The following is a 114,263-nucleotide window of genomic DNA, read 5'->3' as shown; positions in this document are numbered from 1 at the left end:
AAACAATTTGCAAATTATTTTTAACCCGATGATGAATTTCTTGCAGCAACACCATTTTTTCTTGTAACGATGCTTGCAATTGTTCACGCTGCAAATAAAGCTCGGTTACATCTTGCAAAGCAGATAAAACTGAAGTTGCATAGCCAGTTTCATCACTTTCGAAGACCGTATCATAGCTCACAATCCAATGCCATTGACCATCACGATGTTTAAACCGAAAGCGATTTTGAATAATCGTTCCTGGTTTTGAGTTATAGAGACTTGGCAGATAGGCATCAATTTCAAGTAAATCATCAGGATGAATTAAACTGCGTAAATCCATTTCTTCCATGCCAACCATTTCGTCTACTGCATAACCAAGCATTGATTTCAATGAACGATTGATATAAGTAACTTGATTAATTCGCACATCATACATATACACAATACATGGAATTGAATTATTAATTTGCTCAACTAAACGCTTACTTTCCTCCAACGATTGTTGCAGCTTACGACTTTCGGTAATATCTTCCAACACAAAACAAAACCGCTGATCAATTGGTGAGCTTGTAACAACTGGACTTAACGTTGCTTTATACATAATCGTTTGGTCAAACGGATCAATATAATCAAAATGTTCTGGTTGGCCTTTGGTGCGGCTGCGCTGAAAAAATTGAATCCAGCGATCAATATCAATGCGTGGAATTCCTAGCTCGCTCATCGTCATTTCGCAATAATCAGCTGCTAAGTGCCATTGTTTAATCGTCATGGTATTGGCAGCTAGCAAAACTAAATCGGCCTCGGGCGTAATTTCGACCACACCCATCATAACTGGCGTGCTTTCGTAAAAACTGCGTAATAGCGCTTGGCTTTCGACTAAGGCTTTTTCGGTAGCGCGCCGACGATCTAATTCACGATTCAGTTGTACGTTGGTTGTAGATAAGGCATTGGTGCGTTCTTCAACCTGTTCTTCTAAACGGCGCACCATTAACATTAATGCTTGCTCTTGTTCATGTAATTCAGTATATAAACGGGTTTGCTCAAGCGCTTCCACAAAACGAGTGCCAATATCACGCGCAATATCAAGATCTTCTTGCATAAATGGTAAATTGATGTGAGTACGCAATAAAGTCAATATACCAACTGGATGATCATTCCAGTATAAGCCTACAATCAAAACACTGTTGAGTTGATAGGCACCAAGCAGCGGCTGAAATTCACTGGTTTCTAAAATCGCTTGATGTTCGTAAATATTTAATGCGAGAGCTTGATTCGTCGTTAATACCTGATTACGTAATGAATCAGTAGCTACTTGATCGGCCCACTCTGCTGACATTCGATAAAGCTGCGTTCGATACTCCGCTTGTTGATGATAAAACATTTCTTGCTGAATATGGCTTGTTTCACCCATACTCAAAATTTGCAGCATACAACCATCGCTAAAATGCTCGCATAAATGCTTGCTTATCGCCAAAAGCATGCGATCCAAATTCAAGCCAGTATGCGCCAAAATATGCGACGATTCGCTCATCATATGCATACGTTGGTAGGCTTGCACCTCGTATTCGCGGGCATAACGCGCATCAAGGTGTAAACTGAGGTTGGCAAGCGCTTGAGCCAGCATGGTGTAAAGCGGATGCTGGCTCGGTGGGCTAGCCTCAACGACTTCTAGCAGCACAATGCCCCATAAACGACCATAGGCTTGGAGTGGAATCAGCCAAATCGGCGCAGCGCTCGGCGGTAAAAGCAAGCCAAATTCAGCAGGATTTGCCAAGCGTTGCGGCGTTTGTAAGGATTGGGCTACATTGAAATAATGGGTTTCGAGCCAAGCCAAACGAATTGATTGCGGTACTACTTGGTATAGTTCGTGCTGGCCAATTACGAAGCTCTGGAGTAAGGTTTTGGGATCGGTCGGCAGGAACAAGAGCCATGAGGTGAGGTTGCTCAACCACGGTTTGAAATAGGGCACAAGACTTTCGCATGCGAGGCTTTCATTGGCAATCCAGCTCACAAACTGGGTTAATGCGCTATTCCAAGCCGTCGCTTGCTGTTCAACGGGCAGCGTTGGTGATGGATCAGGATCAGATTGTTGTAGAAAACCCATACCAGCACCGCCTTTCATGATCAGCCAATTGGGCAAGGCAGATCATAACAAGGCTTCACAGGTTCGTCAGGATGACTAGTGTCTTATTTGCGGGGTAGACATCTGGTCTAGCGAAATCCACCATGGCCTACCCCTCGCCCCGTACAAATGGGATCAAGACGGCATTGACTTCGTTAGGAGCTTCTTGCTGCACCCAATGGCTAACATCAGTTAAATAGCGAATCCGCAGGTCGGTAGCATAGCGCTCAGTGCCATAGGTTAATTCTTGGCCCAGCGCCCCATCGGCAGTACCCCAAATCATTAAGGTTGGTGCATGCACCGAATGAGTGCTTAATTGATTTAAATGCTTCATTCCCTGCCGCACATACGCCCGATACCAATTGATCATCGCGGTTAATGCCCCAGGTTGGCTCCAAGCTTCGTGATAGGCTTGAATATCCTCGGCGCTAAATACGCCAGGCCGTTGCACAGCACCAGTCAAGGCTTTGGTCAACATCTCAAAATTATTGCGTTTGGCCAGCCATTCTGGAAACTTAGGCAGTTGAAACATAAAGATATACCACGAACGAAGCAGCTGACGCGGATTCGTCCAAAGATTTTTGATCATCAGCTTAGGATGCGGCAGATTCATCACTACCAAGCGCTCAACATAGCCGTGATAGCGCATGGCAAACGTCCACGCCACCGCCCCGCCCCAATCGTGGCCAACAATTGTCGCTCGTTCAAACCCCAAATGCTCGATTAATCCGCGCACATCATCAACTAAAAGATCGATTGTGTAGTGCTGCCATAACGCTGGTTTATCTGAAAGGTTGTAGCCCCGTTGATCGAGCGCAACCACGGTATGGGTTTCGGCCAAGGCTGGAATTTGATGCCGCCACGAATACCAAAACTCAGGAAAACCGTGTAAGAGCACGACCAATGGCCCGCTGCCGGCCCGCACATAATGCAAATTGAGGCCATTAATCAGGGCTGTTGCATGTTCAATCTGCATGCTTAATCCTCTTTTTGCAGCAATGCTTCACGGGCGTTCGCCGCTTTGGCGGCCAGCACCCGAAAAGCATATTCGGTTTCTTGATCGTTATGGAGATGGGCAGGTTTCATCAACAGGCCAGCCATCTGTTGCAAATGGGCCAATTCGGCAGGGTTTTTGGCTTCAATCGCTTGGGCAATAGCATCACGGACATGCTGTTGAATCAATTCAATTGTTAACATTTTTATGCTCCTTAGGCTTGAGTGGATTGAGCTAAGTGCGTAAAGCGTTGGGCATTGGCCGAATCGCCAGCTTGTTGAGCCAGCTCAGCCAAAAATTCGCACAAACGCTGCGTCTGCCGCAACTCAATTTGGCCGCCATCAAGCGTTTTGCGGGCAATCAGGGCTTCTGCATAATCGTAAATTTGATCAATTGATAGAGCCATTATCAACCTCCATAACCAATCAACTGTTAATCGGGCAACGCTGCCATCGTTGGAACTTCTGTGTTAGACTTGCAACAGTTGCCCACAGCATAGCGTAGCATACAACAGGGAAGGGTGCTGAGCCTAAGGAACCATCGATATGAGTATAGAAAACGAGCGAACGTTGTGTCCAATCTGTGGCACCGATAATCGCAATGATGCCAAATTCTGCCAACAATGTGGCAATAATATAGTTCTCAACAATCGCTACCGCATCACCCGTGCCATCAAAGAAGGCGGGATGGGAGCGGTTTATGCAGCAACCGATCAGAGCGGCAAACGCTATGCGCTCAAATCGTTGATCGATCGTTTCAACGATAAAGCCGAACGCGATGAGGCGATTGAACGCTTTAAAGAAGAAGCCTCGATTCTGCGCGAATTAAAGCACCCCCAAATTCCCCATGTCTATGGCGATTTTTTGCATGGCGGGCGCTATTACCTCGCGATGGATTTTGTCGAAGGCGACGATTTAGAAGATTTGCAGCGCCAACAACCCAACGAGCAATTTGATGAGCCAACTGTTTTGCGCTGGGCCGAGCAAATTGCCAATGTACTCGATTATTTGCACGAACGACGCTTGATTTACCGCGATGTTAAGCCCTCGAATATTATGATCGAGCGCAAAACTGGCAATGTAAAAGTTGTCGATTTTGGCATCGCCAAATTGTTTCAGCCCAACGAACGTGGCACGCTGATTGGCACACCTGGCTATTCGCCACCTGAGCAATATCAAGGCCAAGCCACGCCCCAATCGGATATTTACGCCTTGGGCGCAACCTTACATCATCTTTTAACTGGCCGCGACCCGCGTGATGAAGCGCCATTTTCCTTTCCATCAGTGCGCGACTTAGCACCCAAAGTTTCGGTCGCCACTGCCCAAGCGATCAGCGTAGCCTTGGAGATGGAAATTAGCAAGCGTTGGAAGAGCGCGGCGGCCTTTCGCGCAGCCTTGCCCTTGGAATCGTTGCATAAGCCCAAGCCCAAGCCCAAACCACAGCCAACCGTCATTCTGGAGCAAAAACCACAAAAACCAGCCATGGCCGCCAGCGTTGGCGCAATTCCGCAACCGCAAAAAGCTGCCCCAACCAGCAGCACCAAGCCCAAACCAAAGGCCAAAAGCCAACCCTTGCCCACTAAGCCAAATACCAAACCAAATGCCAAACCCCAAAAGCGCTTCCGCCCATGGATTCCGCTGTTGACCTTGCTGGTTGTGGGAGCGTTGTTGGCGCTCGGCATCCCTGGAATGGATCAAAAGATCCTCAATTTGTTCAATTCAAGCCCAACCGCCAGCGTCACGCCAATTCCACAAGCAGCTAGCAATCGCTGGATTGAGAAAAATATTGTAGTGAGTGTTGCCGAAGGCACACCCGATACAGAGATTGCCAACCAACTCAAGCAGCAATATCGCCAAGCAATAGTTGCCGAATTTAGCAATGCTGCTAAAATCAACGAGGCATCGTTGACCTTTGTGGGCGGAAATCCACGCAATATTGGCACCGATGCTAGTGGCATCCGCTATGAAGTGACGATTCGAGCCTCGGTTGCCATTCCTAGGCCCTAAGCCGCAATAGGAATTAGAGACATTATGTTAAAGCCACTGTACATCTCGCCGCTCGGCAAGGGCGGCGTTGATATTGGCATTCAAAATATCACCCGTGCCATGCAACGGGCTGGCCATCAGCCAAGCTTACGCCGTTTATCGCACCTGTTTAATTTCGCTCCCATGGCTGCAAAATTAGCCTTAGGCCGCAATTGGTGGCAAGGCCATGATTTGGTTCAAGGGCGTTCGCGTTGCGCTTGGGCCTTGCGCGCACCAGGTTTGCCGCTCGTGACTACTATGCATCACATTGTGACTGACCCTTTGCTGCAACCCTACAGCTCGCCGCAACAACGCTTGTTCTATCGCTTGGTCGAAAAAACTTACGATGGCTTGTCGGTGCGTTTGGCCGATGAGGTAATCTGCGTCAGCCGCTACACGCAGGAGCAAACCCGCCGCACCTACGGCGACCGCCCAACAACCGTGATTTACGATGGAATTGACACCGAAGCCTTTACCCCAGCACCCGATTTTGAGCGCACCAATGATCTGCCTGAGCATCCAGCGCCAATTCGTTTGCTGTTTGTAGGCAATCGCACGCGGCGCAAAGGCTTTGATCTGTTGCCAAAAATTATGGACCAACTTGGGCCGCAGTATGTGTTGTATTACACCGAATCATTTCAAGGCGTGCAAGCAGCGCCGCCACATCCGCAAATGGTGCGCATCGGCACGCCCGACCGCGATGGCTTAATCGCTGCCTATCGTTCGTGCGATATGCTGCTCTTTCCAGCGCGGGTTGAAGGCTTTGGCATCGTCGCAGCAGAGGCAGGAGCTTGCGGCAGACCTGTCGTCACCACCAACGCCTCGGCCTTGCCCGAAGTCGTCAACCATGGCGAAACTGGCTTACTCTGCGAATTGGATAACGTCCAAGCGTTTGTTCAAGCAATTCAGGAGCTGGGCGAAGACCCAACCCGCCGCTTACAGATGGGCCAAGCAGCACGCGAACGTGTAGTCAGCAATTTTGGCTATGCTGTGCTAGCCCGTGAGCTAGAGGCCGTCTATCGCCGCGCCTTATTTGGCGCAAATTAACTACTTGATCAGCAATAAACTAATAGTGGGCAACAAAAAAGCAGTAGTTTTGCGCTACTGCTTTCAATTTAATCTTGCGCAGCTTATTTGTTTGGCGCAAACCATGCCCGCGTTTTATCACGCGATAAATACCACATAATTAACATTGTCAGCAAAGCAGCAATAATCGTCCATAGGGTTATTTGCTCGGCAAAAAACCGCATATAGATGCCATAGCAAACCAAAATAATAGCTTCAACAATGACTGCCCACTTGCGTGCTTTCTCGCGCAAATTAAACAAACCTTGTGCAATTTTGAAATGGAAAACCGTAGCAACCCCAAAAAACGGCAGCATAACCACTATTGGGCCTAAATATTGATACTCCATATCTAAAAGTCGCAACCCATAAATAAACATCATCATTCCTGCCAAAGCCCCGCGAGCCGCAAACATAAAACCAATTAATACTAATCCCAGCGGCTTCTTACCATAGCGTATTTGTTGAATCTGTTGCATAACTACCATTCCTTAGTGAGGTAACGTTTTAATCTCAGTGCGATAAATATGATTAGGCTTCGTAGAAATAATCTAAGGTTTCGGTACGACGTAAATACCAAATAACCGCAACGCAGCAATGCCGGCACACGCCAACAATAACAGCAATGGAATAAAGAAGGTATCACTGCGCCAAGACTGTAGCTCCAAGCCCATGATCACCGTGACTGCTGCCATCATTAGCATTCCTAAACCGTAGCGAATACCAACTATTTTCAGGCCAAGTGGGGCGGACAATTTGGTTTGCGGGAACCTTATACATACTCTCTCCTGTCGGTAAAAATATTCGTCGATAGATACGTGGAAGCTGGTTAATGGTTGCACAAATCTATAATCTCATTGCGGGTCAGATACCAAAGGCTGATAATCGCCAACCCAAAATCCACGAGGCCTAAAAGTGTCCAGCCTACGAAAAAGCTCAGCCCATAGGCAACAATCCGCAACGATTCAAACAACACTGCCGTGCGCCGTGCTTCGGCTTTTTGCAGGATTAAGTGCTTGCCAACCCACCCAAAGAGCCATGCTATCGCCCCAAACACCAGCCAAATAAATAATTGGGTGCCGAAATCAGCACTGGAAAACTCAGTAATGGTTTTATAAACAATCATCGCAGCAGTCAGATAATAGCGCCAGCCAATTAATTTAAGCCCCAAAGGCACTGCATTTGAGGTTAAATGGTCGAGTTGCATCATAATCCTCACACTCTTTTACTACCAGACTATACGCCGCCCATGAGTTTTAGTTACTCAAGAGTTGTTCAGTAGATCGTTGCTGCATACTTTGGGCCTTACCATTAAACGAGGTATGCGCAATAATAAGTTGGACTATCAGTGCCGGATTAAGAGCTAATCAGCTATTTGGGAAATTTGTTTACTGATGATCGAAGGAGCTATTCAATGCACTATGAAATTGTCGTTCGGGCCGAAGCTGGCCAATTTCGCGCAATCTGTCCGCAAATTGCGGGAGTTGTTGGCTATGGGGTAAGTGCAGGCGCGGCGCTTGATGCAGCACTGGCAGCATTACAAAGCTATTGCCTGCAACACAATTTGCCCACGCCACAGCTTGAGGTGACGCGGGCAAATCTCAAAACATTGGTTGGGCGAGCGTAGCAGCTAGCATAAATTGGCAAGCAACGGCATGCCCTCACCCCCAGCCCCTCTCCCACTGAAACGCGGGAGAGGGGAGCCGAACGTTTCTTCATCCATCGCACCAGAACTACGATCTAAGTCCTTCACCCGAGCCACGGCTGAGGAGCTTAGATCGTGGTTAACGTGATATAACATTACAACTCGCCCCTAGCCCCTAACAACTGCTCCCTTTCCGTAGGCTTAGCCAAGAGTTGTAATTGCAGGCACGCGATTGAACATCCAAAAGGCAATTGGCAGGCCCAAGCCAAACGTAAAGCCAGCAATCGCCCATGCAGTGCCCAACCAAAGGCCGCTCAGCCACCAACCAACCAGCACAAAGTAAATGGCGCGCACAATAAACGCTTGTTGTGGGCGACCATTCGCAATCACAACCTGACCATTTGCAACCACAATCAGCGGCATATTAGCAGGGTTTGGGCGCAAGGTCATCATTTGGGGCAGCCGATTGAGCAACATCAAACCCAACGGCAAGCCAATCACGCTAACGATCAGAAACCAAGCCAGCCCTGTCACCAATGCACCCAACCACAAACCCACACAAATAAACCAGATGCCGCGAATCAGACAGCCCGGCCCAGTATTACCATTGTGGATAATTACGGTTGGTGGTTGATAGTTCATTGCGATTCCCTTTCTAACTCAAAATGCTTGGACGTAGCATAGCGCATAGATAGCTGCACAAATGTGGATGATCGAAGTTTAATTCAAGCAATTTTTGCCAATTTTGCAAAATTGCTCAAATTTTGACATCTTCGATACATCCATTCAAAACCAGGTCGCGTAGAACAAGACAATAGCGCTATAACGAGTTGAGATGGGCCAAGGTAAAAACAGTTTCCTTGAAGATTGTTGTTTTTGGAGGATTCTCGAATGTTACGACGATGTATGGTTATCGCGTTGGCACTGTTGGCAATTCTTGGCGTAAGCACCCCACAAGCAACCAAAGCTGCGACGATGAACTATGTTCGGGTTATGCACGCCTCACCGGATGCACCAGCGGTCGATATTTTTGTCGATGGCAAAGCGGTGTTAACCAGCGTACCATTCTTTGCACTCAGCGGCCAATTGGCGTTACCAGATGGAACCTATACAATTGATATTGCTCCAGCTGGCGCAGGTGTTGCAGCTTCAGTATTTGAAACCAAATTAACAGTTGAAGGTGGCTATACTGGTACGGTTGCAGCAGTTGGTAGCTTGGGTTTGGGCAATTTTGATGTCAACGTGTATGATGATGATTTCTCGATGACAAAACCAGGCATGAGCCGCGTGCGGGTTATTCACGGCTCACCAGATGCACCAGCCGTCGATATTAAAATTGCAGGCACGCAAAATATCGTTGTCAAAGGCGCTAAATTCGGCGATGCAGCTACCTTAGAAGTGCCAGCTGGCAGCTATAGCTTTGATATTAGCCCAGCAGGCAGTTCAACTGTCTTGCTTACCACGCCAGCCTTGCGCTTTGAATCAGGTTGGGGCTATAGCTTGGTCGCAAGCGGCTTTGCTAGCAAAAACTTCTGGGTTCAATCACGCGTCGATATGGTGAAATAAGCCTTCAGCGGGGTTCCTACCAACACACACATAAGCCAGCCCGTGATCAGCTTGATCACGGGCTGGCTTATTTTTTATTGTTCGAGGGTGCTTAAATCGCCTTCGGGCAGGCCCAAGGCACGGGCTTTGAGCACGCGGCGCATAATCTTGCCTGAGCGGGTTTTGGGCAAGCTGGCCACGAATTGCACATTTTCGGGCCGCGCAATTGGCCCCATCATCTTGCCAACGTGGGCAATCAAGGTATCTTCGAGATCTTGGTTGGCTTCATAGCCATTTTTGAGAATCACATAGGTGTGGATGGCGTTGCCCTTAACTTCGTGTGGCAGGCCAATCGCAGCAGCTTCGACCACTGCTGGATGCGAAACTAAGGCCGATTCGACTTCAGCAGTGCCCAGCCGATAGCCTGAAACCTTGATCACATCGTCGATCCGACCAATGACCCAGAAATAGCCATCTTCATCTTTGCGCGCAGAATCGCCAGCAGTGTATACGCCTGGAATGCGGCTCCAATATTGTTCGATATAGCGATCAGGATTGTTGTAGATGGTGCGCAACATCGAAGGCCATGGATTGCGAATAATCAACAAGCCATCTTCATCATCGCTGGCATGCTCGCCTTGTTCGTTGACCACATCAGCATCGATGCCAAACGATGAACGGGTGCCCGAGCCTGGCTTGAGTGGCGTGGTTGGATTGGGCGTAATCATCATACTGCCGGTTTCAGTTTGCCACCAAGTATCCATAATTGGGCAATTGTTGCGGCCAATTACCCGATGATACCAGCGCCATGCTTCGGGATTAATCGGCTCGCCAACCGAACCAAGCAAACGCAACGAACTCAGATCATGACGATTCGGCCAAGCCTCGCCGAAGCGCATCAAGCCGCGAATCGCAGTTGGCGCGGTGTAGAGTACGGTCACGCCATAGCGCTCAACGATATTCCACCAGCGATTGGGGAAGGGAAAGGTTGGCGCGCCTTCATACATCACTTGGGTTGCCCCAAGCATCAGCGGGCCATAAACAATGTAGGAGTGGCCAGTCACCCAACCAGGATCAGCGGCACACCAATAGACATCATCTTCTTTTATGTCAAGATTAAAGTGGAGCGTCGTTGCAACCCCAACTTGATAGCCACCATGGGTATGCACCAAGCCTTTAGGTGTGCCGGTCGTACCTGAGGTATAGAGCATATACAAGGGATGTTCTGCATCAAGTTGCTCGGTTTCGCATTTGGGCGAGGCGATTGGCAGCGCCATCAATTCCTCGTACCACAAATCGCGGCCTTGCTGCATTTCGACCTCGTGGCCAGTGCGTTTGACCACAATCACAATTTCGACAACTGGCGAGTGCTTAATCGCATCGTCGGTTATCTTCTTCAGCTCAATAACTTTGCCGTTCATATAGCCGCCGTCGGCAGTAATCACCACCCGCGATTGAGCATCTTGGATGCGGGTTTGCAGCGCTTCGACGCTAAAACCACCATAGACGACACTATGCATTGCACCAATTTTGGCACATGCCAGCATTGCAATCACAATTTCGGGAATCCGTGGCAGATAAATTGTGACGGTATCGCCTTTTTTAACGCCCATTGATTTGAGCACATTGGCAAATTTGTTAACGCGCTTGAACAATTGCCAATAGCTATAGGTTTTATTGTCACCCTTTTCGCTTTCCCAAATCAAGGCCAACTTGTTTTTGCGCCAAGTTTTAACGTGGCGATCAAGCGCATTGTGCACGATGTTGATTTTGCCATCGTTGAACCATTGATAGAAGGGCGCTTTGCTATCGTCGAGCACCTTGCTAAACGGCACATACCAATCGACAAGGCGAGTTGCCATGTCGGCCCAGAATTCCTGATAGTTATCAATCGACCATTGACGCATAGCTTCGGCATCGGCGAAGCCCTTTTCGCGGGCATAGGCCATCACGTTCGAGTTTTCAACTAAGGCAGCAGGTGGGTAGTAGAGTGCTGATTCAGCGGCGTTGCTTGCCGAAAATTGCCCAACAGTGGTTGGTGCAGCATTCTCAGTCATTGAGATGCCTCCTAATTATTACTCACAAGCGGCGGGACAAGTGCGAGGTCTGGCTCAATTGTAGCCTTGATGATCGGTTCGTGTCAAAACGGACGAGGGTTCAGGGCTATTGGCTTTGGGCTATTGGCTATTGGTACATGCGGTTAACCACCGCCTGATGCCCTCACCCCCTAGCCCCCTCTCCCGCCAGCGAGGCGAGGGGGAACCGCTGAATCAGGGCTCCCCTCGCCCGCGTTCAGTGGGCGAGGGGCTGGGGGTGAGGGCATGTCCTTAGTTGCCAATCCAATGTACCATTACAGCTATGTTCTATGTTCTTCTGCCTTTTGCCTTTTGAATTTTGACTTCTGACTTCTGCCTTTAATCTAGCTTTTCTTGGAAAGCCATGTTTAATCGGTTATACTTTGGTTGGTCTTTTGCTAAGCATTTCTTTGATCGAGTGAATTGTTATGTTTCGTCATCTTTTTCGTGGGGCAGTGGCAATCGGGATTTTGGTTTGGATCGTCTTTCTCTGGCAGTTTATTGATTTACGAATCAAACATAACCGCGCCGCCGATGCCGCCGCCCAAGCCCTGCTACCCCGCCCAACATCAACCGCCCTGCCGATGCCGACCTTCGTTGCGCCAACCTTGCAGCCGTTGCCAAACACGGTTGCCGATGGCCAAGGTGGCTCTGAGCTGCCTGCGAGCGCCAACGATGTACGCGGCGTGCACCCCAAAACTGGCCGCTATGTCGCTGCTTGGCTGCCAACCTCGTTTGATGCAGAAGCAGCCCGCGCTACCTTCGAGGCCAATAAAGATATTCTCGATGAGGTCAGCCCGTTTTGGTATGGCGTGCGACCTGATGGCACGCTGATCGCCGATGTTGGCTCGCGCGATGCAGAATTGGTGCAAATTGCCAAAGAAAATAATGTGCTGATCATTCCAACCATTCATAATATTGAAGATTTGGAAGCTGCATCGGTGGCCTTGGCTACGCCAGAAAGTCGCACCAACCACATCAAAATTATTATGGAAGAAGTGCGGACCTATGGCTACGATGGCATCGACATTGATTATGAATCGCTTTCGCTTGATTATGAAGATGAATTTACTGCCTTTATGACTGAATTGGGCGCAGCGCTGCATGCAGAAAATAAATTGCTGACCGTGGCTGTGCATGCCCACACAGGCCGCCCCGATTACCAAAATTATGCTGATTTGGGCAAAGTGGTCGATCGCTTGCGGATTATGACCTACGATTATAGCTGGCGTGGCTCAGAACCAGGCCCAATTGCGCCGATGTTCTGGGTCAAAGCAGTCGCCGAATATGCCAAAACCCAAGTCGACCCCAGCAAGATTCAAATTGGCATTTCGTTTTATGCCTACGATTGGCCAAATAATGGCGGCTTTGGCATTGCGCGCACCTATACCGAGGTCGAAGAAATTAAGGCAGCCTACCAGCCCCAAATTCGCTTGGTCGAAGAAGATGGCGGCCAGCAAGTGCAAGAATCAACATTTAGCTACGCTGGACGAACGGTCTGGTTTTCGAATTATCGTTCGCTGACCGCCAAAATGGAAATGATTCGCGAAAACGATTTAGCTGGGATTGCAATTTGGCGCTTGGGCAGCGAAGATCCCCAAAACTGGACTTACATTCGCGAATCGTTAAAGCAAGATCCGTTGATCGTGCAACGCTCAATCAATCGCTATATTCCAGGCCATTAAGCAAAGGATGAAGGATGAGCTATGAAGGATGAAACATTCGGTTAAGCTTATTACTTCTGCATCATTTCTCAATCTATTAATCTTGAAGGATAAAGTTCATCCCTCATACTTCATCCTTCATCCCTACAGAGGATTATGGAACAAGGCATTACAACCTACAGTGTTGAGGCGCAGCGCTTGTATGAGCGTGGTTTGGCGGCGGCGCGCGGCGGTCAACGCCGGATTGCTGCTGGTTTGTTGACCAAGGCAGTTCAGCTTGACCCACGTCATGAGCAGGCATGGCTTTGGCTGAGCGGGGTGCTCGACGAGCAGCGTGATGTAGAATTTTGTTTGCAATCGGCGCTCAAAATCAACCCCGACAATCAACAAGCCCGCAAAGGCTTAGCCTGGATTCAGCAACAACAGCAAACCAAAGCTGCCAGCATTACCACACCCAAGCCACCAAGCGCCTTGCAGCAAATTAGCATTCCCACCGTCGAGGAGCGAGCGGCAGAAGCGGCTCCGGCGGTTGAAAAAGCTTGGTGGCAAGAATGGCGCGATTCTGAACGCAGCGGCAAAGTCGTCCGGGTAGCGTCCTTGGTTGCCTTAATTTTGGCAATTAGCTTTACTGGGGTGATGCTGGCAATGGCTAAAGCTCAGCCCTTGCCAGAAGTTACGCCAATTCTCGCACTAGCCAACCCCAATCAGCCTGATGCACAGGCGGTGGTTGCGGCCTCGGAAATTAATCAAGCAGAGCTGTTGCGTTATTTGAGCCAAGTTGGCGAAATTCGCCAGCACCTCGATCAAGCAGCGACCAGCTATCGCGAAACCAGCGATCGATCGACTGTGGCAACCGAGCAAATTGAGGCCGCCAAACGCTATCGCGATGTTGTGCGCCAAGCCTACACCGATTTGGAGCGCATCAAAGCGCCCGCTATTTTGGCCGAAATTCACGACGAATACAAACAAGGCCTGCAATTAGAACAAGCTGCGTTTGATGATATTTTGGAATACTATACCAACTATAACGTGGCAATTGCTAACCGCGCTGCCTTGCGCTTGCAAGAGGCCGATGGCCATTTGCAACGGGCGATTGGTGGGCTTGATGCCTACAACCAAGAGCTGAGCAACCCGCAGCGCGGCGATAGTTTTGGAGAACGCTAATGAGTTTACTCGCGGTTGATTTAGGCATTCGCACCGGATTTGCATGCTACAACCGCGAAGGCAAACTGGTGTGGTATCGTTCGCATAACTATGGTTCGTTGGCACGTTTGCGCAAAGGCAGCAGTGGCCAATTGGCCGAAATTAGCGATTTAAGCGTGTTGGTGCTTGAAGGCGGCGGCCAAATTGCTGATGTTTGGGAGCGCGAAGCTACCCGCCGTGACCTAGAGTTGATCCGTACAAGTGCTGAGGTCTGGCGCGCCACCTTGTTATATGCTCGTGAGCAACGCACTGGAGAGCAAGCCAAAGCCGTTGCCGATGAACTAGCCCGCCGCGTTATCGAATGGTCGGATGCACCACGCCCCACCTCATTGCGCCACGATGCAGCCGAAGCTATTCTGTTAGGTTTATGGGCAGTAGTTCAGCTTGGTTGGCTTGCGGCAATTCCGCCCGAAGTGCGCCGACGCTAATTTTTTGCGAAGGAGTCGCCAACCTTGAGCGAACCAATCGAGCCAGAAGCATTTGATTTGGAAGCGAACGAAGAACCATCCCCACGCAAACTTAACGCCGTCGAAGCCGAAGCCTTCGATTATTCTGTCAGCAAAGCGGGCAAAGTTTTTATTAGCTGGTATGGCAAACAAGTGATGATTTTGAGCGGACCCAAAGCCCAGCGTTTTCTCGCCAACATCGCCAACCTTGAAGGCGAGGCCGCCCAGCTGGTGATGGCCAAAATTACTGGCAACTTCAAACGTGGCAACGAACGCCTCGCCAAAGAAAAATCACGCTAAGTTTGTTAGTCAATTGCAATCATCCCTGCTTGGAAAAATCAGCCCAAGCAGGGATACTTGAATCAATCAAATCGTTCCCCAAAGATGTTGTGATGAGGTGAATTATGCTACTTGGAACAATTGCTGATTATCTGGTGGCGTTGGGCATGCCCAGCTCGGCCCGCACCTATTTGATCATCACAACAATCTTAGTCCTTAGTTTAATTTGGATCGAAACCTCGCACTGGGCCCATCGCAGAATTATGATGATGGAGTTTGCTGGAGCGGCGTTGTTGCTGATTAAAGTCTTTGCAGTCAGCACAACAATGCTCACCTTGGCCTTGCTGCCCTTTCCGCAACTACGAACGGTTATTGCTAGCTCCTTGGCAATTATGGGCTTGCTGACGCTCTACCGCGAGCTACGTCGCCGCTTGCGGGCTGGCGATCGCTCACCATCAAGCTACATCGGCGGGGTCTTGCTGGTGGTGCAATTTTTATGTATGGTGCTGCTTACAGTCAGCGGCATTGCGATTATTTTAGAGCTGTTGTTGGTGCCAGCCCGCATCTTGGATAGCGAAACGCGCTTTATCGACGCGATTAAAAATTGGGTTGAATTGCTGGCAACCTTGTCTGTTTTGCTAACAATTTATTATTTGGGCTTCTATGTGGTGCGGCGGTTGCTCAAAAGTGGCAGCTTCTCGTGGATTGACCCACCCAACTGGCGCACCTTGTTGCCGCATTTGAAATATACGTTAATGCCGCGTTGGGGCGTGCCACCATGGGCCGAAAGCGATTTGGCTGATACCGTGCGCATGGCCTATATCGAGCATATTGTGGGCAGCAAAGCAGCGCGTGATGTGGCCAAAGCTGCACGAATCAAGCCTGTGCAAAACCCGCAACGTGGCTTTACCTTCGCCGTGATTGGCGACCCGGGCGAGGGCGACGAATCGCAGATTGCCCCACCAATTGTCAGCGAAGATAGCCGCCTCGCCCAACAAGGCCCAGCCAATCCTGCCTACCCAACCTTTACAATTCTCAGCTCGGATATTGTGTACCCAGCGGGCGAGTTGATGGATTATGAGCGCACGCTCTATCGGCCTTATGCCAGCCAAAGCGAAACGCCACCCTTAATCTACGGCTTGGCGGGGAATCACGATTGGTACAACGATTTAAAAGGCTTGATGCTGAATTTTGGTTATGCTGCCGCCCACGTCGATAGCCGCGACCCGCAGCTGCAACAATGGGCCAAAGCGCTCAAAACTGGGCCTTGGGCGCGCTATGGCTATCCGTGGGGCCAATTGCGCTGGAACGAAGTGCGAAGTTTGCGCGAGCGCTACGGGCTAACTAGGCTTGGTGGCGACCTTAACGAACCCCAAACCCAGCAACGCTTGCCATTTTTTGAATTAAGCTTCGATCCCGTGCCATTTGTGTTGTTGGCGGTCGATACAGGCTGCATTGGCAATGTCGATGAGATTCAATTGGAATGGTTAGAAAGTTGCTTGCTGGCAGCCTTCAACCAGCAAAAAATTATCGCGGTTGTGCTCAGCGAGCCATTGTATGTCAATGGAGCCTTTGCCGATCACCCTGGCATGCGGCAGTTGTATGAGTTGTTGCGGCGCTATGAAACCCACGTGGTTATTGGCGGCGATACCCACGCCTACCAACATTATGAATCGCGCTATATCACCTTGCGCGGAACCCAACATATTGCCCACCACTTTGTTAATGGCGGTGGTGGCGCGTACCTCAGCAAGCCAGTCGATTTACATTGGCACACGCCCAGCGGCATGACACCCTTGGAATCGCGCTTTGTCTATCGCGACGATGATCAAGAAATTGTGGATCAAGTGATGTTGCGCGAAGTTTTTCCCACCGCCCAACAATTGCGGGCCAAATTCAACGGCAAAATCGAGGTCGAAAATCAAGTTTGGGGCTTGCGGCGCTGGTTAGTTGGCCAAGAGCCAAACATCCTCAATCTTGGCTACACCAATGCGCTGAACCACGATCGCGCGCCACTTTTGCAAAGCTTGCTAACCTTTAATGTTGATGAAACCCTGAATGGCTGGCGCTTGCGGATCACGCCGTGGTTTACGACTGGGCCTGAAAATAAGCTCGAACCGCAAGAACCGATCGATATTTTAGCCCCCGACCGCGCTAACGAGCGGGTAGTTAGCCGCGATCTCGTGCCTAGCCCAGCCAGCATCTTAGCAATTTAGCTTGGGAAAAACTTGGGAAAAAGCACAACCAAATTCAACCAAATTTGAGTAAACTAGGGTTGAGCAAAGTGCTGAGGAGCTAGTCGAGGAGTGAATGGTGTTGAAGTTTGATCCTGAGGCTAAGCGGCTTTTTTGGCCCATAATCATCATTGGCTTAGGTTGCGGGCTAGGGCTATTTAGCTGTTTGGTGCTGCAATTAATGATCGAACGTTGGTAAGCCAATGCTGAGTCATCAATGGCCAATTCATGCGGTGGTTGCGCTATTAACTGCGTGGATCTTGATATATAATCTTCGTCCACAAGGCTTGCTCAAGCTGCTCGTATTTGGGCTGATTGGGCTATTAATCGTAGGTTGTATTGATTTTTTGCATAGCATTGTGGCTTATTTGCTGCCATTTGAGCCAGGAGCATTAATCATAAGCAGCTTGCTCAATAGCTTTATGCTGTTTTGCTGTTTTGGTTGGCTGTTTGATTACGATTATCATGCAATGGTAAGCTTGCTTAAATCGCGAATTGGTTATGATTCAGCCAAGCCTTGACGAGCCACAGATTCAGCAGCACTATCAGCAATTGCTTGCGCATCATAAGCGGCGGCTAATAGTGCTCATCACGCTGCTGGCGTGTGGGCTTGCGTTGCCATTTACCCTTGTGCTTGGCTTGGCTGTAATCAATCAGCAGCAATCAATGGCGGTTTTTGGCTTACACCTCGCTCGCAGTCTGCTCAATCCGGTGCTGGTTTGGTGGTTGCTACAGCGTAAACAGATTAATTGGGCGTGGCATGCAAGCATGCTGATTGCAATTATCCATAATGCAAGTTTAGCGTATGCTATGCGGTCGCCGAATGTGCTGATTTTTGAATTATTTGCAGTCTGTGGTTTTGCAGTAGTCATGCCATTTTGGCAGGTTTTGGGCTATAGCAGTGGCTTGATCGGCCTGAATTATCTGGCAGCAGGCCACTTAATTATCTTCAACGAATGGGTATTGGTGATAATTGTGGTGCTGAGCATTATGTTGATGTGCAGCGCAATTGGTCTTGTTTCGCGCCAAACCTTGCGCTATGCCAGCCAGCAACATTTCCAAACGACTCAGTTGGTAGAACAACGAACCAGCATGCAGCAACAACTTCACGATTTGCAGCAGCATGTGCAACAGCTTAGTTTGCTCAAACACGATTTGCGCCAGCCCCTCAAAAGCGTCCAAGGCTTGCTCCACCATTTGGCCTTTGAGCAACCAACCACCAGCCCAACAATCCAGCCAGCCTTGGCTGCAACCCAACGGGTCGAGCGCCAACTTAACAATTTGCTTGATCAAGCACGCCAACAATTGGCAACCCAACGCGCCAACCTTACAAGGATCGACCTTCAGCAATGTTTGAATCAACTCCAACCAGCAATCAACGGTTTGGCAGCCTACTACACCGAACCTATCGCCAATGTAAGCATTGAAATCGCCGCTGGCAGCCAGATTGTGGCCGATGGTGAGCAATTTGAGCGGGCGTTGTTTAATTTGCTTGATAATAGTTTGAGCCGTTGCCAACAGCAGGTCGTTATTCGCAGTTTTCAGCACAACGACCATTTGGTGATCGAAATCAGCGATGATGGCGCGGGAATGCATCCAGATTTACGCACAGCGCTTAATCGTGGCGATTTCAGCCCAATCAGCCAAGGCTTGGGCTTGAAGCAAGTGCAGCAAATGCTCACGCAAGCAGCAGCAACCTTACATGTGCTCGATTCAGCAATCGGCTGCACGCTGCATATGCGTTTTCCACAGGATATTGAATGAGCAAGTATTGCATTATTGTTGATGATTTAGCGGTCGATCGCCAGCTGGCGGCGCGCTATTTACAAGCAGCTGGCTATCAAACCAGCATGGCGCGTTCGAGCAAACAAGCGACCGAGCAATTACAGCACGTCTTGACCATCTATCAGCCAAGCCAAATTCTGTTGCTGCTCGACCTGAATTTACCCAATGATCCAGCGCTTCAGCAGGTGGTTGCATCGTCGTTGGCGGGGGCAAATTTAGCCTTGCAATTGCAAATTCAGATCGCCAATGGCAGTTTGCCGCAACTAGCAATTGTGGCCTTGACTGCGTTGAGTGCTAGTGAAGTTCATCAAACGGCAATTGCCTTTGGCTGTGATGCAGTGCTTGAAAAGCCAGCCACGCCAGATTTAGCGCAACGAATCGAGCAAGCGCTGGCAGCAAGCAGCCAACAAGCGCCAATTGGCAGCCAAGCCTTGCTGAATATTTTGCGGCTGCGGCTGCTTGCACCAACTCCAAGCCCAGCCTTGAACGAAGAAGATCTGACCAAGGCGCTGCTGCAACTGCATCGGCAAGGGTTGGTCGGGCTTGGAGCAAGCCATTTGGCCAACTATTTGTTTCCGCATATCGCTAGTGATTATCAACGCGGGCTGCAAACCCAAGCCAAAATTGCCAGCGTTATTCGCGAGGCGATGCAATTGAATGTGCTGGAAACCTTGACGATTTTAGAGGGCGAATTTGTGCATTTACAGGCTCCGCAAGCCCAAGCAGAGCACCTACACCTCTCGAAAAGCGAATATTATCGCCGCCGCAAAGAAGCGATTAGCCAGCTCTACCGTATTTTGGCTGAAGCAAGAGCATAGAACATAGAGCATAGTAAGTTTGGAAACCGCGAAGAGCACGAGGCACGTTTTTTTGCCACAGATTACACAGATTATTGTGATTATGTTCCAATAGCCCAAAGCCCAAAGCCTCATACCCCATAGCCATACATGCTCTGCGCCTCTGCATTAAAAATGAGCCGCTTTTTCGCCACAAATTGCCCGATAGCCCATAACTATACTGGTTCATTAGGTTGGCAACGAGATTCATGCCCTCACCCCCAGCCCCTCTCCCACTGAACGCGGGCGAGGGGGAGCACTGTTTTCGTGGTTCCCCTCGCCCGCGTTCGGAAGAGGGGGCTAGGAGGTGAGGGGGCAAACCGTCGTTAACGCAATAAACCATTACACATAGCCTCCAGCCAGTAGCCCTATTCTCTTTTTGCCTTCTGACTTTTGCCTTTTGACTTTTGTGATATGATAGGAACACGACGTTTGGAAACGCTTCACCTCTGGTTTTGGAACATCCCCCACCCATGTTGGCCCAAGCTTGAAACATGCTATTGGAGGACACTGTGGTCTACACCAATCCCAATCAGCCGGGCAGTAAGGTCAGTTTTAAGTCGCGTTATGGCAACTACATCAATGGCGAGTTTGTCGAACCAGTCAAGGGCATGTATTTCGAAAACATCACCCCAGTCAATGGCAAGCCGTTCTGTGAAGTTCCACGTTCTACCGCCGAAGACATCGAAAAAGCGCTCGATGCGGCTCACGCTGCCAAAGCTGCTTGGGGTAAAACCTCACCAGCAGAACGAGCCAACATTCTGAATAAGATTGCCGACCGCATGGAAGCCAATCTTGAGCTGTTGGCAGTCGCTGAAACATGGGAAAATGGCAAGCCAGTGCGCGAAACGCTCGCCGCCGACATGCCACTGGCGATTGATCACTTCCGCTACTTCGCTGGGGCAATTCGAGCCCAAGAAGGCACCGCTGCCACCGTCGATGAAAATACGATTGCCTACCATTTTTACGAGCCATTGGGCGTGGTTGGCCAAATTATCCCTTGGAATTTCCCAATTTTGATGGCAACTTGGAAATTGGCCCCAGCGCTGGCTGCTGGCAATTGTGTTGTGATCAAACCAGCAGAGCAAACGCCCACGACAATTCTCGTATTAATGGAATTGATCGGCGATTTGCTGCCACCAGGCGTGGTAAACGTAGTCAATGGCTTTGGCATCGAAGCTGGCAAGCCCTTGGCAAGCAGCAATCGAATTGCCAAAATTGCTTTTACCGGCGAAACCACCACAGGCCGCTTGATTATGCAATATGCCTCAGAAAATATTATTCCTGTAACCCTTGAGCTTGGCGGCAAATCGCCCAACATCTTCTTCGAGGATGTCTTGAGCAAACAAGATGCCTTTGTTGATAAAGCACTCGAAGGCTTTACGATGTTTGCGCTCAATCAAGGCGAAGTTTGTACCTGTCCATCACGGGCATTAATTCAAAAATCAATTTATGGTGAGTTTTTAGAACGAGCCGTTGAGCGCACCAAACGCTGCGTTCAGGGCAACCCGCTTGATCCAGCTACAATGGTTGGCGCACAAGCCTCAAACGATCAATACGAAAAAATCTTATCCTACTTGGCGATTGGCCGCGACGAAGGGGCTAAGGCCTTGGTTGGCGGAGCCAAAGCTGAAATGAGCGGCGATCTTGCCGAAGGCTATTACATTCAGCCAACGATTTTTGCTGGCAACAACCGCATGCGCATCTTCCAAGAAGAAATTTTCGGGCCTGTGGTTTCAGTAACATCGTTCGATGATTTTGACGATGCGCTGAGCATTGCCAACGATACGTTGTATGGCTTGGGCGCTGGTTTGTGGACACGCGATATGAACACCGCCTACCGCATGGGTAGAGCGATTCAAGCTGGCCGCGTCTGGACTAACTGCTACCACTTGTACCCTGCCCATGCTGCATTTGGTGGTTACAAACAATCGGGGATTGGCCGCGAAAATCATAAGATGATGCTCAATCACTATCAACAAGTCAAAAACTTGTTGGTCAGCTACGATCCGAATCCAATGGGCTTCTTCTAAATCCCAAACGGCGCACTACCGCAAGCCCAAAACCTGCGGTAGTGCTGCCAACGCAACAAGGAGCTAGATCATGTCAGTTGAACGAGTGCTTGCTACCGAACAAACTACAGCGTTAATTGACAAACTCAGCCAATTGCATGGGCCACTCATGTTTCATCAATCTGGTGGTTGTTGCGATGGCAGTGCGCCAATGTGTTATCCGCGCAAAGAATTTCGGGTTGGTCAGCACGATGTGTATCTTGGCGAGATTGCTGGCTGCCCGTTTTATATCAGCGGGCCGCAATTTGAATACTGGCAGCACACCCAATTAACAATCGATGTGGTTAAGGGTCGCGGCAGTGGCTTTTCGGTCGAAGCTCCCGAAGGCGTGCGCTTTTTAACTCGTTCACGGGTGTTTAGCGATGCAGAACATGCGGAATTGCAAGCGGCAGGCCCACCCCTACGCGGCCCACAGCACGAGTAAAGAGCAAAGAACATAGAGCATAGAACATAGAACATAGGATTTTGAGCCACGAAGGGTCAGAAACCGCGAAGATCGCGAAGGTTAATTTTTTGATCCACGAAGGACACAAAGAACACGAAGATGAGGTTATGGGCTATGTGCTTTTGACATTACCAACAAATGCCCGATAGCCTATAGCCTATAGCCCATAGCCATTCTATCCTCTGCGCCGCTGCGTTAAATGCCGATCCCTGACCCCCGATCCCTGACCCCTTGTTCTTTTTGACTTCTGACTTTTGCCTTTTATTTCATCCCTCATCCTTCATCCTTCATCCTTCTTACTACGTTGCATCGTTGCGCAGGACGAATGGTTCTGGCATAGCTCTTGCACACCATGATAGGATACAAACTACAACGGCATTCTTCAATTCATATCTACATATTCAAATAACCAAGGAGTTCTTGAGATGAACGTGAAGCGTGAAATCTTGATGCAAGGCGTAGAACTTGCACCAATCGTCGAGCGACTTAAAGAGGAAGGCTCCAAACGTGGCTTGAGCCAATCGGCCAACAACGAATATGGCCCAGTCTATATCAACCAGCATTACGATTTGCGCATCGAGCGCGATCCCGGCGATTGGGGCCAATATCGGCTGATGCTAATGCACAAGCTCCAACCAAAAAGCAGCTTTTTCGGCATGTTCCGCCGTTAAATGCCAACCCGGCTGAAGTAGATTCAGCCGGGTTGTTGTTTAATTGCCTAAACTTAGCGTTCGTTACGCCCAAATAAGGCCCATGCCCCAGGCAAAACCAAGGCTGCAACCACAATCTTCAGCGCATCGCCCAACAAGAAGGGATAAACCCCTGCCCACATAACGCTGATTTGGCCAAAGGTATCTTTATAAATATGCAGCCACGATGCCCCAATTGCATAAATAATTAGGTTGCCAAACCCAAACATGGCCAAGGCCGTTGGAACCCGGCGATCCCAGCCGCGTTGGGCCAGCCAACCAACCAAGGTAGCAGCAAATGGCAAGGCCATCAGATAGCCGCCAGTTGGGCCAAGCAATCGAGCCAAACCACTGTTCATCCCAGCAAATACTGGCATACCCGCCAAGCCTTCGACCAGATAGAGTAAAATTGCCAAAGCGCCACGCCGTGGCCCCAAAATCGCTCCCGTCAACAGCACACCCAAGGTTTGGCCCGTAATTGGCACGGGGGTCCAAGGCAACGGAATAGCAATTTGAGCGGTGAGGGCAACAAACAAACTGAACCCGACAATCAGCGCAAGATCACGTCCAAGTGATTTGCTTCGCCCAAGATCGGCCAAGGTTTGTCGTTCCGCTACCGATTCCACACGATACATGTGCAGCTTCCTCCTAGATAGATTGTCTACGATCCTCGTTGCTCTTCTAGCGTTACTTTATTGTAGGCAAGCGCAAAGCCGGCTCGCGTTACAATCCGTTGCGAATCGCTGCCGCTGATGGTCAGCACCGTTGCCCAACGACAGCCCTGGGCCTTGGCATAGGCCAAACGCGCGGCAATCAGGCTGGTTTGGGCACCACGTCGCCGCCAAGCTGGGCTAACAAAGGTTGAAAACAGCGTCGCAACCTCGCCATTGATGCTCAGCGCACCACAGCCAATCAGCTCATCATCAAGCCACGCCCCAAAAAGCTGGCTATCGCTGCGCGCGGCTGCTGCATTGGCCATCGTAATGCCCATCGGGCTACTCTGACCACGCTCAGTCATTGCCTCAACCCACAGGTGGCGTTGTTCAGCTGCGATTATGCGCGATTGTACACTACTTGGGCTAAAAGGGGTATAACGCAGCATGTCAAAAGTCAGCACACTCCACCAACGACTAATCCGATAATTGCCCAAAGCCAAAAGAGCTTGCAGGCTAGGGTCGCAAAATGGGGTTAATTCTAGGCTTACTGGTAGCTGGCGTTGATGATAAAACGCTGCTAATTCGCCAAAAAGCTCAGCATCCCATTGCTGTTGGCTGCCAGCCCCAACCGCCCGATTAATCGGCAAGTCGGGGCCAGTGTAGCAAGCTGTAGCATCGCCAATCAAGGCTGAGCTTGCATTACTCGCTGGCACAATTTGGCCAACTGCGGTTGTGTAGTGGCGCAAGTTATGCGCATCGGCAGCCTCAAGCTGAGCCGCCAATTGACGATCAAGCAGCATTATTGACCTCGAATTGTCATTGGCAACCAAACCCGCCATTGACTGACCACTGGGGTGTTGGTAATCGTTGGCGTGTTACTTGGAGTTGGCGTATTGGTAATGGTCGGTGTATTGGTTGGCGTACTGGTATTGGTTGGCGTTAATGTATTCGTCGGGGTGTTGGTTGGAATATTCGTTACCATCACGCTGGCGGTAATACTCGCAACATTGCCTTGCGCATTGGAAACCCGCACCCAAACTTGGCGATTGCTTTGGACATTGGTTAAGGTCAGAATTGGCGAAGTCGCGCCAGCAATTGGGTTGCTGGTATCGCCAGTTGCGCCAAGATACCATTGATAGCTCAGGTTGGCAGCTCCAGTTGCGGTCACGTTCAGGCTGGCATTTTGGCCAAACGAAACGGTCGTATCAACTGGTTCGCGCACAATTCGCGGAGCCAAATGGCCATAAACCACCAATTTATCGGTGTTGGTAATGCTATCAACCGAGAAGGTGCCAACAATAACTTTGCCATCAGCAACCAACGGCGTGTTGAATTTGGCCAAATTGCCCATCGCATCGCGGCTCGCAATTTGGTTGCTATTCCAAGTTTCTTGCAAGGTCAAGGCGTTGTAGGCGCGCAGCACACCAGGCTGGGTGGTCGTATTGGCGCTGCCGCCAGTCGAGTGAGTGGCCCAAACAATGCCCGTATTGGCATTCGTGCCATTCCACGACAACGACATCACCCCACCAGGCATCGAGACGGTTTGTAGGGTGCTGGTTGCCACAGGCGTGGTAATAAAGCTTGGGGTCAAGGGTTGAGTGGTGCTGAATTGAAAGGCTTTCAATGGCGCATTGACTGGCCACACAAACATGCGCGTGCCTGTCGAGCCACCAGCAGCCCAAACCACTGGCGAGCCAAAAATCCCACGAAAGCCAGAGCCACCATGCGGCTTGAAGCTCTGATAAAACTTACCTGCCACTGGTTTATCAAAGCCAGTTGTGCCTTGTTGAACCCCTAAACCACCCATATCATTGCGATTGAAGACATAGATTTTGCCGCCCTTGCTGCCTGCAATCATCACATTCGTATTCGGAATGAGGATTGCGCCAGTTGTACCAAGGTCGGTATCGTTGGTGTTGAGCGTTTTGTAATCATACGGCGTAAACCAAGTTTGGACAGTTGGCGTGAGCGGATTGCTAATGTTCAATTTGCTGACCGACGAGCCATAATCGCGGCCATTCGGCAAATTGGCGTTCCAGCTGCCATTGCCAATCGAAAGATACAAGTTGCCTTGACCATCGCTGGTTAAGCCTTGGCCGCTCATCCAAATGCCGCCTTCGCCATCGTTGGCAGCGTTTGGCTGCGAAGTAACTTCTTTTTGCGGGGTTGTGTTATAGATCAACTCGCGTTGGAGCGTGGTTTTGTTGTAGCCAAAAACCCAGCCATGGTAGGGATCGGTATCTGCATAGCCAGCAAACGCCACATACACCCGATTGCCATCAAGCAATAACGACGATCGTTGCAAATGCTGGCGGCTATCGAATACCACCAAACCATCGTTGGGGTTTGCATCATTACCATCGCCTGGCACTGAGCCTTGAATATTCGTCGATTGAATAATTGCGCCAGTTAAAATATTGATCGCAACCATGCGATGCTGATATTGATAAGCTCCCAAACGAATAAATGGCACAACATAGAGGGTATTCGTCGCAGGGTCAATTACTGGCGAGCCAGTAATCCCAACATACGGTTTAATATCTTGATACACACCACCATTGTAGCGCGTGCCAAATTCGCGCAGGCTGCTGGTGGCAAATTGGCCCAAGTTGAGCGACCACAACGGCTGGCTCATGGCCGGATCATCAGCATCAAACGCATAAACATTGTTCTTCTGAGTTGCCACCAACACTACGTTGCGAACCCCAACCCCAGGCATCGCGAGATCAGGCACATACAAGGGTTGGGCATAAATCTGGCCATCAACTGTGCGGCTAAACAATTTACCAAACGTATTTGAGACAACATTGGTTGGCGCAAGCAATTGCTCGGCAGCGGTCGTTCCAGTGCGGGCATTATCAAAACTACGGGTCGTCACCGCAACTCTGGCTGGTGGCGGCTGAAGCTGGCTGGTTGCGCTTGGCACAGCATGAACAACTGGCCGACGCAGCCCTAATCCGCCACTTAAACCGACTATCAGCCCAACAAGCAATAGAATGCGTAATTGAACATTTCGCATCGTTGCGCTCCTTCTGCAAAAAGAACGGGGAATCGCTGCAACTATACTTGATTCAGGCCTTGGCTGCAATCGTTACCGGAACCGTATCCAGAAGGCTCAAAAATTTTTTGCTGGCTCGCAAAGCCAACAACATTGGTAGCTATCAAGCACGATTTCTGCGCTTTGGACATCAATATTTAATCGTGCTGGCTCCAACAGATTGTGCAAGTTACCAACCAAGCCGGCCTCGTGAATAACGCTTAACGCCACCCGTTGCGGCTCAGCGGAAAGGTTTCCAAGAATTAAAATTCGCCCCAACGGGTGAACCCGAATCACCCCTAAAACATGGCGTTGTTGGGTCCAAATCGGGATGGTTTGGCCAGCGCTATGCAAGGCAGGCGTTTGTTGGCGAATGGTAATTAAGTTGCGGATTAAATGCCATAAACGCCCAGCAAGCGTGGTTGGGTCATGGCGTTGGGCTGCTAAGGCCCAATTCATGGCCGGACGATGCAACCAGCGGTTATCGTTGGCTTTGCAGGGGTCATTCAAATAGCTGTGATCATTGCGCATGCCCAGCTCATCGCCCATATAGATTAATGGAATGCCGCCAAAGCCAAAAATCACTGCATACAACAACCCGATTCGCCTAATTGCCAACTCAATCGCCGTCGGATCAGCGTTTGCTAAGGCTTGTTCTAGCCCAGCCAACGAAGCAGTCATGCCGCTAATCCGCCGATCATTGGTAATCGGGTTGTATTGAAAAACCTCACCGCGCGCGAAACTGCCAGCAAACTCGCCACTATACCAAGCGCTCAAAAATTGGCGATGCAACGGCCCATCTTCGCCAACCAAGGCCGCGTTTTGGTCAGTAATCGCCCAACCAATATCATCGTGACAGCGCACATAGGTAATCCAGGTGGCGTTGCCAGCAGTCGCAGGCATATTCAGCAACGATTGAGTCAGCAGATCGGCACGCTGCGAGGCTAAGCCACTCCACAACAGCACCATCAATGAATTATGGTAAGCAATTTCGCAAAGTTTGCCCGTGCGTTGGCCCAAGCCCAAATATTGCACCAAATCATCAGGCGCAACAATTGCCTCGGCCTTAAAAATCGTCGCCGGACAGACGATCCGCATGGCTGCGCGCCACGACTGCAACAAATCAAGCACTTCTGGCTGATTTTGGCAATTCGTACCCAGCCGTTTCCACATAAATGGCACAGCATCCAAGCGCAACACATCAACGCCCAAATTCGCCAAATGCAACAAAATATCGAGCATTTCTAGCCAAACCATGGGATTAGCATAGTTCAAATCCCATTGAAATTCGTTGAAAGTCGTCCAAACCCAACGGCCATGCTCGCCAAGCTCTGGATACCAAGTGAAATTGCCAGGCGCGAAATCGGGAAATACTTCGGGCAAATGTTGCTCATAGGCATCAGGCAAGCTGCGATCAGCAAAGCTCAGGTAATAATCCAAATAGGTCGGATCGCCAGCCCGCGCTTTGAGCGCCCATTCATGTTCTTTGGCGGTGTGATTGACAACCACATCGATGCAGACGCTCATACCATTGGCTCGCAGCAAATCGCTTAATTCGATAAAATCGGCAATTGAGCCAAGCTCACGATTAATCGCCCGATAATCCTGCACTGCATAGCCGCCATCGTTGGGGCCACAACGCGGCTGCAACAGTGGCATCAGATGCACATAGGTCAAGCCCAAATCTTGCAAATAATCGATCTGCTCAATCACGCCGCGCAACGTGCCAGCCAAGCGATCGACGTAGTAGATGCCGCCAACCATGCGGGCTTGAGCAAACCAATCAGGCTCGATTTCACGGGCTAAATCGTGAATTTTCAGCACATCGCGGCGTTGGGCATAGGCTGCGACCAAACGCTCAGCCAGTTGTTCAAGCAGCGCGGGCCAAGCAGGATGCTGGGCATACAAGGCATCTAAACCTGCAAAACAATCGTTAAAATGGCGTTGCACGCGCACGCGAAAAATATCGCGATCGCGGGGATTGGCAATCTGTTGAGCCAACAAGGCATCGAACAGCCCAGCAATGCTGGTAGTTTGGCTTGGTTGAACAGTAGCTTTTTGCATAACAAAGCTCCTCCTGCGCGTTATGCCGATTAACCCTTGACCCCTGATGAAGCCACCGACTGCACAAACCATTTTTGAAAGAGCAGAAAAATAATCAGCACTGGGAGCGTTACCATCGTGGCAAACGCCATAATATCGCCCCATTGGCGCGGCATTTGGCCGAAAAATGCTTGCATGCCAACGGTCAACGGGCGCACCGCTGGATTGCGCACGACCATCAATGGCCAGAGAAAATCGCCCCAGTGCGTCAGAAATTGCAGAATTGCGACGGTAGCAAACACAGGTCGGGAAAGTGGCACAATAATTTGGGCATACATACGGAAACGACTAGCTCCATCGACCAGCGCCGCTTCCTCAATATCCTTGGGAATATTCAAGAAAAACTGATAGAACAGGAAAATCGAAAAAGCATCGGCAATAAATGGAATAATTTGGACGTGATAGCTATCGAGCCATGTCATCCGACCATCAAACCACGGCAATTGGTTGACGATCAACAATAATGGCACGGCTACGGCCTGAAATGGAATGATAATCAGGGCTATGATGATTGCCAATAGCAATTTTTGACCCCGAAATTGCATTCGCGCCAATGCATAGGCAATTAAGCTATTAACCACTAGGCCAAAGAGCACAATTGTGAAAGCTATCAAAACTGAATTGATCAAATATTGCGCAAATGGCACACGGGCAAACACATCGCGAAAATTTTGCAATGAAAGCTCACCAGTTGGCAAAAATGCTGCAAATGTGCTCATTTCACGCAAAATTTGGCCTTCATCGGCTTTAAGCGCTGTAACCAACATAAATACAATTGGAAATAGGCTAAACAGCGCAATGATCGTCATTAAAAGATAGTTTCCAAGGCGACGTGGGCTTTTTTGCCAGCGTTTGGTTGGTTCAATTGCAGGACGTTGCATCAACAAGCTACCTTTCTGACCGATTAACCATGCGTTGGCCAAGCGAAATCAGCAACACAATTACAAAAAACACCACCGAAAGTGCCGAAGCATAGCCAACTCTTTGGCTGCGAAAGCCACTATTCACAATATGCAGCATTGCAGTGACCGTCGCATCGTTGGGGCCGCCTTTGGTCATAATCTCAACTTGATCAAACAATTTGAAGGCCATAATCGTGGTCGAAATTACCACAAATACTGAGGTGTTGCGCAATTGGGGCAGGGTTACAAAGCGAAACTGTTGCCATGCATTTGCGCCATCCAATTGGGCTGCTTCATACAATTCGCCAGGAATCTCCTGCAAGCCAGCCAGATAAATTACCATCTGAAAGCCTACACCCTGCCAAATTGACATCAGCATAATCGCGGGAAAAGCCAATTTTGGGTCTTCGAGCCAGCGATATGGGCCAAGTTGACCAAAGCTGATAGTTTGAATAAAACTATTGATGATGCCCTGATCGGGATTGTAGAGAAACGTCCAAACCACCGCCACAATTGCCATCATCGTAACAACCGGAATAAAATAGATGGTGCGAAAGAAGTTGATCGCTTTGATTTTCTGGTTGACCAAAATTGCCAAAAACAGGGCAAAACTGGTTTGGACTGGAACCACAATCAATACAAACAAGAAATTATTCAGCAACGCACGCACAAACGTCGCGTCTTGCCACATTGCCAAATAATGTTTGAAGCCAACAAAGCGAGTTGGGATATTGAGGTTTGGTACCAAGCGTTGGTCGGTCAGCGAGAGATAGAACGCCAAGCCAAACGGCGCAATCAAAAAGATGCTGAGCAACAGCAGTGCTGGAGAAACAAACGCCCAAGCCACCCGTTGTTCGCGCCGTTTCCAGCTTAGCATTGGAGCACTCGGCCTAGCTTTTGGCTGGCTGGGCGGCGATTTTGCAATCGTCATAAGCAAGACTCCTTGAGAAGAACCAAGCCGCTGCAAGCAACGGCTTAATGATTAACGCTGCTACTTCACCGGATAGCCTTGATTATCTTCAATATCGGCATCAATTTTTTGGGCCGCTTTATCCAATTCGGCTTGCACATCGGCTCCAGCCACAATATTATCGACCGCTTCAGCAAACGCGCTGGTAATCACTGGATAAGCAGGCGTAATAGGGCGTGGCACAGCAATGCCGTTGGTCAATTGCTGCACATAGATATTCAGCGGAGCACCATCACCAAATAATTTGGATTTGGCAATTGCCGAGCTGCGTGCTGGCACAGCGCCATTGGCATCGCTCATGCGCAATACTTCTTCTGGCGAAACAATGAACGAAAGCACTTCAGCAGCGGCAGCAGGATTAGCACACTTGCTGGTAATCCCCCAATTCCACGAACCCATGCCCGTTTTTGGGCCTTTGCCCAAATCGGCAGCAGGCAAAACCAATACATCAGCGCCCAGCGCCTTGGCATAATCGGGGTATGCCCAGTGGCCAACCCAGCTCAACGCAGCCTTGCCCTCAGCAAAATCGGTATCGCCAGCAGGCTTGGGGTTAACATAGCCATTAGTAAACAAGCTTTGGAACCATTGCATTGCTTCGACCGAAGCTGCGCCATTCAACGTGCCAGTTGCTTTTTGATAATTCGATCGATCGATCAAATCGCCACCGAACGATTGCAAGAAGGGTGAAAAACCATAGCTAAACCATTCGCCACGGCCATAATTCATTTTCAATTCAAGTGGATACTGCAAGCCATTGGCTTTGAGTTTGCTCAAGGCCGCATCAAGCTCGGCCCGCGTCCATGGCTGCGCAAGCGTTGGAATTCGCACACCAGCTTTTTCCAACAACGCTTTATTGGCATAGAAGCCCAAGCCCGAATCGAACTGACCAAGGCTATACAATTTGCCGTTGTAGGTTCCTTGTTGAATAATCGAGGGCAAGAAATCGGCTTTAACCTCGGCAGCAATCAACGAATCCAAGGGCTGCAAATAGCCAGACCAAGCATAGTTATAGACAAATGGCCCATCAAAATCGAGCAAACATGGCATTTCTCCAGCCAAGGCAGCAGCATTGACCTGATCGTTATATGCGCCTTCGGGCAATTCGATTGCTTCAATTTTGATCGCTGAATTTTTGGCGGCGAAGGCTTGGAGGGTTGCATTCAAGGCATCGCGTTCAGCGCCTTGGCCTGAGTGAAACCACAGCGTGACCGTGCCGCTTGCAGCACCAGAGTTGGCATCGACTGTTGAAGTAGTAGGAGGAGTGGTTGGCGTAGCAGCTTCGCCACATCCAGCCAAGATCAAGCCGACAAGCAAACTAAACGAGCGAATCCATAGTCGTTTCATGGTTGGGTATCCTCATTGATGAAACCAAACGTCAGGCTCCTGCGGAATTGATTGGCGTAGATTGGCAATTAATGCTCAGCAGACTCCTTTATGATACGCGCATTTTTTATGAAAACGTTTCCATCATTTGAATAAAAAATTCTCGTTTTAGGCAGCATGATACACCAATTAAAAACGAGCTCGCAAAGAATTACTTGCAGAAAAGGGCTTTTTCAGTTGATTTTTGGCTGTTCGGATCAGTGGAAGCGTTTCCATTACAATATAGTAAAGTTAAAAGCTTGTCAAGAGTGAATTTTGGCAAGCCGTACAGCTAGAAAGAGCCAACGAGGCATGCAAATTTACGCCATTAAGCCCCTCGCCCGTACCACTGGCGAGGGGTTGGGGTGAGGGAATATCAAATCTATTCATTGGAGAAAGATCGATGGACGAACGAAGTTTTGCTCTAAAAATACCAAACGAGCACGATTTTGAGCTTTTTCAAAACCATGCTCGTTTGTTTGACTGACAAACATTGTTTATACGCCAAAAAAGCGATACTGTAGCACAGGCTCACGCTACAAACGGCGGCTTATTCGGCTTGCATGCCTGGCACGTAGTATTGGGCTACGTAATCTTTGAGCATGCGACGGAAGCTAAATTCTGGCGCAACCGTGCGAATCGATTCCTTCATGGTTGCAATCCACTTGTGGGGCAAGCCATTGGCATCGCGCTCGTAGAAGGCTGGCACAACTTCGTTTTCCAACAAGCTATACAACGATTCAGCATCGTCAATATCTTGTTGTTCGAGATCGTCATACCCAGCTTCGCGGCCAATTGCCCAGCCGTTCTTGCCGTTGTAGGCTTCGCGCCACCAACCATCAAGCACGCTCAGGTTTGGAACCCCGTTCATACCAGCTTTTTCGCCGCTCGTGCCCGATGCTTCCAACGGTCGGCGTGGGTTGTTCAACCATACGTCAACGCTTTGCACCAAATGGCGGCCAACGTTAATATCGTATTCTTCAATAAAGAAGATCTTGCCGCGCAGCTCTGGGTCGCGAGCCATATTGTAGACGGCGCGAATAAAGCTCTTGCCTGGCTCATCTGCTGGGTGCGATTTACCAGCAAAAATAATTTGCACTGGGCGCTCTGGATTGTTCAGAATCCGCTTGATCCGATCCAAATCGCGGAAAATCAAGGTAGCCCGTTTATAGGTGGCAAACCGACGGGCAAAACCAATCAACAAGGCATTGGGATTAACATCGCCGCTAATTGCATCGTCGCGATGATAGCCAAGTCGGCGTTGGCGCTGCCAAGCTCGTTCACGAATAAAGCGCGCTAAATCGTGCTTCAAGCCAGAGTGCACGCCCCAAAGCACTTCGTCGGGCATGTTGGTGATGCGATCCCAAGTTGTAGGCTCGTCCATCACTTCGCGCCAACCAGCGCCAAGCACCGAATCGTACATATTGGCCATGGCTGGAGCCAGCCAAGTATCCGAGTGCACACCGTTGGTCACATGGCCAATTGGCACCTCATCAACCGATTTGCCTGGATACAAGAACTGCCACATTTGGCGGGCAACTGCGCCGTGCAATTCGCTCACACCGTTATGATATTCCGATAAGCGCAAGGCCAGCACGGTCATGCTGAAGGTTGGCCCCCAGCTTTGTTGCTGCAAAGCAATATTCATAAAGGTATCGCGATCGATGCCCAGTTGCGGCCAATAGTTGTGGAAGAATTGATCGATCAAATCGAGTGGAAAGGCATCGTTGCCAGCTGGCACTGGGGTGTGGGTCGTAAAGACTGAACGCTTGCGCACTTCGGTAATAGCATGCTCAAGGTTTTCGCCGCGCTGCACTCGTTCGCGCAACAATTCTAAGCCCAAAAATGCTGAGTGGCCTTCGTTCATGTGCCAAACAGTCGGGTTGATGTTGAGGGCGCGTAAAACCCGCACGCCTGCAATGCCCAAGATAATTTCTTGCGCCACCCGCAGCCATTGATCGCCGCCATACAAACGGGCCGACAATTCGCGATCTTCAGGCCGATTTTCGTCAACATCGGTATCCATCAGCAGCAAGGTAATGCGGCCAACTTGGAAGCGCCACACTTTAACAAACACCGTGCGGCCAGGCAGATCGACGCTTACGCGCAGTTCGCTGCCATCGCTATTGCGCACCACTAAGGCTGGCAACTCGGCAAAATTCAAGCGTTCGTAAAGGGCTTCTTGGGTGCCTTCGCTATTGATAAATTGGCGAAAATAGCCTTGGGGATATAAAAAGCCAACCCCAACAAACGGCAAACCAATATCGCTAGCTTCTTTACAATGGTCGCCCGACAAAATGCCCAAGCCCCCAGAATAAATTGGCAACGATTCGTGAATGCCAAACTCAGCCGAAAAATAGGCAATCGTGTGATCTTTATGCTCAGGATGGGTGCGGGCAAACCAAGTGCGATCATCACGCATATAATGATCAAATTTGATCGTTACCCGATCATACTGGGCCAAATAATTGCTATCAAGGGCTTTTTGTTCGAGGCTAGCCAAGCTAACTTCACGCAAAAATTTCACCGGATTATGGCCCGTGCGCTCCCATAACGTTGCATCAATCGTTTGGTACAGTGCTTGGGCTTCTGGTTGCCAGCTCCACCAAAGGTTATAAGCCAACTCATAGAGTCGGTTAATCCGTTGGGGCAACGGGGCAAACTGCGGTGGTAATTCAGCAACGTTCATTGCAACTCCTTGTACTACGATTAATTAAAAAACGATGCCGCTAGCCAGAAAGAGCCTGCCGCAACATCGCGTTGTTTGTTTTGAGCCTGAACGTTAGTGCCTATTATGGCTTAAAAGCGAGGGAGTTGCAACCATTTCACTTCAAATCAAAAGGCAAAAGGCAGAAGGCAAAAAAGAACAGAGAGCATAGAGCATAGAACATAATCGCACACATCTGTGTCAATCTATGGCTAAAAATGGTCTTCGCGATCTTCGCGTTCTTCGCGGTTGCAATCCTTCATGCATTTTAGAGATTAACGCAGAGGCGCAGAGCAATGATGGCTGTAGGCTATCGGAATATTTTTCGTGGAATTCGTGCAATTCATGGCCAAAAAAATCAGCCTTTGTGATCTTCGCGTGCTTCGTGGTTTCTATGCTTCGCGATCTTCGTGGCCTTCATAGATCGAAACTATGCGCGGCGCGCCCGTGCCCGATACAGCACCGTCAAATAGAGCATCAAGCCAAAACTCAGAAAATTTGCGCCCCGTGGATTGATTGCGCTCCAAAACCAATTACCAGTTTGTTCGCGCAAATCATCAAAAAGCTTGCCAACCTTGGGAATCAACAAAAGATCATAGCCCAACACCAAACATGCAGCAATCAACGGGGCAATAATTCGCCGCGAGCCAGCCAAAACCACAATAATTAACGCAATTGCTGAAACCCGAAATTCGGCTAAACCAGGCGAAATATAGCTAAAACTTGCAGCAAATAAGCCGCCAGCCAAGGCCGCTACGCCGCCGCCCCAGGTATAGGCCAAACGCCTGATTGCGATCGGCTCAACCCCAACGCTTGCCGCCGCCAATTCATCGCTGGCCAAGGCCGCCAACGCCCGCCCATAGCGCGAACGTAACAGGTTATAGCCAAGCATACCAACCCCAACGACAATCGCCAAAATTGCATAATAGCTTGCGCTTGGCGCAGCTAAATCGAGGCCAAATAGCTGAAGCGGCGGCACGCCTGCAATTCCACTTGCACCGTTGGTTACGCTGCGCCAGTTTTGGGCAATGCGATGGGCAATTACGCCAAGCGCAAATGTGACGATTGCCAACAATTCATTATCCAAGCGTGCTGCCAAAACGCCAATCAGCCAGCCAAACAAGCCACCACATAAACAGCAAATCACGATAATTCCCGCCAACTCGCCCGATGCAAGCCAGGTTTGCCAACCGCCATGCAAGCCAGTGCTCAGCAAAGCAACCAAATAAGCGCCAAGCACAAAGGGCGCAGCATAGCCAAGATCAAGCATGCCACCCCAACCAACAATCACGTTTAAGCCCAAGGCCAGCAAGCCATAAATCAAAATTTGAATTGCCGCAACTTGAATGCCCAATTCAAGCCAATTATTAAGCAATGGCACGCAGGCCAGCAAGCCAGGAATTACCAACCAACGCCAGCTTTGTTTTACAGACTGAACTGTGCTAACAATCGCTGCATTAATCGGGCTATCGTTGCTTGGCTGCTGGCGCAGCACAACAATTAACACCAATAAGCCAAGCGTGAGCGCCGGAGTCCATTGGGCCGCAATAAAATAATCGCTGAAGGCGGCCAACAAACCCAACGCCAAGCCACTCAGCAAGGCTCCCAACGGGCGGCCAATCCCGCCAAGCAAGGCAGCAGTAAAGGCAATTAAGCCACTTTGTGCGCCATAATTGGTATAGGGCGCGGTGTAATACAAGGCAAATAGCAAAGCCGCCAAGCCTGCCAAAGCCCCGCCAAGCGCAAAAGTTTGGCGCAAGGTCGCGCTATAGTTGATGCCGCAAAGTTGGGCCATGGTTGGGTCGGCAGCACTGGCCTGCAATTTCCAGCCAAAACGGGTGCGCTTGAGCAACCAATGCACACCGAACGCTACCAGCAGCGCCAGCCCCACGACAATCAAATCTTTGCCCTGCAACACCAGCGCCGTTTCACCAAACAAATTGCCGTGTGGCAACAGATCGGGTACGTTAATCCGTGCTACTTCAGGTATGCCAGGCACGCTACGATGTTCGCCTGGAATCACTGCGTTGGTAAAGGTACGCACAAACAAAGCTGCTTGGTAGAGCATAAACGAAATGCCGAGAGTTGCCATCAATGGTGCAAGCCGTGAAGCGCCACGAAAAGGCCGAAAGCCAATCTGCTCGATAATCACGCCTGTGCCAGCTCCAACCAAGCCACATATTAATAAAACTGCCAGCAAGCCAAAGCCAAGCCACCACCAAGCCTGACCAACCTGCAAGCCCAAAATTGCAATCGATTCGGCAGCCAACACCGTGAGCAACGAAAATAAATCGCCATGAGCAAAATTGAGCATGCGCACAACGCTATACACCAACGTAACGCTAATTGCATTCAAGCCAATAATCGCCCCATTGGCCAAGCCAAAAATAACCAATTGCAGCAAAAGCTGGCTACACGAAAACTGGGCACCACCACAAGCAGTCATTGTGATTTCCCCCAAGCATAGTGAGAATATGGATGTATGGAGAGGTTAAAGCAAAGAGCGAACTCGTCTGAGTTCGCTCTTATGGTAGCTTAAGCGGTGTGGCGACGCAAAAAAGAGAGCTGGCTATCGAATGGCTCTTCGCCAGCAGGTGGCAGCGCACAGCCATACAAACCATTAGGCAGCAACACGCGCGCTTTGGCAGTGTCGCGCCATGCCACGCCCAAAATCTCTTCACGAACGTAGTTCAACAAACTCGGATCTTCGATGGGAAACAAAACCTCAACCCGCCGATCTAAGTTGCGCTCCATCAAATCGGCGCTGCCAACATACAATTGCTCATCGCCGCCATTACGTGCATAATACAGCCGACTATGCTCCAAAAAGCGCCCAACAATGCTGCGTACCTGAATATGTTCGCTCAAGCCTTCAACGCCAGGCCGCAACGAACACATGCCCCGCACCAAGAGCTGAATTTCAACCCCAGCTTGCGAAGCGCGATAGAGCAACTGAATAATTGTGGGATCAACCAGCGAATTCATTTTGAAAAAGAGTTTGCCGCCGCGCCCAGCTTGCTGATGCTGAATCTCGCGCTCAATCATTTGGGTCAAGCGCCGGCGTAGGTTAATTGGCGCAATCCACAATTTGCGAAAGTGGTTTTGGCGCGAATAGCCAGTCAAATAATTAAACAAATCCGAGGCATCAGCCCCAAATTCCTGATTGCAGGTCAACAAGCCAAGATCCGTGTAAATATTGGCGGTCACTGCATTGTAATTGCCAGTGCCAAGGTGCAAATAGCGCGACAAGCCATCACGTTCTTTGCGCACGACCAAGGCCACTTTGCAGTGCGTTTTCAAGCCCATCAAGCCATACACCACATGCACGCCTTCGCGTTCAAGCGCCTTGGCCCATTCAATATTATTTTCTTCATCAAAACGCGCCTTCAGCTCCACCAACACCGCAACTTGCTTATCGTTCTCACGGGCTTTGAGCAAGGCCTTAACGATGGGCGAGTTCGAGCCAACCCGATACAGAGTTTGCTTAATTGCCAACACATTGGGATCACGCGCTGCTGCCTGCAAAAAATCAACGACTGGCGTGAAGGAATCAAAAGGATGGTGCAACAGCACATCGCGGCGTTGCACTACATTAAATAAATCTTCGCCAGTTGAAAGCACCGCTGGCACGCTTGGCTTGAATGGTGGCAACTTCAACTGCCAACGATCCAAACGCACAACGCTCATGAGGCTGCTCAAATCAAGCGCACCATTTAATTGATACACATCGTCGCGCTCAACTTCGAGATTCTCAATCAGCAATTCAACAATCCGCGGTGGCATACTCGAATGCACTGAAAGCTTGGTTACCGAGCCAAAACGGCGTTGGCGCACGCCAGCCTGAATCGTTTCCAGCAAGTCAGCGGCTTCATCTTCTTCAATTTCCACATCGGCGTTGCGAATCACCCGAAAGGTATAGGCCTCGGAAACCTGCATGCCAGGAAACAGCGTGCTAATATTTTCGGCAATAATTTGTTCGAGCCAGGTAAAACAGACAGTATTTGGCTGCTCGCTCGGCACTGCTACCAAGCGCGGCAACGAAGCAGGCACTTTAATCCGCGCAAAATGCTCATCATTATCAGGGTCTTGAATCACAACTGCCAAATTCAAGCTCAAATTGGAAATATGCGGAAACGGGTGGCCTGGATCAAAGGCCAAGGGAGTTAATACGGGAAAAATCTCATTATCAAAATAATTTTTCAACCAAGCCTGTTGATGAATCGAAAGCTGGCCATATTCGTGAATAAACACGCCTTCGGCAGCAAGCTTTGGTTGCAAATCTTGGGCAAAACATGAGCGTTGCAATTCCATCAATGGCGCAACCGCAGCGCGAATTGCCCGCAACTGCTCAAGCGGCGTTTTGCCATCAGCAGAGCGCTCAAACACCCGTGCTGCAACTTGCTGGCGAATGCCCGAAACCCGAATCATAAAAAACTCATCGAGATTGGTGCTGAAGATCGCCAAAAATTTTACGCGCTCCAACAAGGGCAACGAAGGATCGAGCGCTTCTTCTAAAACGCGGCGATGAAAAGCCAGCGCACTCAATTCACGATTCAGAAAATTTTTCGGGTCAGCCAGATTCAGTGGTTCAGCAACTGTGTCGTAGGTTAGCAACTCAGCCATGGGACGCTTCTTTCCACATTCATACATAATCAAACGGCTTGACTATTGTAGGGCAAAAACGATGCCAAGCAAGCCCAAAACCGCCCATTTTGCTAAAATTTAACCAAGCTTTAAAGATAGAACTGATCGCGATTTTCATCCTCGTGAACAGCCCCAGTAATTGCCAGAATGCCAATCCAGAAGCCGCGCGAAACCCGATAGCAAAAGAGTTGAAAAATACTAAGCACACTAATTAAACCAGCAGTACCAAGAATTAAATGGGCGGGCCATTGCCAAACCAAAATTAATGCGCCAGCAAAGCCAAGCGCAACCGTAATCGTTAATGAAATGCCCATTGCGCCCGTGCTTTGATCGCCAGTGCCTTCATAGCGCAGGCCGCAGGCAGCACAGCCCTCATTCAGGCCAAAAAATGTTTTGAACATGCGCCCATAGCCGCATGTAGGGCAACGCCCAGCTAAACCACGCCAGAGCATCAAAAGTGCGTTAAACATCGGCATTCCTTGCGCCAAAACAGCCCGTGCATAATCCATAAGTCCTGTTATAGCCTAGGCCAGGCCTAAAAAGCTGTGCAACAAGACGATTTATGCGGTATGATAGCGAAAATTACTCCGGAGTGAGCAGCAAACTCACGCTTGCCGAGTAGCAATATCATACCGTATAATACGCATAGACTCCATTCGCAAGCTTTTGTTGTGGCTCATCTTCGCGTTCGACTTCAGGGAGGCCGCTTGGACATCGTTAATATTCCAATTCTTAAGATCGAGAACTTTTTAATTGCTTCAGTTCAGGTTGCCCTGTATGACATGCAAGCAATTCAGTTCAAAGACGCGGTTCTCCAGAAGATCTATGAGACCAAAGCAAAAGGGGTCATCATCGATCTAACGGCGATGGATGTACTAGACAGCTTCGTAGGCCGCTTAATTAGTGATATTGCGGCGATGGCACGCCTGATGGGGACAACCGTTGTTATTACAGGGTTGCAACCTGCCGTCGCAATTACGTTGGTAGAGCTGGGGCTTGAGTTGCCTGGTGTCACAACGGCGCTGAATTTGGAAAAAGGCATCGCTAAGTTGCGGCTGATTACGGAGAACAATGCGGATGGCAATGCCTAATAAAGTCATCACAATTCAGAGCGACCTCGACATTGTGGCGGCACGGATGGCAGCCCGCGATATGGCTAAGTCAATGGGCTTTGGCGCTATCGACCAAGCACGGATTGCTACCGCGATCTCCGAACTGGCACGGAATATTTATCTCTACGCCGGTGAAGGTACTGTCACAGTGAGCGAAATACAACAGGGGCTCCGCAAAGGGCTTCAGGTCGTCTGCGAAGACCAAGGGCCAGGTATCGAGGATATTAGCCTCGTAATGCAGGATGGCTATACCACCTCCAAGGGGATGGGGATGGGTATGCCAGGTGCAAAACGGCTCATGGACGAGTTCGAAATTGAATCGATTGTCGGCGAAGGTACCAAAATTACCTGCCGTAAATGGAAACGCCCCTAAACAACAGATTTGTGTAATAGCACGTCCAAGAGCAGCACCTGCTGCTCTTTTATTATTTAACGAGAATACGGACGCTACCAAGGACAAAAAGATGGACAAGCCTGCGGACAACACGATCGTATTATCGCGATACAATCAGTGTGTGATCATCAATAACTCATTGTTGGAGGAAGTTCGTCTATGGCAGACACACTCAAGATTGTTGGAATTTCGGGCAGCTTGCGCAAGGATTCGTTTAACACAGCCCTGCTGCACGCCGCCGCCGAATTAATGCCTGCTGAGGTGGAGTTTAGCATCGTCACCTTGCACGAAATCGAGTTATTCAACGAGGATGTCGAACGCGAGGGCTTTCCCGCCGCTGTCGTTGCCTTGCGCGAGGCCATTAGCAGTGCCGATGCCTTATTGATCGCCACGCCAGAATATAACTACTCGATTCCTGGGGTGTTGAAAAATGCACTCGACTGGGCTTCGCGGCCCGGCAGCAATGGCGAAATGCCACTCAGCGGCAAGCCCTTGGGCATTATCGGCGCAAGCGTTGGAGCTTATGGCACAGCACGCGGCCAACATCACTTACGTCAAGTAACGGTGAATACCAACATGCATCCCTTAAATAAACCTGAGGTGATGATTACCTTCGCAGATAAAAAGTTTAGCGCTGGTCAACTACACGATGAACCAACCCGCAAGGTTGTGCGTACCCATTTAGAAGCGCTTGTGGCTTGGACGAAACGGTTAAGTCAATAAATCTTTAATTAAGGCAACCGGGTCGTCGCATGTTCACACAAAGGAGTGTTGATTATGTCGATTTTGGGCTTACATCATATTACAATTGTTAGTGCAGATGCGCAGCGGACTGTCGATTTTTACACTGGAGTATTGGGTCTGCGCTTAGTCAAGCAAACCGTGAATTTCGACGATCCGGGCTCCTATCATCTTTATTTTGGTGATGCGCATGGCTCTGCTGGGACGATCATCACCTTTTTTGAATGGCCGCGCGCGCCGCGTGGCGCAACTGGCCTTGGTGGCACCCATCACCTTGCGCTGAGCGTCACCAACGAGCAAGCCTTGCTTAAATGGAAACGGCGTTTGCTCGATGCTAAAGTGCGAGTCAACGGGCCATATGATCGCAACTATTTCAAATCGCTGTACTTCCGCGATCCTGATGGCACGATTTTGGAAATTGCCACCAAAGGCCCAGGTTGGACGGTCGATGAACCATTGGAAAGCCTTGGCCAAAAAGCCATAGTGCCGCCGATGGAATTGATGAGCATCAATCGCAATGAATGTGATATTGCGACCATCAATTGGCCTGAGCCAGTACCAGAAATTACTGCCGATATGTCGTTGCACGAAGGTTTGCACCATATTTCAGCCATCGGCGCAAGCGTCGAGCGCTCGCACGAGTTTTATGCTGAGGTGTTGGGCTTGCAACGGGTCAAAATGATCTACAACTTCGACGATCCAACGGCGGCACATTGGTATTGGGGGGCTGATAATGGCCGACCTGGCACGCTGATGACCTATTTTGAGCGTGATCCAGCCCATACTCGCCCAGTGCGTATGGGAGCTGGCCAAACCCATCATATTGCCTTTGCGGTTGCCAACGACGACGAGCAATTGGCTTGGCGCGAACGCTTGCTGAGCTTTGGCAAACGGGTTTCGCCAGTCCAAGATCGAACGTATTTCAAAAGCATTTACACCAACGATCCCGATGGTCATATTATCGAACTCGCAACCGTTGGCCCAGGCTTTGCCGTCGATGAGCCAGTTGAGCAGTTGGGCAAAACGCTCAAATTGCCACTATGGCTCGAACAACAACGCAGCTTGATCGAAGAACATCTTACGCCATTGGTTATTCCCTGTAGCACATTGGCAGTTGTGGAGCAAACTCATGCATTCTAATCCGATTCTTCAAACTGGCAGCAGCCTCGAACAAGCCACAGGAGCCATGATTATGGTTCATGGGCGGGGCGCTGATGCTGAAAGCATTTTGAGTTTGAGCCAGGCCTTTGAGCGGCCAGATTGGGCTTATCTTGCGCCCCAAGCAGATAATCACACCTGGTATCCGCAACGTTTTATCGAGCCAGTTGCGCGCAATCAACCAGCGCTGGATTTTGCACTAGCAGCAGTTGGCCAAGCCATCGCCCACGCTGAAGCTCACAATATTCCACGTAGTAAAATCGTGGTGCTGGGCTTCTCGCAAGGGGCATGTTTGGCCTTGGAATGGGTAGCACGCAATGGGCAGGGCATCGCTGGCGTGGTGGCCTTGAGCGGCGGCCTGATTGGTGAAGGAACCCATTTGCCAAGCTATAGCACCGATTTAACCGGCACAACTGCATTTCTTGGCTGTAGCGACCGCGATTTCCATATTGCTGCCGAGCGGGTGCGTGAAAGCGCTAGTGTTTTCGAGCAAACTGGCGCAACTGTCGATATGCGGCTTTACCCAAATATGGGCCACACGGTCAACGACGATGAAATTGGCGCAATTCAGGCCTTGTTGAAAAAGCTGAACTAGATTGATTCCCTCACCCCAACCCCTCTCCCGTGGCGCGGGCGAGGGGCTTCTTCATTAAGTGGTTTTGATATGAATTGTGATGAAAATACGGTCTTTTTTTGCTCGGTTTCGTGTAATTTGACAAACAAACTATTCTCCGCTATAATGCTCCGCGCAACGATAAAAAAAAGCAACGGGGTGTAGCGCAGTTGGTAGCGCGCGACGTTTGGGACGTTGAGGTCGTAGGTTCGAATCCTATCACCCCGACCACTACAACGAGGGCAATTTGCTCTCGTTGTTTTTTTGTTGTTTTGCTGCAAGGAGCGACCATGCAGATTCGCGATGCCATTATTACAGTTACCAATCGGGCGGATTTAAGCCAAGACGATGCGGCGGCGGTGATGGAGCAGATGATGAATGGCGAGGCCACGCCAGCCCAAATCGCGGCCTTGCTGACAGCGTTACACTTCAAAGGCGAAACAGACGCAGAAATTGCTGGCATGGCCCAAGTGATGCGCGCCAAATCGCTGGCCGTGCCCCACGATGGCGGCGTGGTCGATACCTGTGGCACTGGTGGCGATCATTCGAATACCTTCAATATTTCAACCACAGCGGCGTTTGTGGCTGCTGGCGCTGGCGCAACCGTGGCCAAACACGGCAATCGTGCTATGTCATCGAAATGTGGCTCGGCAGATGTGCTCGAAGGTTTAGGCGTGAATATCGAGCTTGATGCAGAAGGTGTGGCGCGCTGTTTGCGCCAAGCTGGCATTGGCTTTATGTTTGCGCCCAAGTTTCACCCTGCAATGCGCTACGCTGGCCCAGTGCGGCGCGAAATTGGCATTCGTACAATCTTTAATGTGTTGGGGCCGCTCACCAACCCAGCGCGGGCAGAATACCAGGTGATTGGGGTTGCAAACGCCGAGCTAGCCGAAAAATTGGCCAATGCGCTGAGCAAAATGGGCATTCGGCGCGCGCTCGTGGTGCATGGCAGCGATGGGCTTGATGAAATTTCGATCAGCGCCCCAACCTTGGTGTTTGATGTGCGAGCTGGCACAACCCCGCAAGCATCAACAATTAGTCCCAGCGATTTTGGCTTGAACATTGCCCCACGTGAAGCAATTGCTGGTGGATCGGTCGCCAAAAACGTCGCCATGACCAAGGCAATTCTTGATGGCAGCGATACTGGCCCGCGCCGCGATATTGTGCTGCTGAATGCTGCTGCGGCGCTGATTGCCTGCGAACGCGCCGCATCGTTTGGCGAGGCAATGAGTCAAGCCCAACAAGCAATCACAACTGGCGCTGCCAACCAACGTATGCAACGCATGATCGAGGCGAGCCATGCCTAGCGCTGTTTGATCAGGCGGGCCAAGGCTTGGTTCTCACGCCAAATAGCGAGCGGCGAGCGGGCTGGTTGAATCCAGCGATCAAGTTCATCGCTTGTCGCAGTGCGACGAGCTTGAATCGCTTGGCGCTGCTGACGCAATTGAGGCAATTGGCGGAAAGCATGCAAACGGCCACTGATTGTCGTCCAGCGGCGGCGCACCAGCGCTTGAGCACAAGCTAAACCATCGTAGGCCAGCATCAACGGCAGATCACGGGCCAACAGCGGCGTTGGCCAGCAACGCAGAATCGCCCGCCAACGATTGCGGGCAATTAGCCAATCCTTGAACGGCGAACCTTCGCCACCAGTTGCCGAGTAGATATGGCGCGCGACGGCTTGCGGCGCAAGTACGGTCTGCCATTCGCGCAACTGCAAACGCCACGCCAAATCAACATCTTCCAAATAGGCAAAATAGCCTTCATCAAAGATGCCAACATCGGCTAAAGCGGCGCGCCGATAGGCCACCGCACCACCACTGCCACCCCAAATTGGATAGGGCTGCTGCGCCAATTGATCAAGCGGATACAACAAGCCTGCATCAGTAGCAACTCCATCACGATAGAGCTGAATCCCAGCAGAGGCGATGATTGTGGGCTGATGGGCAAAGGTCAGCACGCCAGCGCTAGTAGCGAGGGTTGGTTGCTGTTCAAACGGCGCTAAAATAGCTGCAATAAAATTTGGCTCAACGATTGCATCATTATTCAACAACAGCAGCACATCGCCACGCGCCACGTGCAAACCAACATTGACCCCGCCGCTAAACCCACGATTCTTGGGTAGCACCAGCAAGCGCACGTGCGGATAGTGTTGATACAGCCAGGCTGCTGAGCCATCGTGCGAGCCATTATCCACCACCAGCACTTCAATTGAAGCATCGCACTGCGGCAATAAGGCATTCAGGCAATCGGCCAGCAGCGCACGACCATTCCAATTTAAAATAATGACAGAACACTTCATATAAAAAAAGCGATTGGTTACCCAATCGCTCAATCCTTAGTATGTTTACGAATCAAAGAGCACGGCCAACCACCGCCGCCAATTGGGCGTTGGATCAGCTGGCGGCAGCACAACTGGCTCAGCTGCTGGCGATTCCAAGGCTAGGCTTGGCGAAATTGCCAGGGTTGGCGTAACCACGCTAACATGCAACACAACATCGCCAGGCTTGACCATATCGAGCATATCGCGGGCAGCCAGTTCAATTGCTGCATCGGAGCGCACATAGGCGGCGCGATCGCGCAAGCTTTGGCTTTCGGTGGTTAAGCGCGCGTTTTCGGCCTCCAAAGCTTGGGCTTGCTGCTCCATGGTATAGCCTTGAACGACCAAGCTGCCAAACAGCACCATGAGATACAGCGCAAACGCAGCTAAGCCCCACGTTACCACGAGCGTTGCGCCGCTACGCAATTGGGTTGGTTGCGGAATTTGGGGTTTACGCCACTGTGGCCAGCGCCAACGAGCCATAACACCCTCCTCAATCGATAAAGAGCAGCATTAGCCTAGCACAATGATTTGGCAAAATTAGCCACCCATGATGACAAATTGCTAACAACGCTGCTTGAGGAATTAAACTCCGCTTGGTTCTTCGTTTAAGCGTGAGCGTGGTGCATCGAGCAACAATGGCTCATCGATATTGGATGTCATGCTGCTTTGGCCACGGAACAAACCACCTGGCTCGATGTGCAACGAAGCGGCGGTAATATCGCCCCAAACCTTGCCTGAAGGCGAGATTTCGAGTTGCTCGGTTGCCACAACTTGGCCTTTAACAGCGCCTGAAACGTGGATATTTTGGGCCTTGAGCGTCGCAATCACCCGTCCGGTCGAGCCAACGATCAAATTGCCAAGCACCTCGATTTCGCCCTCAACAGAGCCATCAACCCGCACGTTGCCGTCGGATTTGAGGGTTCCAACAAAGGTGGTATTGGCTCCAATCACGGTTTCTGGCTTGCCGGTTGGTGATTGAGCGATTGGTTGTACCACTTTTTTGTTGCCGAATAAGCTCATGAATTGCCTCCTGTTGTAGCGGGTAGAGCTGCTGATTCCGGTGCATCGAATTGCCCAAGCGCTTGCGCGATTGAAGCAACTTCTTCTTCGGAAAGCGTATGGGTCGATTGGCCGCGTTGCACGGCTTTGGCGTAGGTGCGCACGCCTGAGCGACTATAGATACTGCTCAGGACAACCCCGGTTTGTTCGCCATCAAGCAGTGCCAACGCATAGCTTTGATCGCCACCAACGTCGCCAAATGGATTAAAACGCACCAGCCCAACATGATGCAGGCTGCTGCGGCCCAAACGCCGAACTTCACGTTCGAGGGTGGTTATTTGATCATCGTGATGCGCAACTTGCAGCGAGCGTTGCAGCCAAATATCTTCGAGATGTTCAGCATCAACGCCTTTGGTGAGGGCAGTATACCGTTGATCGGTGGCACGCAGACGTTTGCTTAAACGCCCAATCCAGACCAGCAAGCCAAGTATTAGTAGGCTACTGCCGATCCAGAGATAGAAGCCATAGGTTGTCCAAAAAGCTATCAAGGATATGCCTCGTCTTCAAAACTGCCTTCCATTATAAACGAGGCTATCACCCTCACGCAAACGACCACTAAGAACATAGGGCAAAGAGCATAGAACATAGATAAGGATGAAGTAAGAAGTATGAGGGATGAAAGTAAAATCAGAAGGCAGAAGGCAAAAATCAGAAGTTAGAAAAGAAAGGTAAGAGGGAATAGGAGCGAATCAAATCAATCTGTGCAATCTGTGGCGAAGATGAAGGATGAAGGATGAGGGATGAAGAGGCTAGAGATCAGGGCTGAGGGGTCAGGGGTCAGGCTATTGGCTATGGGATCGTGGGAATTCAATCTGAGCAATCTGTGCCAATCTGTGGCAAAAAAATACTCATTCGTGTAATTCGTGTAATTCGTGGCTAAAAAAGCCTTCGCGCTCTTCGTGGTTTCTATGCTTCGTGCTCTTCGTGCTCTTCGTGGATCAACATTTACATGCGCTTATTTTGCATAACTCAACGAAATCGGCTAGCATAGAGTGCTGAATTATGCTAGGAGTTTGGGTATGTTGCCACCAACCTTGCGGGTCGCCTTAGAACGAGCATTAACTGGCACTGATCAAAAGCGGTTGGCTGCGGCGGCTAGCGGGCTTTCCGAGCGTTATCGCGAAGGCCATAGCCGCACAACCGCGCCATTTGTGCAAAATGCCGCCGATGTGTTGGCCTACGCCGCCACGCGCATGCCCGCAACCCTTGGTGCGCTCAAGGCTGCTTGTAGCGAAATTGCCCAACGCCAACCAAATTTCAAACCGCAAACCCAACTTGATCTTGGGGCCGGAACTGGCGCAGCAACCTGGGCTGCCAGCCTCGTGTGGCCAACGCTTCAGCAGCATCATTTACTCGAACGCGAAAGCACAATGCTCCAATTAGGCCAACGCTTGATGCAAGCAGGCCCAACAAGCCTCCAACAGGCCCATTGGCAACAAGCCAATTTGCCCAATTCGAGCAACCTAGGCAGCTATGATTTGGTTACGATTGGCTATGTGTTGGGTGAATTAAACGCAACTCAACGCCAGCAATTATTTGCTCAAGCCTGGCAAGCCACCAGCGGCAACTTATTAATCGTAGAGCCAGGAACGCCGCGCGGCTTTGAATTGATTTTGGCAGCACGTGAGTTTTTGCTTGGCCAGCAAGCCCATTTAATTGCGCCCTGCCCACATCAAGCAACCTGCCCAATGCAAGCCAATGATTGGTGCCATTTTGCCACGCGGATCGAGCGCACCCGCTTTCATCGCAGCCTCAAAGGCGCAGAGCTTGGCTACGAAGATGAAAAATGGAGCTATATCGCGGTTAGTCGTCAGCCAACTCAGCCAGCACCAGCGCGAATCATTCGCCATCCTTTTCAGCAACCACAGCGCATTCAATTGCAACTGTGCACCCCCCAAGGCTTGATCAACACAACGATTAATAAACGTGATGCCCAATGGAAGGCAGCGCGCAAAACAGCATGGGGCGATACCTTCGAGCCACATCTAGCACAAGATTAACATTAATTGATTGAAAAACTAGCGAACGCAGCCCTGTAGAGCGTGCTATACTATTGAGGGTATCAGCACATTGCACAGCTTCATTAACCCTGCTGAATTCCAGCACAAGCTCACGCCCATTGGTGGCCGAATCGGCCCTTGGCGCATGTGCTTTTTACCCTTGAAACAAGCCAAGCCTTGCTTGCGTTTCAAGCTTTTTTCAAGTATGCTACAGGGAAGCAAATGCCATTTGAAGGCATGTTGTCAACCTGATTTTCCGGTACAGGAGGCTCTCAAATGAGCGATGTAGCAGTAAAACCAATGACTGCAATTGAAATCGATCCAGCATTGGTCACGGTGACGGCATCAGCAGCAAATCGGTTGTTGTCGATCAAGCAAGAAAAAGAATTGTCCGATGACTATGCGCTACGGGTTTTTGTGGCTGGTGGCGGCTGTTCAGGCTTGCAATATGGTATGAGCTTCGATGATCAAACCAACGAAGGCGATACCGAATTCTATGCGAGTGGCTTGCGCGTCTTGGTCGACCCAATGAGCGCTCAATACATTGGTGGCGCATCAATCGACTACATCGATAGCTTGATGGGTGGTGGTTTCAAAATTGATAACCCCAACGCAACCTCAAGCTGTGGCTGTGGTAGCTCGTTCAAACCTAAAGATGGCGAAGCTGCTGCCAGTGGTGGTGGCTGTGGCAGCGGGGCTGGCGGCGGCTGCGGCTGTCACTAAGCCTGCGCCCAAAGCTTAAGCTGTTCTACGATACAGTGAGCGGGGACGAGTCTCTCGTCCCCGTTTGTTATGTTTCATGAAACGATCAACCTTCTATTTATGGCTTGGCAGCCTGTATACATTGGCTGTATTTGGCCTAGCATGGCATAATTGGAGTGGTGGAAATAGCCAGCCAATTATTCAGTGGCAGGTCGGGGCAACGATTAGCGCCGCCATCCAGCAAGGCGGGCGGGTTGCCTTGATTAATGTGGTCGGCAATCTAGCGGCGTTTGCTCCCACGGCGTGGCTTCTAGCCTATTGGCGACCAGCACTCCGGCTCTGGCAACTGTGCTTAATTGGGCTTGGGTTAAGTTGCATGGTGGAGCTTGGCCAATATTGGCTCGGCTATCGCGTTGTCGATATTGACGATGTTGTGTTGAATAGCTTGGGGTTTGGCGGCGCTGGTTGGTTGGCGAAGCTTAGCCAACGCCTAATGCTTCATTATATGAGGGAAGTCGATCGTGCTTAATCCAGCCTATGGCGAGCATTGGCTCACTGCTTATTGTTTCCAAAGCACAAATCAGCAAATTGTTGCCGCCGCAGTGCGCATGATCACCCAATGTCAGGATCAAGCTCCGCTGCCCGTTACATGGCAACCAACTCAAGCCTTTGGCGAGCACAACGACCAAGGCATGCCAACCTCGTATCACATTGCGCCAGCCCAAGGCGATTGGGTGATCGTTTACCCAAATCGCTATGCCAATTTAGCCTTTGCCTCATCACTCTCACGTCAATCGCGCAAATTAACCGTGGCCTACTTTCCGCAACGCCGCGAGGCTTGGGAGCGCGGTCACCCCGCCGAACTGCCAACAATGCCCGAATTAGCGCTAGTGGATTGTCGCTATTTTAGCCAATTGATTCAACCACCAGTCGCCGATTGGTCGGCTTGGATTCACCTGTGGCATCCGCGGTGGAATGCCCCTAGCCAAGGAGCTTAAGATGTACAACAACCAAAGTGCCGAAGAGATTGCAGCCCGCATTGAAGCTGGCGAAGATTTGTATCTGCTTGACGTGCGCGAACCAAACGAATGGGAGATTGCCAGCATCGCCAAAAGCGAACGCAAAGCCATGAGCCAAATTAATGAGTGGGTTGGCGAATTGCCCCAAGATCGCGAAATTGTGGTGTTTTGCCATCACGGCGGACGCTCGGCCCAAGTGTGTCATGCCTTGGCAACCCAAGCTGGCTTTACGCAACTAACGAATATGACTGGCGGGATTGATCGCTGGTCGCTGCAGGTTGATCCTAGCGTCAAGCGCTACTAAAATTGCCGTCGTATGCAAGTGCCTGTGCAACAAACGAGCGAGTTTATCCAAGGCTACGAGCTGTTTAACGCTGGCCACTATTGGCATGCCCACGAAGCGTGGGAAGTGCAATGGTTGCAACGCAGCGGCGCTGAACGCAGCTTACTGCAAGGCCTCATCCAAACAGCTGCCGCGCTGGTGCATTGGTCGCGGGGCAATCCCAAAGGGCTGGGATTGAATTGGCAGAAAGCCGCGCCTAAGCTGCAAGCCAGCCTTGCTTGGGTCGATTTTTTAGATCTTCAGCATGTAATCGTGACGATGCAGGCACTTGTTGCCGATCAGCAGAACCAACCGCCGCAATTGCGTTTCGTTTCAGCTTCCGATCCACTTTGCAATCAACCTTGAGGGTATCAACATGTCGGAGATCATTTTAGTTGTTGATGATGAAGCTCGTAGTATTGATACCTTGCGACGGGTGCTTGAACGTGAACGCTACACCGTGCGCGTCGCCCGCAATGGGGTTGAAGCCCTCGACGATATTCAAATTTGTATGCCAGATTTGGTGTTGCTCGATGTGACCATGCCCGTGATGAATGGCTTTGAGGTTTGCCGCCGTTTGCGCGACCGCGAAGAAACGCAATTGCTGCCAGTTGCCATGCTCACTGGCCTCAATGATGATGAATCGCGAATTTTGGGCTTGGAGATGGGCGCTGACGATTTTATCAACAAGCCCTTTGAGCGCACAGTCTTGTTGGCGCGAATTCGTTCGCTGTTGCGGGTGCGCCGTCTAACTGAAGAACTCGAAAGCACCGAGCGCGTGATTTTCACCTTGGCGACCACCGTTGAATCGCGCGACCCCTACACCGAAGGCCACTTGCGGCGTTTGGCATCGTATAGCCATGCCTTGGCAACCGCCTATGGCTGCGATGCCAAAGAAGCGCGCTTGATTCGCTATGGCGGCTTGTTGCACGATATTGGCAAAATTATCATCCGCGAAACCGTATTGCAAAAAGAGGGCAAGCTCACCGACGAAGAATATGAAGAGATGAAGAAACATCCGCAAATTGGGGCCAATATTGTTGCTCCAATGCGCTTTTCGGTTTCGGTCGGGCCAATGGTGCTCCACCACCACGAACGCTGGGATGGCAAAGGCTACCCTCACGGAATCGCTGGTGATACAATTCCCCTAGGCGCGCGGATTATCGCCGTGGTGGATAGCTTCGATGCCATGACCACCGACCGCCCCTATCGCAAAGGCATGAGCCGCAGCGAAGCTGTCCAAGTCTTACGCTCAGGCCGCAACACCCAATGGCAGGCCGAATTGGTCGATCTCTTTGTCCAATTGATCGAACATGGCCATGTTGCTTCGGATGATCTCAGTTGGGTGCTGCACAACGACTAAGCTCAATCCGCCGCAGGTTGGCGTTTTAGGTGAGGTAGGTATGCATCCAGATTTACTGCCATGGCTGCGCTGTCCAGTTTCGCAAACCAGCCTCAGCTTGCACGATGCCCGCTGGCGCGATGGCATGGTTTGGTCGGGAACCTTGGTGAGCGCCGTTGGTCAACAATGGCCAATTCGCGATGGGATCGTTGATCTATTGCCACGCTCTGCTGCTTGGAATGGCGCGCAAGTGGTTAATCGCTTGCCGCTGGCTGCCTGGGGCTACGAACGGCTTTGGCGCTGGCAAGCCTTGAGCAAACTCAGCGGGCGCAGTTTCCCCTTGGATGAAGAAGTAGCCTTATTAATCGCCCAGCTAGCACCCCAACGCGGCGGCATCTATCTCGATATAGCATGCTCGAATGGCCTCTATGCGCGCGCGATTGCCGCCAACCTCCCTGCTGATAGCCATTGCGTGGCGCTTGATCATTCGCTGCCAATGTTGCGCGAAGCCCAACGCCGTAGCCGCGCCAAACGCCTCAAAATTAGCTATATTCGTGGTTTAGCCGAAGATCTGCCCTTTGGCGACCAATGTTTGGCTGGCGTTGCTTGCGGTGGCTCACTCAACGAGTTTGTGCGCCCAGATCGCGCAATTTCCGAAGTGCGGCGCTGTTTGCTCGCCGCTGGCCGCAGCTTTTGGATGCAAGCGCAACAGGCAGCGTCGCGCTCTGGCCGTTTATTCCAAACCTTCTTGCTCAGTGGCGGGATTCAATTTTTGGCTGGCGATCAATTTGTTGCCAGTTTACGCGCCGCTGGTTTACACGTTTCGTTTGAGCAACGCGATGGTGCGGTGCAAATTGTCGCGACCCGTGGCCGTATTATTGCTTAATTACGACGGCTTTTGCCCATAATTCTCTAGCGCAGGATCGAACTGATGGCACAAGCACAATTACTCTATATTGGCACCGATCATGGCGTGGTTTTACTCAGCAATCCAGGCCGAATTGATCGCTGGATTTCGGTAGGCATTGAATTGACAGATCAAGCAATTCGGGCAGTTGTTTGCCAAGCGGATGCACCAATGCAAGCCACAGTTTGGAGCAGCGAGCAGGCCTGGCAAACCAACGACGGCGGCCAAGCGTGGCACGTGCTTGAGCCAACACCTGAGCCAATTCCACCAAACCAACAGCTTGAATTAGCGGGCCAACCACCAGCAAGCATTCGCATCGCCAGCGATTCCAAGCAGTTAGAGCGCAACGATGGCACTGCTTGGCAAAGCTTACAGCTTAGTCAAGTTGGCCAATGGAGTTGTTTGCTGCAAGTGGCCTATCAAATCGATAGCCTGTATGCAGCCACCAATGCTGGCGAAGTGTGGGTTTCGAGCGATCGGGGCCGAACGTGGACGGTTCTGAAACAACAACTTGCCTCAATCAACGCGTTGGCAATTGGTCGGGTTATATCGTAAAGACGTTGGTGGAGTTTAATGAGCAAAATAAGCAACCGTTTTAGCCAATTTAGCCAAGAGCCGCTGTATAACACCAAAGCTGTGGTGCAACGCACTGGCGTTGCCGCCGATACGCTGCGCGCGTGGGAACGACGTTATGGCATGCCATTTCCTGAGCGTACCGAAGGCCGCCAACGAGCCTATTCCGAACGCGATATAGCGATGATCGATTGGCTACGCCAACAAACAGAATCGGGCTTGACCATCAGCCAAGCAGTGGCCTTGCTGCAAACAGGCAGCGCAATCGAGCAGCCAATAACCAATGATGCAGCAGGCTTGCAAGACCTTAGCAACAAATGTGTCCAAGCCTTGCTCAGCTTCGATGTGCTAAAAGCCGATGCGCTTTTAAACCAAGCATTCAGCCTATATCCAGTTGAAACTGTGTGTATCGAGGTGATTGAACGAGTCATGGTGGCAATTGGCGATGGTTGGCATGCAGGCACAATTTCAATCTCACAGGAACATGCAGCCACAGCGTTTATGTCGTTGAAATTAAGTAACCTAATTCATCAGGCCCGCACCCGCTCCAATCGAGGCTTGATTATCGTGGCAACCGTGCCTGGCGAGCAGCATGAGCTTGGCGTGATGATGGTGGCGCTGTTTTTGATGCGCCGTGGCTGGCGCGTGATTTATCTTGGTAGCAACCTACCAACCTCTGAATTGCTGCATACCGTGCAGCTTTTAAAACCAAAATTAGTTGCCTTGAGCGCAACCACCAGAGAAAATTATAGCCAAGCAGCGTATCTTTTGCAGGAGCTGAATAAGCTGACGAAGCCGCTGATTATTGGCTATGGCGGGGCTGCGCTGAGCGGCAAAGAACAGCAAAAAATCTTGCCTGGCAGCTTTTTGGGTTACAACGCCGACCAAGCATGCGATACCATCGAAGAATTATTGGCCTAATTCTTGCGCCGACTCATCCAAAGCCGATATGTTTGCGTAGCACCTAACAGCAAACCATGGTGAGTCTGTAGCAGGAAGGATGTGCTATGTCTTGGCCTTCGCTCGATCCTCAGATGTGCGCTGGATTGACCTTACCAGCCCAATTTATTCCAACGGTTGCCGAGAGCGTTTCACATCAGCTCAGCAACCAATGGCTCAATAATGCCTATGCCCATTGTACCGAGCTAACCAATGTGCATTCAAAAAGTTTTTATTTTAGTACCCAATTGTTGCCAGTCCGTAAGCGTGATGCAATTCGGGTTTTATATGCTTTTTGTCGAACGAGCGACGACTTGGTGGACATGCACCCAGAATCTGCCCCAGAGCGCTTGCAACACTGGCTCAATACCTTGCGTTCCACGCCCCGTCACGATGACCCTGTACCCTTGGCCTGGCACAATGTGCGCAACGAGTTCAGAATTTCCAGTAAACTTGAAGCCGAATTATTGGCTGGTGTCGAGATGGACTTGTCGATTAATCGCTATGCTACGTTTAGCGATTTATGGCTCTATTGCTATCGGGTGGCTTCGGTGGTCGGCTTGCTGAGCATGCAAGTTATTGGTTATGCCGCAGGAGCCGTGCCCTATGCCATCAAATTGGGCGTAGCCTTGCAATTGACCAATATTTTGCGCGATATTGGCGAGGATGCCCGCCGCAACCGCATTTATTTGCCTCAAGAAGATTTAGAACGCTTTGGCGTGCGCGAAGCTGATATTTTGAATGGTGTGCGCAGCCCACAAATGCAGCAATTATTGCAATTTGAAATGCAGCGCGCCCATCAACTTTACGAAGAAAGTTGGCAAGGCATTGGCCTGCTGCACCCTGATTCGCGTTTTGCAGTGGCCACAGCAGCAACCGTCTACCGCGGAATTCTTGATCAGATTGTGCGCAATGATTATGATGTGTTTAATCGGCGGGCAAGCCTTTCGTTTGGGGCAAAATTAGCCTATTTACCCAAAATTCTCTGGCGCTTGCGCAAGCTCAACCGCGAGTTTCCGCTTGATCAATGGGGGCATGTATGATTTTAGTAACTGGTGGCACTGGCTACGTTGGCTCACGCTTGATTGAAAAATTACGCCAGCGCCCTGAACCGGTGCGGGTGTTGGTTCGCACTCCGGAAAAAGCCCAAAAGTTGGTTGCTGGTAATATTTCAATCGTCAAAGGCGATGTGACCGATCCTGAATCGTTGTTGGCAGCGATGAAAGGAGTCAGCACGGTTATTCATTTGGTGGCAATTATTCGCGAACGCTCTGGTGGCATTACCTTCGAGCGCATGAATTATCAAGCAACGGTCAATGTCGTCGATGCAGCCAAAGCAGCGGGAGTCAAGCGCTTTTTGCATATGAGTGCGCTTGGCGTGGTCAACGATCCCAATTTGCCCTATATGGATACCAAATTTCGCGCCCAAAAATATGTTGAGGCCAGCGGCTTAGAGTGGACGGTGTTTCAGCCGTCGGTGATTTTTGGCGAGGGCGATGAATTTATCAATACCTTGGCCGATTTGGTGCGTCGCCCGTTGATGATTGCCCCAGCGCCGTTTGTGCCAGTGGTCGGCGATGGCAAAACCAAATTCCAACCAGTCTGGCGAGATGATGTGATCGATGCCTTCATCAAAGCCTTGGATGATCGCAGCACAATTGGCCAAATTTATCAGTTGGGCGGGCCAGATGCCCTGACCTACGAGCAAATGCTGGATCTGATTATGCAAAAATTGGGCAAAAAACGCAGCAAAATCTATGTGCCAGTGCCATTGATGAAGCCAGCAGTGTTTATGATGGATAAAATCTTGCCCAAACCGCCAGTTACGCCAGCGCAATTAACGATGTTGAGCCTCGACAATAGTGCGCCGCAATCGGCAACCGAGCAATTAATTGGCCATCCGCCGCTAGCGTTGCGCGATGGGATTGACTACATCAAAAAGCGTAATAGCGCCCGCCATCATTAAAAAACAACCCGCCTGTTGAGCTACAACAGGCGGGTTTTGGTTTAGCCGACGAAGAAGAAGCCAATGCCGACAATGATATACACCGCCAGCAGCATCGCGCCTTCAAGCCAATTGCTCTCGCCATCCATCGAAACGAAGGTGGCGATAATCACGCTTAGGCCAAGCACCATCACTTCAAACAAGCTGAAAAACAGCGTCATCTGTTGATCAAACAGCATACTAATAAAGACCAACAGCGGCGCAACAAAGAGCGCAATCTGGGTGCTTGATCCCAATGAGATTGTCATTGAAAGATCCATTTTATTTTTGAGCGCTGCTTGCACGCCGACCAAGTGCTCGGCCACGTTGCCCACAATTGGAATAAAAATAATCCCCAAGAACAACTCGCGCACGCCCAACGAACGGGCGACTGGCTCGACCACACCAACCAAGGCTTCGCTCATAAAAACGATTGCCAAGGTACAGACCACCAAAATGCCAATCGCGGTTTTGACGCTCATGGTTGCTTGGTGGCTTTCGATTTCGTCGGTTTCTTCAAAGCCAGTATGCGAAACCGCGCCCGAATCGCCATCGCGCAGAATGTAAATCATGCTCAAAATGTAGACGATGATCAATACAGCTGCCACGCCAATCGAAATTGCCCGCAACTGCGGATCATCAACTTGGGTTTTGAACACATCAAGCGCCAAGTTGGGGTCGGCAATTTCTTTGAGCAATTCAAACAGGGTTGGAATAATCAGGCCAATCACCGCCAGCGTCATCAACGAGGCCGACATGCCTGTTAGGCCGCGATCAAACTTCTGCTTGCCGTTTTTCAAGCCACCAAGCAAAAAACTAAACCCGATAATCAGCAGCAAATTACCAATAATCGAGCCAGTCAGCGAAGCCTTGACCAATTCAATTTTACCTGCTTTCAAAGCCACGATCGTGATGATTAATTCGGCGGCATTACCCAGCGTTGCATTGAGCAAGCCACCAATTTTTGGCCCAGTGTGAATCGACAATTCTTCAGTTGCTTCGCCCAAAAATCCCGCCAGCGGCACAAGCGCCAAGGCCGAAAAGATAAAGGTTAGCATATCGTTGTGCAGCAAGAATTCTGCGACCACTGCTAACGGCACGAACAGCAACATGTAATGAATCCAACGCAGTTTCATGGTGGATCACCTCATACTACTCAAGGGCGATTGCAAACGAGCGCTTAACGCCAACAGCGTATCGACATGTGCCAATACGCTGTTGTTGAATAAACTTTTTAAGGTTGGGTTATTTGGTGCTTTCTTCGACTGCTTCTTGCAAATACGAAGGTTGGCGCAATTCGACTGGTTTTTGGGTAACTTTCTTGACCCGCAAGTTAAGCATTTCAACCAAAACCGAGAAGCCCATGGCGAAGTAGATATAGCCTTTTGGAATGTGTTGATCAAAGCCTTCGGCCACCAACGACATCCCGATCAGGAGCAAGAAGCTGAGTGCCAACATTTTGACGGTTGGGTGGTTGTTGACGAAATCGCTAATTTTACCTGCTGAGAGCAACATCACGCCAACGGCGATAATCACCGCAGCAATCATAATCTGAATATGATCAACCATCCCGACGGCGGTAATCACCGAGTCGAGCGAGAAGACAATATCCAAAACCAAGATTTGAGCAATCACTGAGTTGAACGATTTGGCCTTGACGTTTTGCTCGTGATGCTCAGTGCCTTCCAAACGCTCGTGAATTTCAAAGGTTGCTTTACCGAGCAGGAACAAACCCCCAGAGATAAGAATTAAGTCGCGGCCAGAGATGGCTTGGCCAAACACGGTAAAGAGCGTGTTGGTCAGACCCATCACCCACGAAAGCGAGAACAGCAGCCCAATCCGGGTAAATAAGGCCAACGCCAAACCAACTTGGCGGGCTTTGGCTTGTTGTTCTTTTGGCAATTTGCCCGATAAGATCGAAATAAAGACAATGTTGTCGATCCCTAAGACGATTTCAAGCAGAGTCAAGGTTAAAAGCGAAACCCAAGTCTGCGGGTCAGATAACCATTCCATACAGGTGCGCTCCTTCAATTAGCGAAAACGGATTCTTCCAAATTGTATGCAATCATGCTGCAATGTAAAGGGTATAATTTCTTTATGACACGAACACATGCTTCAATCGATTGGCTTGCCAGCCTTCCCACCAGCGAACGCCATGTATTGGCGCATTTGTGGCAGGTTGCCGATGCCGCTGAGCTTGGTCAACCAACGGCAATTCAGGCTTTGGTTGGGCGGTTATCTAGCACTGAACGTTCGGCGTTGGATCGAGTGATCGCTGCTGGTGGTAAGCTCGCGGCCAAAACGCTTGAACGCGAGTATGGCAAAATTCGCTCACATCGTGATATTGTCACTCCCCGGGCCTATCTCTTGGCCCTCCATGGTCAAGCTTCAGTGCTTGAGCACTTGTATGTTTTGGGCTTAATTCAGCCACTCAAAGCTGTAGACGGCGAGTATTACGTGATTTTTAGCGATTGGTTGCAAGCTTTACCAGCAGTTTCGGCCCCAAATTTGCCAATATGGCACGAATATGCCAGCCCAAGCACGTGGGTTGAGGCTGATCTTGGCCAAACTGAAAGTTTGCTGACCACTGTTTTGGCCGTCTGCTATCAGCAAGCACTGAAACTGACGCGCCAATTACAGCTTGAACGGGAAGGCTTACGGGCAATCTGTCAACGCATAGCAGTTTCTACGCCAACAAGTGAGCGTCAATTTGGCCAATTGGTTTGGCTACGCAGCTGTGCGCTTGAAGCTGGCTTGTTGCAAATCAATAATCAACAATTGCAACTGGCGGGAAATCCATTGCATTGGCTTGAAGCCAGCCCCAAACAACGGCTTGAGCAGCTATTCAATGGCTGGCTTGGCAGCGATTTTGATGAATTTAGCCTCAGCGAGTTGCACCTTCAAGCCCAATTCGATCTGCAAAACGCTCGCCAACAGCTTTGGCAATGCTTACAAACTGCGCCAAGCGATCAATGGTTAGGCTTTGATGATTTGCTGGCACAGATGCAGGCAAGCTATCCAGAACTTTTGCGCAGCGATTTTGAGCAACCGAACATTGAAAATCAGCATGGCGAGCCACTAAACGGTTGGCAACATTGGCACGAAGTCGAAGGCGCATGGATTAAAGCCGCATGCCAAGGGCCCTTGTTCTGGTTGGGCTTGCTTGACCTCGATCAAATAAAGCATCCGCAGGCCTTGCGGCTGACTCAATGGGCAAGTCATTTGCTGCATGCTGGGCATGAGCCAAGCCAATTTGCTGGCCAACTTCAGCTTGCCAGCGATGGCTTAATTCGGGTTCCGCCAACGGTCGAGCCATTGCCACGCTTTCAAATTCAACGGATTACCGAGTGGCAATCGACTGATACTCATGGCACAATGGTTGTTCGATTAACCGCCCATTCGTATAGCCAAGCCTTGCAACGTGGCATTCAGGCCAGCCAAATGCAGGCATTTTTGCAGCGCTGGTGCGATCGGCATGTGCCGCACGATTTGCAAACGCTGTTTGAGCAATGGCAAAGCGACCGCAGCCAATTATTAGCCCGCCCAGCCTTGTTACTTGAGGCCAGCGAACCAAGTTTGCTCAGCGAAATTGCCAAGCTGCCACATTTGCCGCCCTATGCTGAACTTAATGAGCAACTCTGGGAGTTTGAATTAGCCGATGCGGCGGCGATGACGCATCGGTTGCACGAGGCTGGCTATGCACTCAATCAAGTCAGCGAGCTTGATCAACGGATTAGTGACCACGATCTTAAACAGCTGCTCACGGCAATGATGACGGTGCAGCGCTTGGCCCCAAGTTTGGTCAGCGAAGCCTTGATTGAGCGCGTGCTCCACGCATTGCCCAACAGCGAACGCCAACAACTAAAAACCAACGTTAAACAATGGCTACAGATCATTAACCGAAGCTAGAAGGAGCCAGCATGCGCGACCGCTTATATACCACCGAGGCGTTGATTATTCGCCGCTCCGATGTTGGCGAGGCCGATCGGATTTTGACGATCTACACGCCGCAATATGGCAAGCTCAGCGTCACCGCGCGCGGCGTGCGCAAAATGACCAGCAAGCTGGCTGGCCATTTGGAGCTATTTATTCATACCCGCTTGCAATTAGCCAAGGGCCGCTCGTTCGATGTTGTGACCGAAAGTCGGGTTGTGCAGCCGTTTCGCAGCCTGCGCGAAGACCTTTCGCGCATCAGCCAAGGCTATTATGTGGCCGAATTGCTTGACCAAATGACCGCCGACGAGAGCGATAATCCGGCGCTGTTTCGACTCACATGCGAAACCTTGGCAGCCCTCGATGTGTTGGATGAAGTTGTGCGCCGCGATGTCATTTTGCGGTATTATGAATTACACACACTGATTCTTTCGGGCTACCGCCCACACCTATTTCACTGTGCCAACTGTGAGCGCGAGCTTAGCCCAGAGGCCGATCGCTATAGCCCAATCACTGGGGGTGTTTTATGTCAACAATGTTCCAGCAGCGAGCCACGAACATTGCCGATCAATCTCAATACCTTCAAATTCTTACGCTACTTGGCGCGCATGCCTTTAGAGACCGTCGCCAGCCTTGCGCCAGCACCAGCAACCGTGCATGAAGCGCGGGCGGTATTAAAAGCCTCATTGAGCCAAGTTTTAGAGCGTGAGCTAAAATCGACCCAATTTCTCAATTTAGTGCGTGGTTGACAAGCCTATAGCTTACCACTACACTAGCCGCGATTCCCCCTAAAGGAGCACAACCAATGAGCTATGTTGAGCAACTCTTAGCTGAAAACGAAGATATTAAATATGAAGCCCATCAACATCCGTTCGTTTTCTTGGGACGCATTGGCTTTGAAGTCGTTGTGATGGCAATTATGGTTGCCGCGATTTTTTTTATTACTAGGCTTGAGAGCGACAAATGGCAAGCGATTCAACCATATGTGCAAGTGATTTTAATTGCAATTATTTTGCTCATTTTGGCGAGTGCTGTCATTGATTTCCTGCGTTGGCGCAATGAGAAGTTTTTATTAACCGATCGGCGGGTGATTCATCTCCGAGGCATTATTAATAAAGCGAGCCTCGACTCATCGCTCGATAAAATTAACGACGTTCAAATGCGCCAAACATTTATGGGTCGGATGTTTAATTATGGTGATCTCGAAGTTCAAACGGCCAATGAAAACAGCGATAACTTCTTTGCGTTTATTCGTGCGCCACTTGAATTTAAACGCGCCATGTTGAATGCAAAAGAAGAACACGACCGCGAACCAGCAATGTATATGCAATCGGTCAATGCCTATAAAAATTTTGTGCCACCCTATCAACGCCCGAACGATAATGATGTTGAAGAATTGTTGCTACGCTTAAACGATCTGCGGCAGAAAAATTTAATTACTGATGCAGATTTTGAAGCCAAAAAACGCGAAATTCTCAGTCGGATATAATGCCTGCGGCCATAGCAATGTGGCTATTGTTGCAAAGGATTTCAATTCATGACCACCAATCGCACCCAAGCAATCCATGGCGCGGTCGCCGCCATTCGTCGTTATACTGATCGTGTGCCCCAAGTGGGAATTATCCTTGGCTCTGGCTTGAGCCAATTGGTTGACCATATTCAAAACCCCGTTGTCGTCTCCTACAGCAATATTCCAGGCTTTGCGCCTTCGGCAGTGCCCGGACATCGCGGCGAACTGGTGTTGGGCGAGCTTGGCGGGGTTTCAGTGCTGGCCATGCGCGGGCGCTTTCACTTCTATGAAGGCTATGGCATGGATGAAGTGACCTTGCCAGTGCATGTGATGCGCGCCTTGGGAGCAGATACGCTGATTGTGACCAACGCTGCTGGTGGCTTGAATGCCAATTGGCAGGTTGGCGATTTAATGCGGATTGCCGATCATATCTTTTTGCCAGGCATGGCAGGCTTTCACCCCTTGCGCGGCCACAACGACGATACGCTTGGCCCACGCTTCCCAGCAATGCTCAATGCCTATGATGCAGAATTAGGCACGATGGCCAAAGCTGCCGCCGAACGCGCTGGGGCAACTTTGCGCGAAGGCGTATATGCCATGTTGGCAGGGCCTTCGTTTGAAACTGGCGCTGAAATGAACTATCTGCGCGGAATTGGCGTTGATGCAGTTGGGATGTCGACCGCGCCGGAAGCAATTGTGGCCCGCTATCGTGGCATGCGCGTTTTGGGCATTTCGCTAATCACCAACATTGCTCACCCCGACGCGCCACCAGCCAACCACGAGGAAGTGCTGGAAGCAGGCGAAACCGCCAAGCCCATGTTTAGCGCATTAATTAGCGATGTGCTGAGCCAAATTGCGGCCTATGGCAAATAGTCTACGTGGCCTTGGCTTAGTGCTGTTTGGCCTCGTGCTGGGCGTGATCATTGGGGTGTGGTGGGTTGCACCACGCCTCAATGGAACGGTGATTCGCTTTGAGAGCGCTACCAACCCAACTGCCAGCCCGAGTGAGCTACCAACTCTCGCCAGCATTACACCCGCTTCAACCGCAACCGCAACCAGCTCAGAAACCACAACCCCAAGCGTCGCAGCCAGTGCCACCAGCCAAGCCAGCCCAACTACCTCGCCCACCATCCAAGTGACCGCTAGCCTGACCAGCTCTGGTGATCTCAAACTCGATGTCTTGCTGGCAGTTAATCGCGAACGCCAAAAAACCGATTGTGTGGCCTTGGTGTTTGAGCCACGCTTGCAAAGCATCGCCCAAGCCCATGCCGACGACATGGCCCAGCATCAAAAGATCGATCACGTCAGCAGCGATGGCCGCACCTACAGCGAGCGGCTTGAGCAAGCAGGCTATCAATTTATTCGGCGCGGCGAAAATATTTCTGCTTGGTTTGCAACGCCAGCAGAAGTAGTAGCCCAATGGATGGATGAGCCAGTTGATGGCCCGCATCGCGCTAATATTACCAATTGTGCCTATCGCCATGTTGGTATTGGCCTTGCCTACGCCGAAGATCGCCCGTATTGGGTGCTTGACATGGCCGAACCAAAACCGTAAGCTATTTTTATGTTAAGTGTATTTGAGCATATTATTCAGCCAATGCTCTGGGGCGTTGGCAGCTATGCAGCGTTGCGGCTGTTAATTCGGCTTGGGCGGCGGGTTGGGCTGATCAGCGGCTTGAATATGCTTGGTCAATTTTTGGCGCTTAGTGCTGCTGGCCTCGTTGGTTTATGGTCGGATCAACAGCTCGAACACTGGCCACTGCTCACCAAAATTCTGCAAACAGTCGTTACTGTTTCAATTATTGCTGTAATTTTGCATATAGGCGACCAACTGCTGGTGCGGCGTTTGGCTGCCAATGGTCGGCCCAATGCTATTCCGCGCTTGATGCGCGACATTGCGCGGGGCTTTGTGCTGCTCATGACCCTGCTGATTTGTATTGGTCACTTCTTCCAAGTGCAAATTGGCACCGTGCTACTCAGCTCAACCGTTTTTACTGCCGTGGTTGGGCTGGCGCTGCAAGATTTGCTCAAAAATGTAATTGCGGGCATCGCACTGCAAATGGAACGGCCTTTTATGCCTGGCGATTGGATTTTTATCGATGCCCAAACTGGCTATGGCCGCGTTTTGGAAATGAGCTGGCGGGCGATTCGGGTCAAGCCGCGTGATGGTCAAGTGGTCGTCATCCCCAACACAATTATTGCCCAACAACAAATTATCAATATGAGCGCAACTGGTTTGCCAGTAGCTATGCGGGTTGCGGTTACCGTCGATTGTATGCACCCGCCGATGATGGTGCGCGAACTGTTGAAAGAAGCAGTGCTTTCGAGCCGTGGGGTTGTTGCCCAACCAGAGCCGTTTGTATTTGTGCGCAACTACACCGCCTTTTCGACGACCTACGAAGTCAAATGTTGGATCAGCAACTACGACGATTTTCCCCAGTTGCAAGGCGATGCGTTAAGCAGAATTTGGTATGTTTTTCAGCGCCAAGGCATTCACTTTGCCTCGAATGAGATGGTGCTGACCCGCCCAGAACAGGCCAGTCGCCAACGGCGGCTTGATTACACGCCTGAACAAATTTTCGAGCGCCTGCGCCGCATCAAGCTGCTCGATGGCATGCACGAACAAGAATTACGCTTTTTAGCCGAGCATGTGGAAATTCGCTTATTTGAGCGAGGCGAAATTTTGGCCCATCAAGGTCGCCATGAACATATTTTGTATGCGATTACGCGCGGCAAAGTGCGCGTCGAGGTTGCCCATGATGATCAGCCGCCACTTGTCGTTTCGCATTTAGGGGCTGGTGATGTGTTTGGCGAACGTGGCATGTTAATGGATGAGCCACGTTCGGCCAGCGTAATTGCTGAAGAAGATACGCGCACGATTGTGATTGAACGCCACGATTTAGCGCCGTTGTATGCCAAAAATCCATCGTTGGCCGAACGTTTGGGCGTGATGGTTGCAGAGCGCCAACAAGCGACCCACAATTATCTTGAGCAACAGCGCTCGGTTAACCAAAGCGCTACCCCCTCGCCTGCCGCCCGCTCAATCACCGAACGCATTCGCGATGTCCTGATCGATTTGAGCAAATAGTCAAGTAGGCAGAATCCCCCTATTCAATCAATGGTGATAGTACTTTTATGTGATTCAAAAGCTAAATATCCCCCCATCTTTACTCATTATCACCCTACGAAAAATCCCAACAATTACTTATACTCATTTATAACACATAGATAGTCCTAAAATCATATTTTGATTCCTATCGATCGCTGGAGGATTTAATGCAAAAGCATTGGATTATGCCATGGCTTCTAGTATTTATCGTGATCATCAGCATGACAAGCCCTAATGCGAAGGCCCAAATTACCTCAACCGGAGAAAGCCAATTAACGCTTGATTTAAGCCAAGTACCAACAGCATATCATGCAGCATTTTGGAAAATGCTGCATTGGTTTGAGCAGCAGCCTCGGCAAAATTCCAAGCAAATAGCCTATGGAATTAGTTCATTTGAAGAGCATGGAGATTGGGCATTTGCTTCATTCGCTGCATTTGACCAAGAGGCAAAATATTATCGCGGAGAAAGCTATAGTGTTATTCTGAAATATGATGGTTCTTGGCTAGCAGTTATGAATTTGATGCCAGAATTCGCCGAAATAGTCCATGCATTACCTGCAAATTTGATTAGTGATCAATCTCGTCAGATTTTATTACATCTTAATAAATCAATCCCGAATGCCCCACAAGCTACATTAAAATTTCCTTGGAATAATGGCCAAAATTGGATGCTAACCCAAGGTTGGCATTACGAAGTAATGTATCTATCCCAAGCTGTCGATTTTGCACCCGCTACCAACTCAGCCGATAAGCAAATTTTAAGCGCTCACGCAGGGACAGTTACACAGATCTGCAATGGACCATTATCGCATGGTGTTAGGCTCCAGGCTTCTGATGGAACCCAAACAGGCTACATTCACATTCAAGCTGGAACACTTAATGTCCAACTCAATCAATCAATTCCACAAGGTTATCTGCTTGGATCAACGGTAGAAGGGAATGGTAGCGATAACTGTGGGACTTGGTATGGAGCGCATATTCATCTTGAGCTGCAAAGTCAATCGGTAACGCTTGATGGTTGGACAGCAAATAGTAGTAATATATGGACATCGGGAAGCGGTGCTATCAAAGGTATTAATGACTGGTTTGGTTCAACCAACCAACAAGGTGTTATCCGTGGTTATATTGATGAGCCAGCTCCAAATAGTAGTGTAAAAGATACGATTCAAGTGCGAGGCTGGGCCAAAATTGATAGTGCAAGTATTCGTGAAATTCAAATTTATGCGCGATTAAATACTGCGAATCATACATTTGAGCACATTGCCAACGCAACCTATGGCGATTATCGCAGCGATCCTGGGATTGAAGGCCCATATGGTTGGCACTGGAATTGGGATACCCGCAAGTATGGCAATGGTGCTAGCGAGATTCGAGTAAAAGCGATTACGAATAGCGGCCAAGAGCAATGGCTACCATCATCGGCAAACCAAAATTCCACCACAACGATTAATCTAACGCTTCAAAATCCAGTGCATCCTTGTTTTAAACCCTTATATCGCTACTTTCATCCCGCCAGTTTACGCCATACCTATACCAGCAATTGGGCTGAATTGGGGTTTGGTGATGTGCATTGGAATTACGAGCACATTGAGGGCTATATCACCCAAACAGCTGGATGTCATATGCCAAATGCCTCAGCCCTTTATCGCGTAGCCCATACCAGTATTATTCCCAAACATTTGCTCGTTGATACTTATGAACGAAATGTATTAATTGCCAGTGGCAATTATCACGATGAAGGAATTCTTGGCTATTTTGCCCAACAAAGTCAAAGCCAATATGCAACGCGCCAACTGTATCGGCTCTATCATTCAGGTCGTAATGATCATTTTTATACGACCAGCGGAACTGAAGTTAATGCTGCGATTGCATCTGGTTATCAACAAGAAACATTTCATGGCTACCTTTTTGATTTAGTTAATACTGCGCCTAATAAACCAACGACGAGTAGCCCAGGCCAAAATACCGTCGTGCATAATCCAAGCGTTCAGTTAACCTGGAATGACCCTGGCGATCCGGATAATTATCCAGCCAACTATCGTGATTATCAGGTTGAAATTAAGGCTGCTGTGGGCGGGTGGGTCCAAACTCGGCCTTGGAATCATGATGCCACATGGACACTCACACTACCACAATCAGGAGTTTATTATTGGAAAGTTATGGCTGGCGATGGAATGACAGGCAGCATTTGGTCTGATTTTATGACCTTTACCTTAAATCAATTACCAAATTCGCCAACCCTTATTTCACCTGTCAATAATAGCCAACAGGCAAGCACGACCCTCAACTTGCGCTGGCAAGACACCGGTGATCCTGATAACTATCCACGAGCTACTAGAAATTATTGGCCAGCACTTTGGAAAAGCGACCAAAGTTGGAGTCTTTATCCAGGTTGGCAAGATGCTGCTAGTTGGAGTGTGACGGTACCAGAACCAGGCCAATACTGTTGGAGAATGTATTCAGGCGATGGATTAACCCCTAGTCTTCCATCTGAAACCCGCTGTATTTTAGTTAATAATGGTCAGTTTAAGCTTTTTGTCCCATTAGCACGCCGCTAAATCCATAACAATGCTTAATGTTGGCAAAATCAGGAAGCTAACGCAAACGTGCCTGCCAAATCTTCAATAATTGAGAACTTGGCAGGCACATTACTATTGAAAATGGCCAACTAAGGCGGCGTAGGTATCATCCATGGCTTCGGGAATCAGCTTCACGCCACCGATTAATGGCATAAAGTTGGTATCGCCATTCCAGCGTGGCACAATATGCATATGCAAATGTTCGTCGATGCCTGCGCCTGCTGGTCGGCCCAAATTCATGCCCAAATTGTAGCCATGCGGATTCATCACTGTGCTCAAAATTGTGGCTGAGCGCTGCGTCAAATGCATAATTTCGGCAGCAGTTGCCGCTGGCAGGTTGGCAAAATCATTGGTATGGGCGTAGGGCACAATCATCAAATGGCCTGGATTATAGGGATATAAATTCATCAGCACATAGCTAAATTGGCCCCGATAGAGCACATGATTTGCAGGATCGTTTGATTCTTCGTGCTTGACGCACAAAACACAGCCTGAATCCTTGGGCGTTTCGCCTTTGACAAACTGCCCGCGCCATGGTGTCCATTTGATCTCCATTGCAACCTCCAAAAGCAAAGAACTGCTGCCATTGTAGCCGAGAATTGCTGCTTAAACACCAACCGATCGTCGTTATGACGATCGGTTGGCTATGCTTGAATCAACGAGCTATTGGGTTTTGACCATCGGGATAAAGGCTTTATGGTCGAGAACCAGCACTCGTACCGTGATTGGATTACGGGCTTGAGCACTGCCCCAATACCAGCCAACGCCAGGAACGAAGACTTCGCCTGTCGCGCCAGCATTAATTTCGATTGTGCCAGGCGCAACGGCGCGTAAGCCAATCTTGTAACACTGGGTTGGATGTTGATTGTATTTACACGGCATCGTCAACGGCGGGTCGAATTGTACAGTTCCGGTTGGGCTAAGCGTGATGCCAGTATAGGGCGCGCCAATATTGACATACTGAATCGTCAGACTGAAGGCATCGCCAACATTAACCAAGTTGGGTGCACTCAGAATTAATTCTGAAACAATCGGCGTAACCGTCGGGCTGCCACTCACTGGTGTGTTCGTTGGCGTACCAATACATGGACTAGCATTAAGTGCCAAATTGGTTGGACATGGTGTCGCTTCTAGATCTGGCGTGCCGGTTGGCGTTCCAGTTGGCGTAGGCGTACACGGCGCTTGCGTCACTTGGGGTGCTTGTTGCATTGGCAACGTTGTTGGCGTATAGCACGGATACGATGGAAACGTTGGCGTTGCCGTGCGTGTGCTAGTTGGCGTTGGGGTTGGCGTACATGGCGCTTGCGTCACTTGGGGTGCTTGTTGCATTGGCAACGTTGTTGGCGTATAGCACGGATAACTTGGAAACGTTGGTGTTGCCGTGCGTGTTCCGGTTGGCGTTGGCGTGCTGGTTGGTGTAACGCATGGATTGCTTGGCGTTTGGGTCAATTGCGGCGCTTGGCGTTGCCCAAGATTTGGTGTTGGTGTGCTGGTTGGCGTAATACATGGATTACTTGGCGTAAAGGTTGGCGTTGCGTTCGGATCGCTAATTGTGACCACGAGCGGCGCGCGAGCCGAACCCCAGCCCCAATACCAGCCATGATTATACGATTCGCCGGTTGCTGTCGCATTGATGATTAACGTTCCAACATTCGTAGCGCGAATGGTAATGCTGCTACAGCCAGTTGGATGCTCGTTATACTTACAGGGCATTGTCAAGGCTGGATCAAACTGAGCCAACGAGGAATTGTTGAATCCAATGCTGGCGTAGGGCATGCCAAGATTGATATACTGGATTGATAGTGTAAAGACTTGGCCAACCACCACTTGGCTTGGACCACTCAAAATCAGTTCAGGTTGCACAAAACAGGGATCTGCGGTTGCAGTGATCGTTGGCGTGCCACTTGGTGGCAGTGTCGGGGTCAAATTGGGAACCCGCGCTTGGCTATTCTCACCCCGTGGAAAACAGCTAGGAGTAGCTGTCGCCGTAGGAGTAACCGTCATTGACGGTACTATAGTACTACCTGATGGGGTTTGAGTTAATAAGACCTTGGCGCTTGTTAATGCAGGTTGTTTGGCTACAGCAAAGCCAAATAATATTGCACACAAACTCATTAACAGGGCCAGCCGCCTGTTGTTCATAGGGGTCCTCCTCTATTCGGATAGTAGGTCTAGGCTTTTAGTATTGCCGATGAGAACTACACCCGCTATAGGACAAATGGCCCAAAAATCAAGCTATCTAGCAATATAGATATTAAAAACGTATTAAAAACACCCGAAATGTGTCTTGTTAAATGCCAATCGATCGCCATAACGACGATCGATTGGCCATGCGTGAATCAACGAACTATTGGGTTTTGACCATCGGAACAAAGAGTTTATGGTCGAGAACCAGCACTCGTACTGTGATCGGATTGCGGGCGTGAGCGCTGCCCCATGCCCAGCCACCGCCAGCAACGGGTACTTCACCTGTCGCCCCAGCATCAATCTCGATTGTGCCTGGTGCAACGGCGCGTAAACCAATCGTGCGGCAGTGGGTTGGATGCTGATTGTATTTACACGGCATGATCATTGGTGGGTCAAATTGCACGGTTCCGGTTGGGCTAAGTGTGATGCCGGTATAGGGCACGCCAATATTGACATACTGGATCGTTAGGCTGAAGGCATCGCCAACATTAACCAAGTCGGGAGCACTCAGAATCAGTTCTTTAACAATCGGCGTAACGGTGGGACTAGCACTCACTGGCGTTGGCACAGGCGTACATGGTGGTTGAGTTATTTGGGGTACGCGGCCTTGTTGATTATAGCCTGGAGTGCTATCGCAAACACGGCCATCTACCGTTGGGGTTGGCGTGAACGTCGGCGTTGGCGTAAAGGTTGGCGTTGCAACACATGGCGTTGGGGTTTGGGTCAACTGTGGGGCTTGGCGGCCAGCAGGTGTTGGTGTTGCAGTATAGACTGTTGGTACTGCCGTAGTTACGACACACGTTGCGGTTGGTATTGGCGTAGCATTTGGATCGACAATATTAATTGTCAAGGGAGTTTTGGCACTTGCCCCACTCCAAAACCAACCATTATTAAACGATTCGCCTCTTGCTTGCGCCTCGATTACCAAAACACCAGCACTGGTAGCACGCAGGGTAATGCTCTGACAGCGGGTTGGATGCTGATCGTATTTACATGGCATGGCTAATGGTGGATCAAAGCGCGCTAAATAATCATCGTTTAACCGAATCGTTGTATGTTGCATGCCAATATTTTCATAGGCAATCGATAAGGTAAACAATTCCCCAACTTGAACTTGGCTAGGCCCACTCAGAACCAGAGCCGGATGCACATAACAAGGATGGTAATTTGGGGTTGGGACGGTTGTTCTGGTTGGACTTACGTTCGGCGCAGCATCCTCAGTTTCACGATTAAGCGGATAGTAGGTTGGGCATGGTGTAGCCGTCAAACTGGGAGTAGCCGTTTCAGATGGTACTATAGTACTACCTGCTGGAGTTTGAGTTAATAGGACTTTAGCGCTTGTTAATACAGGTTGTTTGGCCACAGCAAAGCCAAATAATACTGCACACAAACTCATTAACAGGGCCAGCCGCCTGTTGTTCATAGGGGTCCTCCTCAATTGGCTAGTAGGTCTAGATTTGTAGTATTGCAGACAAGAACTAGACCTGCTATAGGACAAATGGCCCATAAATTGATCTATCTAACCAGCTATATATCAAAATTCCCTTAAAGAACCCAACCTGAAATCCTAAGCTGGAGAGCATCAAAGCGCCAATTGGCTATGATACAATAGACTCTGTGATGAATCGAACAGATGCGGCGCTACAACTGAGCTGGCAAGCCCTTGCCAAAACCTACAGCACCCGCCCGGTCTACGACCAGTTGGCGGGCGAATTGCATCGGGGCGAAATTTTGGCGGTGCGTGGCCCAAATGGCGCTGGCAAATCGACCTTTTTGCGCTTGTTATGTGGCCTCGAACGCCCAACTGCTGGCACAATTGCCTATCAATGGCAAGGCCAAACCTACAGCCCAAACACAATGCGGCCATGGATTGGCTTTGTTGGGCCGGATGTGGCCTTGTATCGCGAATTAAGTGCGCTTGAACATTTGCAATTTCTCGCTAAAGCCCGTGGTTTAGCCGCCGAGCAAGCCTATTGGCATGAGCTATTGGCCCAAGTTGGTTTGGCTGGGCGCGAGCATGAGCGGGTAGCGCATTTTTCATCGGGCATGGCGCTACGCTTGAAATATGCAATTGCCCTGTTAGCCAAACCACCAGTGTTGCTGCTCGATGAGCCAACTGCCATGTTCGATGAGCATGGTCGCCAATTTGTGGCCCAACTGGTCGAACAACAGCGCCAGCATGGCCTAACCATTTTGGCAACCAACGATGAGCGCGATGCAACTTGGGCCGATCTTGTTTTGACTGTAGGAGCCGCTGCCCGTGGCTAAACCAGCATTTTGGCAGGCTGCATGGGCCGTTGCCTATAAAGATTTACAAATCGAGCTACGCACTCGTTATGCCTTGAATGCAATGGCATTATTTGCAGTCACAACGGCGGTGATGGTCAGCTTTCGCTTAGGGCCGTTGGGCCTAAGTCGCGACCCGCGCTCGGCAGCAACTTTGGCAGTGCTCTTATGGATTGCGATCTTTTTTGCGGCGATGAATGGCTTATCACGGACGTTTGTACGTGAAGAAGAAGCTCACACGGCAACTTTATTGCGCTTGAATGTGCCAGCATTGGCAGTCTATTTGGGCAAATTAGTGGTCAATTTATTGATTTTGGCCTTGCTCGAAACGCTGGTCACGTTGCTCTTTATTGGCTTATTGAATGTCACGATTGCCAAAGTTGGCTTGTTTCTAGCCACACTCAGTTTGGGCGGCTTGGCCCTCGCTGGGGCAACGACGATTTTGGCAACCTTGGTAGCCAAAGCTGATGGCAAAGGATCATTGTTTACGATTCTGGCCTTTCCGTTGGTGCTGCCATTATTGATTATTGCGGTTGAAACAACCGAATTAGCGCTCAGTGGTGGCACATGGGCCTCTGCTGGTAGCGGCTTACAATTGCTTGCGGCCTATACCATTGCTGAACATGTGGCCGCACTTTGGCTTTTTGAACGAGTTTGGGAAGCATAAACGCTCTCATGGTGGGAACAATTAAGCATGCTTGCGACAACCTTTAAGTGGTTTACTGGAATTTGGCTGGGACTGGTCGCCGTGGCCATGTTTTTGTGGGTGCCGGCTCACGAGGGCTTGGGCAACGTTGGACGAATTGTGATTATGCACGTGCCAACGGGCTGGCTGACCAGCGTCGCCTTTTTGTTTTCGGCAATTTATAGCTGGCGCTACTTACGCCATGGCCGCGCCCGTGACGATGCCTTGGCCTTAGCTGCGGCAGAATTGGGCTTGATTTTCAGCGTTTTAGCAACCGTTACTGGGGCGATTTTTGCCAAAGTTGTGTGGGGAACCTACTGGAATTGGGACCCACGCGAAACCGCAATTGCCGCATTAATGCTGATTTACGCTGCCTATTTTGCCTTGCGAACCTCGATTGAAGATCGCCAACGCCAACGCTACCTTGGTTCGATCTATGCCCTGCTGGCTTTTGTAGCCGTTCCATTTTTGATCTTTGTGATTCCACGGGTCACTGATGATACCTTGCACCCGAATTGTGCGATTTTGAATACGCCCAACTGCCAAGGCATTGAATTGACCGAAAATGGGCGGATTATCGGCACGGTTGAGGATTTCAAAGTTGAATTGTTGGGCATCGAGCAACAAGCCGATCTGACGGTTGCCACGGTCAGCATTTTATCGAATGGCACAAATTACACCTTAAAACCGTCTTTTAATCGGGCCAGCAACAAGCCCGAAACGATTGAGCGCTTGCCAGAAACCTTGCGCGACGTGCAAATCAAGCGCTTAATGGGCGAGCCAGGCAATCAAACGGTCGAAATTGCAATCGCCAACACTGGCAATATTGGCCTGTTGACTGAGCAACGCACGTTGTTAACCTTCTTTGCCAGCCTCTTTGGCTTTACGCTGCTGTTTTTCTGGCTCTGGTGGTTGCGTGCTGATGTGCTCGACATCAATGAACAATTAGTACAACAAGGAATTACGATATGAACGGATTAGCCGACCCAGGCATGGCCATGTATGTGGCGGCGGCGGTAACTTTAGTGGTTTGGCTAGGCATTTTTGCCTATTTGCTGAAAATTGACCGCCAAGCCAAAGCCCTGCGCCAAGCCTTGCAAGAACGCCAAGCCAACCCAAGCACCGAAGCAACCAACGCGCCAATTCGGCCAGAACGGGTCAACCCCGAACGAAAGGAAACCAGCAATGTCTGAAGTAACAACTCCCCGTTTTCGGCTTAAACCGTTGCATATGGTCGGAATCGCGCTCTTGGTCTTGGCTGGCTGGTTGGGCTTTACCTCAATGGGCGATTCGCTTACGCCCTATGTCAACGTGAGCGAAGCCAAAGCCAGCGGACGCAACGTCCAAGTGATGGGCTACCCGCAAAACCAAGGCACAGTTGAAGCTGGCGCATTCCGCTTTACCATGCGTGATGAAATGGGCCAACCGATTGAAGTGCTCTATCGCCAGCCCAAGCCAGGCAACTTTGATCAAGCGATTAGTGTGGTGGCGATTGGCGCATTCGATGAGAGCCAAGGCATTTTTGTGGCCGACGATTTGTTGGTCAAATGCCCATCGAAATATCAAGAAGATACCCAAGCAGCCAAGTAGGTCGGATGGCTTGCGCCTATTTGGTTCAAGCCAGCAAACCAAACCCTGAGGATTGTCGATGAATTTGTTTATGTTTGGCACATTGTTGCTGGTTGTGGCCTTAGTTGCCACCTTTACCGCAACAACATCCTATATTTTGCTGATTGCAGGCCAGCGCACCGCCTTGAGGTGGGGGCGTTGGGGCGTACGCATCGCCGCCGTTGCGATCGTTGTGGCAGCGCTGTTGCTTTTGGCCTTGTTCTATTTTGGGCGCTATGAGTTTGATTATGTCTACAACTACTCATCGAACGATTTAGAACTGCGCTACAAACTTTCGGCGCTGTGGGCTGGGCAACAAGGCTCATTTATGATTTGGGCCTTGGTTGGCTTATTGGCAGCGCCCTTGCTGCTGCGGCGTTCGCGCGAGTTTGAGCCGTTTGTGCTGATGCCCTTGATGGCGGTGCAGGTGGCAATTATCAGCTTTATGCTGATCAACAATCCATTTGCCTTGCGCTTCGATGTTGCCAAACAAATCATCTATGCAGAAGATGGGCGCGGCTTGAATGAGCTGCTGCATAACCCATGGATGGTCATTCACCCGCCAATTTTGTTCTTGGGCTATGGCTTGTTGGCAATTCCCTTTGCCTATGCCATCGCTGGGCTGTGGCGGCGCGATTACGATGCCTGGGTCAAAGCTGCCTTGCCATGGACAATCACAGCTTGGGTTGTACTGACCACGGCATTAACCCTTGGCGGCTATTGGGCCTACGAAACCCTTGGTTGGGGTGGTTATTGGGCTTGGGACCCAGTAGAAAACTCATCGCTCTTGCCATGGCTGACCGTAACGGCCTTGCTACACGGCATGCTGGTGCAACGCGCCCATGGTGGCTTGCGCCGCGCCAACATCAGCCTTGCAATTGCCACCTATGGCTTGGTGATGTATGCCTCGTTCCTGACCCGTTCGGGGATTTTGGGCGATTTCTCAGTCCACTCATTTACCGAGGATGGCCTTGGCACGACCATGGCGGTGGTGTTGATTCTTGGCTTAGTAGCTTCGCTCGCCATTTTCATCAAGCGCTGGCGCGACATTCCAATCAACAAGCTTTCAGAAAATCTCTTTTCGCGTGATAGTTTCTTTGTGCTTGGCATGTTTTGTTTGGTGATTGTCACGCTGATTGTGGGCATTGGCACCTCGATGCCGCTGTTTTCACAAACGCCTGTTTTGCGCGATGGCCTACGCACGACCTTTGCCAAAGCCTTCGATATTGCCGCTAGCCAAGATGGCCGCTTTAGCCTACAACCAAGCTTCTTCCGCACCGTCACGCCGCCGTTTGGCTTGGTCGTGATTGGCTTGATGACCTTAGCTCCGTTGCTCGGCTGGCGCGGTGGCAACACGCGCAAGTTTATCTATGCCCTGCGGATGCCAGCAATTCTGGCTGTGGTTGCGACGGTGGTTGGTTTGCTGCTCGGCGTGCGCAAACCGCTTTCGCTGGCCTATCTTGGGTTTGGCAGTTTAGGCTTGGGTGTCAATCTGTTGATGATCGTGCGCACGGTGCGTGGCGGCTGGATGCGCATCGGCGGCTATGCGGCGCATATTGGCGCAGCGCTGTTGGTGATTGGCTTTGTCGGCTCGTCGGCTTACAGCTCGCCCGACATCAACATGACCATTCCCTTGAACACCACCCAAACCGCCTTTGGCCACAAAATTACTTTCGAAGGCTATGCCACCCGCACCAACAACCAAGGAGCCGAAAAAGGCGTAATCGATTTGGCGGTGCAACGCGAGAATGGCACAGTCCAAGATGCAGCGCCACAACTATATCTCAACCCGCGCGATGGCCAATGGATCAGCAATCCGGCGATTATTCGCGAATGGTGGGGCGATTTGTATATCTCGCCAGGGAAATATTTGGCCGAGAGCAACCCCAATTTGCTAACCTTGGCCCAAGGCCAAAAAGGCAGTGTTGGCCCCTATAGCTTTGTGTTTCAAAACTTCGATTATAGCCTGCCCGAAGGCCATACTGGGGCTGAAACTAGCACCGATGAGATTACGATCAAAGCGCGTTTGACCTTCTACGACGAAGCTGGCAACGCCACGACAATCGAGCCAGGCTTACGGGCAATTGCCGAGGTTGGCAACCAACCAGAGCCATATACCTTGGCCGATGGCAATCAAGTGTTGATTTCAGCGCTGAGCTTGGAAAATCGCCAAGTACAATTGCAAATTGTTGGCCTCGATTTGCCAATCTTGCCAGAACGGGCTGATATTTTTGTTAGCACCAAACCGGCGGTTGGCTTGGTGTGGGTTGGCACAGTCGTGATGACGCTTGGTGGCTCGTTGGCTGCTACGCGCCGCTTTATCGAACACGCCACCAAAAAGCGCGCCCAAGCCAGCGTGCCTGAGGCCGCAACCCAAACCGCTTAATTGTAGTAAACGCTGCGGATGTAGGCGCTGCTTGCATCCGCAGCGAGTGAGTTTAAGAGCATGTCGGAACAACCCGATGAATTAGATTATCGTCCGCTGCCACCGCGGCGCGGCAATGCACCGATTAAACCAATTGATGTTGAGCGCGCTGTGCGCTGGCGCTGGCTGAATGGCTGGCTGGTCTTGGTTGTCACAACCGCGCTGGTGCTTGCCGGAACTGGCGGCCTGATTTGGATTAATACCCGCCCGCCAGCAGAGAGAACCCCGCAAGAAATGCCGCTGTTTGCCTCGGCAATTCTGAGCGAAATTAGCGATCCTAATGTGCGCGACCAACTCTTGGCGCTTGATGCTAGCACATCGCAGGCCCAAAGCGTGATCAACCAAAACCCGCGTGATCCGAATGGCTGGATTATGCTTGGCCATGCCCATTATGATTTTATTCAGATGATTTATGAGCATGCGCCCAACGGCCAAGCCTACGTGCAAAACCTCAGCCGTTGGATTCAAGCCAGCGATGCCTATTCACAAGCCTTGGCCTTGGATAACTTCCAGCCCTTGATTCGTTCGGATCGGGCGGTGGCGTTGGCGCGCTATGGCATTGGCTTTGGCAATCCATTTTATAGCGAACAAGCGCTTGCTGAGGCTGAAACTGCGTTGGCCCAAGATGATCAGACCTTGCTGGTGTTGCTGAATGTCGGGCGCGTGTATGCCCTGCTGCCAGAGCCACGCATGGACGATGCCAAGCGTTTATGGCGCAAAGTGATTGAACTTAGCCCCAATAGCATCCAGGCCCAACTAGCCCAGAGCCTGCTTGATGGAGCCAAGCCTTAGGAGCAAACATTATGACCAGCGAACCAGAAACAACCGTCAAGCAAGGCCTTTCGCGCAAAGAATGGCTTTGGCTTGGCGCAGGAATTGTTGTCGCAATTATCGTTATTGCGACGGTGGCAATCTTAACGAGTGGCAATAGTAATAAACCGCAAACCGTGGTTGGGATTGACCGCCCAGTGCCCGCTATGGTGCTCAAAACGGTTGATGGCGGCAGCTTTAACCCGACCGAATACCGTGGCAAGCCCTTAATTATTAATTTCTGGGCCTCGTGGTGCGAGCCATGCAAGGAAGAAATGCCAGCCTTAGTGCGCACAGCCGAGCGCTATGGTGATAAAATCGCCGTCGTGGGCATCAACCTGACCGACCAAGATAAGGATCAGGAAATTCGGCGCTTTATTCAGCGCTACGCCGTAACCTACCCGATTGCGCTCGATAATGAGCGCGTTGCCCAACAAGCATTTGGAATTTTTAATATTCCAGTGACTTTTTTTATTGATTCTGAAGGGATTATTCGGTATACTCGGATTAATGCGATTACCGAGACTGAGATGGATCATGTATTATCAGAATTATTGCCCTAAAAAATCGGGTTAGTGTTTTTTTGGAGAGGATCTCTCACGTATGGAACAACCATTAATTTTAGTTGTAGATGATGAACCCGATGTAGCCCAGTTGCTGTCGTTGCAACTCACCATGGAAAAATATCGGGTTCAAATTGCCTACGACGGGCCAACTGCCATCGAGTATGTCCGCTCGCTCACACCCGATTTAATCATTTTGGATGTGATGTTACCAGCCATGGACGGCTATGAAACCTGTCGGCGGATTCGTGAGTTCAGCAATGTGCCAATTCTGATGCTTACTGCCAACATTCAAGACCAACAAATCGTTTCGGGCTTGGATAGCGGTGCCGATGATTATATGACTAAGCCGTATAGCCCAAGCCAATTGCTGGCCCGCGTGCGTGCCTTGTTGCGGCGGATTCCACCGCAACGGCCAATTATCACCGCTGGCGAAGGCTTGATGGTGCTCGATCGCCAACGCCGCGAGTTGAAAGTCAAAGATAAAGTGATTGATCTCACGCCAACCGAATATCAGTTGTTGATTTTGCTGGCTGATAGCGTTGGTCAAGTTGTGCCCCACGAAAAATTGCTTGGCTCGATTTGGGGCAGTGGCAAAGAATCAGATCACGATTCGCTGAAAGTGTATATCTGGCATTTACGGCGCAAATTAGAAGACAACCCTCGTCAGCCGAAAATTCTGCTGACCGAATGGGGTGTTGGCTACCGCCTCGCCGAATAAACCAGGTTTGCTTGTAGCTTGAGGAATAAGCGGCACGATCAATGTCGATCGCGCCGCTTTGACATTTTAGCGGCTTCTGCTCAACCGAACGCAGCAAGCAGGCGTGCGCCTCAAGACTGATAGCCAAAACTTAAAGCAATGGTATGATGAATAAAACCTTGAGGAGCATCCGCTAATGTCTGTCTTAATTGCAAATGATCTCGGCAAATGGTTTGGAGCCGATCAAATATTTGAAGCTATTTCGTTCCAAGTGGCCCGTGGCGATAAAATTGCCTTAGTTGGGGTTAACGGAGCTGGTAAATCGACGTTGATGAAAATTATTGCTGGCATCGATAGCGCCAGCGAAGGTGCGCTACATCGCTCACGCGGCTTGCGCGTTACCTATCAAGCCCAAGAAGCAACCTTTGCCCCCGATTCGACCTTGGAGCGCGAAGCGCATGCCGCTTTTGCCGCGCTCAGCGCCATCGAAGATGAAATGCGCCAACTCGAAGTGACCATCGCCAATCCCGATGATCCGCAGTGGGAGCAGGCAATGGAGCGCTATGGCGAGTTGCAACATCGCTATGAGCACGCTGGCGGCTACGAAAAAGAACATCGCATTACCCGTACTATTCAAGGGCTTGGCTTTACTGATGCCCAGTGGACGCAGCCAATCGCGCAGTTTAGCGGTGGTCAACGCACCCGCGCTGCACTCGCCGTGGCGCTGCTCGGCGATCCCGATATTCTCTTGCTTGACGAACCAACCAACCACCTTGATATGGCGGCCTTGGAATGGCTCGAAGGCTTTTTGCGCGAATGGGATGGCACATTAATCGTTATTTCCCACGACCGCTACTTCCTCGACCGCGTTTCAAACCGCACATGGGAAATGGAATGGGGCCGCTTGCAAGATTACGCAGCCTCATATTCAAAATATCAAACAATTAAAGCTGAACGCATGGAACGTTTAGCCAAAGAATTTGAAGCCCAGCAGCAGATGATCGCCAAAACCGAAGAGTTTATTCGGCGCTTCAAGGCTGGCGTGCGCGCTCGCGAAGCCAAAGGCCGCGAACGCCGCCTCAACCGCTTCAAAGAAGGCTGGAATAGCATTCACGGCCATGTGAAGGCAATTGAAGGCCCGCAACGGCGCAAAGAACTGAAATTTGCTTTGCAGACCAATCTTCGTTCTGGCGATGTGGTGCTGGCGTTAGAGCAACTTGGGGTTGGCTACACTGAAAATGGCCAAAACACGACCTTGCTGCAATTTGATGAATTGTATGTGATGCGTGGCGAACGGGTGGCCTTGCTTGGGCCAAATGGTAGCGGCAAATCGACCTTGCTCAAAACCGTGGTTGATCAACTTAAGCCGCTCGCTGGCAGCTTTGAAGTTGGGGCCAATGTGCAGCTTGGCTACTATGCCCAAGGCCACGAAGGACTTGATTTCAATAATACGATTTTAGATGAAGTGTTGCGCCATAACCCGCAAATGGGCGAAACTCGCGCCCGCACAATGCTCGGCAACTTTTTGTTTACCAGCGACGATGTGTTTAAGCAAATTCGCGATCTTTCTGGGGGCGAGCGTTCGCGCGTCGCGTTATCGCAGTTGATGCTCAACGGCGGCAACTTTTTGATGCTCGACGAACCAACCAACCACTTGGATATTCAGGCCCGCGAAGCACTTGAGGGTGTACTTAATGATTTTAATGGTACATTACTCTTTGTCTCACACGACCGCTATTTTATTGATGCGGTGGCGGATACCTTGTGGCTGGTTAATGATGATGGCAGTATTACCCGCTTCCCGGGCAATTATTCGGCCTTAGCCGCGCAACGTGAAAACGAACGCCGTGCCGCTGAAGCAGCCGCCATCGAAGCCAAACGTGCCGCCGAGCGCCAAACCAAGGCCAACAAAGCCAATCCCACGCCAGTGCCAGCCAGCGCCAAACGCCAACTCCAAAACCTTGAGCGCGAAATTGCCACGTTGGAGCAACGCAAAGCTGCGCTTGATGCAGAAATTATGCAGGCCTCAACCAAGCAAGATACACGCAAAATTGGCGAACTTGGCAGCCAATACGCTGCGCTCGAAAACCAACTCAGCGATTTTTATGCCCGCTGGGAGCAATTGGCCGAAGAAGTCGGAGCGTAACGAAATTATGAATTATGAATTATGAGGGATGAACGTAACCGCTAAGAGCGCGAAGGACGCTAAAAAGTTCAGATTTTGGCATTCAACATTGTTAATAGCAGTCTTAGTGCTCTTCGTGTCCTTCGTGGTTAAAAACTTCATCCTTCATAATTCATAATTCATCCTTGTATAAGGGCTTGTATGTATCGAATTGGCTTAACTGGCAATATTGCATGTGGCAAAAGCACGGTTGTGGCGATGCTGCAAGAATTCGGCGCAGCGGTTTGTGATGCTGATGCGGTGGTGCATCAGGTGCAAGCGCCTGACGGCAGCGCCTATCTGCCAATCGTTGAAGCCTTTGGCCTAGCGATTGTGCAAAACCAAACGTTGGGCCAGCCAATTAATCGCCAAGCCCTTGGCCAAATCGTTTTTGCCGATCAAGCCCAATTGCGGCGTTTGGAAGCCTTGGTGCATCCAGCAGTGCGCCAATATATTCTGGCTTGGCTGGAAACCCAACAACAATTGCAAACCAAGGTCGTCGTGATCGATGCAATTAAATTGATCGAAAGTGGCTATCCGGCCATGTGTGATGCAGTTTGGGTGGTGAGCGCCGACCCAGCCAGCCAACTGGCTCGTTTGATCGAACACCGTGGAATGAGTGAAGCCGAAGCCTTGCTCCGGATTAATGCTCAAAATAGTCAGGCCGATAAAATCGCCCATGCTGATGTTGTAATTGATAATAGCGGTTCGCTCGCGGATACCCGCCGCCAAGTTGAACAAGCATTTTTGGCGATTCAACGCCATGATTAACCATAGTAAGGAGCCAGTTATGCGTGTTCTTGATGCACCAACCAATCAAGCACGACCAACCCCACAACCCCGATTAACCCCAGCCATGAGCTTTGGCTTGGCAACGCTTGGCGTATTTATTGGGGTTGGCTGGCTCTGGATTGCTCCACACTGGCTGGCATTATTGATTACGCTTGGTTCATTGGGCCTGTTGCTGGGCCAAGCGTGGACGAGCATTCAACGCACCGAACGCGAACGCACGGTGCTGGCTCAAGCGCATAGCGCCCTCGATAGCGAATATAACAGCATCCAAACTGATTATGCCACGCTCGAACGGGCCTACGAAGATTTGCAACAATCGCATCAACGCTTACAACGCCGCATCGACGAACGTACAGCTGAGCGCGATCAATCGACCAATCAATTGCAAACCTTGCTCGATGATACTCGTTCGTATGTGGCCCAACTAACGGCCTTGAACGAAGTTTCAGTTGCCTTGAACGCCACGCTTGATCGCGATGAAGTGCTGGCTTGTATTCTGCGCCAACTTGAACGGGTGGTTACCTTTGATAGCGCTTCGGTACAACAACTTGAAGATGATGAGTTGCAAGTGATTGCCGCCCGTGGCATGAACAATGAAGTCTATGATTTGCGGATTTCAGTGCCCGAAAATGAACTAGCGCGGCGGGTGGTTGGCTCGCCTGGGCCAGTGGTGTTGGGCGATGTGCGCAAAGATCCATCGTTTGTGATGCAGCCCGGGCCAATTCGTTCATGGATTGGGGTTGCGTTGCGCGTTGGCGAACGCACGGTTGGAATCTTGACGATCGATAGCCATCGCGAAAACGCCTACACCGCCGATGATGGCCACTTAGTTGCCAATTTTGCCAATCAAGCAGCCTTGGCCTTGCATAATTCGCATTTATTTGCGGCAGCAGAACGACGGGCCACCGAAATGGCTTTGCTTTTGGAAATGACGCGCACGGTTGGCTCGACCTTGCACTTGCCCGAAGTGTTGCTACGCGCCGCCGCCGCGATTGGCGAAGCCTTGCATGCTGAAGATGTGTTGGTATTGTTGCTTGATGAACAGGGCGAGCGCTTGACTCCCCAAGCTGGCGCAATGGGCGACCACAATTATCTGCGCATGCGCTGGGCCAACCCAACCTCGCTGAGCAACGAGCCAACCTTGGCCAAAGTAATCAAGCAAGGCTGCGCGAGAGTCATTCATGCGGTTTCGCCTACGATTCCATACCAAACCTTGTTGGCCTTGCCACTGAGCATCAAGGATCAAGTTTTAGGGGTTGTCTTAGTGGCAACGCCTGATCGCGATGCCCCGTTTGGGCCGCAGCAATTGGTTTTGGCCGAAGGCTTGGCGACCTCAGCGGCAATCGCGATTGAGCAAGCCCGCTTGTATGATCAAGCTCGGCGGGCGGCCCAAGCAGAAGAGCGCTCACGTTTGGCGCGTGAATTGCACGATTCTGTTACCCAAACCCTGTTTAGCATGACCTTGACGGCGGAAGCAGCGCGCGCCCAAGTCGAGCGCAACCCAGTGAGGGCTGCCACCCAAATCGATCGCTTGAAGGCTGCAGCGCATCAATCGCTTGGCGAAATGCGCGAGTTGCTGCTGCAATTGCGGCCAACGCCGTTGCAAGAACATGGCATTATCAAATCGCTGCATGAACATATTGCCAGCTTGAATGCCCAAGATGTGGCCATTAATTTGGAGTGTGAGGGCGAAGATTCGGTGCTCAGCCCAGCCCACGCCGCGGGCTTGTATCGAATTGCTCAAGAAGCGATTTCAAATGCGCTGCGTCATGCCCAAGCAACCAATGTGCGGGTCAGCTTCAGCTTTGCCAGCAAATCGACAACCTTGATGGTAAAAGATAATGGTTGTGGCTTTGACCCAGATTTATTGGAGCGCAGCGGGCGGCATTTGGGGCTAACCAGTATGTCGGAGCGCGCCGGAGAACTTGGTGGCACGCTCGATGTCGCTAGTGTGGTTGGCGAAGGAACATGCCTAACCGTGCATTTGCATGGCTAAGTGCCAATATTCTGCTGAAACTTTAACCTGGGTAGGGGTTTATTCCCTCACCCCAACCCCTCTCCCACGCTGTGGGCGAGGGGCTTTAAATCCATGGTTTTGCGACGATTCGTGGCTAAAACGAAAACGCCCCCTCGCCCGCGTTTTCGTGGGAGAGGGGGTTGGGGGGTGAGGGGACGTTCCACACCTAAATTATTCAGATTAGGCAGGTTTGCCACCCAACAATTTAAGCCCGATAATGCCTGCAACGATCATCACCAAACATGCCAAGCGCAAAGGCTGGGCCGATTCACCAAACAGCCAAATGCCCAAGATTGCCGTGCCAGCAGTGCCAATACCCGTCCAAATTGCATAGGCTGTGCCTAAGGGCAAATCGCGCAAGGCCATTGCCAACAAGGCCATACTACCAATCAACATCACACCAGTCGCAATGCTTGGGCCAAGTTTGGTCAGCCCTTCACTATATTTCAAGCCAAGCGCCCAACCAATTTCCAACATGCCTGCCACGACTAAATAAAACCAAGCCATTGTAAAACTCCTAAACATGGGTATTAATCAAGTTCATGCAGCGTCGCATAGCCTGAATTAATCATTACATCAGTGGTATGTAATGATCCTAACAAATTTGGGAACAAAATGCTGACGAAAAACGTCATTGTGCCAAACCCCAAAGAGTGTGTTTCGTCAGTCCACATTGGAGGAATACGTTATGACAATGGACGAGCTTGATCATGCCATTTTAGAAGTCTTGCAAACCGATGCCCGACTCCCCAATCGGGCGATTGCCAGCAAAGTTGGCAGCAGCGAGCCAACCGTGCGCCGCCGCATTGAGCGCTTGGTCGAAGACGGTTTGATTAAGATTGTGGCAGTTGCTTCGCCCTATGCTTTAGGCTATCAAGTGGTGGCAATCATCGGCATGCAAATCGATCGTGCTTATCAACGCCAGATTGAGCAAGCCTTATGCAATTTGCCAAATGTGCATTTTGTGGGCCTGACCTTGGGCAGCTATGATGTTGTATTAGAAGCATGGTTGCGCTCCACCGATGAGTTATTAGACCTGTTGGCTGACCATATTGCACCCTTGCCAGGAGTCCAACGGGTTGAGCCATGGCAGGTTTTGAAGCTCAGCAAATACAATTACGATTGGGGTAACCAGCCATCAATTAGCAATTCTCACCATTGACGCAAGCTTAACTGACGCGTACAATGGCCTAATACTGAATTACTAAGCAATTGGGAGAATAGAACTATGCCAGGTCAACGTTGGCGGATTGTACCGTCACTGGTCTTGGGATTGGCACTGTTTGGGCTTGCCCCAGCAGTACCAACAGCTCCAGTTAGCGCTGCCGTGCAGGCCCAACAAACAACCGCATGGGAGCCATATCGCTATTTTCCGGCAACTGGCCACAACATCTCGTTTGATGTAAAACGCTTCTACGAGCGCCAAGGCGATCTTGAAGTGTTTGGCTTGCCATTAACCGAAGTGATTTGGGAGAATGGGTTTCAGGTGCAATATTTCGAGCGCGCCCGCTTGGAAATACACCCTGAAAATAAGGATACCGATTATTATATTTTGGCCACCCGTTTAGGCGCGGTTGCCGCCGAAGGTCGCGAAGCTGAAGAGCCATTTGTGTGGCGCACCGGCCCAAGCTACGAAGGCGCAACGTTCTATCCTGAGTCGGGGCACTCATTAGGCGGCGGCTTCCGCGATTACTGGACCAACCATGGTGGCTTGTACACCTTTGGCTACCCAATTAGCGAAGAGTTTTCCGAAGTTAACGCCGAAGATGGCCAAACCTATACGGTGCAATATTTTGAACGTGCCCGCATGGAATGGCATCCAGAGCACGCTGGCACCAAGTGGGAAATTCAACAAGGGTTGTTGGGCAAGCAATACATCACCCGCATGGGCATTGATCAAAATTTGCTGAAGCCAGCCCGCGAAGTGCAAAAACTTGGCGGGGCAACGACCTACTATCGCGGCTCGAACGCCGAACGGATTAATAACATCAAACGCTCGGCTGATCGCTTCAAAGGCATTACGGTCAAAGCTGGCCAAGTATTCTCGTTCAACCAAAATGTTGGCGATGTTTCTGAAGAAGCTGGCTTTACCGATGGCTACGCTATTGTCAATGGAAAGCTCGAAAAAGTGGTTGGTGGCGGTTTATGTCAAGTCTCAACCACCATGTATCGGGCGGTCTTCAACAGCGGCTTGCCAATTGTCGAGCGCTATGGCCATAGCTACATCGTCTACTACTACGAAAATATTTTGGGCTTCGATGCAACCGTATTCGTGCCAGAGGTTGATTTCCGCTGGAAGAACGATTTAGGCACCGATATTTTCATGTGGACGGATACCGATACCAGCGCAGGGCGGGTAACCTTCACGTTGTGGGGCTACGGCGATGGCCGGCGCGCCAGCATGGAAGGCCCAACCTACTCCAACGAGCAACAACCAGGCAAACCGGTTTGGCAATACGACAAAACCATGCGCCGTGGAGCAGTTGAGCAACTTGTCCATGGTCGGGCAGGCATGGATGTGACGATGTATCGCGTGGTGACCAATGCCAATGGCGCAACCAACCGCGAACGCTTCTTTACCCGCTACTACCCGTGGGAAGATTTCTATTTGTATGGGCCGGGAGTCAAGCCACCAGCAGGCGTGACAATTGCACCACCCCGCTATCCATAGGCATAATCCACGTTAAGCAAACAAACCAACGAGCGTCCTGAGGGCGCTCGTTGGCATATGCAGAGGAGAGAACGATGGCAGATCAGTCAGAAAACACCCAATTAAATGCTGCAAAGATCCACCAACAGCTGGATAATCAAACGCTAAAGTATCAGGTTCCAAGCCAAAACGTGAAGCAGCCCACACGCTGGTGGCGCTGGTTTGGCTATAACGTACTGGCCTTCATGGTCGCTTTTGCAGTGTTCTATGGCTTCGTGATTTGCATACTCATGGTCGCCATGTATGAGCCCGTTAACCTTGATTGGATCAATAAACCAAAGCTGAATCCAATGCTTTCAATTGGGATACCAGGGGCAATCATTGGCTTGAGTGCAATGGTCTGCGCTATCGCCCAACGCGATGGATTGGACAAACGTGTTTCATTCTGGCCATGGCTATTAAAAACTGGTTTAATTGTAACCCTCATGAGTTGGGCAAGCTTAGCGATCTTTATCTTTATGCTTCAACCACAATCATTATTTCAAAAAAACACCAGTTTAATCAGCATGCTATATTTCATTGCCTGCATTGGGCTGATTGCATTGGCAACCGCAATGGCCCAACTGTCCGAAGTTAAAAAAATCGCCCACCGACCTAATGATTGGGTAAAAATCACAGTGTTAACCTGGACAGGCATTGCATGCATACTCGGTGGCAGCATCTATCTAACCTCGTAGGCATGCGTCATTGCATTAGTGCTACAATTCCTAGGCCTTTTATTCCAAATTCAAGCCTGCGCAACGCGCTGATTGATTTTCAGGAGATGTGTTTATGTCAGATCGGATTCCCCCAACCACACCGATACATCCAGCCAACCTAGACCAACCAATTCCAACTCAAGCCCTTCAGCCCCAAGTAACGCGGGCCTTTGATGGGTCAAGCCAAGAATTGCCAGCGAATCCAGCACCTTATGGTTATGGTCAGCAACAAGGCTACCAACCACAGGGCTATCAACAACAAGCGCCGTATGGCCAACAAAACTATGGCCAACCGCAAGCGCCCTATGGCCAACCACAGGGCTATCAACAACAAGGTTATGGCCAGCCGCAAGCGCCCTATGGCTATCAACAGCCAGTCGTCTACGGCAATCCTGGATATATGGGGCCACCACAATTTATTGCAGATATTAATGCACCCGACCGCGGGACGCGCTGGGTTGGCATGAACATGCTCGGCTTTTTTATCTCATCGATGATCTTTGTGAGCCTTTTTGTTATCCTAGTTATGATCATTGCCGCCGATTACATCGATTCAAATCCAAATTTTCAAAACTTTAATGATTTAGACAATAGAGGTTTGATTGGCTACGTGCTTTATGGTTTATCGGGCGCGATTACTGCCGCAGTTGTGGCCTTAATTCAACGTGGGGCTTTGCATAGTAAAGTTTCGTTGTGGCCATGGGTTGGCAAAACAGCGCTCGCGGTTGGCATTTTACTGCCGCTCAGCACCTTTCTCAGTGTAGAGCTACTTCAGATATTGCCAATTAGCGAAGGCAATTTTTTGATTTATATGCTCATGGTAACCTTTATTTTTGCTGTGACCGCGTTTGGTACCGCCTTTGTGCAATATTTTGAAGTCCAAGAGGTTGCCAATCGGCCAATGCAATGGCTGATCACGACTGGGCTAACATGGACAATCCTTGGTGGGTTAGTGGTTGGTGGCATGGTTGGCTTCTTTGCGATGGCACTTGCAGGCGAAATCTAACCAGCCGCCAAATCTCGAACGCGATCGCTGCTGGGTTTCCTCGGCTACAGAGAGCGGAAACCCAGCGCACCGGATTAATCAGTAAACCTATAAGGAGAGAAGAGAGGTTTTTATGCTCGAACCATCGATGAATCCTCAGCAGCTAGCACATACCGATTCGGCCCAAGGGTATCGTGTGCCAACTGCGCCGCTAACCAACCTCAATCAGCCAAATCGTTGGAAACGCTGGGTCGCAGTTAATGGCGTAGCTTGCTTTGGCGCAATCATACTCTTTCCAATTATTGTGATCATTGCTGCTTTCATCCAAAACATGCATCCGTTGATATTTGACCAGCTAGACAGCGACAATAACTTATTTTTTATGCTCGGTTTGGGAATCATGGCAACATTAACTGCTATTCCCGTCGCCATGATTCAACATACAGCCTTTGGTACTGCGATCCCACGCAGGCCTTGGGTCGTCAAATCGGCCTTGACAGCTGGGCTGCTGCTACCAACAAGTATCTTTTTGGCCCAGTTTAGCCTCCAAAGCCTCAACCAGCATTACGGTTTCACGCTGATTATTTTCTTATTGATCGTTTTTAGCATAACCTCGTTTGGTACAGCATTAATTCAAGGGCTTGAAATTCAAGCTGTTGTCGAATATCCGCGCGATTGGGTTTGGATCAGCGGTTTAACCTGGAGCAGCATGAGCTTCCTACTTGGCAGCCTGCTCCTTGCCTTGGTGTTGCTACTATGATGGAGCAAGACACGCTGACCAATTCAGATGACCAAGCAGCGCGAGCAAATTCGCCCCAAGGCTATCAGGTTCCAAGCACGCGCTTGCCTGAGCGGAATCAAGCAAGCCGCAGAAACCGCTGGATTGGGATTAATTGTTTTGCCTTTATCGTAAGTTGTCTGCTCTTGCCACTGTTTGCAATCGCTGTACTGTTTGGATTGGATGGATTGAATATTGATCTAGCCAAACCTCGAAATCAACTAGCCCAAGGCCTGATGTTGCTAGCCAGCGTTGGGCTGCCAATCTTCATCACGATTTATCTGGCAAGTATGCTGCAATGGGTCGTCACTCGGGGAATCAAGTGGCCAAGCTGGAGCATCAAAAGCGCAACCGTTGGCACAAGCGCCTTGATCGCTAGCACACTGGCCCTGTTTCTATTTCCAATTAATAGTGCGTTGTTTATTTTGCTGGCTTTTGGATTTACTTCCTGCCTAATTAGCGTAGTGCAATGGCTTGAACTGCGTAAGACCATTGATCAAGCATGGCAATGGATCGTCGTGACGACGCTGACATGGACTATTTTAGGAACCCTCGTGATTGGCTTTGGGATTGGGCAATTGTTAGCGCCATTGAGTGATTGGTAAGGAGTTGAGCAAATGAGTGAAGAACCGCAAGTGCCACTTAACCAAACAACACCGACCTATCACGTGCCATCGGCCCAGCGTGCAGCCCATAAGCAACCACGCCACTGGCTCGCTTGGCTGGGCATAAATTGCTTAGCATTTTTCATCAGCAGCATCATCTATCCGGCGCTCAACCTTGCGCTCATCTTCAGTATTGGATCGACCAATGTGCAACTGCCACTGATCAACGGCCAGCGCGCACTACAACCCAACCTATGGGTCATCCTCATAATTCCTGTGTTTATCACGATCTTGATTGCCAGTTTGCTGCAAAGTCTGGCTATTAATCATCGTTTCAAGCGGCTATTTTGGACCCTGAATAGTGCAACGCTGGGAACATTGAGCTTTGTTGGGATTACGTATTTCATTCTGACCAAGCACGAGCAAACAACCCTCGCCGGCTATATCTGGGCTATTTTCTTTATTTTTGGGTGTACTTCAAGCGCAATTAGTTGGCTTCAATGGCGCGGAATCCGCCAGTTGGTTGATAATGCTTGGCAATGGGCATTAATCACCACGCTTAGCTGGACAACTCTAGGCAGCTTGATTTGGGGGGCTGGCTTGGGCTTTTGGCTCCGCAATTTAATGCGCCACTAGCCGAAGGAGTAACCGATGAGCGAAGAAACGCAATCGCCACTTAATCAAACCACACCGACATATCACGTGCCATCGGTTCAGCTAGCAGCGCAGGATGATTCGAATAACGTGGATGGATGGATTGCGATTCATTGTTTCGCGTTTGGGCTGAGCTGCTTAATCTTTGCCATATTGGTGGTTGGCTGTATTTTCATTTTTGGCGCTTTCGACAGCAGTGCATCGCCCACCCAAGCACCAATATCCGAGGGTTTTAGCCTCATTTTTGTGGTCGGAGTGCCTGCATTCGTAAGCATCTATGCTGCAAGTTTGCTGCAATGGTCGGTCGTTGGCGATGGCATTAATCGATCAACGTGGCTCACCAACAGCGCAACCGTTGGCACAGTTGGCGTGCTTGCTTGGATTTATTATAAACTGCCAATCACATTTCCCTCGCTTGGCGACTATACATTCTTTGTATTTCAGAGCTTTGCGCTTATCTCTAGCATTATTAGTTGGGTGCAATGGCTTGAACTGCGCAAAACAACCAATCGCGCATGGTTGTGGATACTCATAAGCATCGGCATCTGGACAGGCATCGGCACACTGGTGCTTGGGGGTGGCATTATTTATGCGCTAAAAGCTATCAGCGGGAAATAGCCAAAAGGGGAATCAGATGAGCGAAGAACCAAGCCCAATTGAGCCAGCGCAACCAATTATCAACATCGATAGCCAAGAACCAATCATCACAATCAGCGACCCCTATGAATATGGTCGCCATCCATATCCCTATCATCAACGCCCAAATCCCAACAACTATCCGCAACTCGGTTATTTTGTGCCAGCAATCCCTAATGCCCGAGGCCGGCAAATTAAACGCTGGGGCTGTGGGATTGGCTATTTCATTTTAGCAATTATGGCCAGTTGTATCATCGTGCCGATCCTCTGTATTTTAATCGGCATCCTAAGAACATTATTCGAAGGCTAGCTGCAGGGAGCAGCACATGCCTGAACAACTACAAGCATCAGTTCAGCATCGCCAATTGCCAGCATCAGCAGGCAGCAGCCCAACAATTGGCTATAGCGTGCCAGCAAGCATTGTCAGCAAGATCAATGCGCCGCAGCGGTGGCGACGTTGGGTTGGATACAACGTTTTAGCGTTTAGCATAGGTTGCGTGAGTATGCTCTTAGGCACGTTTGTAATGGCGCTTATTTCACATACAGTACGCAACGGATTACAGCAATTTGTCGAGAAGCTCTCGTTTAATGTGGCAGGAGTGCAAGCGATTGCGATATTGCTCGGTTTCCCGCTCTTTCTGAGCATCGGCGTTGCCAGTATCATTCAACGGGCTGCCTTGTATCAGCAAGTAGCGGTTAAATCATGGGTTGCAGAGAGTGCAGTAAGTGGGCTTGGCGCAGCATTTTTGGTAGTATCCGTGATTATCATATCGATTATGCAACGCTCAGACCCACCTCCATCGATAAATTATCTATGGATCGTTTTTACCATGTTCCTGATAATTTCAACTGGCATTAGTTACTTTCAATGGAGGCAACTACGCACCATCCTCATTCATGCGTGGCACTGGCCACTAATCGCAATCGCAACTTGGACTGGCTTGGGTACGCTCATTGTCGGGCTTGGAATGGGCATACTTATCAATAACCTTCGCTAATTAGCGAATGCCCAACATCGCCAAGCCCATGGGCAAATCGCGGGCGGTGCGAATATTCTTGAGATGAATCCCAGCCCGAATCAGGCCTTCGATCAAACTTGGGCGCAAGCCAATTAGCATACTTTTGGCCCCGATCAGTTCAATTGCTTTGACAATCGTGCTAATCGCTTGAATTGCATCGGGATCGAAGGTCAGCAGGCCGCTGCCATCAAGCAACACATGCTCACAACCACGCTCACGCAAGGTTTCAAGAATTGTCTGGGTCAGCTGTTCCCAACGTAAGAGATCAAGCACGCCAATTAATGGCACGATCAACACATCATCGGAAAGCGGAATGCGCGGAATATCAAGCTCGCTGACTTCAAGCTCTAGCTCAGCCAGAACTTGGGCGTTATCGAGGGCCAAGGCCACCGAGCTAGCAACCGTGGTCAACAAGGCTTCTTCAAACTCGCCATACAAGGCCGCTTGGTAACTTTGAATATTCAAAACCCCAATAAAAGCATCGCCAATCAGCAAGGGCACGCTCATCCAAGCCCGCGAGCGTTTTTCTGCTTGGCCAAAGCTGCGGGTATTTTCGACGCTAAATCGTTTGCTCAAATCTTCATGCAAATCATCAAAACGGATCAATTGGCGGTTGGCAATAATCCAAGCCACCACTTTGGAGCGCCGATAATCCCAGGTATACGGCTCGGTTTTCTCAATGTCCCCATCAATCGAGTAGATTGTTTGCATGGTATCGGTTTTGGGCTGATAGTGCTCGATAAAGCCAGCATCGAATTGCAAGACGTTATGCAATTGCTGAAAAATGGTGCGACATACATCAGCCAAATCACGTGGCAGCAAAATTGCCCGAATCAATTCGTGAATCGCCACAATTGTTTGGGCAACTGGCTGATGATGACGGCTCCCTTCATACACACTCATACACACCTCACTCAAATTTGGCGCTTGAGATAGCGCAAACTTTGCTGCACATCGCGCACAACCACCACGTTATGTTGGCTGAGAATTGGGCTAAGCACTGCGCTATTTTCAGCTTGCACCCCGCTAATGATGCAGGTTGCACCCAACAAGCGCAAAGCGCCGATTAATTTGTTGAACAAGCCCGTTGCTTGCGGGTCGAATGAGCGCATGCCAGTTAAATCGAGCACGACATAGCGAATACGCTGGCGTTCGACATGGCCCAAAAGAATCGTTTGTAGAATGATGAGCCGCTGCTGATCAACACGCCCAATTACGGGCACAATCCATAAATGTTGATCAACCGGAATCGTCGGGGCACTCAAGGCCAACCGCAAAACTTCCAATTCTTCGATACGCTGAATCTGATTAATCGTGGTGGCAAGCATTAAACTGAGGGTTTGCAAAAGCTGCAATTCACGCTCGCCATAGGCCGCCAATTCGTGATGTTGAATCGTGACCAAGCCCAAAACTTGGCTGCCAAGGATAATTGGCAAGCCCAGCCAGCTACAACTGGCATGATGAAAGTCAGCGCCCAAGGCATGCTCAAGGTTGATGTCGCTATGGCTAGCGTTATAAATATCGTCAAACAGCAGCGGCTTTTTATGGCGCAAAATCCAGGCGCTCGGTGTATGCGGCTTAATCGTGACTGGCTCATCAGCAAAACTGCCGCGCCGATGGGCAATCACATACACATGGCGCAAGGCTTGTTGCTGATCAAAAAAGCTGATCGTGCCATGATCAATTGGCACAACCTGCTCAAGCAAATAATAAAACGCTTCGTAAATCACAAAGCGATCGCGGGTGCGATGAATAACTTGGCCAAACTCTTGAATACATTCCAACTCAGCGCGTGCCCGTACCAACGCCTCAGTCGTCGGCATAGCTCAAATCCTTCAGCTCCACGGTTCAGCTAATCGTATGCCCAGCCGCCGTCAAGACTGCCACAGCTTCGCCAAATTCGTGCTCGCGAAGCAAAAGATAATCGGTATCGTAGGTTGATAACACAAAAATACTGATCTGGGCTTGAGCTAGCGGCGCTGCTAAACTGGCCAAAATCCCGACTTGACTAAAATCTAAGCTGCCTGCAACCCGCAAGCCACGCCAATTGCGCTCGGCATGCACGGCTGCGGGCAAAAACTGGCTTTCACAAACTATTGAAAGTTCGTCGCTGGTGCGGCTTATGCTTACAAACGGGCTTTGCATGGCCCATTCAGGCCATGATTCGCCAACATCCAAACGGGCGACTGCCAGCACTTCTGGGTAGCTGATTAATGATAATTGATGCATGTTACTCACGGACTCGTTGAGCAGCAAAGAGCGCTCCCAACACCACAAAAAATCCATTTGGCAAGGTCAGGCCAAGGTAACGCCGCGAAATTGATTCGCCAAGATAGAGCGTCCATTGGCTTGGCGCAAGTTCGTTGCTCACGCCCAACGTCCAAAGCAACGCGACGATTGCAGCCAGCACGACACCTGCGCCTGCAATCCACATCAGTTGCGGATTGCGCCGCTCGTTGGAGAGGCGGCCAACGACTTCGCCGCTCACCAGGCTAATTGCAAACACAAACCAAAAACTCCAATCACCCCAGCCGCCAACCAAGCGAAATTGGCCCCAAGCAATCCCACCAAGAATCGCCACCCCAAGCATCGCAGCAACCGTTTTGAGATATTGTTGCTTGGTAACTTGGCTGAGCAAGGTTGGCACATAATAGCCAGTGCGGCCAGCGACCGCGCCAGTGCAATCGGGGCAGCGCCAACCAACGGGCGTACGCACCGCGCAACGCCCACAAATGGGGTTCAAACATTTCGAGCAGCGTAAGAGCGTCGCCTCTTTGGGGTGATTAACACAAAATAACTCTTCTTCTACAGTTGTTTGCATAGATTTAGCCTCGTTTGATGCGTTGAGCTTCGCGCCAAGCCGCCCAACCAAAAAGCACCACAGCGGTAAAGATTCGCCGCCAACGCTGTGGATGCCGAATTAATCGCCATAACCATTCTAGCCCAAATTTACGCATCCATTGCGGCGCGCGCGGACGCAAACCAGCCAGATCATCAAACGTGCCGCCAACTCCAATCCCCAATTTAATGCCCAGTGGCGCGCCATAGCGCCGAATCCAGAGATCTTGGGCTGGCGCACCATAGGCCACCAACACAATCTCTGGCTGGCTACGCCGAATTTGTTCGGCAATCGCCGCTTGATCTGGTTCGCGTGGCGAGCCAGCCCACGTGCCAACAATCTGACACTTGGGATAGCGTGCTTGGAGCACCGCCGCTGCTTTGGCGGCAACGCCGTCGGCAGCACCGAGCAAAAAGATTTTCCAGCCACGCTCGGCACTTTCAGCAGCCAAGCGCTCAGTCAAATCGATGCCAGTTACTTTGGCGCGCAGCTGTTTGCCTTGCCAACGGGCCGCATGCAGCAGGCCCGTGCCATCGGGAACCGACAGGCTGGTTGCTGCCAAGGTAGCGCGAAAGGCCACATTGCTTTGAGCCGCCATCACAAACTCCGGGTTAACCGTGGCAATTTGATGCACGCCGCCAGCAGCCAGCATTGCCGCAATCAAGTCGATCGTTTCATCCATGGTTACGTCATCGACGCGCACCCCAAGAATGTCGACCGAAGCCAAATCGGCTGGACGTTGAAAACTAGGCATAGCTATTGTTTTTCCTCACGTTGGCGGCCATGGCGTTCGCGCAAGGTAAACCACACGTCTTCTGGCGAAACCCCTTGATTGAGCAAGAGCACAAACAAGTGATAGATCAAATCGCTTGCTTCGTTGCGCAGTTCATCTGGATTGCCATTTTTGGCCGCAATAATGACCTCGGCTGCTTCCTCGCCGATTTTCTTGCCAATTTTATCAACGCCTTTTTCCAGCAAATAGGTGGTGTATGAGCCAATCGGGCGGGTTTGCTCGCGCTCGCGCAAAAATTCAAACAATTGGCTGACGAAGGCCAACGGCACTGCGCTACCTTCGCGTTTGGTGCCATCAAGGGTGGTATGGAAGCACGAGCGTTCGCCAGTGTGGCAGGTTGGGCCGCTTGGCTCGGCCAAAATCAACAAGGCATCGTTATCGCAATCGGTACGGGCCGCGATAAATTTCAACATATTGCCGCTGGTTTCGCCCTTGGTCCATAATTCTTGACGCGAACGGCTCCAAAAGGTCACGAAGCCGCTGGTTTGGGTTTTGGCCAGCGCTTCGGCGTTCATATAGCCAACCATCAAGACCTCGCCGCTGCGGGCGTGCTGCACCACCGCCGCAATCAGGCCTTGGCTATCGTAGGTTAGTTCGACCATAACATCACTTTCTTTCAGCTAAAAAGAGGCCAGCGGGGCCGCAAACCGACCAGCGCTGGCCCGTCGTTGATTTTAGTGCTTGAAGTGGCGCGTCGCAGTGAAGATCATTGCAATGCCTGCGGCGTTGGCAGCAGCAATTACTTCATCATCACCTTGCGAGCCACCAGGCTGCACAATCGCGCTCACGCCAGCCTCAATCGCCGCCTGAATGCCATCGGCTTTGGGGAAGAAGGCATCGGAAGCCAGCACGCTGCCCTTGGCCCGCTCGCCAGCTTTGCGAATCGCGGTCAACACCGAATCAACCCGCGATGGCTGACCAGCGCCCATGCCAACCAATTCTTCGTCTTGGACTAACACAATTGCATTCGATTTGACGCTGGCGCAAGCCTTCCAAGCAAATTGCAAGGCGGACAGTTGGTCGGCGCTAGGCGCTGTTTCGGTTACAACTCGCCAAGCATCCCAATCGTCATTGCCAACGCGATCAACATGCTGAGCCAAAATACCGCCGCCAATGCTGCGATATTCCCAATCGTTGCTGGCCGAACGGCTGGTATCGACGCTCAACAAGCGCAAATTGGGCTTTTCGGCCAAAATTGCCAAAGCTTCAGGGCTGAAGGCTGGGGCAATAATCACTTCGTAAAAATATTTTTTCAGCACATTCGCCAAAGCCTGATCAACCGGACGATTGACCCCGACAATGCCGCCAAAAGCCGAAAGCGGATCGCCCGCTCGTGCCGCTTTGTGCGCCGCCACCAAATCCTCTGCCGAAGCAAGGCCACATGGATTGGTGTGCTTGATGATCGCCACGGTTGGCTGATCGAAATTTTGAATCACTTGCAAGGTTGCATCTGCATCGAGCAAATTGTTGTAGGAAAGCTCTTTGCCTTGATGTTGCAGCGCTTGGGCCAAGGTGTTGGCGGCAGCATTCGGCGCGCGATAAAACGCCGCTGCTTGATGCGGATTTTCGCCATAGCGCAGCGATTGAGCCAATTCCCACGCCAAGGGCAATTGCTGCGGGAAGGTTTCAGTGGTCAAGTAGGCCGCAATCGCGCTATCGTAGGCCGCCGTGTGAGCAAAAGCCTTGGCAGCCAATTGGCGACGCAGTTCGGGGGTAATTTGCTGGTTGCGCAAGGCCTCTAAGACGCGTGGATAATCAGCAGGATCGATCACGATCAGCACATGAGCATGGTTTTTGGCCGAAGCGCGCACCATCGTTGGGCCACCAATGTCAATTTGCTCGATCGCTTCATCGAAAGTGACATCGGGCTTGGCAATGGTTTGGGCAAACGGATAGAGGTTGACGACCACCAAATCGATCAAGCCAATGTGATGCTCGCCTAATTGGGCAACGTGGGATGGTTTATCGCGGCGCGCCAAAATTCCAGCGTGCACGCCAGGATGCAATGTTTTGACCCGACCTTCCAAAATTTCGGGAAAGCCAGTCAAATCGCTAACGCTGCGCACTGGCACACCAGCACTCACCAAGGCCGATTTCGTGCCGCCAGTTGAAAATAATTCGATGCCCAAATCGCTCAAGCCCTGAGCAAAATCCGCCAACCCCGACTTGTCTGAAACACTGACAATAGCTCGCATGAACCAAAGCTCCATTCGCGGTGTACATAGGGCGAAAAACCCTTTGCCCAGGCGAGCGGCATCTGCGCAAATCGGCTCCCCCGTGGTTGCCCACGTTTGTGTGTCGCCAGTCACCGATTCAAGCGCCATTATAGCCGCGCCCCGCTTGGAGTGCAAAGAATAGAGAGCAAAGAACCAGAACCGAAGGATGAAGGATGAATTATGAGGGAAGAAGGTTATGGGCTTTTGGCGATAGGCTATGGGCAAAGAAAACATCATCACCATAATCTGTAGAATCTGTGGCGAAAAACGTTCTTCGCGATCTTCGTGTCCTTCGCGGTTTCCGTCCTGCGGCGTTAGGCTATCGGAACAATTTGAAGCTAATCAAACAATTCCGATAGCCAATAGTCAGCAGCCTAGAGCCAAACTGCGGGGTTTATTTGCTGAGCAAGGCCTCAATCGCCGCTTGATCGTATTTCAGAATTGGGCGGCGAGCAGCGGTTGCTTCATCGAGGCGACGCACTGGCGCGGTGGTTGGCGCGGCATGCAATAGCTCGGGGCTTTCGACCGCCTCAAGCGCAATTTGCTTCATGGCATCAATAAAGGCATCCAAGTTGCGCTTCGATTCGGTTTCAGTTGGCTCGATCATAATCGATTCAGCCACGCTGATTGGGAAATAGACTGTTGGTGGGTGAAAACCAAAGTCGATTAAGCGCTTGGCAATATCCAAGGTATGCACGCTTGGCGCGCCCTTGATTTTGCCTTGAAACACAACTTCGTGCATACAAGTGCGATCATACGCTACAGGATAGATTTTATCCAAGTTGACACGCAGATAGTTGGCGTTCAACACGGCGTGCTCACTGACCGAGCGCAAGCCAGCAGCGCTAAGCATGCGAATGTAGGTGTAGGCACGCACGAACATGCCGAAGTTGCCCTTGAAGGCTTTCAGGCGGCCAATGCTCTTGGCTGGCGTGTGGCGAGTATATTGGCCATCTTTGAGCGCCACGATTGGGCCTGGTAGATAATCGGCCAAAAACTCTTTACAACCAACAGCACCACAGCCAGGTCCGCCACCGCCGTGAGGCGTGGTGAAGGTTTTGTGTAAGTTATAGTGCATAAAGTCGAAGCCAACATCGCCTGGCTTGACGATGCCCAAAATCGCGTTGAAATTCGCGCCGTCGCCATACATCAAGCCGCCAGCTTCATGCACAATTTTGGCAACTTCGTGCACATGTTCATCAAACAAGCCCAAGGTATTGGGGTTGGTCAGCATCAAGCCAGCGGTGCGTGGCCCAACTTTGGCCCGCAGATCAGCCAAATCAACATTGCCCCGGCTGTCGGTAGCAATTTCGACCACTTTGAAGCCGACCATTGCCGCCGTCGCTGGATTCGTGCCGTGCGCCGAATTGGGGCACAACACTTCGTCGCGCTGATCGTCGCCACGGTCAAGGTGATAGGCACGGAACACCAAAATGCCGGCAAATTCGCCTTGCGCACCAGCTGCTGGCTGCAAACAAACTTGATCGAAGCCCGAAATTTCGGCCAAAATATCTTGCAATTCATAGGTCAATTGCAAGGCACCTTGGACGGTTTCTTCTGCTTGCAAGGGGTGGATGAAGGCAAAACCTGGCAAGCGGGCAGCATCTTCGTGAATTTTGGGATTGTACTTCATCGTACACGAGCCAAGCGGATACATGCCCGTGTCGATGCAGAAGTTGCGCTGTGAGATGCGAGTAAAGTGGCGTACCACCTCGGTTTCGCTAATCTCGGGCAAACCTGCTAAATCGTCGTCGCGCAGCAAATGGGCTGGCAACTCGGTTTCGGGCACGCCAGCGTCGGGCAGGGCTGCGCCAATTTTACCGGGGCTGCTCAATTCAAAAATTGGTGGTTCGTAGGTATGCATTGGCTTAGCCTCCCAACACTGCGACGAGCTGATCGATATCGTTTTTCGTATTTTGCTCGGTGACACAGATCAGCATTGCATTATCCAAGTGTGGATAATCCTTGCTCACATCGTAGCCGCCGATAATGCCTTGGGCGTGTAAGGCTTGGGTAATTTCCGCCACAGGCCGAGGGCAGCGCACCACAAATTCGTGGAAGAATGGCCCTTGCTCAAGCACTTCGTAGCCATCAAGTTGGCCAATTGCTTTGGCGGCGTAATGAGCGCGTTGGTAGCACAGCTCAGCAACTTTGCGCAAGCCTGTTTTGCCCATCAACGAGGTGTAAATCGTGGCGGCGAGCGCCATCAAGCCTTGGTTGGTACAAATATTCGAGGTCGCTTTTTCGCGCCGAATATGCTGCTCGCGGGTTTGCAGAGTCAATACATAGCCCAATTGGCCGTTGAGGTCGGTGGTTACGCCAACCAAACGCCCAGCCATGCGCCGCAAAAGCTTTTCGGTGCAGCTAAATACGCCAACGTATGGCCCGCCAAAGCTGAGCGGAATGCCCAACGGCTGGCCTTCCATCACCGCAATATCAGCGCCAACCATGCCTGGAGTTTGGAACAAGCCCAAAGCAATTGGGTTGGTAACCATCAACAAGAGTGCACCAGCAGCGTGAATTTGCTCGGCGACAGGCTTCAAATCGTGTAGCACGCCCAAGAAATCAGGCGATTGCACAATAAACACGGCGGTTTCGTTATCGACTAAGGCCGCAGCATCAGCCACGCTCGCAGCTGGATTTTCGTCGCCAGTGATCGTTACATCCAAACCTTGGGTATAGCTGCGCAACACGCCGCGATATTGCGGATGCACCGACGGAGCCACCACAATTTTGCGCCGATTGCGAGTTGCATTAATCGCCATAATTGCGCCTTCAGCCATGGCCGTTGCTCCATCGTAGTGCGAAGCGTTGGCGGCATCCATTTGCAACAAGCCACACATCAGCGATTGATATTCAAAAATCGCTTGCAAGGTGCCTTGCGAAATTTCGGGCTGGTAAGGCGTGTAGGCAGTGTAGAACTCCGAGCGACGCAACAACGAATCGACTGCGGCTGGAATAAAGTGGTTGTAGGCTCCCGCGCCCAAGAAACAGCTATAGTTCAGCACATCGCTGTTTTTGCTGCTCAAGCGGCGTAATTCGCGGGCCATTTCACCTTCGGCAAGCGCGGCGGGCAGATCGAGCGTTGGAAACCGAAGATCAGCGGGCACATCGACAAAGAGATCGGCGACATCGGCAACGCCAATCGCCTTCAGCATCTCAGCGCGTTCGCTTTCGGTAATCGAAATGTAGTGACTCATATAACCTCTGACAAGGATGAAGGATGAAGGATGAAGGATGAAACCTAAACCTTTAACCTTGCAATCCATGGTTTACGAATTTATATTTTGGCTTGGGTTTCCCCTTACCTTAGAAAGGGGAGCGGGGCTAGCTTTCAAGGGTCGGTATTAAGATCCCCTCACCCCAACCCCTCTCCCGTGGCGCGGGCGAGGGGCTTTAATACCGTGGTTCTCCCCAATTTCTTGGTAAAAAACGGTCGGCTCCCCCTCGCCCACGTTTCAGTGGGAGAGGGGGCTGGGGGGTGAGGGAACGCAAATTCCTGACCCCTGACCCCGACTTCTACTTATCCGCTTCTTCTTTGATAAATTGTTCGTAATCGGCGGCGCTCAGCAAATCGCTTGGCTTGGTGGTAAATTCAAATTTGGCCAACCAGCCATCACCATACGGATCTTCGTTGACCAATTCTGGCGCGTCGATCACAGCGTTGTTGATTTCAGCCACGCTGCCGCTAAGCGGTGCGTAAATTTCTGAAACCGCCTTGACCGATTCAACAGTGCCAAACGATTCGCCAGTTTCAAACGTCTTGCCAACATCGGGCAATTCCACAAATACCACATCACCAAGTTGGCTTTGGGCAAAATGGCTGATGCCAACGGTTGCTGTGTTGCCATCGATCCGCACCCATTCGTGTTCTTTGGTATACAGCAAGTCACTTGGTACATTGGACATGTGGTGGTCCTCCTTCAATAACGCCAAAACAGCACAATCAGCATAGATTGTTGGGCGCTACTATCAACCAAAGCGGCTATTTATGCAAGAGCAAGCTATTTTTTGTAGCGTGCTTTGTAGAATGGCGTTTTGACGATACTGGCGCGCACTGGCTTATCGCGAATCAGCACATCGACTTCAGCGCCAACTTTCACCGTGCCTGCCTTGACCAAGGCATAGGCCAGATTTTTGCCCAAGCTTGGGCTGGGCATGCCTGTCGTCACCACGCCCAATTCGCTGCCATCAAGCGCCAAAACTGGGTAGCCTTGGCGGGCAATCCCGCGTCCGGTCATTTCTAGGCCAATCAAGGTGCGAGCAGCGCCATTGGCCTTAATATCTTGTAAGGCTTCCGAGCCGATAAATGGGCCTTTATCGAGCTTTACCACCCAACCCAATTTAGCTTCATACGGGTTAATATCGCGATCGATTTCATGGCCATACAGCGCCAAACCTGGCTCAAAACGCAGACTATCGCGCGCGCCCAAGCCAATTGGCGTAGCGCCAGCTTCCAACAAGCGATCCCAGATCCGTTCAATTTCGCTAGCAGGCAAAAACAACTCGAAGCCATCTTCGCCAGTGTAGCCAGTGCGCGAAATATAGCCAGCAGCTCCATCAACCGTAGCCTTGGTGATGCCATGGAAGGCCAAATTGACCACATCTGCATCGGTTAAGCCAGCCAACAAGCTTTCGGCTTTTGGCCCTTGCAGCGCGATCATCGCTAATTCTTGCGAGCGATCAGTCAGTACCACATCGTAGCCAGCAGTATGTTGATTGAGCCAAGCCCAATCTTTTTCGGCGTTGCCAGCGTTGGCCACGACCATCCATTCGTCGGGACCAAGGTGGTAGGTAAAAATATCATCAACAATCCCGCCATCTTCGTAGCACATAATTCCATAATCGGATTGGCCGATGGCAGTTTTGCTAATATCAAAGGTATCGATTAGTTGGATGAAGCGTTCGCTATCGGGGCCAGTGACCCAAAAGCGCGCCATATGGCTAATATCAAACAGCCCAGCGCCTTCGCGGGTTGCCTTATGTTCAGCAATAATTCCGGCGTATTGGACTGGCATATCCCAGCCGCCAAACTCGACCATTCTGGCTCCAAGGGCGCGATGGCGAGCGTTGAGTGGTGTTTGTTTCATCAAAAAACCTCATAAATCACTTAGCGTCGTTGTAACCATGCAGGGTTGCTATAGCGTTCGTGGCGCAAACGCTCAGCACTAGCCTGCTCTTGATCAGTCAGTTGGTCTGGTTGCAATGTTATGTTGAAGGCACTCGCGAAGCCTGCAACAATCGCTTGGTGGGCCTCGTCAAAGCTAATGGGCCGTTGAGCTGCTTCGTCGAGCGCAATTAAGCGTTCGGCCAACGCCGTAGCATCAAGCTCAGCTGGCAGATGTAAAACCTTGCTTAATTGCTGGTGATCGGCGTGGAGCAGCACCGTGCCATGTTGCAACATTGCGCCACGAGTGCGGGTTTGGGCGCTGCCAACCAATTTACGCCCAGCCACAGTCAGCTCAAAATCGCTTGGGGTATCGAAGCAGGCGGCAGATTTTGGTGCATCACTTGCGCCGCTAGCCCAATCAACGCTACTGACCAATTGGCGCAAACCAACCAATAAGCCATGGCTGATTGTACGATAGGTGCTTAAAACACGACCCCCAAGCAACGGGTTGCTGTTGGGGGCAGTAATGGAATAAGTTAATTCAGCATCGTGTAAAATCGCGCGTCCGCCGGTAGGTCGGCGCACAATCTCGATTTGGGCTTGCTCGCAGGCAGCTACATTAACATCGCTATAGGGCTGAAATGCGCCGATTGAGAGGCAGGCAGGCTGCCAACGGTAGATGCGCAGGGTAGGGTAGGCTGATTGATTGGCATGCAGCGCCAACGCATGATCAATTGCCATATTGGTTGCGCCATCGGCGGCGGCTGAAACAATATAACGCCACATGAGCACATCGCTTAAATAAAAAAAGAGATCGCGACATAAAAAATGCCTGATCTCTGTCCATTGACCTGAGAGATTCCTTGCGTTGCAAGTTACTCCATCGGTGCAAGTAAATGCTTGCTCTCCAGAGCGCTGTCGAGACACGGTGTTGGAGCCTGAAAGATTCATCAACGGGTTGGCTACCCGTAATTTGCTTCGTCGGCGATCCCATTGGGATACTCTTCCGCGTCCTTCATTCAGCGATATAGGGTTGTAGCAGTAGTATACGCCGCTGTGAGTATTTGGTCAATTGACATACTTATTGGTTTGAGGCCTGATTTACGTCGAATTGCACATCGCTTGGTTCGCTAAAGTTGCGCAAGCCGATGATCACTGGAGCTATAGCACAGCAGAGCAACATAAATGCCCAGAACACGACAGTCAACATACCAAGGCGCTCCTCAAATAAAAAGTTCAAGTATCAAGTGAGTTTATGCTTAGTTTCACACAGCGTTGTGCAATGCAAGTGATATGCCATCAATCACGATTTTAGAAGTCAATTTTTCGCTAGGCGCAGTTTCAAGTATGCTGCTTGCTACGGCCCAGCACAATAGCTGTTTCAGCATGGCCAACCCATGACCTTTGCCGAGCAAGTTGATCACCACCAGTTTTAGCTGCGGCCTAGTACGATGACGGCTGCTAGATTATATGCTGCTTTGACAAATCTGCAAATTAGAGTGGTCGTTGCTTAGCTGACAGTTAGCTGATAATTACCTGATAACTCAATAATTCGCCTAACCTGAAAGCGTTCAAGGGTTGCAGGCGTATCCAATGTAAGCTGAGCCCGTTGATAAGCAAGTTGACGTTGTTGCTCAAAGGTCGTAATGCCGCTCGCGTTGGGCAACACCACACCCTGATTGCGCCCGCGCACGACGCGCAAACCAGCAATGTTTGGGTCATGGGCATCAATATTTTTCAGCAAGGCTAGATGCTCAACCACATCCACAACGTAGCTCAACTGCTCAAGCTCATCAATCATGACTGGGCTAAAACGGGGGTCGTTCACAGCAGCGGCAATCGCGGTATAAATCACTTCTTTGGCCAGCGACGATTGTTTGGGGCGCACATGGCCAACGCAACCGCGCAGTTTGCCAGCCTTGATCAAGCTCACATAGATCCCGTATGGCTCGCGCTGCTCAACGGGCAACGGATCAGGCACCGCCACAATTTCTGCTTCGCGAATAAAGCAATTCACCGCTTGCCGAGCCAAAAGAATTAACGGATCGTGGACGCTGACTGCTGCTTGTTTGGGCATCGGCAAGCTCCTAAGCTCGTTTAGTCATTTAATTTATTGCGTTTGAAGAGCGATGAGCGAATATAGACTTCGCTGCCACAGTTTTCGCAATGGCTTTCGTCAACTCCAACCACCCGCGGCTGGCCATCAAAACGCTCGATCACTGCCCATTCGCATTTGGGGCAGCGCGTGGTTTCGGTTGGTTGCGCGCCATAGACAAACGGCAAGTCCAAGCCTTGCGCCACTTTACGCACCGAGGTTGCAGCGTTGGTATCGGCATCGCGACTGGGAATAATCCGCCAAGGAATCATGCCATTGAATTTGCGCTTAATCCAGCGCGCAATGCCCTCGATTTCAGCAGTGCTATCATTCACACCAGTAACAATTGGCGTGGTTATTTCAAGATGACAACCCCAGCGTTTGACCGCATGTTCAGCTCCAGCAAAAATCCCTTGCCATTGCTCAACCCCGGTTAATGCTTTGTAGCTAGTATCGCTCAGACCATAAACCGTCAACATCAGGCCATCAATATAGGGCGCAAGCTGATCGATCGCTGGTTTCGACCAAAAACCATTGGTCACCATGCCGGTCATACGGCTGGTCGAGCGTGCCAAGCGGGCAGTTTCCAACACATGCTCAAAATTCATGGTTGGCTCGTTATAGGCCCAAACCACGCCTCTGGTCATGCGTTCTTGTGAAAAGCCCACCACCCGTTCAGGATCGATCGAGCGTTGTTTGGCGGGATCGTCGGGAATATGCGCGTGATAGGCGACATCGTGGTGGGCAGGAAACGACGTGCCCCAGCCGCCAATCGCAAACACGCTCGCGCCAGGAAAAAAATGGCGAAAGCCATAATCCTCAACTGGGCCAATTGTTGCTGCTGAAACTAAACCATGGTTATGGGCAATAATTGCCTGATCTTGGCGCTGGCGCACACCACAACGACCCCATTCACCATCAGCGAGTAGACAGCGCCATTGACATACCTCGCAGCGCAATCCTTGCGCCGAGCGTGACACGAGTGTTGTTTCGTGCATGAAAGATTTCCTCGTTGCCCTACGTGTCGCGTCTTCTACACAGCCGTGATGACGCTCGATTTGCTTCTGCAACTATAGTACCACGCGCTGATAGGAATTCGGTTGATTTAACCGCATTTAGAGCAGCAATTTTAGCGATCATCGCTGGCATTCGTGCGAGCGATGATCGTTGGCTTAGCAAACTGATAGGTCGAGGCGTTGGATGGCATTATGATGATAGCCTTTGACATTCCACGCTGGCTGATCAGGCTGTTGCTGACCAAGCGTATCGGTCGCACGCACCCAGCATTCATAGTCGCCAGCAGCCAGTTCTAGCTCAGCTTGCCAGCGGCTCCAGCAGCCAAGTTTTGGCTCGTCAATCAAGCTAGCAGTTTGCCAATGCTGACCTTGATCAAACGAAATTTCGACCCGCTCAATCAGCGCTTGACCGCCAGTAATTGCATACCCCGCAAGGGTGATGGCACCAGCAGCCAAGGCTTGTTCGGGCGCTGGTTGGCAAACCACCGCATTGACTGGCAATTCGTGCAACATCGGGGCTTCGTGCCATGCTTCAGGCTCATTGCTTTGGGCCAAACGATAGGCGCGACGTTGAAAATAGTTATGCGATGGCTCGGCACTGAATTCAAGCGAACGCAACCATTTGATGCTGCGCGCGCCTACAATCCCTGGAATAACCAAGCGCAACGGGCCGCCATGCAGCGCTGGCAAGGCTTCGCCGTTCATGGTATAGGCCAATAAGGCATGCTCAATCATCGGCTCGTCAAGCGGAATCGAGCCACCAAAGCCAAAGCTTTGGCCATGGCGCTCCACCTGATCGTAGCTCACACCCAGCAAATGCTTGGCCGCAGGCTGAATGGCGCAGCGCTCAAGCAAAGCCCGCAACGGCGCTCCGCCCCATGTCGCCGTGCTTAGGCCATTCGCCCCCCACGGCAATTCGCCATAAATCGCTTTGTAGGCGTGCATTTCTTGGCGGCGATTACCAGCGCACTGCAAGGTTGCAACTTGCTCAACATAGGGCAATTGCTGTTTAATTTCGCCAACGCTAATACTCCATGGCTCGTCAATTAAGCCATGAATTGTAATGCTCGTTGTTTCAGGATCAAGCGTTGGAACCGTGCCATGAGTGCGCACAAAAAATTGGCTATTTGGCTGAATATAGGCATCGACTAGCTCATCCAAGGGCGTTCCAGCGTTCAACGGCTCGGCCTGCACCACCTGCATTGTGGCACTTTTGGCAGCAGCAAACACAGACTGACTATCTCGCATCGAAATCACTCCTTTCTAGGGGATGTTGATGGCAACATCCATGAACAACACTGTTCTTTGCAATTAACTAAGGCTAGATTTTCTCTGCAACGGAGGGATGAAATCGATGCAGCGCTTGCGAGTATAGCATAAATCAGCTTCCCTCACCCCGATCCTTCTGAAAGCGGGCGAGGGGCGTTAACACCGTGGTTCTTGCATAATTCATTGGTGAGACCGGCGCTCCCCCTCGCCCGCGTTGAGTGGGAGAGGGGGTTGGCTTTCAAGGGTCGGTTGTGAAGATCCCCTCACCCCAACCCCTCTCCCGTGGCGCGGGCGAGGAGCTTTAACGCAATGGTTCTTGCATAGACCGGTGCTCCCCCTCGCCCGCGTTGAGTGGGAGAGGGGGCTGGGGGGTGAGGGAACTTTCTCGCCCGCGTTGAGTGGGAGAGGGGCTGGGGGGTGAGGGAAGCTTTTCTTTTAGGCGGTTTGGGATTGAGGAAGCTCGGCGCTGACTTTCAACGGCAAGTAGACAGTAAAATGACTGCCAATGCCAGGGTTACTGCTGAAGGTAATATCGCCGCCAAGCAACAATGCCAAACGCTTACTAATTGCTAAGCTCAAGCCAGTGCTTGGGTGATTGCTAAAACTTTTGCTGGCGCGTAACGGCTCCTGAAATAAGAGCGCCTGTTGTTCGGGAGTCATGCCAATGCCCGTATCGAGCACGTGAAAGGCCAAAAATGGCTGTTCGTTGCGCATTTCTTCCATCACTTCGATCCGCACCGAGCCATCGTGGGTAAATTTAGCAGCATTGCCGACCACGTTGACGAGAATTTGGCGCACCAAGCGATTATCGCTCCAGAAAACACATTGGCGGGTGGCAATTTGCACATGGAACGAATTGTGGTTGCGCACCATCAGCGGCCCGACAATCACATTCAATTGATCAATCAGCGGCCCCAAACATACTTCTTCCGAATGCACAGCAAGTTGACCATGCTCAATCTTGGCCAAATCGATCATATCGTCGATTAAGGCCAACAGCTGGGCGCTAGTTTCTTGAATGTGATGCGCAGTTGGCTCTAATTCAGCAACTCCAGCCTCAAGCAATTGCTCAGCCAATAATTGACTATCGGTCATAATTGTCTGAATTGGCTTGTGCAATTGCTGGCTCATTTTGGCAAGCAACGGTGTTTTGCTCGGCACTTGTGGATCGTTGGTGAGGTTTGATTGAAATACATCGTGGGGCAAGGTTGTGAGCTGTTGCACTTGGCGAAACAGCTCAAATTGATGGCTAAGCTGGCGCGCAATTAATTGCAAACTCTCAAGTTGTTGGGCGCTAAGCTGGCGCTCTTGATGATCGATCACCGCAATACAGCCAAGCGCAAAGCCTTGCTGGGTAATAATCGGCATGCCAGCATAAAACTGAAAGCCTTGCTGAACCAGCGGATGATGGCCGAACTTATGCGCCAAACTGGACCGATCATAGACAACGAGATCGCGCTCAATAATTGTTTGGGCACAACATGAATATTTACGTGGAATGGTTTTGAGCTGGCTGCCAAACGCCGCCTTAACATACTGATATTTATGGTCGATCAACGAGATAATTGCAATTGGCGTAGCACAAAACAATGCAGCCAAACGCACTAATTCATCAAACTCGTGGATATAGGGGCGCGCCAGCAAACCATAACTTTGCAGGGCAGCAAGCCGTTGGGCTTCATTGGTAGGATATTGAGTACGCATGGCGGCTCCTCGCTAAAATCAAGATCGCTGGGCAATAAGGGATACTACGATCTTGACATAGCGTTAAGCCAGTGTCGAGGGGGCTGTTTGGGTGACTTCGCTGATAGTACGGTCTATAAGCTGAGAATGGACATTTGTCGCATGCAGTGCAGCAACGAGCACCGCTAGTGAAGCTTCAGGTTGGCATTGATCACCACAGGTAAAACAATCCCAGAAGGCCGCTCCATGTTCAGGATAGGTGTGCAACGAGGCATGGCTTTCGCCTAACACCGCCACGATGGTAACACCTTGGGGCGTGAATTGATGGGCCACAATTTCGAGCACTGTGGCATTAGTCGCAGCTGCTGCGCGCATCACAATCGTTTGCAGCAAAGCGCGATCGTTGAGGATTGCTGCTGAGCAGCCACCTAAATTTGCAAGTAGGTGTCGCCCAGCAGCGGGATAGGTTGGATCTTGGATGAAATTGCTCATGAATTGTATTGCCAGCGCGGTGCGCCTTCAACTCCGTCAGCATTCCAGGCATTAAACCAATCATCCATCAATGCGCTCAGACAGGCCCGAAAAACTGCTTCTGCTTGCAGAATATGGCTTTGGCCACGGGCTGCAAACCAAGCCAGTTGAACGAACGCGCCTAAATCATTGACATCGGTCGGCGTTAGACCATCGGTATTTTCGTTCGACCACCAATCGCGAATCACCCGATCAAGCACGACTTCGACGGCAATCTTGCGAAAATTGGCTGGAGTGTTGGGCGGTAGTTGGTTCACTGCATCGTTGGCAAAGCGCACATGTTGGGTCAGCAAAATCACAGTTGACGGTGGAAGCCGGCCATAACCAGAAGCCTTGAGCACCTCGTTTTTGCGTGATGCAGCATAGATGCCAGCCCCGATTGCTGTGCCTGCGCCAGCCAAGCCAATTGCTTTGGCAAAGCTTGAATTACTGAACATCAGTGCGCCAAGCGCTCCCATTATCAACCAGGTGATGATATAGGAAACAATCGACATATCTGCATCGAAAAAGGCAATCGCGATGACATTAACGATGAAATGCGCCAAAAACCAGCCACCAATTGCTAAAAAGCTAGCAAAGCCACTCATCCAGCGCTTGATGATAAAATAGGCTGCAATACCAACAATAACCATCATAATCACAAGAAATACTGGCATGCCACCAGTAAGCACGCGACTAGAGCGGCCAAAAATGATATTGCCTAGCAACAACGATAGAAAACTGGCAATAGCCCCACCCAAGCCAAGACTAAGCGTATAGATGCCGAAGCGTTGCCAAAATGGTTGGGTTTGTGTATCCATGTTAGGTTGCCACTGCCATAATTACAATTGCGGCCAAGGCAATTGTTACCGCAGCCATTTGAATTGCTGCCGCAACATTGCCACGTTTAATCTCTTCCCGATAATCAATCGGATCAAGCAAATCGTAAAGGCGCGCACCACCGTAAAAAATCAAAACACTGACGAGTGTCCAACCAATTGAGGCGGCAATTCGGCCCAACAGGGGCAAAATGGTTTCAGAGGACATGCATGCTCCTTAACTATCAAGAGGGCTTTATCCAGCATGAGTGCTTAGTATTTACCTGGTGGGCCTGGATCGCCTGGTGCATTCCAATTGGCGAGCCAATCTTCCATCAATCCGGTCAAGACCGCCCGAAAAACCGGTGCGCCCTGATTTTCAAGATCGTTGCCAGCAAGGGTTGCCGCCAGCTGTACAAACGAACGTAAATCGGCCACGTCATCAGGCAATAGCCCAGAGACGTTTTCATTTTCGCGCCAGTCGCGCAACACAATCCCCAAAATGATTTCGGTTGCTGCGGCCCGCGTGCCATGGCCAGCGTGGTTGGGCAACGCAGTGACAACTTGACCAGCAACGGTTTGGGCTAAGCCCGCAACCAATTGGGCGGTGTCTGGCGGAATCCGGCCAAAACGTGGCGGTTGAGTCATTAAGCCTCCTCGGAAGCACTAAAAGGCATCCTCACACCAATTAGCTATGCCAATTCGCGCACTGCTCGAATAATAACATCAGCTAATTGTTCGGTGAAATAATAATCATATGCACCAATCAAGGCGATTGCTTGGCCACCAAAGGCCCGTTTGAAGCGCGAAAAGCCAGCAAACGGATGATGGGGATCGCCAGTTGGTTCAAATCCATAAAAATCGTAACAGCGACAGCCCAAATGCTTGGCATGTTGAATCGCAGCCCATTGCAAGGCATAGCCCGCCATTTGCTCACGCAGTTGGTTGCTAATGCCACCATATTGATAAACCGCTCGCTGCCCATAGGTAACCAACAACATAGTTCCCAAGGTTTGGCCAGCATATTCGGCAAATAACAAATGGGCATGGCCTAGCGGGGCAAGCGTCGCCAACAGATCGTTGAAATGATCAATCGGCTCAACATAGAAATCGTCGCGCTCGCCAGCCTCGTCCATCAAGCGATAAAACAAAGGAATATCAGCCACATCATGCGAGATGCGAACTGTCACACCACGCCGCGCCGCCAAGCGAATGTTGTAGCGGCCTTTTGGTTTCATCGCTGCCAGCAAGCTTTGCTCGTCAGGCTGCAAATCCAAATAGAGCGTTTCGCGAGCCAGAATATCAACTGGCGCACGCCGCCAATCACGCAGCAAATTGGGTGCTGGGCGTTCCAGCCGTGGCTCAATCCGCAAACCAATTGCCCCATATTCAGCAGCATGCTGTTCGGCAGCTTCGCGCAATAAGCGCAAGCCTTGACGCGCCAATACTTGATCGTGCCATGGCAAAATTGGTCCATCAGCAGCAATTAAATTGCTGCCAACGCCGCTTTGGGCAGGAATCGTGCACAGCATGCCGCCAATTAATTGCTCAGCATCAAACAAGCCAAAATGCACAACCTGCAAGTCGCGTTGCTGTTTGAATTGGCTCCAAGCAAGGCTTTGCATCACACCACCAGCAGGGTTGGCTTGCACTAAAGCCTCCCACTGCTGGCCCAGCTCGCTGGCAATCGTTAATTGGGGCAGAATCGCAACCTGCATTATTTCAAGCTCTGCAAAAACTTCTTGGCTGCATTGTCTTGTTTTGGCAATGAGCTAAGTTGATCGTTCAAGACCTGAATCAACTGCTCAGTCCGCGCAATATCATCGTTGGTGCGGCGCAATGCTTCGTCAACCCGAATTTCGGTTGTGCCATACTCGACAATATCGCTTGGCCCATAGCTACGTTGAATCGAGGTATACTCGTTTTTATCCGACGTTAGCGAGCTGAGATCGATCCTGACGCTGGCCAAATCGGCCTCGATCCGCTTTTTGATTGCTGCATAATCAGTTGTTTGCTTGCTCAAAAACGGAATCAAGACTTTGGTGCGAAACTCATCGGGATACGGCTCGCTCAGCGGTTGGGTTAAGGCGCTATCGCTGAACCAACCAGTTTTGTTGAGATAGGCCTTGCTGCCATCGGGCTGCTCTAAGACTGCAAACGTGCCTTCAGCATTCATCCAAACGCTGGAGAATAATTGAAAGCCACCAGACGTTGGGGCAACCCGAATCGCAGGCTGATTAGCAGGAATCGAACCCAAGCTTTTGATTGCTTGATCAAGCGTGCCACGGGTTTGCACAATGTTGTTTAATTCGGCTTCATCATCGTTGCGCCATGGCACAAAACCCGCCCAACTGACCCAATCGATCCAATCTTGTTTGGCTTTGACGCTGCCATCAAGCCCGCGGCGCTGGCGATCAAGCTCGCGATGAGTGCGCCAAACCAAGGCTTCGTCGCGTTGTAAAAACACAATCGGCAAGCCATCTTCTGCATCAACCACGGTCATAACTTGGTCGGCAAGCAACAGATACGATTGATCGGTCAGGCTGATCACAACTTCGCCATTGGCCAAAATATCGGTTTCTGGGGTCAGGCGATAAAGCGCATCGCCTTCGTTGGGATCTTCGCTTGGGCGTTGATTGCGATTGTAGTTGCGATACGAACTGCCACCGTAATATGAGCCATAGTAGCGATAGCGCCGGGTTGGATAGGCCGAGCCATATTCGTCAATTACGCTGCCGCGCCCATAGGTGCCGCTCGAAAAGCCGCGCCCTTCAACGGTTGAAGGCGGCGCTTGCACCACATCATAGGGCGAGCTGGTGCGCACCATCGATTGGCTGGAGGTTGCACCCGAACCAGGAGAAGGATCACCTTTAGCGTAGGTTGTATCGGGGTGCAGCAAGTTGGCCAAAATAATCACCAGCGCAATCACCGAAACGATGCGTAAGCCCCGGCTGAGCAACAATTGCGGGTTTTCCCATGTGCGCTGAAGGTGGCGGCGTAGCAAGCGCAATTCGGCCACCAATTTGCGTGGCAACTCGCGGCTGCGGCGCAACAAGGCCTCAACCAAGCGCCGCAGATCGAGCGAATTCAGAAAGCGCAATGGGTTGGCAATAAATTCACTGACCATACTGCGGGTTTGTTCGGCGCGCAAGGCTGGCATCACCTGCACAACTTGCTCAAAGACTTGGCTTTCATCAAGCCCTTGATCGGCCTGCAACGCTTGCTGAACTGCGTTTGGCATCAGGGTTGCGCTGGTATGCGGCTTGGGCAGCGGCGCTGGATCATGCACAAAATCAAGTGAAGTCCAATCGGTGCCACTGGCTTCATCCCAGGTTGGCGCGAATAAGCTATGCAACAGCGCATCGCTGGCCAGTTTGGTTGGTTGGGCAGTGGTGCGTTTTTCGGCCAGCGCGGAAGGGAAGGCAAAGGCTCGTTTAAGCTGCTCGCTATCGTGCAAAAACTCGCGTGGCTCAGCCAACGACAAATGATCAAACTCACGCGGACGGAACGCTTTACGGCTGCCAACGAAAAAGCCCCAATCATCGCCATAGCCAGCCTCAGTAAACGAAGGCAACGAAAAGCGATAGGGCTTGGGATTCAAATTGGCAGTCCGAATACTGTTGTAAATCATCCAATAGGCGACTGGCGTTTGCGATGGCGAAGCTGCATTGACTGCGATAACACCCTGAGGATGCAAAATATAGGCCAATTGCTGATACCAATCGATGCTCTGCAAACGAGCACCAACCTGATCGCGTGGCACAGTAAAATCACAAATGATTAAATCGTA

Annotated in this window: 115 protein-coding genes, 1 tRNA gene and 2 riboswitches (2 of these 118 running past the window's edge); of the genes, 63 read left to right on the top strand and 53 right to left on the bottom strand. The window is 50.6% G+C overall.

What is annotated here, in order from left to right:
- The 4 genes from ACFMKP_RS17760 to ACFMKP_RS17745 all read right to left on the bottom strand — a co-directional run.
- On the bottom strand, positions 1-2,086 hold the 5' portion of the coding sequence (locus tag ACFMKP_RS17760; protein ID WP_382293681.1) for a histidine kinase dimerization/phosphoacceptor domain -containing protein. The gene continues 533 nt to the left of window position 1, outside the view; 2,086 of the gene's 2,619 nt are visible here — the first part of the coding sequence; its start codon is at positions 2,084-2,086; its stop codon lies beyond the left edge, outside the window.
- A 127-nt stretch (positions 2,087-2,213) separates the two neighbouring features.
- Positions 2,214-3,080 carry an alpha/beta fold hydrolase gene (locus ACFMKP_RS17755; RefSeq protein WP_382293679.1) on the bottom strand — a complete coding sequence of 289 codons (867 nt, stop codon included), beginning with the start codon at positions 3,078-3,080 and terminating at the stop codon, positions 2,214-2,216.
- Between the two features lie 2 nt (positions 3,081-3,082).
- A complete protein-coding gene (locus tag ACFMKP_RS17750; protein WP_382293677.1) occupies positions 3,083-3,301 on the bottom strand; it encodes a hypothetical protein in 219 nt (72 codons plus the stop codon).
- Positions 3,302-3,312: 11 nt separating this feature from the next.
- Complete coding sequence (locus tag ACFMKP_RS17745) at positions 3,313-3,504, bottom strand: hypothetical protein (protein ID WP_382293675.1); 192 nt, start codon at positions 3,502-3,504, stop codon at positions 3,313-3,315.
- Positions 3,505-3,643: 139 nt separating this feature from the next.
- On the opposite strand from ACFMKP_RS17745, the gene ACFMKP_RS17740 reads away from it, so the two are divergent.
- Both ACFMKP_RS17740 and ACFMKP_RS17735 read left to right on the top strand, forming a co-directional pair.
- Complete coding sequence (locus tag ACFMKP_RS17740) at positions 3,644-5,104, top strand: protein kinase (RefSeq protein ID WP_382293673.1); 1,461 nt, start codon at positions 3,644-3,646, stop codon at positions 5,102-5,104.
- Positions 5,105-5,128: 24 nt separating this feature from the next.
- Positions 5,129-6,169: a glycosyltransferase family 4 protein gene (locus ACFMKP_RS17735; RefSeq protein WP_382293671.1), complete on the top strand. Its 1,041-nt coding sequence runs from the start codon at positions 5,129-5,131 to the stop codon at positions 6,167-6,169.
- Positions 6,170-6,252: 83 nt separating this feature from the next.
- Here the strand turns inward: ACFMKP_RS17735 and ACFMKP_RS17730 are convergent, their stop codons facing one another.
- The 3 genes from ACFMKP_RS17730 to ACFMKP_RS17720 all read right to left on the bottom strand — a co-directional run bounded on the left by ACFMKP_RS17730 (position 6,253) and on the right by ACFMKP_RS17720 (position 7,397).
- Positions 6,253-6,666: a hypothetical protein gene (locus ACFMKP_RS17730; RefSeq protein WP_382293669.1), complete on the bottom strand. Its 414-nt coding sequence runs from the start codon at positions 6,664-6,666 to the stop codon at positions 6,253-6,255.
- Positions 6,667-6,738: 72 nt separating this feature from the next.
- The gene (locus tag ACFMKP_RS17725) at positions 6,739-6,885 is read right to left on the bottom strand and encodes a hypothetical protein (RefSeq protein WP_382293667.1); all 147 of its coding nucleotides are present in this window, start codon (positions 6,883-6,885) and stop codon (positions 6,739-6,741) included.
- 131 nt (positions 6,886-7,016) lie between these two features.
- Positions 7,017-7,397, bottom strand: a complete 381-nt coding sequence (locus ACFMKP_RS17720; RefSeq protein WP_382293665.1) for a hypothetical protein — start codon at positions 7,395-7,397, stop codon at positions 7,017-7,019.
- 204 nt (positions 7,398-7,601) lie between these two features.
- Between ACFMKP_RS17720 and ACFMKP_RS17715 the strand changes: the two genes are divergently transcribed.
- Positions 7,602-7,814, top strand: coding sequence for a hypothetical protein (locus ACFMKP_RS17715; protein WP_382293664.1), 213 nt, complete (start codon positions 7,602-7,604; stop codon positions 7,812-7,814).
- A 219-nt stretch (positions 7,815-8,033) separates the two neighbouring features.
- Here ACFMKP_RS17715 and ACFMKP_RS17710 read toward each other — a convergent pair whose 3' ends face one another.
- Entirely contained in the window at positions 8,034-8,474 is a 441-nt protein-coding gene (locus tag ACFMKP_RS17710; RefSeq protein WP_382293662.1) for a YccF domain-containing protein, read from the bottom strand.
- A 249-nt stretch (positions 8,475-8,723) separates the two neighbouring features.
- On the opposite strand from ACFMKP_RS17710, the gene ACFMKP_RS17705 reads away from it, so the two are divergent.
- A complete protein-coding gene (locus ACFMKP_RS17705; protein WP_382293660.1) occupies positions 8,724-9,398 on the top strand; it encodes a DUF4397 domain-containing protein in 675 nt (224 codons plus the stop codon).
- Positions 9,399-9,472: 74 nt separating this feature from the next.
- Here the strand turns inward: ACFMKP_RS17705 and acs are convergent, their stop codons facing one another.
- Positions 9,473-11,434 carry an acetate--CoA ligase gene (gene acs / locus ACFMKP_RS17700; RefSeq protein WP_382293658.1) on the bottom strand — a complete coding sequence of 654 codons (1,962 nt, stop codon included), beginning with the start codon at positions 11,432-11,434 and terminating at the stop codon, positions 9,473-9,475.
- 446 nt (positions 11,435-11,880) lie between these two features.
- Between acs and ACFMKP_RS17695 the strand changes: the two genes are divergently transcribed.
- From ACFMKP_RS17695 to ACFMKP_RS17645, 11 genes are all read left to right on the top strand, one after another.
- Positions 11,881-13,137 (top strand): glycosyl hydrolase family 18 protein, encoded by a 1,257-nt coding sequence (locus ACFMKP_RS17695; protein WP_382293656.1) that lies wholly within the window; start codon positions 11,881-11,883, stop codon positions 13,135-13,137.
- 135 nt (positions 13,138-13,272) lie between these two features.
- Positions 13,273-14,280: a hypothetical protein gene (locus tag ACFMKP_RS17690; RefSeq protein ID WP_382293655.1), complete on the top strand. Its 1,008-nt coding sequence runs from the start codon at positions 13,273-13,275 to the stop codon at positions 14,278-14,280.
- Entirely contained in the window at positions 14,280-14,747 is a 468-nt protein-coding gene (locus tag ACFMKP_RS17685; protein ID WP_382293653.1) for a hypothetical protein, read from the top strand. The genes ACFMKP_RS17690 and ACFMKP_RS17685 overlap by 1 nt, the downstream gene beginning before the upstream one ends.
- A 24-nt stretch (positions 14,748-14,771) precedes the next feature.
- The gene (locus ACFMKP_RS17680; protein ID WP_382293651.1) at positions 14,772-15,065 is read left to right on the top strand and encodes a hypothetical protein; all 294 of its coding nucleotides are present in this window, start codon (positions 14,772-14,774) and stop codon (positions 15,063-15,065) included.
- Positions 15,066-15,169: 104 nt separating this feature from the next.
- Positions 15,170-17,260 (top strand): metallophosphoesterase, encoded by a 2,091-nt coding sequence (locus ACFMKP_RS17675; RefSeq protein ID WP_382293649.1) that lies wholly within the window; start codon positions 15,170-15,172, stop codon positions 17,258-17,260.
- A gap of 221 nt (positions 17,261-17,481) precedes the next feature.
- Positions 17,482-17,799 carry a hypothetical protein gene (locus ACFMKP_RS17670; protein ID WP_382293648.1) on the top strand — a complete coding sequence of 106 codons (318 nt, stop codon included), beginning with the start codon at positions 17,482-17,484 and terminating at the stop codon, positions 17,797-17,799.
- A complete protein-coding gene (locus tag ACFMKP_RS17665; RefSeq protein WP_382293646.1) occupies positions 17,780-19,042 on the top strand; it encodes a sensor histidine kinase in 1,263 nt (420 codons plus the stop codon). The genes ACFMKP_RS17670 and ACFMKP_RS17665 overlap by 20 nt, the downstream gene beginning before the upstream one ends.
- A complete protein-coding gene (locus ACFMKP_RS17660) occupies positions 19,039-19,881 on the top strand; it encodes a response regulator (RefSeq protein WP_382293644.1) in 843 nt (280 codons plus the stop codon). Before ACFMKP_RS17665 ends, ACFMKP_RS17660 begins: the two co-directional genes overlap by 4 nt.
- A 530-nt stretch (positions 19,882-20,411) precedes the next feature.
- Positions 20,412-21,932, top strand: a complete 1,521-nt coding sequence (locus ACFMKP_RS17655; protein WP_382293642.1) for an aldehyde dehydrogenase family protein — start codon at positions 20,412-20,414, stop codon at positions 21,930-21,932.
- A gap of 70 nt (positions 21,933-22,002) precedes the next feature.
- Positions 22,003-22,395, top strand: coding sequence for a DUF779 domain-containing protein (locus ACFMKP_RS17650; RefSeq protein ID WP_382293640.1), 393 nt, complete (start codon positions 22,003-22,005; stop codon positions 22,393-22,395).
- Positions 22,396-22,841: 446 nt separating this feature from the next.
- Complete coding sequence (locus ACFMKP_RS17645) at positions 22,842-23,087, top strand: hypothetical protein (protein WP_054534274.1); 246 nt, start codon at positions 22,842-22,844, stop codon at positions 23,085-23,087.
- A 53-nt stretch (positions 23,088-23,140) separates the two neighbouring features.
- Here the strand turns inward: ACFMKP_RS17645 and ACFMKP_RS17640 are convergent, their stop codons facing one another.
- The 11 genes from ACFMKP_RS17640 to ACFMKP_RS17590 all read right to left on the bottom strand — a co-directional run bounded on the left by ACFMKP_RS17640 (position 23,141) and on the right by ACFMKP_RS17590 (position 39,956).
- Positions 23,141-23,740 carry a biotin transporter BioY gene (locus tag ACFMKP_RS17640; RefSeq protein ID WP_382293638.1) on the bottom strand — a complete coding sequence of 200 codons (600 nt, stop codon included), beginning with the start codon at positions 23,738-23,740 and terminating at the stop codon, positions 23,141-23,143.
- A gap of 26 nt (positions 23,741-23,766) precedes the next feature.
- Positions 23,767-24,561: a GNAT family N-acetyltransferase gene (locus ACFMKP_RS17635; protein WP_382293636.1), complete on the bottom strand. Its 795-nt coding sequence runs from the start codon at positions 24,559-24,561 to the stop codon at positions 23,767-23,769.
- Entirely contained in the window at positions 24,561-26,780 is a 2,220-nt protein-coding gene (locus ACFMKP_RS17630) for a hypothetical protein (protein WP_382293634.1), read from the bottom strand. The genes ACFMKP_RS17635 and ACFMKP_RS17630 overlap by 1 nt, the downstream gene beginning before the upstream one ends.
- A gap of 96 nt (positions 26,781-26,876) precedes the next feature.
- Positions 26,877-28,862: an alpha-amylase family protein gene (locus ACFMKP_RS17625; protein ID WP_382293632.1), complete on the bottom strand. Its 1,986-nt coding sequence runs from the start codon at positions 28,860-28,862 to the stop codon at positions 26,877-26,879.
- Between the two features lie 29 nt (positions 28,863-28,891).
- Positions 28,892-29,782, bottom strand: a complete 891-nt coding sequence (locus ACFMKP_RS17620; RefSeq protein WP_382293630.1) for a carbohydrate ABC transporter permease — start codon at positions 29,780-29,782, stop codon at positions 28,892-28,894.
- 7 nt (positions 29,783-29,789) lie between these two features.
- Positions 29,790-30,734, bottom strand: a complete 945-nt coding sequence (locus tag ACFMKP_RS17615; RefSeq protein WP_382293628.1) for a carbohydrate ABC transporter permease — start codon at positions 30,732-30,734, stop codon at positions 29,790-29,792.
- Positions 30,735-30,794: 60 nt separating this feature from the next.
- A complete protein-coding gene (locus tag ACFMKP_RS17610; RefSeq protein WP_382293626.1) occupies positions 30,795-32,117 on the bottom strand; it encodes an ABC transporter substrate-binding protein in 1,323 nt (440 codons plus the stop codon).
- A gap of 568 nt (positions 32,118-32,685) precedes the next feature.
- Positions 32,686-34,824: an alpha-glucan family phosphorylase gene (gene glgP / locus ACFMKP_RS17605; RefSeq protein ID WP_382293624.1), complete on the bottom strand. Its 2,139-nt coding sequence runs from the start codon at positions 34,822-34,824 to the stop codon at positions 32,686-32,688.
- A 448-nt stretch (positions 34,825-35,272) separates the two neighbouring features.
- Positions 35,273-37,288 carry an ABC transporter permease gene (locus ACFMKP_RS17600; protein ID WP_382293622.1) on the bottom strand — a complete coding sequence of 672 codons (2,016 nt, stop codon included), beginning with the start codon at positions 37,286-37,288 and terminating at the stop codon, positions 35,273-35,275.
- An 89-nt stretch (positions 37,289-37,377) separates the two neighbouring features.
- Complete coding sequence (gene ppk1, locus ACFMKP_RS17595) at positions 37,378-39,465, bottom strand: polyphosphate kinase 1 (RefSeq protein ID WP_382293620.1); 2,088 nt, start codon at positions 39,463-39,465, stop codon at positions 37,378-37,380.
- Between the two features lie 110 nt (positions 39,466-39,575).
- Complete coding sequence (locus ACFMKP_RS17590; protein ID WP_204754174.1) at positions 39,576-39,956, bottom strand: DUF983 domain-containing protein; 381 nt, start codon at positions 39,954-39,956, stop codon at positions 39,576-39,578.
- 237 nt (positions 39,957-40,193) lie between these two features.
- On the opposite strand from ACFMKP_RS17590, the gene ACFMKP_RS17585 reads away from it, so the two are divergent.
- The 7 genes from ACFMKP_RS17585 (at position 40,194) to trpD (ending at position 44,811) form a co-directional block, all read left to right on the top strand.
- A complete protein-coding gene (locus tag ACFMKP_RS17585) occupies positions 40,194-40,577 on the top strand; it encodes an STAS domain-containing protein (RefSeq protein ID WP_012190223.1) in 384 nt (127 codons plus the stop codon).
- On the top strand, positions 40,570-40,971 hold the full coding sequence (locus tag ACFMKP_RS17580) for an anti-sigma regulatory factor (protein WP_201783489.1): 402 nt from the start codon (positions 40,570-40,572) through the stop codon (positions 40,969-40,971). The genes ACFMKP_RS17585 and ACFMKP_RS17580 overlap by 8 nt, the downstream gene beginning before the upstream one ends.
- Before the next feature lie 180 nt (positions 40,972-41,151).
- Positions 41,152-41,715 (top strand): NADPH-dependent FMN reductase, encoded by a 564-nt coding sequence (locus tag ACFMKP_RS17575; RefSeq protein ID WP_382293617.1) that lies wholly within the window; start codon positions 41,152-41,154, stop codon positions 41,713-41,715.
- Between the two features lie 54 nt (positions 41,716-41,769).
- Complete coding sequence (locus ACFMKP_RS17570; RefSeq protein ID WP_382293615.1) at positions 41,770-42,873, top strand: VOC family protein; 1,104 nt, start codon at positions 41,770-41,772, stop codon at positions 42,871-42,873.
- Positions 42,863-43,486, top strand: a complete 624-nt coding sequence (locus tag ACFMKP_RS17565) for an alpha/beta hydrolase (RefSeq protein WP_382293613.1) — start codon at positions 42,863-42,865, stop codon at positions 43,484-43,486. Before ACFMKP_RS17570 ends, ACFMKP_RS17565 begins: the two co-directional genes overlap by 11 nt.
- 173 nt (positions 43,487-43,659) lie before the next feature.
- Positions 43,660-43,735 (top strand) — tRNA-Pro (locus ACFMKP_RS17560).
- Between the two features lie 59 nt (positions 43,736-43,794).
- A complete protein-coding gene (gene trpD, locus ACFMKP_RS17555; protein WP_382293611.1) occupies positions 43,795-44,811 on the top strand; it encodes an anthranilate phosphoribosyltransferase in 1,017 nt (338 codons plus the stop codon).
- On the opposite strand, the gene ACFMKP_RS17550 is transcribed toward trpD, so the two are convergent.
- The 4 genes from ACFMKP_RS17550 to ACFMKP_RS17535 form a co-directional block, all read right to left on the bottom strand.
- On the bottom strand, positions 44,808-45,803 hold the full coding sequence (locus ACFMKP_RS17550; RefSeq protein ID WP_382293609.1) for a glycosyltransferase family 2 protein: 996 nt from the start codon (positions 45,801-45,803) through the stop codon (positions 44,808-44,810). The two genes, trpD and ACFMKP_RS17550, sit on opposite strands and share 4 nt — an antisense overlap.
- Before the next feature lie 45 nt (positions 45,804-45,848).
- Positions 45,849-46,304 carry a septum formation initiator family protein gene (locus ACFMKP_RS17545; protein WP_382293607.1) on the bottom strand — a complete coding sequence of 152 codons (456 nt, stop codon included), beginning with the start codon at positions 46,302-46,304 and terminating at the stop codon, positions 45,849-45,851.
- A gap of 102 nt (positions 46,305-46,406) precedes the next feature.
- Positions 46,407-46,844: a polymer-forming cytoskeletal protein gene (locus tag ACFMKP_RS17540; protein ID WP_054534256.1), complete on the bottom strand. Its 438-nt coding sequence runs from the start codon at positions 46,842-46,844 to the stop codon at positions 46,407-46,409.
- Positions 46,841-47,371: a DUF4446 family protein gene (locus ACFMKP_RS17535; protein WP_382293605.1), complete on the bottom strand. Its 531-nt coding sequence runs from the start codon at positions 47,369-47,371 to the stop codon at positions 46,841-46,843. The genes ACFMKP_RS17540 and ACFMKP_RS17535 overlap by 4 nt, the downstream gene beginning before the upstream one ends.
- Positions 47,372-47,902: 531 nt before the next feature.
- Between ACFMKP_RS17535 and ACFMKP_RS17530 the strand changes: the two genes are divergently transcribed.
- The 12 genes from ACFMKP_RS17530 to ACFMKP_RS17475 all read left to right on the top strand — a co-directional run bounded on the left by ACFMKP_RS17530 (position 47,903) and on the right by ACFMKP_RS17475 (position 56,653).
- Positions 47,903-48,883, top strand: coding sequence for a small ribosomal subunit Rsm22 family protein (locus ACFMKP_RS17530; protein ID WP_382293603.1), 981 nt, complete (start codon positions 47,903-47,905; stop codon positions 48,881-48,883).
- A gap of 276 nt (positions 48,884-49,159) precedes the next feature.
- Positions 49,160-49,606, top strand: a complete 447-nt coding sequence (gene erpA / locus ACFMKP_RS17525; RefSeq protein ID WP_382293601.1) for an iron-sulfur cluster insertion protein ErpA — start codon at positions 49,160-49,162, stop codon at positions 49,604-49,606.
- 76 nt (positions 49,607-49,682) lie between these two features.
- Positions 49,683-50,114, top strand: coding sequence for a VanZ family protein (locus ACFMKP_RS17520; protein ID WP_382293599.1), 432 nt, complete (start codon positions 49,683-49,685; stop codon positions 50,112-50,114).
- On the top strand, positions 50,107-50,583 hold the full coding sequence (locus ACFMKP_RS17515; RefSeq protein ID WP_382293597.1) for a hypothetical protein: 477 nt from the start codon (positions 50,107-50,109) through the stop codon (positions 50,581-50,583). Before ACFMKP_RS17520 ends, ACFMKP_RS17515 begins: the two co-directional genes overlap by 8 nt.
- A 1-nt stretch (position 50,584) precedes the next feature.
- Entirely contained in the window at positions 50,585-50,908 is a 324-nt protein-coding gene (locus tag ACFMKP_RS17510) for a rhodanese-like domain-containing protein (protein ID WP_382293595.1), read from the top strand.
- A gap of 24 nt (positions 50,909-50,932) precedes the next feature.
- The gene (locus ACFMKP_RS17505) at positions 50,933-51,292 is read left to right on the top strand and encodes a DUF309 domain-containing protein (RefSeq protein WP_204754188.1); all 360 of its coding nucleotides are present in this window, start codon (positions 50,933-50,935) and stop codon (positions 51,290-51,292) included.
- Between the two features lie 10 nt (positions 51,293-51,302).
- Positions 51,303-52,289: an HD-GYP domain-containing protein gene (locus ACFMKP_RS17500; RefSeq protein ID WP_382293593.1), complete on the top strand. Its 987-nt coding sequence runs from the start codon at positions 51,303-51,305 to the stop codon at positions 52,287-52,289.
- 40 nt (positions 52,290-52,329) lie between these two features.
- The gene (locus ACFMKP_RS17495; protein ID WP_382293592.1) at positions 52,330-53,154 is read left to right on the top strand and encodes a methyltransferase domain-containing protein; all 825 of its coding nucleotides are present in this window, start codon (positions 52,330-52,332) and stop codon (positions 53,152-53,154) included.
- Between the two features lie 45 nt (positions 53,155-53,199).
- Complete coding sequence (locus ACFMKP_RS17490) at positions 53,200-53,730, top strand: hypothetical protein (protein WP_382293590.1); 531 nt, start codon at positions 53,200-53,202, stop codon at positions 53,728-53,730.
- A gap of 18 nt (positions 53,731-53,748) precedes the next feature.
- Entirely contained in the window at positions 53,749-54,669 is a 921-nt protein-coding gene (locus ACFMKP_RS17485; RefSeq protein WP_382293588.1) for a cobalamin-dependent protein, read from the top strand.
- 86 nt (positions 54,670-54,755) lie between these two features.
- Positions 54,756-55,730: a phytoene/squalene synthase family protein gene (locus tag ACFMKP_RS17480; protein ID WP_382293586.1), complete on the top strand. Its 975-nt coding sequence runs from the start codon at positions 54,756-54,758 to the stop codon at positions 55,728-55,730.
- Positions 55,727-56,653, top strand: coding sequence for an SDR family oxidoreductase (locus ACFMKP_RS17475; RefSeq protein ID WP_382293585.1), 927 nt, complete (start codon positions 55,727-55,729; stop codon positions 56,651-56,653). Before ACFMKP_RS17480 ends, ACFMKP_RS17475 begins: the two co-directional genes overlap by 4 nt.
- 41 nt (positions 56,654-56,694) lie before the next feature.
- Here the strand turns inward: ACFMKP_RS17475 and cax are convergent, their stop codons facing one another.
- Together cax and ACFMKP_RS17465 are read right to left on the bottom strand one after the other, a co-directional pair.
- Entirely contained in the window at positions 56,695-57,807 is a 1,113-nt protein-coding gene (cax, locus tag ACFMKP_RS17470) for a calcium/proton exchanger (protein ID WP_382293583.1), read from the bottom strand.
- 109 nt (positions 57,808-57,916) lie between these two features.
- The gene (locus ACFMKP_RS17465) at positions 57,917-58,684 is read right to left on the bottom strand and encodes a TerC family protein (RefSeq protein WP_382293581.1); all 768 of its coding nucleotides are present in this window, start codon (positions 58,682-58,684) and stop codon (positions 57,917-57,919) included.
- A gap of 84 nt (positions 58,685-58,768) precedes the next feature.
- Here ACFMKP_RS17465 and ACFMKP_RS17460 point away from each other — a divergent pair, with 84 nt between their 5' ends.
- From ACFMKP_RS17460 to ACFMKP_RS17430, 7 genes are all read left to right on the top strand, one after another.
- A complete protein-coding gene (locus tag ACFMKP_RS17460; protein WP_382293579.1) occupies positions 58,769-60,580 on the top strand; it encodes a helicase-associated domain-containing protein in 1,812 nt (603 codons plus the stop codon).
- Between the two features lie 11 nt (positions 60,581-60,591).
- Positions 60,592-61,353 (top strand): DNA repair protein RecO, encoded by a 762-nt coding sequence (gene recO / locus ACFMKP_RS17455; protein ID WP_382293577.1) that lies wholly within the window; start codon positions 60,592-60,594, stop codon positions 61,351-61,353.
- A 56-nt stretch (positions 61,354-61,409) separates the two neighbouring features.
- Positions 61,410-62,093, top strand: a complete 684-nt coding sequence (locus tag ACFMKP_RS17450) for a PH domain-containing protein (protein ID WP_204754199.1) — start codon at positions 61,410-61,412, stop codon at positions 62,091-62,093.
- Between the two features lie 48 nt (positions 62,094-62,141).
- On the top strand, positions 62,142-62,987 hold the full coding sequence (locus ACFMKP_RS17445; RefSeq protein WP_382293575.1) for a purine-nucleoside phosphorylase: 846 nt from the start codon (positions 62,142-62,144) through the stop codon (positions 62,985-62,987).
- On the top strand, positions 62,977-63,669 hold the full coding sequence (locus tag ACFMKP_RS17440; protein WP_382293573.1) for a CAP domain-containing protein: 693 nt from the start codon (positions 62,977-62,979) through the stop codon (positions 63,667-63,669). The genes ACFMKP_RS17445 and ACFMKP_RS17440 overlap by 11 nt, the downstream gene beginning before the upstream one ends.
- A 9-nt stretch (positions 63,670-63,678) precedes the next feature.
- Positions 63,679-65,202 (top strand): cyclic nucleotide-binding domain-containing protein, encoded by a 1,524-nt coding sequence (locus ACFMKP_RS17435; RefSeq protein ID WP_382293571.1) that lies wholly within the window; start codon positions 63,679-63,681, stop codon positions 65,200-65,202.
- Positions 65,203-65,390: 188 nt separating this feature from the next.
- Positions 65,391-67,781 (top strand): peptidoglycan DD-metalloendopeptidase family protein, encoded by a 2,391-nt coding sequence (locus tag ACFMKP_RS17430; RefSeq protein ID WP_382293569.1) that lies wholly within the window; start codon positions 65,391-65,393, stop codon positions 67,779-67,781.
- Positions 67,782-67,874: 93 nt separating this feature from the next.
- Here the strand turns inward: ACFMKP_RS17430 and ACFMKP_RS17425 are convergent, their stop codons facing one another.
- The 3 genes from ACFMKP_RS17425 to ACFMKP_RS17415 all read right to left on the bottom strand — a co-directional run bounded on the left by ACFMKP_RS17425 (position 67,875) and on the right by ACFMKP_RS17415 (position 71,412).
- Positions 67,875-68,357: an HIT family protein gene (locus tag ACFMKP_RS17425; RefSeq protein ID WP_382293568.1), complete on the bottom strand. Its 483-nt coding sequence runs from the start codon at positions 68,355-68,357 to the stop codon at positions 67,875-67,877.
- Positions 68,358-68,465: 108 nt separating this feature from the next.
- Positions 68,466-69,944, bottom strand: coding sequence for a hypothetical protein (locus ACFMKP_RS17420; protein WP_382293566.1), 1,479 nt, complete (start codon positions 69,942-69,944; stop codon positions 68,466-68,468).
- Positions 69,945-70,149: 205 nt separating this feature from the next.
- Positions 70,150-71,412, bottom strand: a complete 1,263-nt coding sequence (locus ACFMKP_RS17415; protein ID WP_382293564.1) for a hypothetical protein — start codon at positions 71,410-71,412, stop codon at positions 70,150-70,152.
- Positions 71,413-71,609: 197 nt separating this feature from the next.
- Here ACFMKP_RS17415 and ACFMKP_RS17410 point away from each other — a divergent pair, with 197 nt between their 5' ends.
- The 12 genes from ACFMKP_RS17410 (at position 71,610) to ACFMKP_RS17355 (ending at position 84,018) form a co-directional block, all read left to right on the top strand.
- Positions 71,610-72,257 (top strand): ATP-binding cassette domain-containing protein, encoded by a 648-nt coding sequence (locus tag ACFMKP_RS17410; RefSeq protein WP_382293562.1) that lies wholly within the window; start codon positions 71,610-71,612, stop codon positions 72,255-72,257.
- On the top strand, positions 72,250-72,942 hold the full coding sequence (locus tag ACFMKP_RS17405; protein ID WP_204754207.1) for a heme exporter protein CcmB: 693 nt from the start codon (positions 72,250-72,252) through the stop codon (positions 72,940-72,942). Before ACFMKP_RS17410 ends, ACFMKP_RS17405 begins: the two co-directional genes overlap by 8 nt.
- 27 nt (positions 72,943-72,969) lie before the next feature.
- Positions 72,970-73,932 (top strand): cytochrome c biogenesis protein, encoded by a 963-nt coding sequence (locus tag ACFMKP_RS17400; protein ID WP_382293559.1) that lies wholly within the window; start codon positions 72,970-72,972, stop codon positions 73,930-73,932.
- The gene (locus ACFMKP_RS17395) at positions 73,929-74,153 is read left to right on the top strand and encodes a CcmD family protein (protein ID WP_382293557.1); all 225 of its coding nucleotides are present in this window, start codon (positions 73,929-73,931) and stop codon (positions 74,151-74,153) included. Before ACFMKP_RS17400 ends, ACFMKP_RS17395 begins: the two co-directional genes overlap by 4 nt.
- Positions 74,146-74,550: a cytochrome c maturation protein CcmE gene (locus tag ACFMKP_RS17390; protein ID WP_382293556.1), complete on the top strand. Its 405-nt coding sequence runs from the start codon at positions 74,146-74,148 to the stop codon at positions 74,548-74,550. The genes ACFMKP_RS17395 and ACFMKP_RS17390 overlap by 8 nt, the downstream gene beginning before the upstream one ends.
- 58 nt (positions 74,551-74,608) lie before the next feature.
- The gene (locus ACFMKP_RS17385; protein WP_382293554.1) at positions 74,609-76,954 is read left to right on the top strand and encodes a heme lyase CcmF/NrfE family subunit; all 2,346 of its coding nucleotides are present in this window, start codon (positions 74,609-74,611) and stop codon (positions 76,952-76,954) included.
- 60 nt (positions 76,955-77,014) lie between these two features.
- The gene (locus ACFMKP_RS17380) at positions 77,015-77,785 is read left to right on the top strand and encodes a tetratricopeptide repeat protein (protein WP_382293552.1); all 771 of its coding nucleotides are present in this window, start codon (positions 77,015-77,017) and stop codon (positions 77,783-77,785) included.
- A gap of 11 nt (positions 77,786-77,796) precedes the next feature.
- Positions 77,797-78,366 carry a TlpA family protein disulfide reductase gene (locus ACFMKP_RS17375; protein ID WP_382293550.1) on the top strand — a complete coding sequence of 190 codons (570 nt, stop codon included), beginning with the start codon at positions 77,797-77,799 and terminating at the stop codon, positions 78,364-78,366.
- A 40-nt stretch (positions 78,367-78,406) separates the two neighbouring features.
- Entirely contained in the window at positions 78,407-79,087 is a 681-nt protein-coding gene (locus tag ACFMKP_RS17370) for a response regulator transcription factor (RefSeq protein WP_054534225.1), read from the top strand.
- A gap of 175 nt (positions 79,088-79,262) precedes the next feature.
- Positions 79,263-81,212, top strand: a complete 1,950-nt coding sequence (abc-f, locus tag ACFMKP_RS17365; protein WP_204754214.1) for a ribosomal protection-like ABC-F family protein — start codon at positions 79,263-79,265, stop codon at positions 81,210-81,212.
- A gap of 180 nt (positions 81,213-81,392) precedes the next feature.
- Positions 81,393-82,001 (top strand): dephospho-CoA kinase, encoded by a 609-nt coding sequence (gene coaE, locus ACFMKP_RS17360; RefSeq protein ID WP_382293547.1) that lies wholly within the window; start codon positions 81,393-81,395, stop codon positions 81,999-82,001.
- Positions 82,002-82,020: 19 nt separating this feature from the next.
- The gene (locus tag ACFMKP_RS17355) at positions 82,021-84,018 is read left to right on the top strand and encodes a GAF domain-containing protein (protein ID WP_382293545.1); all 1,998 of its coding nucleotides are present in this window, start codon (positions 82,021-82,023) and stop codon (positions 84,016-84,018) included.
- A gap of 201 nt (positions 84,019-84,219) precedes the next feature.
- Here ACFMKP_RS17355 and sugE read toward each other — a convergent pair whose 3' ends face one another.
- A complete protein-coding gene (gene sugE, locus ACFMKP_RS17350; RefSeq protein ID WP_204754217.1) occupies positions 84,220-84,546 on the bottom strand; it encodes a quaternary ammonium compound efflux SMR transporter SugE in 327 nt (108 codons plus the stop codon).
- Positions 84,547-84,727: 181 nt separating this feature from the next.
- Here sugE and ACFMKP_RS17345 point away from each other — a divergent pair, with 181 nt between their 5' ends.
- From ACFMKP_RS17345 to ACFMKP_RS17300, 10 genes are all read left to right on the top strand, one after another.
- Complete coding sequence (locus ACFMKP_RS17345; protein WP_054534220.1) at positions 84,728-85,201, top strand: Lrp/AsnC family transcriptional regulator; 474 nt, start codon at positions 84,728-84,730, stop codon at positions 85,199-85,201.
- A gap of 66 nt (positions 85,202-85,267) precedes the next feature.
- Positions 85,268-86,710, top strand: a complete 1,443-nt coding sequence (locus tag ACFMKP_RS17340; protein ID WP_382293542.1) for a VanW family protein — start codon at positions 85,268-85,270, stop codon at positions 86,708-86,710.
- 74 nt (positions 86,711-86,784) lie between these two features.
- Complete coding sequence (locus ACFMKP_RS17335; protein ID WP_382293540.1) at positions 86,785-87,426, top strand: hypothetical protein; 642 nt, start codon at positions 86,785-86,787, stop codon at positions 87,424-87,426.
- A gap of 94 nt (positions 87,427-87,520) precedes the next feature.
- Positions 87,521-88,453 (top strand): hypothetical protein, encoded by a 933-nt coding sequence (locus ACFMKP_RS17330; RefSeq protein ID WP_382293538.1) that lies wholly within the window; start codon positions 87,521-87,523, stop codon positions 88,451-88,453.
- A 112-nt stretch (positions 88,454-88,565) separates the two neighbouring features.
- The gene (locus ACFMKP_RS17325) at positions 88,566-89,192 is read left to right on the top strand and encodes a hypothetical protein (protein WP_382293536.1); all 627 of its coding nucleotides are present in this window, start codon (positions 88,566-88,568) and stop codon (positions 89,190-89,192) included.
- Entirely contained in the window at positions 89,189-89,815 is a 627-nt protein-coding gene (locus tag ACFMKP_RS17320) for a hypothetical protein (RefSeq protein ID WP_382293534.1), read from the top strand. The genes ACFMKP_RS17325 and ACFMKP_RS17320 overlap by 4 nt, the downstream gene beginning before the upstream one ends.
- Before the next feature lie 12 nt (positions 89,816-89,827).
- Complete coding sequence (locus tag ACFMKP_RS17315) at positions 89,828-90,451, top strand: hypothetical protein (RefSeq protein WP_382293532.1); 624 nt, start codon at positions 89,828-89,830, stop codon at positions 90,449-90,451.
- 15 nt (positions 90,452-90,466) lie between these two features.
- Positions 90,467-91,087, top strand: a complete 621-nt coding sequence (locus ACFMKP_RS17310) for a hypothetical protein (protein ID WP_382293531.1) — start codon at positions 90,467-90,469, stop codon at positions 91,085-91,087.
- Positions 91,088-91,103: 16 nt separating this feature from the next.
- Positions 91,104-91,415 (top strand): hypothetical protein, encoded by a 312-nt coding sequence (locus ACFMKP_RS17305; RefSeq protein ID WP_382293529.1) that lies wholly within the window; start codon positions 91,104-91,106, stop codon positions 91,413-91,415.
- A 16-nt stretch (positions 91,416-91,431) separates the two neighbouring features.
- The gene (locus ACFMKP_RS17300) at positions 91,432-92,103 is read left to right on the top strand and encodes a hypothetical protein (RefSeq protein WP_382293527.1); all 672 of its coding nucleotides are present in this window, start codon (positions 91,432-91,434) and stop codon (positions 92,101-92,103) included.
- Here ACFMKP_RS17300 and ACFMKP_RS17295 read toward each other — a convergent pair whose 3' ends face one another.
- From ACFMKP_RS17295 to ACFMKP_RS17185, 23 genes are all read right to left on the bottom strand, one after another.
- Positions 92,104-93,027 carry a GAF domain-containing protein gene (locus ACFMKP_RS17295; protein WP_382293525.1) on the bottom strand — a complete coding sequence of 308 codons (924 nt, stop codon included), beginning with the start codon at positions 93,025-93,027 and terminating at the stop codon, positions 92,104-92,106.
- A gap of 11 nt (positions 93,028-93,038) precedes the next feature.
- On the bottom strand, positions 93,039-93,947 hold the full coding sequence (locus tag ACFMKP_RS17290; RefSeq protein ID WP_382293523.1) for a GAF domain-containing protein: 909 nt from the start codon (positions 93,945-93,947) through the stop codon (positions 93,039-93,041).
- A gap of 25 nt (positions 93,948-93,972) precedes the next feature.
- Entirely contained in the window at positions 93,973-94,353 is a 381-nt protein-coding gene (locus ACFMKP_RS17285; protein WP_382293521.1) for an ACT domain-containing protein, read from the bottom strand.
- Between the two features lies 1 nt (position 94,354).
- Positions 94,355-94,945 (bottom strand): hypothetical protein, encoded by a 591-nt coding sequence (locus tag ACFMKP_RS17280; RefSeq protein ID WP_382293519.1) that lies wholly within the window; start codon positions 94,943-94,945, stop codon positions 94,355-94,357.
- 4 nt (positions 94,946-94,949) lie between these two features.
- Positions 94,950-95,717: a WecB/TagA/CpsF family glycosyltransferase gene (locus tag ACFMKP_RS17275; RefSeq protein WP_382293517.1), complete on the bottom strand. Its 768-nt coding sequence runs from the start codon at positions 95,715-95,717 to the stop codon at positions 94,950-94,952.
- Between the two features lie 2 nt (positions 95,718-95,719).
- On the bottom strand, positions 95,720-96,358 hold the full coding sequence (gene hisIE, locus ACFMKP_RS17270) for a bifunctional phosphoribosyl-AMP cyclohydrolase/phosphoribosyl-ATP diphosphatase HisIE (RefSeq protein ID WP_382293515.1): 639 nt from the start codon (positions 96,356-96,358) through the stop codon (positions 95,720-95,722).
- A 72-nt stretch (positions 96,359-96,430) separates the two neighbouring features.
- The gene (gene purH / locus ACFMKP_RS17265) at positions 96,431-97,951 is read right to left on the bottom strand and encodes a bifunctional phosphoribosylaminoimidazolecarboxamide formyltransferase/IMP cyclohydrolase (RefSeq protein ID WP_382293513.1); all 1,521 of its coding nucleotides are present in this window, start codon (positions 97,949-97,951) and stop codon (positions 96,431-96,433) included.
- Between the two features lie 38 nt (positions 97,952-97,989).
- A riboswitch (ZMP/ZTP riboswitch) is annotated at positions 97,990-98,075 on the bottom strand.
- Positions 98,076-98,366: 291 nt separating this feature from the next.
- Positions 98,367-99,836, bottom strand: coding sequence for an aminomethyl-transferring glycine dehydrogenase subunit GcvPB (gene gcvPB, locus ACFMKP_RS17260; protein ID WP_382293511.1), 1,470 nt, complete (start codon positions 99,834-99,836; stop codon positions 98,367-98,369).
- A gap of 4 nt (positions 99,837-99,840) precedes the next feature.
- Entirely contained in the window at positions 99,841-101,172 is a 1,332-nt protein-coding gene (gene gcvPA, locus ACFMKP_RS17255) for an aminomethyl-transferring glycine dehydrogenase subunit GcvPA (RefSeq protein ID WP_382293509.1), read from the bottom strand.
- A gap of 319 nt (positions 101,173-101,491) precedes the next feature.
- Complete coding sequence (gcvH, locus tag ACFMKP_RS17250) at positions 101,492-101,881, bottom strand: glycine cleavage system protein GcvH (protein WP_382293507.1); 390 nt, start codon at positions 101,879-101,881, stop codon at positions 101,492-101,494.
- Positions 101,882-101,976: 95 nt separating this feature from the next.
- Positions 101,977-103,062 carry a glycine cleavage system aminomethyltransferase GcvT gene (gene gcvT / locus ACFMKP_RS17245; RefSeq protein WP_382293505.1) on the bottom strand — a complete coding sequence of 362 codons (1,086 nt, stop codon included), beginning with the start codon at positions 103,060-103,062 and terminating at the stop codon, positions 101,977-101,979.
- A gap of 20 nt (positions 103,063-103,082) precedes the next feature.
- Complete coding sequence (locus ACFMKP_RS17240; RefSeq protein ID WP_382293503.1) at positions 103,083-103,868, bottom strand: biotin/lipoate A/B protein ligase family protein; 786 nt, start codon at positions 103,866-103,868, stop codon at positions 103,083-103,085.
- A 43-nt stretch (positions 103,869-103,911) separates the two neighbouring features.
- Positions 103,912-104,003: riboswitch (glycine riboswitch) on the bottom strand.
- Positions 104,004-104,163: 160 nt separating this feature from the next.
- The gene (locus ACFMKP_RS17235) at positions 104,164-104,292 is read right to left on the bottom strand and encodes a hypothetical protein (protein ID WP_269083552.1); all 129 of its coding nucleotides are present in this window, start codon (positions 104,290-104,292) and stop codon (positions 104,164-104,166) included.
- A gap of 300 nt (positions 104,293-104,592) precedes the next feature.
- The gene (locus tag ACFMKP_RS17230) at positions 104,593-105,159 is read right to left on the bottom strand and encodes an AMMECR1 domain-containing protein (RefSeq protein ID WP_382293501.1); all 567 of its coding nucleotides are present in this window, start codon (positions 105,157-105,159) and stop codon (positions 104,593-104,595) included.
- A gap of 20 nt (positions 105,160-105,179) precedes the next feature.
- Positions 105,180-106,175 (bottom strand): radical SAM protein, encoded by a 996-nt coding sequence (locus ACFMKP_RS17225; RefSeq protein WP_382293499.1) that lies wholly within the window; start codon positions 106,173-106,175, stop codon positions 105,180-105,182.
- A 174-nt stretch (positions 106,176-106,349) separates the two neighbouring features.
- Positions 106,350-107,441 carry a sulfite oxidase gene (locus tag ACFMKP_RS17220; RefSeq protein ID WP_382293498.1) on the bottom strand — a complete coding sequence of 364 codons (1,092 nt, stop codon included), beginning with the start codon at positions 107,439-107,441 and terminating at the stop codon, positions 106,350-106,352.
- A gap of 456 nt (positions 107,442-107,897) precedes the next feature.
- Positions 107,898-109,166 carry a GAF domain-containing sensor histidine kinase gene (locus ACFMKP_RS17215; RefSeq protein WP_382293496.1) on the bottom strand — a complete coding sequence of 423 codons (1,269 nt, stop codon included), beginning with the start codon at positions 109,164-109,166 and terminating at the stop codon, positions 107,898-107,900.
- A 63-nt stretch (positions 109,167-109,229) separates the two neighbouring features.
- On the bottom strand, positions 109,230-109,637 hold the full coding sequence (gene speD, locus ACFMKP_RS17210; protein ID WP_382293494.1) for an adenosylmethionine decarboxylase: 408 nt from the start codon (positions 109,635-109,637) through the stop codon (positions 109,230-109,232).
- The gene (locus ACFMKP_RS17205; protein WP_382293492.1) at positions 109,634-110,476 is read right to left on the bottom strand and encodes a hypothetical protein; all 843 of its coding nucleotides are present in this window, start codon (positions 110,474-110,476) and stop codon (positions 109,634-109,636) included. The genes speD and ACFMKP_RS17205 overlap by 4 nt, the downstream gene beginning before the upstream one ends.
- Before the next feature lies 1 nt (position 110,477).
- Complete coding sequence (locus ACFMKP_RS17200; RefSeq protein ID WP_201783484.1) at positions 110,478-110,702, bottom strand: DUF350 domain-containing protein; 225 nt, start codon at positions 110,700-110,702, stop codon at positions 110,478-110,480.
- Between the two features lie 44 nt (positions 110,703-110,746).
- Positions 110,747-111,121, bottom strand: a complete 375-nt coding sequence (locus ACFMKP_RS17195) for a hypothetical protein (protein WP_054534191.1) — start codon at positions 111,119-111,121, stop codon at positions 110,747-110,749.
- Between the two features lie 44 nt (positions 111,122-111,165).
- Positions 111,166-112,191 (bottom strand): lipid II:glycine glycyltransferase FemX, encoded by a 1,026-nt coding sequence (locus ACFMKP_RS17190; protein ID WP_382293490.1) that lies wholly within the window; start codon positions 112,189-112,191, stop codon positions 111,166-111,168.
- Positions 112,191-114,263 carry the 3' portion of a hypothetical protein gene (locus tag ACFMKP_RS17185; protein WP_382293488.1) on the bottom strand. The gene runs 381 nt beyond the window's last position, so 2,073 of the gene's 2,454 nt are visible here — the last part of the coding sequence; its start codon lies off the right edge, out of view; its stop codon occupies positions 112,191-112,193. Before ACFMKP_RS17185 ends, ACFMKP_RS17190 begins: the two co-directional genes overlap by 1 nt.

This window comes from Herpetosiphon sp. NSE202 (assembly GCF_042688385.1).
In the GTDB taxonomy this organism is placed as follows: Bacteria; Chloroflexota; Chloroflexia; order Chloroflexales; family Herpetosiphonaceae; genus Herpetosiphon.
This window is presented reverse-complemented; position numbering and strand designations above follow the sequence as displayed.

What these genes read in the sequence shown, in the direction of transcription:
- ACFMKP_RS17485 (WP_382293588.1), top strand. Translation starts at nt 53,749, where the DNA reads ATGAGCAAAATAAGCAACCGTTTTAGCCAATTTAGCCAAGAGCCGCTG.
- ACFMKP_RS17370 (WP_054534225.1), top strand. Translation starts at nt 78,407, where the DNA reads ATGGAACAACCATTAATTTTAGTTGTAGATGATGAACCCGATGTAGCC.
- ACFMKP_RS17570 (WP_382293615.1), top strand. Translation starts at nt 41,770, where the DNA reads ATGTCGATTTTGGGCTTACATCATATTACAATTGTTAGTGCAGATGCG.
- ACFMKP_RS17480 (WP_382293586.1), top strand. Translation starts at nt 54,756, where the DNA reads ATGTCTTGGCCTTCGCTCGATCCTCAGATGTGCGCTGGATTGACCTTA.
- abc-f (WP_204754214.1), top strand. Translation starts at nt 79,263, where the DNA reads ATGTCTGTCTTAATTGCAAATGATCTCGGCAAATGGTTTGGAGCCGAT.
- ACFMKP_RS17580 (WP_201783489.1), top strand. Translation starts at nt 40,570, where the DNA reads ATGCCTAATAAAGTCATCACAATTCAGAGCGACCTCGACATTGTGGCG.
- gcvH (WP_382293507.1), bottom strand. Translation starts at nt 101,881, where the DNA reads ATGTCCAATGTACCAAGTGACTTGCTGTATACCAAAGAACACGAATGG.
- ACFMKP_RS17660 (WP_382293644.1), top strand. Translation starts at nt 19,039, where the DNA reads ATGAGCAAGTATTGCATTATTGTTGATGATTTAGCGGTCGATCGCCAG.
- trpD (WP_382293611.1), top strand. Translation starts at nt 43,795, where the DNA reads ATGCAGATTCGCGATGCCATTATTACAGTTACCAATCGGGCGGATTTA.
- ACFMKP_RS17420 (WP_382293566.1), bottom strand. Translation starts at nt 69,944, where the DNA reads ATGAACAACAGGCGGCTGGCCCTGTTAATGAGTTTGTGTGCAATATTA.
- ACFMKP_RS17750 (WP_382293677.1), bottom strand. Translation starts at nt 3,301, where the DNA reads ATGTTAACAATTGAATTGATTCAACAGCATGTCCGTGATGCTATTGCC.
- erpA (WP_382293601.1), top strand. Translation starts at nt 49,160, where the DNA reads ATGAGCGATGTAGCAGTAAAACCAATGACTGCAATTGAAATCGATCCA.
- ACFMKP_RS17445 (WP_382293575.1), top strand. Translation starts at nt 62,142, where the DNA reads ATGACCACCAATCGCACCCAAGCAATCCATGGCGCGGTCGCCGCCATT.
- ACFMKP_RS17225 (WP_382293499.1), bottom strand. Translation starts at nt 106,175, where the DNA reads ATGCACGAAACAACACTCGTGTCACGCTCGGCGCAAGGATTGCGCTGC.
- ACFMKP_RS17645 (WP_054534274.1), top strand. Translation starts at nt 22,842, where the DNA reads ATGAACGTGAAGCGTGAAATCTTGATGCAAGGCGTAGAACTTGCACCA.
- hisIE (WP_382293515.1), bottom strand. Translation starts at nt 96,358, where the DNA reads ATGGTCGAACTAACCTACGATAGCCAAGGCCTGATTGCGGCGGTGGTG.
- ACFMKP_RS17490 (WP_382293590.1), top strand. Translation starts at nt 53,200, where the DNA reads ATGGCACAAGCACAATTACTCTATATTGGCACCGATCATGGCGTGGTT.
- ACFMKP_RS17345 (WP_054534220.1), top strand. Translation starts at nt 84,728, where the DNA reads ATGACAATGGACGAGCTTGATCATGCCATTTTAGAAGTCTTGCAAACC.
- ACFMKP_RS17280 (WP_382293519.1), bottom strand. Translation starts at nt 94,945, where the DNA reads ATGCAAACAACTGTAGAAGAAGAGTTATTTTGTGTTAATCACCCCAAA.
- ACFMKP_RS17530 (WP_382293603.1), top strand. Translation starts at nt 47,903, where the DNA reads ATGTTGCCACCAACCTTGCGGGTCGCCTTAGAACGAGCATTAACTGGC.
- ACFMKP_RS17630 (WP_382293634.1), bottom strand. Translation starts at nt 26,780, where the DNA reads ATGCGAAATGTTCAATTACGCATTCTATTGCTTGTTGGGCTGATAGTC.
- ACFMKP_RS17675 (WP_382293649.1), top strand. Translation starts at nt 15,170, where the DNA reads ATGCTACTTGGAACAATTGCTGATTATCTGGTGGCGTTGGGCATGCCC.
- coaE (WP_382293547.1), top strand. Translation starts at nt 81,393, where the DNA reads ATGTATCGAATTGGCTTAACTGGCAATATTGCATGTGGCAAAAGCACG.
- ACFMKP_RS17310 (WP_382293531.1), top strand. Translation starts at nt 90,467, where the DNA reads ATGAGCGAAGAAACGCAATCGCCACTTAATCAAACCACACCGACATAT.
- ACFMKP_RS17600 (WP_382293622.1), bottom strand. Translation starts at nt 37,288, where the DNA reads ATGACTGCTTGTGGTGGTGCCCAGTTTTCGTGTAGCCAGCTTTTGCTG.
- ACFMKP_RS17315 (WP_382293532.1), top strand. Translation starts at nt 89,828, where the DNA reads ATGAGTGAAGAACCGCAAGTGCCACTTAACCAAACAACACCGACCTAT.
- sugE (WP_204754217.1), bottom strand. Translation starts at nt 84,546, where the DNA reads ATGGCTTGGTTTTATTTAGTCGTGGCAGGCATGTTGGAAATTGGTTGG.
- gcvPA (WP_382293509.1), bottom strand. Translation starts at nt 101,172, where the DNA reads ATGAGTCACTACATTTCGATTACCGAAAGCGAACGCGCTGAGATGCTG.
- ACFMKP_RS17730 (WP_382293669.1), bottom strand. Translation starts at nt 6,666, where the DNA reads ATGCAACAGATTCAACAAATACGCTATGGTAAGAAGCCGCTGGGATTA.
- glgP (WP_382293624.1), bottom strand. Translation starts at nt 34,824, where the DNA reads ATGAACGTTGCTGAATTACCACCGCAGTTTGCCCCGTTGCCCCAACGG.
- ACFMKP_RS17285 (WP_382293521.1), bottom strand. Translation starts at nt 94,353, where the DNA reads ATGCATCAATTATCATTAATCAGCTACCCAGAAGTGCTGGCAGTCGCC.
- ACFMKP_RS17430 (WP_382293569.1), top strand. Translation starts at nt 65,391, where the DNA reads ATGCAAAAGCATTGGATTATGCCATGGCTTCTAGTATTTATCGTGATC.
- ACFMKP_RS17410 (WP_382293562.1), top strand. Translation starts at nt 71,610, where the DNA reads ATGAATCGAACAGATGCGGCGCTACAACTGAGCTGGCAAGCCCTTGCC.
- ACFMKP_RS17755 (WP_382293679.1), bottom strand. Translation starts at nt 3,080, where the DNA reads ATGCAGATTGAACATGCAACAGCCCTGATTAATGGCCTCAATTTGCAT.
- ACFMKP_RS17550 (WP_382293609.1), bottom strand. Translation starts at nt 45,803, where the DNA reads ATGAAGTGTTCTGTCATTATTTTAAATTGGAATGGTCGTGCGCTGCTG.
- ACFMKP_RS17640 (WP_382293638.1), bottom strand. Translation starts at nt 23,740, where the DNA reads ATGTATCGTGTGGAATCGGTAGCGGAACGACAAACCTTGGCCGATCTT.
- ACFMKP_RS17510 (WP_382293595.1), top strand. Translation starts at nt 50,585, where the DNA reads ATGTACAACAACCAAAGTGCCGAAGAGATTGCAGCCCGCATTGAAGCT.
- ACFMKP_RS17635 (WP_382293636.1), bottom strand. Translation starts at nt 24,561, where the DNA reads ATGCTGCTTGATCGTCAATTGGCGGCTCAGCTTGAGGCTGCCGATGCG.
- purH (WP_382293513.1), bottom strand. Translation starts at nt 97,951, where the DNA reads ATGCGAGCTATTGTCAGTGTTTCAGACAAGTCGGGGTTGGCGGATTTT.
- ACFMKP_RS17380 (WP_382293552.1), top strand. Translation starts at nt 77,015, where the DNA reads ATGTCGGAACAACCCGATGAATTAGATTATCGTCCGCTGCCACCGCGG.
- ACFMKP_RS17710 (WP_382293662.1), bottom strand. Translation starts at nt 8,474, where the DNA reads ATGAACTATCAACCACCAACCGTAATTATCCACAATGGTAATACTGGG.
- ACFMKP_RS17665 (WP_382293646.1), top strand. Translation starts at nt 17,780, where the DNA reads ATGATTCAGCCAAGCCTTGACGAGCCACAGATTCAGCAGCACTATCAG.
- ACFMKP_RS17220 (WP_382293498.1), bottom strand. Translation starts at nt 107,441, where the DNA reads ATGCGAGATAGTCAGTCTGTGTTTGCTGCTGCCAAAAGTGCCACAATG.
- ACFMKP_RS17540 (WP_054534256.1), bottom strand. Translation starts at nt 46,844, where the DNA reads ATGAGCTTATTCGGCAACAAAAAAGTGGTACAACCAATCGCTCAATCA.
- ACFMKP_RS17275 (WP_382293517.1), bottom strand. Translation starts at nt 95,717, where the DNA reads ATGCCTAGTTTTCAACGTCCAGCCGATTTGGCTTCGGTCGACATTCTT.
- ACFMKP_RS17495 (WP_382293592.1), top strand. Translation starts at nt 52,330, where the DNA reads ATGCATCCAGATTTACTGCCATGGCTGCGCTGTCCAGTTTCGCAAACC.
- ppk1 (WP_382293620.1), bottom strand. Translation starts at nt 39,465, where the DNA reads ATGGCTGAGTTGCTAACCTACGACACAGTTGCTGAACCACTGAATCTG.
- ACFMKP_RS17415 (WP_382293564.1), bottom strand. Translation starts at nt 71,412, where the DNA reads ATGAACAACAGGCGGCTGGCCCTGTTAATGAGTTTGTGTGCAGTATTA.
- ACFMKP_RS17715 (WP_382293664.1), top strand. Translation starts at nt 7,602, where the DNA reads ATGCACTATGAAATTGTCGTTCGGGCCGAAGCTGGCCAATTTCGCGCA.
- ACFMKP_RS17705 (WP_382293660.1), top strand. Translation starts at nt 8,724, where the DNA reads ATGTTACGACGATGTATGGTTATCGCGTTGGCACTGTTGGCAATTCTT.
- ACFMKP_RS17305 (WP_382293529.1), top strand. Translation starts at nt 91,104, where the DNA reads ATGAGCGAAGAACCAAGCCCAATTGAGCCAGCGCAACCAATTATCAAC.
- ACFMKP_RS17500 (WP_382293593.1), top strand. Translation starts at nt 51,303, where the DNA reads ATGTCGGAGATCATTTTAGTTGTTGATGATGAAGCTCGTAGTATTGAT.
- ACFMKP_RS17690 (WP_382293655.1), top strand. Translation starts at nt 13,273, where the DNA reads ATGGAACAAGGCATTACAACCTACAGTGTTGAGGCGCAGCGCTTGTAT.
- ACFMKP_RS17725 (WP_382293667.1), bottom strand. Translation starts at nt 6,885, where the DNA reads ATGATGGCAGCAGTCACGGTGATCATGGGCTTGGAGCTACAGTCTTGG.
- ACFMKP_RS17190 (WP_382293490.1), bottom strand. Translation starts at nt 112,191, where the DNA reads ATGCAGGTTGCGATTCTGCCCCAATTAACGATTGCCAGCGAGCTGGGC.
- ACFMKP_RS17615 (WP_382293628.1), bottom strand. Translation starts at nt 30,734, where the DNA reads ATGACGATTGCAAAATCGCCGCCCAGCCAGCCAAAAGCTAGGCCGAGT.
- ACFMKP_RS17240 (WP_382293503.1), bottom strand. Translation starts at nt 103,868, where the DNA reads ATGTGGCGTTATATTGTTTCAGCCGCCGCCGATGGCGCAACCAATATG.
- speD (WP_382293494.1), bottom strand. Translation starts at nt 109,637, where the DNA reads ATGAGCAATTTCATCCAAGATCCAACCTATCCCGCTGCTGGGCGACAC.
- acs (WP_382293658.1), bottom strand. Translation starts at nt 11,434, where the DNA reads ATGACTGAGAATGCTGCACCAACCACTGTTGGGCAATTTTCGGCAAGC.
- ACFMKP_RS17325 (WP_382293536.1), top strand. Translation starts at nt 88,566, where the DNA reads ATGCTCGAACCATCGATGAATCCTCAGCAGCTAGCACATACCGATTCG.
- ACFMKP_RS17610 (WP_382293626.1), bottom strand. Translation starts at nt 32,117, where the DNA reads ATGAAACGACTATGGATTCGCTCGTTTAGTTTGCTTGTCGGCTTGATC.
- ACFMKP_RS17625 (WP_382293632.1), bottom strand. Translation starts at nt 28,862, where the DNA reads ATGCAAAAAGCTACTGTTCAACCAAGCCAAACTACCAGCATTGCTGGG.
- ACFMKP_RS17590 (WP_204754174.1), bottom strand. Translation starts at nt 39,956, where the DNA reads ATGTTTAACGCACTTTTGATGCTCTGGCGTGGTTTAGCTGGGCGTTGC.
- ACFMKP_RS17720 (WP_382293665.1), bottom strand. Translation starts at nt 7,397, where the DNA reads ATGATGCAACTCGACCATTTAACCTCAAATGCAGTGCCTTTGGGGCTT.
- ACFMKP_RS17295 (WP_382293525.1), bottom strand. Translation starts at nt 93,027, where the DNA reads ATGAGTGTGTATGAAGGGAGCCGTCATCATCAGCCAGTTGCCCAAACA.
- ACFMKP_RS17330 (WP_382293538.1), top strand. Translation starts at nt 87,521, where the DNA reads ATGTCAGATCGGATTCCCCCAACCACACCGATACATCCAGCCAACCTA.
- ACFMKP_RS17520 (WP_382293599.1), top strand. Translation starts at nt 49,683, where the DNA reads ATGAAACGATCAACCTTCTATTTATGGCTTGGCAGCCTGTATACATTG.
- recO (WP_382293577.1), top strand. Translation starts at nt 60,592, where the DNA reads ATGCGCGACCGCTTATATACCACCGAGGCGTTGATTATTCGCCGCTCC.
- ACFMKP_RS17235 (WP_269083552.1), bottom strand. Translation starts at nt 104,292, where the DNA reads ATGTTGACTGTCGTGTTCTGGGCATTTATGTTGCTCTGCTGTGCTATA.
- ACFMKP_RS17460 (WP_382293579.1), top strand. Translation starts at nt 58,769, where the DNA reads ATGACACGAACACATGCTTCAATCGATTGGCTTGCCAGCCTTCCCACC.
- gcvPB (WP_382293511.1), bottom strand. Translation starts at nt 99,836, where the DNA reads ATGCATACCTACGAACCACCAATTTTTGAATTGAGCAGCCCCGGTAAA.
- ACFMKP_RS17740 (WP_382293673.1), top strand. Translation starts at nt 3,644, where the DNA reads ATGAGTATAGAAAACGAGCGAACGTTGTGTCCAATCTGTGGCACCGAT.
- ACFMKP_RS17745 (WP_382293675.1), bottom strand. Translation starts at nt 3,504, where the DNA reads ATGGCTCTATCAATTGATCAAATTTACGATTATGCAGAAGCCCTGATT.
- ACFMKP_RS17575 (WP_382293617.1), top strand. Translation starts at nt 41,152, where the DNA reads ATGGCAGACACACTCAAGATTGTTGGAATTTCGGGCAGCTTGCGCAAG.
- ACFMKP_RS17340 (WP_382293542.1), top strand. Translation starts at nt 85,268, where the DNA reads ATGCCAGGTCAACGTTGGCGGATTGTACCGTCACTGGTCTTGGGATTG.
- ACFMKP_RS17620 (WP_382293630.1), bottom strand. Translation starts at nt 29,782, where the DNA reads ATGCAACGTCCTGCAATTGAACCAACCAAACGCTGGCAAAAAAGCCCA.
- ACFMKP_RS17290 (WP_382293523.1), bottom strand. Translation starts at nt 93,947, where the DNA reads ATGCCGACGACTGAGGCGTTGGTACGGGCACGCGCTGAGTTGGAATGT.
- ACFMKP_RS17300 (WP_382293527.1), top strand. Translation starts at nt 91,432, where the DNA reads ATGCCTGAACAACTACAAGCATCAGTTCAGCATCGCCAATTGCCAGCA.
- ACFMKP_RS17195 (WP_054534191.1), bottom strand. Translation starts at nt 111,121, where the DNA reads ATGACTCAACCGCCACGTTTTGGCCGGATTCCGCCAGACACCGCCCAA.
- ACFMKP_RS17385 (WP_382293554.1), top strand. Translation starts at nt 74,609, where the DNA reads ATGAATTTGTTTATGTTTGGCACATTGTTGCTGGTTGTGGCCTTAGTT.
- ACFMKP_RS17215 (WP_382293496.1), bottom strand. Translation starts at nt 109,166, where the DNA reads ATGCGTACTCAATATCCTACCAATGAAGCCCAACGGCTTGCTGCCCTG.
- ACFMKP_RS17205 (WP_382293492.1), bottom strand. Translation starts at nt 110,476, where the DNA reads ATGGATACACAAACCCAACCATTTTGGCAACGCTTCGGCATCTATACG.
- ACFMKP_RS17355 (WP_382293545.1), top strand. Translation starts at nt 82,021, where the DNA reads ATGCGTGTTCTTGATGCACCAACCAATCAAGCACGACCAACCCCACAA.
- ACFMKP_RS17320 (WP_382293534.1), top strand. Translation starts at nt 89,189, where the DNA reads ATGATGGAGCAAGACACGCTGACCAATTCAGATGACCAAGCAGCGCGA.
- ACFMKP_RS17435 (WP_382293571.1), top strand. Translation starts at nt 63,679, where the DNA reads ATGTTAAGTGTATTTGAGCATATTATTCAGCCAATGCTCTGGGGCGTT.
- gcvT (WP_382293505.1), bottom strand. Translation starts at nt 103,062, where the DNA reads ATGAAACAAACACCACTCAACGCTCGCCATCGCGCCCTTGGAGCCAGA.
- ACFMKP_RS17400 (WP_382293559.1), top strand. Translation starts at nt 72,970, where the DNA reads ATGCTTGCGACAACCTTTAAGTGGTTTACTGGAATTTGGCTGGGACTG.
- ACFMKP_RS17475 (WP_382293585.1), top strand. Translation starts at nt 55,727, where the DNA reads ATGATTTTAGTAACTGGTGGCACTGGCTACGTTGGCTCACGCTTGATT.
- cax (WP_382293583.1), bottom strand. Translation starts at nt 57,807, where the DNA reads ATGAAACTGCGTTGGATTCATTACATGTTGCTGTTCGTGCCGTTAGCA.
- ACFMKP_RS17545 (WP_382293607.1), bottom strand. Translation starts at nt 46,304, where the DNA reads ATGGCTCGTTGGCGCTGGCCACAGTGGCGTAAACCCCAAATTCCGCAA.
- ACFMKP_RS17200 (WP_201783484.1), bottom strand. Translation starts at nt 110,702, where the DNA reads ATGTCCTCTGAAACCATTTTGCCCCTGTTGGGCCGAATTGCCGCCTCA.
- ACFMKP_RS17670 (WP_382293648.1), top strand. Translation starts at nt 17,482, where the DNA reads ATGCTGAGTCATCAATGGCCAATTCATGCGGTGGTTGCGCTATTAACT.
- ACFMKP_RS17335 (WP_382293540.1), top strand. Translation starts at nt 86,785, where the DNA reads ATGGCAGATCAGTCAGAAAACACCCAATTAAATGCTGCAAAGATCCAC.
- ACFMKP_RS17465 (WP_382293581.1), bottom strand. Translation starts at nt 58,684, where the DNA reads ATGGAATGGTTATCTGACCCGCAGACTTGGGTTTCGCTTTTAACCTTG.
- ACFMKP_RS17425 (WP_382293568.1), bottom strand. Translation starts at nt 68,357, where the DNA reads ATGGAGATCAAATGGACACCATGGCGCGGGCAGTTTGTCAAAGGCGAA.
- ACFMKP_RS17230 (WP_382293501.1), bottom strand. Translation starts at nt 105,159, where the DNA reads ATGCCCAAACAAGCAGCAGTCAGCGTCCACGATCCGTTAATTCTTTTG.
- ACFMKP_RS17565 (WP_382293613.1), top strand. Translation starts at nt 42,863, where the DNA reads ATGCATTCTAATCCGATTCTTCAAACTGGCAGCAGCCTCGAACAAGCC.
- ACFMKP_RS17735 (WP_382293671.1), top strand. Translation starts at nt 5,129, where the DNA reads ATGTTAAAGCCACTGTACATCTCGCCGCTCGGCAAGGGCGGCGTTGAT.
- ACFMKP_RS17650 (WP_382293640.1), top strand. Translation starts at nt 22,003, where the DNA reads ATGTCAGTTGAACGAGTGCTTGCTACCGAACAAACTACAGCGTTAATT.
- ACFMKP_RS17695 (WP_382293656.1), top strand. Translation starts at nt 11,881, where the DNA reads ATGTTTCGTCATCTTTTTCGTGGGGCAGTGGCAATCGGGATTTTGGTT.
- ACFMKP_RS17450 (WP_204754199.1), top strand. Translation starts at nt 61,410, where the DNA reads ATGAGCTATGTTGAGCAACTCTTAGCTGAAAACGAAGATATTAAATAT.
- ACFMKP_RS17685 (WP_382293653.1), top strand. Translation starts at nt 14,280, where the DNA reads ATGAGTTTACTCGCGGTTGATTTAGGCATTCGCACCGGATTTGCATGC.
- ACFMKP_RS17375 (WP_382293550.1), top strand. Translation starts at nt 77,797, where the DNA reads ATGACCAGCGAACCAGAAACAACCGTCAAGCAAGGCCTTTCGCGCAAA.
- ACFMKP_RS17440 (WP_382293573.1), top strand. Translation starts at nt 62,977, where the DNA reads ATGGCAAATAGTCTACGTGGCCTTGGCTTAGTGCTGTTTGGCCTCGTG.
- ACFMKP_RS17390 (WP_382293556.1), top strand. Translation starts at nt 74,146, where the DNA reads ATGTCTGAAGTAACAACTCCCCGTTTTCGGCTTAAACCGTTGCATATG.
- ACFMKP_RS17395 (WP_382293557.1), top strand. Translation starts at nt 73,929, where the DNA reads ATGAACGGATTAGCCGACCCAGGCATGGCCATGTATGTGGCGGCGGCG.